The following is a 115,343-nucleotide window of genomic DNA, read 5'->3' as shown; positions in this document are numbered from 1 at the left end:
CGGCTAATGCCTTTGCAAGGTTTGCAAAGGTATTACCCGTCGTCGCTTCATCATCAACTAATACTAATGTGCTTGCATGAATGAAGTTTTGTTTCGCTTTTTCATCCACGGGTTCATGTAAATAATGCGACATAGCATGGCTATGTTCTTCTTTGAATTCACAAAAAACAGGACTGTCCATCGGGTGGCGAGTACTTGATAAATACACACTTTCACAGCCACGCGCTAATAACGCCTGATGTACACCTGCGCCTAAACCAACGGCCGTTTCAGCCATACCAACCACCGCGATTGGCCCGCTTAAATTAGCCATAATACCCTCCGCTAATTCATCGTAAGTTTGCGCCATCACCGATGGTTTAACGGGAATATGTCGACCCAAGACTTTACTCACAAATAAGAAAGGTCTTTTCGGATTTTTACGTTGTGCAACGTCAATAAAGTCAGCTAAACGATCAGCGCCTTTGGTTACTTTCACGGTTAAGTCACCGGTGGTGATTTTGTATGTTTTTTCGGTCATAGAGAATACCGTTTAATGATGAATAAAGGAGAATAGATAGCACCATAACGCATGTAGCGTTATTGCAAAATAAATCTAGCGAATTAATTTTAAAGGAAACAACTTTTTTACAAGATATGACTTCCCAGAAAATCAATAATGGAGATTTAGAGAGTCAATAATAAGGGGATGTTAAAGGTAAATAAGGGAGAAACTTGCTAACACTAAAATGATTAATGTTAGCAAGTTTATGTTTAGCCTATTAAATAGGTCATTGTTCCTGCCCATACAACAAAGATGGATAAAAGCAAAAATGCGACGTTTTTAGTGACGTTAGTATGCTTAAATAATAAACTTGCACCAACAGCAACCGTCACACCAATAATTGACCAACGTAATAAAGTCAAACCTTCACTTTGTTCAATCGCTAATGAATCAACACCGTTCAAACCAAACCAAACTAATAATGGTAAAGCGAATGCGATGGTTGTATCAAATGTATTTGATGCTAATGGATTTGCTACCGCATCTTCATAGTTACCTTTACGTGCATCTTTTACTGATAAAATTAAATCAGGAATAGACGATGCAGCCGAACCAAGTATTAATCCAGAAAAGAACGCAGGAACTCCCATCACATCAGCAGCGCCAACAACACCTTCAACTAATAGGTGTGATGCAGCAGAAATAATCAGAATAGCCAAACCTAACACTACAATCGCACGAGTTAAGCTGAAGTCTTTATTGCCAAAAAATAAGCTATTAAAATTAAAAGTAAAGATGTTACCAATAAGGCCTCTACATTCAATGTCTTCATATTCATAAGCATCTTCATCTGCTTCATGCCCACGACTATCAATGTATAAATGAACAGCGTAACCGACATAGACTGCGTTTAAGGCAACAGCCATCATCACGGTAAATGCATCAAAGCCTAAGAAAGCAACCAATGCAATTTCAGCAGTAATTACCCAAAACAGATCGCGTAACAGTGATTTTTTATCCAATTGAATAGATTTTACTTTATTACCTTGTTCATCTTTTGCGAGCAGGATAGATAAAGCCGGGATTACACAGCCATTAAAAATAGCAGAGCCCGCAGTAACACCTAAACCCACCATTACCATCGCAGGATCATCAAAGAAAAACAGACAAGAAATAACCACACACATTTCAGGCATACTTGAACCCACTGCGTTTACTGTGGCGCCTTTTACACCGGCTGGCATATTACGCCCAAGGTAAGCGGCAGATTGCTCAAAAGTATCACATGAATATTTTAGTATGTAACAAGCGACTAAAATTAGCGCGAAAGGCCAAGTTGCATCAAAAAGTTCCATGGTTTTCCTTAACTGATTAAAAATAAAAAAATGCCCTTGAAGTATTCAAAGGCAATATATAATGGCGCATCATACCACCAAGACATTTAATGTCAAAAGGGGTTGTATTTATTTTTATGTCGTCATAGCAATCTGGATAAGTAAATGGTTACCCCCCTTACAAAACTTACAACGCGGAAATAGCTTCTTTTAACCCGTGAGATTGATTAGTTAGTGGAATTGCTATCACTACCAATGATTTTTGTCAGCCGTACTTTTCAGACGAGAGAAATCGTAATAAACAGACCCCTCTTCATTAAAGGCCGTTGAGCCTAATCCTTTATCACATAACTTATCGAGCACTTTGGTTGACTGTTCAATATTCACCGGATGATTCGCCGCTATTTCAAAAGCGGTTATTTGGTAATTATTCGCTTTAATGATATTTAATACTAAACGCTCTAGTTGCTCTTCATGCACAGAGCTCAGAGCTTTAGAGGAGCGCTGATACATAAACCAACCTAAGCCCGCTAAAATAGCAGCCAAAGGTAATAACAGTAAACGACTTAAGGCAAACAGTGAAACAACACCAGCTGCGCCCATCAAATAATAAGAAAGGGTCTGTTGTTTTTTGTGCTTGGCATGATCTTCACTATTATCAATGGCGACAGCGTTCAGCGCTTCGTTTTCATTAACAGGTGCTTGTGCAATGGCGCGTAATTTAGGTGGAGAGAATTTATAACGCTCACCAATTTTGTCTAAACCTCCAGAGAAACCTTGCCCCACAGCGCGAATAGACCAGCCCTCTGCTTGGCGATAAATATCTAACAGCACCATAGTGTTGTAATTTTTATCGGAGGTTTCTGATACATACTTCGCTATTTTTTGCTCGGTATGGGTACCGGTTAAATCCAGTTCAATAAAATCAGCACTACTAATACGTTTGCCACCCGAACGGCGCGTGATTAACAATTGAATTTTGTTCACATCGGCTGGTATGTCAGCAAGATTAATAAGCACATGATCTTTATGCAACTTAACACCATCGCCGCGTAACAAGGTATTTTCACGGTATAAAAAATCTTTCACGTTATGTAAGGTGTTATTACTATTTAACGCGATTACATTAAGGTCTAAATCTTCTATTTTGGGTACAACATTTAATTTACAAGTGATTGAAGCACAATATTTAAAATGCTTTGTGAGGGATATGTTTTGTCCCTTTTTTAGATTAATACCGGCAAGTATTTCAGCCTCAGTCAACGCAGGTTCACTCGCTAATAGCGGGCTTTGCTGTTGGTTTTGTTGTTGTGGCTTAGGCTTAGATTGCGCTGCAGCCGGTGTTACTTTCTTAATGTTTTTTTTAACAACCTGTAAACCCAGCTGCTCTAATGTTTGTACTCGATGGGTATTTAATGGCTGTAATTTATACGCTAATTTCCAGCTATTGTTATGCTTATACAGCTCAAAGAACAAAGCGCTTTTGTGCTTTTTAGAAAAAGCATCAACATCAATGACTGCGATTCTATCGCCTTGCTGATGATTAATGCGAATTTGAAAGTGGCTCATTGCCTGTAACGAAAAGTCACTCTTTTCGGGTAATAGACCATAAAAAGCGATGCGATCAACATCCGCCGCTAATGCTGGAAATAACACCTCAAAATGACGATCAGAGCTATCACGAAGCACCCCATCTGGTAGCTTTATCTTATTAGGGTTCACTTGCCCAAGGTCAGCTATTTTGCCATTAGTAAACGCAAAAGCATGCACCGTTAAGTTCAAGTTACTTTCTAAACTACGCCAAGCAAAATCAATATCGATCGTACTGGGTTGCTCAATTGAGATATTTTGTCCAACAATTAGTTTCATAAATGACTGCTTTTGAATTCACCAAAGATGCGTAAATGGTTTGTAATATAGTGCTTCATTACATCATTTATGATTTAAAGACGCAATGTCAGAACACATTGTTAATCTAGCTTTTTGACTTCAACCCAAATCGCTTCTAATTCCTCTAAAGAGCAATCCTGCATCTGCTTACCTTGTTTAATCACGGTTTGCTCAACTAAGCGAAAACGCTTTTCAAACTTTTTGTTCGCTTGGCGTAAGACAGTTTCAGGATCTGCACTCAAATGCCTGACTAAATTTACATTAGCAAAAAGTAGGTCGCCGAGTTCATCTTCAATGCGAATTTTTCTTTGCTCATCAGTTAAATCAGTACGTTTTACTTCTACTAATACTTCATCAATCTCTTCATGAATTTTAGCCACAACCGGCTCAAGTTCAGCCCAATCAAAACCTACGTTGGCACATCGCTTTTGAATCTTATAGGCACGATTTAAGGCAGGTAAGGCCAATGGGATATTATCTAAAACACTTTCTTGTTGATTCATAGAGGTAGATTTTTTAAGACGTTCTTTTTGTTTCTCTTTTTCCCAATTAGCATGCACCGCTTGCTCATCAGTAAACGCTGTTTGTGCAAACACGTGCGGATGACGACGTATTAACTTTTCATTAAGTGTTTCTAATATATCGGAAAATTCAAACAGCCCCTGTTCTTTCGCGATTTGTGCATAAAACACCACTTGAAACAGCAAATCACCTAACTCACCTTTTAAATCAGAAAAGTCGTTTAGCTCGATAGCATCCGCCAACTCATAAACTTCTTCAATGGTATGTGGCACAACGGAAGCAAAGGTTTGTTTTTTATCCCATGGACAGCCCGTTTCAGGGTCTCGTAGACTGTGCATGATATTTAATAATGACGCTAATGGATCTGTGCTTTGCATAATAACTCCGGCTGTACGATGAAAATAAAGGTAAAAAAAAGGCCCATGCAATTGCGATGGACCTAGGGTATTAATGATAAGTGTTACATAGAGTAGTAAAAAATTAGTTTCTTACTAAGTACTCACCAATACCAATCCACTTGTAAGTGGTTAATTCTTGTAATCCCATTGGACCACGAGCGTGTAGTTTCTGTGTTGAAACAGCCACTTCAGCGCCTAAACCAAACTGACTACCATCAGTAAAACGTGTGCTTGCATTTACATAAACAGCAGCAGAATTAACTGCGTTAACAAACTGGTTAGCAACAGTGAAGTCATTGGTTAAAATGCCATCAGAATGTTGCGAACTATGTTCACGTATATGTACTAAAGCATCGCTTAATGTAGCAACCACTTTTACACCTAAGTGTAGTGATAGCCATTCACGAGAGAAGTCACCTTCCTGTGCAACAACCGCATTTTCACCTAAAATCGCTTTCGCTTTTGGCTCAGCCACTAAGGTAACACCTTGTGGTAATAATAGAGCAGCCAACTTGGGTAAAAACTCAGCAGCAATGCTTTCTTCAACTAATAATGTGTCTAACGCATTACAAACCGAAGGACGTTGTACTTTTGCGTTTTCGATAATCGCTAAGGCTTTATCCATATCCACTGATTTTTCAGCGTATAAATGACAAATACCGATGCCACCGATAATCACAGGGATTGTGCTGTTCTCTTTACAGAACTGTTGTAGACCTGAATTACCGCGTGGAATAATCATATCCACGTATTGGTCCATTTTAAGCAGTTCGCCAACGAGTGCGCGATCTGTATTCTCAATGTATTGCACAGCGGTTTTCGGCAAACCAGAAGCAACAAGCGCATCTTGAATAACCTTCACTAACACTAGATTAGAGTTAATTGTCTCTTTACCACCACGTAAGATGCTCGCATTACCTGTTTTTAAACAAAGTGCTGCAATATCAATCGTTACGTTTGGACGCGCTTCATAAATCACGCCAATAACACCCACGGGTACGCGACGTTTACTTAGCTTTAAGCCATTTTCTAACAGCTTGCTATCAAACTCTTCACCCACCGGGTCGCTTAAATTAATCACGCTGCGTAAATCACCGATGATGCCAGCAAGGCGAGTTTCATCTAATAAAAGGCGATCTAATAACGCATCGGTTAAGCCAGCTTGTTTGCCCGCTTCGATATCTTTTTTATTCGCTTCAACAATCACCGCTTCATTAGCTTCTAGTGCTAATGCGATGTTTTCAAGCGCATTATTTTTTGTCGTACTGTCTGCAATCGCTAATTCATAACTTGCTTGTTGCGCTAATTTTCCAATCTCTAATAAACTCATTATTTCCCTCTATTTCTAATTGCGTTCAACTTAGCCATAGGCCAAAGTAAAGTAATCACTTTATAGCATTACTTTATAACAAGACCAAATCATCACGATGAATAACTACAGTACCGTGTTCAAAACCTAACAGCTCTTCAATTTGCTCTGAGTGTAATCCTTTAATTCTTTTAATATCAACACTCTTATAACGAACAATACCACGTGCTAATTCATCACCTGCTTTGTTACAAACAGACACAACATAACCACGTAAGAAATTACCTCGTGTGTTAATAACACCCGTTGGTAACAAGCTCGCGCCACTGCTAATCAAAGCTTCTTCAGCACCGGCATCAATAATGATTTTACCCACGACTTTAGAACCAGCAAAGATCCAGTTTTTACGCATTTCTAAGCGATTATATTCTGAAGAGAAACGTGTACCGACGGGTTTGTTTTTAGCCGCATCTAATATCACATTCTTTTTATGCCCAGAGGCAATAACAACTTCAATACCCGCACGATGTGCAACAACAGCAGATTCAATTTTTGTTGCCATACCACCGGTGCCTAATCCGCCAACACTGTCGCCAGCGAGAGCATGAATATCCTCTGTAATTTCAGAAATTTCAGGAATTAATTTAGCATCGGGATTGCTACGAGGATCTGCGGTAAATAAACCAACTTGGTCGGTTAATAATAACAATTGGTCAGCATCTGCTAACAATCCAACTAAAGCCGATAAGTTATCGTTATCACCGACTTTAATTTCACGCGTTGCTACCGCGTCATTCTCATTAATTAACGGGATAATACGATGATGTAACAACATGCTTAATGTATCACGTGCATTAATAAAACGAAGTTGATCATCGAGATCGGCACGAGTAAGCAGCATCTGCCCTACATGTAATCCGTATATCTTAAATAGATTTTCCCATTCGCGCACGAGTTGACCTTGGCCAACAGCGGCTAACATCTGTTTATTAGCAACAGTGAGTGTGATATCGGGCATATTGAGATGCTCTTTACCAGCTGTTACCGCGCCAGATGTTACAACGACAATACGATGTCCTTGATTGTGTAAAACTGCACATTGACGAGCTATCTCAACCATATGCGCACGGTCTAATTTTGCCGTGCCGCTAGTTAATACGCTGGTGCCTAGTTTTACAACGATGGTTTTTGTTTTACTCTTATTTCTAATATTTGTTTTCATATCACAGTCATTTATTAGGGGAGAAAAAAACAGGGGCGAAAAAAAACAGCAACGACATAATCGTTACTGTTTAAAAGTATATCATTTTTAAGTGTAAAATTTAAGCCTCTGTTAATGCGACCTCTAATGGCGCCAAACAAAATCCAGTTTCTACTTCGATAAGTGATTTTAATCGTTCAATAAAAAGTTCAAAAGAATCATCAAGTTGCTTCTGGTCTTTCTTTTTAATTTTATGCACAACCCAATCACCTTCTAGGTTGTATAAGCCGTCGTAACGTTCGTAATCAAAACCATTTTCATCACGTGTTACAACTAACCACCAGCCATAAAATTGACGTTCTTCAGGTTCTTTTTTATCATCAACACAAATTTCTAAACAATCAAAAAAGAAAGAGCTCTCTGTCGATTGTAACTTTCTAAAATAGGGACCTAAATCTGTGAACAGTTTAAATATACGCCCTCTAGACGGGGATAGCGGTAACGCTGAAGTCATATTGGTCTATTTCCTAAAAAAAGAATAAGCATCTAATCTACCACTCACTCTGCAAGATGTCTTGTTAACCACTGGGCAGAATAACTTAAAGAGTTTAAGTATGAGTCAAAAATGGGAGCTTTATCAATAATACGTGACTCCCCTTGACGGCTCGCCAGTGCAATCATCTTCAAATCATCTTCATTACACACAATATCGTTTTTATGACCGATGCTCAGTAGCGGTGTTTGTATGCGTCTACGAAACAGCCCCTGCTTGGTCAACGAGAGGGGGACACAGTGTTGATAGATGATATCCGTATCAGAGTTTTTAACTTGCATACGAGAAGCAATACAGTCAAGCATCATAGGCGGTAGTTTTTTGAAATTCTCGATATTATTAAAAACAGAGCCAACAGCCGCCCCTACAGCAACGACTGATTTAACTGAAGTGGGCTCAATAAACGCTAACCGCGTGGCAATATTGCCACCAAAGCGCATACCCATTAACGCAATGCGATCATGGTCAACCCAAGGCACTTTTTTCAAATGATGAATTATTGCTTGATGTAAATTCGAAGAGTCTTGCTCGAGCTTTATTTTCGATGAGTGACCAATGCCCGGTAAATCAACGGTTAACATCGCAATACCCGCAGGCGCGAGATCTTTTTCAAACAAAGGTAGTAACTCACATTGCAAGGTATCTAATCCGCCGCTCACAATCACAACTGGCAGAATCGTCTCTGTATGAGGAAGGTGAAGATAACAGCTCACTTGCTTGCCTTGAAAAGGCACTTTTATCTCTTTTAATATTGCATTTTTGTTGTGTTGAAATGATTTTTTATAATTATTAAAGGCTAATACTTGCGCCTGTATGCTCAGTTCATCACCTCTTAAATTCGGATAACTGGCAACGCTATAACATTGTGATGCACTGTAATAAGCTTCTTTAGCTAAATTTTCATGACCTAGATTAGCAAACTCATTGGCCTTTTTTTGGTAGCTCATACCCTTTTGAGTCCACTCGTAACTCCAGTTACCAGAGCGAAAGCCAATTACACTATCTAAAATAGACTCATCACTACGCGCGTTCTTTGACGCGCTAATATGGGAAAGTACATCATAACAATCAATCAGGTCGACACCCTGCCATGCCCACAACATAAACTTTAATAAACGATACCAACCATCTTGAGACTCGCCATCCATAATAACATTGCCCAGTTTATGGTTTTTTTTCGAGCTAGAATTAGCGATAATTGTTGAAGTCTCTTGCGTGTTAGATTTCTGAGCAAACAATTTTTCGGATAAATTTTCAGACATAATTACTCACTATCAATAAAATAGGAAAAAAGATGATACAGATTACCGATAATGCTCAAGAACAGCAATTATTGCCCTTCTTTCGTTTAGGATTTCGCCCTTTCTTTTTAGCTGGCGCGCTTTTTGCCGTTATCAGTATGTTTTTATGGGGCTTATTGCTTTCCGGTAAAATAACACTGGGTTCGCAATTGCCAAGCACTCAGTGGCATGCCCATGAAATGTTATTTGGTTTTGCGGGAGCCATTATTCTAGGTTTTTTACTCACCGCCGTTCAAAATTGGACTGGCTACCCAGGCTTAAAAGGAAAAAAATTAGCGCTCTTGTTTACAATTTGGCTATTAGCGCGTTTTGCGATGTTCCTATTACCGCCAGATCTATTTTGGATAACCATGATATTAGAGCTAACTTGGATGCCATTAGCAGCCCTCGTTTTAGCACAAGCGGTATTACATGCAAAACAATGGAAGAACCTATTTTTTGTGCCGCTATTATTAGCGATGAGTGTTTTAAACGCAGTGAGTTTAGTGGGTTTTAAAAGTTATGATTACATCATGTCGCAACAGGCAATCTGGAGCATGTTATTTTTAGTGTTCTTTATTATTGCAGTGATGGGCGGGCGTGTTATTCCTTTCTTTACTTCAAAAGGAACAGCTACTGAAAAAGTACAACCGATTCAAGTTTTAGAATATTTAGCGTTAGCACCGTTATTATTACTCGCAGTTTTAATCTGGTTTCCAAGCCTTACTATTATTTCCGGTGCGCTTGCATTATTAACTGGCGCAGCTAATTTAATCCGAGTCATTCGCTGGAAACCACTATTAACACTGCCTGTCGCGCTACTTTGGTCGTTGCATTTAAGTTACCTTCTACTTTCAGCAGGTTTAATTTTTTATGCACTGGCACTATTTATTCCCAGTATTAACGCCACAACCATGATTCATTTAACGGCTATAGCGGGATTTGGTGGGGTTATTTTAGCCATGATAAGTCGTGTATCGCTTGGTCACACAGGCAATGCATTAATTCCCTCAAAATGGATGAGTATTGCTTTTATTGCAACTGCGATTTCAGGATTAGTGAGAGTGACATTTCCACTGTTAATGCCTGAACTGCTTATAATAGCATATTGGATAAGCATTCTATTTTGGTGCAGTGCCTTTACGCTGTTTGTCTTGTTTTATGCAAAAATGTTGCTCTCTGCACGCGCAGATAAACGCCCAGGTTAGAAAATTGAAGGCGAGAAGTAACAAGACTGAAAGCAAACAACGGATGACTAATGCTCCCTTAAACTGGAGAATCATAGTTTTTTCCTTGTAATGCTTGCTCAGCTTTTAATAGGTCAGGTTTCTCGCCTTGCAATAAAACCATATCACCCGCTTTAAAGCGGGTTTTTTCTGAAATAGACACCTCATCACCCGTTTGACGATGTATTGACTTGATCGTTACGCCATTAAAATGAAATAACAGAGCAAAGCTATCAATTAATTTTGATGAAGCAGGTAACACCACTGCATGGATTTGCTCAATAGCCCAGGTGTTTTTACCTATTTCAGTATCCTCTCCATAATAGAAACCATGCAGATGTTGATATTTTATTCTGCGCTCGCAATCAAGCCGATGCATTATCTTTTTCCTTTGAATACCGGACAAAAACAGCACATGTGCCACCAGCATTAAACTGCCCTCTAAGACTTCGGGGACCACTTCCGTTGCGCCCGTTTCATAAAGTTCGTCTAAACCTTTATCGTCTTTAGTGCGCACTAAGACTTTCACGTCCGGATTAATGGCACGAATCTGCCCAAGCAAGGCCAACGAGCGCTGTAAATCGTTAAAGGTAATGATCAACAATTTGGCTTTTTCGATGCCAGCAACCAGTAAAATCTCTCGGCGACTTGCATCACCAAATTCTATTTTTTCACCGCCCTCTCGTGCCTCTTTGACACGCATAGGATCTCTGTCTAAAACAATAAAGGGTAATGATTCCGTGCGTAAAAAACGTGACACAATTTGCCCAACACGCCCATAACCACAAATAATAATGTGATCACTAAATTGCCCTGGTAATGTTTTTTGTAAACGGAAAACCTTTTCATAGTGATGTAAAACTTCTCGAGGAATTTTCTGACTATATTTTACCAAAACAGGGGTTAGCGACATGCTAATGACACCTGTTGCAATAAGCAGTGATGATAACTCTTGCCCTAACAATTCATACTTACTGGCCAGCGCCACCAAGATAAAACCAAACTCACCCATTTGTGCCAATGCAATACCAACACCCAATGAAGTGACCAATTTTTCTTTCATTATTAAGGCGGCAAAGGTAATGGTTAGAATTTTTGCCAGCATCATGCCAACGACCATCATTAATAAGAGCCCTAAATTATCACGCAAAATTTCAAAACTCAGCAAGGTGCCAATAGAGATAAAAAATATCGCCATTAAAATATCTTTAAAAGGGCGAATATCAGCGGATAACTGATGCCGATAATGGCTTTCTGCAAGCATCATACCCGCAAGAAAAGCACCAAGTGCCATTGATAACCCCAATGCTTGGGTAAACCAAGCGGCTAACAAGGTGACAAAAAGATTGGACAAAATAAATATTTCATCGAAACGAACCTTGCCCATTTCATCAAAAAATCGTGGCAATACCCAACGACCAATGGCTAACAAAACCGTGACGGCAAAAGCACCTTTTACAAAAGCCACAATAAGAGGTATTACAATGCCACCTTCAAGTTGTGGCATCGCAATAATAGGAATAATGATTAAAAAGGGCACAACGGCAAGATCTTGAAACAATAAAATAGCAATCGCTAACCTGCCACGCAAGGAGTGTAATTGCTGTTGATCAGAAAGGACTTTGACAATAATTGCCGTTGATGACATGGTCAAAATACCCGCCACCGTGAACGATTGCTGCCAGCTCATATCAAATAGTTGACTGAGGAAATAAAACATAAAAAAGGAAACAATCACCTGCAATGCACCGAGTCCAAAAACAGAACGGCGCATCTCAATCAACTTATTTAATGAGAATTCTAGCCCTAATGAGAACATCAGAAATACAATACCGAACTCAGCGATCAGCTCTATCTCATGATAGGCGTTTAAAAAATTAAATAGGGAAGGGCCAAGTACAAAACCAGTAAAAAGATAAGCAACAATATTAGATAGATGCAACCACCTAAATACAATCACACTAATGATTGCAAAAAAGAGTAATAATAATAAATCAGCTAACACTGCTACTCCCCTTCTATATAGCCAATAACCCGTTACCAGAATCGTAATGTCAATAAACCGCTATCTGTAAACTTAGCAATAGGAAGGCTTTAATAAAGCCTGCAAATAAAATAGAAAAACATTAAGCATTTAAAACAATCAGTTAAAAAGAATCCTAATCGAAAACCAAGTAAAAAAACCATTGTCATCTATAAATCAAATACAAAAGCACAAGTTGGCATAAAATCTGCTTTTATATTATTGAAAATTGCTATTTATAATAAATTAAAAAGGAATGGAGGTACTATTATGGAAGCAACCAATAATTCAGCATTATCGACTTACCCTTGTAGTGATAAGTTATTTACGCTCATTTCCAATGATCCTACACTGACATCGGAAAATAGATTTGAGTGTTTGGAGCTACTACAGGAAAGTTTAGACCTAAAAGAGCTACTGACAAACTTTGCCTCTATGGTGGCAAACTTTGTCCGCCCTTTTAATGTGCGCTTTCAATCAGCAAACGGCTTATTTAGTTTAAATAATAGAAAAAAATATAATTTTAGTAATACCTTTAATTTACCGCTTTCATCAAAAAGCCCACGTATTGGCTCTATTACTTATCAAAGTGATGATGCTTTAACAGCAGATGAAAACAGAGTGTTAATTGAATTACATCAATTACTTATACCTAATTTACGCCACGCTTTAAAGTTTTCAGAGCTAAGCGCGATGGTCTTCAAAGACCATTTAACGAATATAGGTAACCGTGCTTATTACGATGAAAGTTTGCAACGAGCTATTGAGCAAAGTAGTCGTGGACATCAATCATTGTCTTTGATGGTGTTTGATATTGATGATTTCAAAATCATTAACGACAACTTTGGCCACCTTAAAGGTGACCAAGTATTACAGCACTTTGCCGCTATTTTAACTAAAATAGTGCGTACGTCTGATATGGTTTTCCGCTTAGGTGGGGATGAATTTACGCTTATTTTACAACCAGGCGATCAACAGTCAGTGGATAAAATTAATGAGCGTCTATTAACAGAGATTGCTAATACACTGTTTTTAAGCAATTTAAATTTCTCGGCCAGTGCAGGGGTTGCGCATTGGCAAATGGGTGAAGATGCAAATGCACTTTTTGCCATTGCCGATAGAAATTTATATTCAGTAAAGCGGAATAGCAGTAGCAGTTAAATAATTTCGATGCGAAATGAGTGGGATAAAGCCATTTCGCATCGAAAAACACCAACAGCTTCAAGTAACTCACCCTCTACAAAAATAAAGGGCACCAGCCCTCTCTTCCAAGGTGGCACATGATACTCATGGAACAGTTTTTTAATGCTACGACTTTTATCTCTGTTAATAGGTTTGCATTTAAAATCAGTAGGTAAATGATGTCGAAAGCAGACTTCAATAGAAGGCAGTTGATTTAACGCCTGTGTATCTACTTCTATTTTGAGCTTTACCTTACCGTTACATAATAATAATTCGCTTTCTCCTTGCCAAAGTAACTTCTCAGAACCTTCAGAAAAAGCCTCAGAAAAATCATCAGATTTAAACAGATAAAGCGCATTACGATAACGACAAATGGTATGTTCTTGTAATTGAAGCTTAGGCTCTGCATCTGCTTGGGCGAGCGCAATACTCTCCCAAATAGTATTTAATTGCTGGGTTGACGGGTAGTTTAATAAGGATCTTTTGAAATAATCGCGTAATACATTTTTTCTACGCGCGTCACTCAGTTGTTTTAAACTATCAATATTTAAAACTAATGGGCTAAGCTGACAAAGCTGGTAATCCGCATCGGTTATTTCATCAATCAGGGTTTGTTGTGCCTGACAATGAGAAGCGCTACGTGCAACGGTTTTAGCGATTGAAGGCCAGCGTTCTTTTAACAATGGTGTGATGCTATGACGAATAAAGTTACGATCAAATCGTTGATCTGCATTGCTTTCATCTTCTATCCACTGTAACTCAAACTGCTTTGCATACACTTCTAATTGCTCACGAGAGAAATCAAGAAGTGGTCTTATCAAGTAACCTTTTTCAAGCGTTTGTTTTGCAACGATGCCTTGTAACCCCGTTAGACCCGCCCCTCGTTTTAGGGCCAGTAATAATGTTTCTAGTTGATCGTCTTGATGATGCGCCGTTACTAAATAACTATTATCGGTCAGGTTTTCTTTTAAAATGACATAACGTTTTTCACGTGCTAACGCTTCTAAACTCACACGATTCTTTTTATCAATCTCAACCTTGCTCACGCTGCACTTGATGTTTAACCCTATTGCGACTTGTTGGCAAAATTTCCCCCAATAATCGGCATTATGGCTCAAGCCATGGTGCACATGATGCGCTGTCACACTTATATTTTTTACACGCGAAAATAGATGTAATAAAACAACGGAATCAAGCCCCCCACTGAGTGCAATGGTGAACTTGGCGTCTGTCGTGGTCAACGCGCTAAGTTGTGCTTTAAATTGATTAAGTAGATCGCTATTTTTCATTTTTTATTTTTCATTTTTTATCTTTATCTTTATACAAGCGACATCAATGCCGATCTACAGTAAGAGCAATCGTTAACTATTGATATGATCAAAATGTAGTTTTACATTTTCTTCACCAACCAGTTTCGCAAGCGCAAATAATAAGTCATCTGTTGGCGTAATCGCCCAAGATAATCCCAAAGAAAGCTCCGCCTGTGCAGTGGCATTGGTATATTCGATAAATACAGGACAAACACCGCCTATTTCAGGCTCTAGTGCGCTTTGTAGTTTATCTTGAAAGTTTGCACCGACGTTATTCGCATTGACCTTCAAACGCAATTTAGAAGCAAAACGCTCACGTGCTTGATCAATACTCATCACTTCACGGGCATTCATCTTTAATCCGCCATTGAAGAAATCTTCACTGACCTGACCCTGTAAGATAATAATATTATCAGCGACTAATAAGTTTTCATATTGGTCTAAAAGATCTGCAAATACAGTAATTTCTAAGCGCGAGCTTTTATCATCAAGTGTGATAATACCCATACGTTTACCGGCTTTAGTGACCATCACACGCATACCTAAAACCAATCCCGCGATACGGCTATTTTGCCCACGACGATTAGCCGTTAAATCAATAATTTTAGTACAATGAAACGCGCGAATATGTGTTTCATATTGATCAATAGGATGACCCGTTAAGTATAAACCAAGCGTTTCTTTCTCACCTGCTAGCCATTGTTTTTCAGGCCATTTTTCAACAAGTGAAAATTTATTTTCTATTTCATCACTGTCCGTCACCAACACACCAAACAGGTCCGATTGCCCAAATGATTCCGCTTTTTTATGCTGAATAGCCGCTTCTAGTGCATTGGGTAAGTTAGCCATTAAAGCCGCACGATGTGGCCCTAAATTATCTAATGCACCTGCAAGAATTAACTTTTCTAGGATACGTTTACCACAGCGTTTCAAATCGATTCGGGTGCAAAAATCAAAGAGATCTTTAAACTTACCACCTTCAGTACGTGCTTCAATAATCGCATCAACAGGTGCTTCACCGACTCCTTTAACAGCGCCAATACCATAAATAATACGATAATTTTTATCGACATTAAATTTGAATAAACCTTCGTTAACATCAGGAGGACAAAGGTTTAATCCCATGTTCTGACACTCAGCAACTAGAATAACGATTTTTTCAGTGTTATCCATATCCGCCGACATTACCGCTGCCATAAAGTAAGAAGGGTAAAAGGTTTTCATCCATAATGTTTGGTAAGAAACCAATGCGTAAGCGGCCGAATGAGATTTGTTAAAACCATAACCGGCAAATTTTTCAACTAGATCGAAGATCTTCATGGCAAGCTCGCCATCAACACCGTTTTTAATCGCGCCTTCTTCAAAGGTACTACGCTGCTTTGCCATCTCTTCTGGTTTTTTCTTACCCATTGCACGACGTAACATATCCGCACCACCCAAGGTGTAACCGGAAAGTACCTGTGCAATCTGCATAACTTGTTCCTGATACAAGATGATGCCGTAGGTCGGTTCTAAAATCTCTTTAAGTGATTCATGCTGCCATTTTTCATCGGGGTAAGAAACGGCTTCACGACCATGTTTACGCTCGATAAAGTTATCTACCATGCCTGAGCTTAAAGGCCCAGGACGAAATAGTGCCACTAATGCGATCATATCTTCGAAAGAATCCGGCTGTAATCGGCGGATCAAATCTTTCATCCCGCGCGACTCTAACTGGAAAACAGAAGTCGTTTCATAACGCTTCAATAACTCAAAACAAAGTGGCTCAGTCAAACTAATACGTTCGATATCAATTAGATCTTTGCCATCTTCTTTATTATGATCGTTGGCCATGTCTATCGCCCACTGCACTATAGTCAGTGTTCTTAGACCTAAGAAATCGAATTTAACGAGACCGGCTGTTTCGACATCATTTTTATCGTATTGTGTTACTGGATTTTTACCCTCGTCATCACAATACAATGGCGCGAAATCAGTAATAGTAGTTGGTGAAATAACCACACCACCGGCATGTTTACCGGCATTACGAATTGTGCCCTCTAAAGTACGACACATATCGATAAGATCGCGTACTTCTTCACTGCCATCGTAACGCTCTTGTAAACGAGGCTCTTCTTCAAAGGCTTTAGTGAGTGTCATACCCGGTGTAGGTGGTACTAATTTAGAAATACCATCAACAAAGCCATAAGGATGCCCGAGTACTCGACCTACATCTCGAATAACCGCTTTAGCCGCCATAGTACCAAAGGTAATGATCTGCGATACCGCATCACGCCCGTAGAGCTCTGCAACGTGATCGATAACTTCATCACGTCTATCCATACAAAAATCGATATCGAAATCGGGCATGGAAACACGTTCAGGGTTTAAGAATCGCTCGAACAGTAACTCAAGTTCTAATGGGTCAAGATCGGTAATTTTAAGTGCGTAAGCAACCAGTGAACCAGCACCACTACCACGGCCAGGACCAACGGGAATGAGATTATCTTTACTCCACTGAATGAACTCCATTACAATCAAGAAATAACCCGGAAATCCCATCTTATTGATAACATCGAGTTCAATCTGTAAACGCTCGTCGTAGGGTTTACGAATAGCCGCAAATTCCGGGCTATCTTTGTCAAAAAGAAACTCTAAACGTGCTTGTAAGCCTTCTCGTGAGACATCAGAGAAGAACTCATTGATATGCTTACCTCCAGTAGGGAAATCAGGTAAGAAATACTCTCCAAGACGTAATGTTACATTACAGCGTTTTGCTATCTCCACACTGTTTTGTAGCGCCTCTGGAATATCCGAGAACAGTTCACACATCTCCTCTTCGCTACGTAGGTATTGCTCAGGGCTATAATCCTTAGGACGCCTGTCATCCCCTAATGTATAACCTTGGTTGATACAAACACGAATCTCATGTGCATCAAAGAGTTCTTTATTAATGAAAATAACTTGGTTAGTGGCCACAACAGGCAACTGATGTTGCTCAGCCCAATCGAGTGCCAAATGAAGGTAATTCTCTTCATTTACACGATTAGTACGAATTAACTCAAGGTAATAACGTTGCGCAAAATGTGTTTGATAAAAGAGCGTTATTTCATTGGCAATCTCAACATGCCCTTTTAATAGCGCTTTACCTAAATCGCCCTCTTTAGCACCCGATAATAATAAAATGCCTTTATTATGTTCAATCAGCCAATCTTGATCGATAATTGCACGTCCACCTACGTGACCACGCAAGTAAGCCTTGGAAATCAGTTCAGTGACATTTTTATAACCGTCATTATCCATCGCCATAGCGGTTAATCGAAACTGTTCACCCTCGGATAACTCACTTTGTACCCAGAAGTCAGCGCCTACTAATGGTTTTACACCCGCACCATGGGCTGCTCCATAGAACTTAACCAGACCACAAAAGTTTGTTTGATCGGTAATCGCTAGCGCAGGCATACCCATCGCTGCCGTTTTTGCGATCAAAGGTTTTACCTTTGTCAGGCCATCTACCATTGAAAAGTCACTATGGACACGTAGATGAATAAATTTAGGATCGTGTTGAACAACTAACTCGGACATATGATTATACTATCTAATTTAAGGGCGAACTGGGAGTAAGCCGACAGCTGATAGCTATCGGCTGACAGCTATAAAAGGCCTAATACTTTTTTAACGGGTTTGAAGCTTTTACGGTATTCTGCAATTGCACCGTGCTTCTCTAATGCTTCAAAGTGCGCTTTAGTAGGGTAACCTTTGTGTTTCGCAAAGCCATACTCAGGATGTAACTTATCAAGCGCTTCCATTTCGCGATCACGTGTTACTTTTGCAATAATAGAGGCAGCACTTATCTCGGCAACACGCGCATCCCCTTTAACAATCGCTTCACTAGGTATATTAAGCGCTGGGCAACGATTACCATCAATGAATACAAATTCAGGCTGAATTTCAAGCCCCTCTACTGCACGTTGCATTGCCAGCATAGTCGCTTGCAAAATGTTAATTTCATCAATCTCTGTTGGTGAAGCGCGACCCACTGAAATACACAGTGCTTTTTGTTGAATTTCATCAAACATGAACGCCAGTTTCTTTTCACTGAGTTTTTTAGAATCCGCTAAACCTTCGATAGGATTATTTTTATCTAAAATAACAGCAGCAGTAACTACATCACCCACGAGCGGACCACGGCCAACTTCATCAACCCCGGCAATTAAATTAAAATTTGGGTAGATCACATCAGGAAATACAACTTTTTCTTTACTCATTATTCTGTTTCCAATTTTAGCGCTAACAAATCAACTACCGCTTGCGCCGCTTTTGTATCGGCATCACATTTAATTAATTTGTGTAATTCAGTGAAGGTTTCAATCATCTGCTCACCGCCGATACCAATTAAACGTTCTAATTCTTCAACCATATTTTCAACAGTACAATCATACTGGCTCAGTTCTTTGACCACTTCTTTGTCAGCAATCAAATTTGGTAATGAAGTATATTTCACACTCGATAATGATTTTGCAATGACGTAAGTTAGCGCGCTTACTTTATAAGCCACCACCATCGGGGCTTTAGCTAGCATTGCTTCAAGTGCAGCGGTGCCGGATGCTAACAAGACTAAATCCGCAGACTGTAAAACATCACTTGAATGACCGTCAAAAAGAGTAATGGGTAAATCAGGCGCGACCTCTTTGATCTGCTCCATAAACTGTTGCTTACGACGATCATTTACCATCGGCACAATAAAGCGGTATTCAGGGTGTTTTTGATGGATTATTTTAGCCGTTTTCAAAAATAGAGGCCCAAGCATAGCAACTTCAGCTTTACGACTACCAGGTAGAATAGCTAATAGCTTTTCACTATTATCCAATTCTAATACTGCTCGGGCTTTATCTTTTTCACGAATCAGCGGTAACTGATCAGCTAAGGTATGACCTACAAATTGACAAGGCACATTAAAACGATCGTAAAATGCTTTTTCAAAGGGTAAAAATGCCAGCACTAAATGGGTCGCTTTGGCTATTTTATGAATTCTCCACTGCTTCCAAGCCCATACAGAAGGGCTCACATAATGAATCGTTTTTATACCCTGTGCTTTTAATTTAAGTTCTACGGTTAAATTAAAGTCAGGTGCATCAATACCAATAAATATATCAGGGGGGTTATTAATAAAGTGCTGAGTAATAGATTTTCGAATAGAGAGAATACTGCGTAACTTACCTAATACCTCTACAAACCCCATCACTGAAAGTGCTTCTAAAGGGTGCAATGCAGTACAGCCTTGCGCTATCATTTTGGGTCCTGCAATACCCTCAAAAATGGCATCAGGGTAGTGAACTTTGAGTGCTTTGATAAGCCCTTCACCTAAGATATCACCCGATGCTTCACCCGCAATTAAACCGATTCGTAATGGTTTAGCCATAATAATGTACTCATAAAATGCTTTGAAAAAAAAAGGCTCTAATGAGCCTTTTCGATAATACTGATATATGATTTTTATAAGATAAAGGATAAATGCTCAGAGCTAAGTTATTTATGCTTAATTTAAGGCGGAAAGGCGCAGTTTAGTGGTTTAAATGCGCATTTCCAACGCAGAAGTAAGCTTTAAATGGCGACGGTCTGAGTAGTTACAAACTACCTTACGATACCGCGACTTTCTTCATTTAAAAAGTCATGTAAGACTTTAAGCTCAGGGCAATCCTCAACTTTTGAAGCAATAAGCGCTTTTGCATCTTCTAAACTGTTTCCATCACGACATAAAGCTTTATAAGCACGCTTTATTTCCATGATAGCGGCACTGCTAAACCCACGGCGTTTCAAACCCACCGAGTTAATGCCTTGTGCTTGTACATAGTTTCCAGATGCCATGAAGTAAGGAGGTATATCTTTATTTACCGCAGAACAACCGCCAATCATTGCAAACTCACCAACACGTGTAAATTGGTGTAAAGCCGACAAACCACCAATAATGACATTATTAGCTAATTTAGTATGCCCAGCTAATGTTGCATTATTAGAAAGGATAATATTGTCACCCAGTACGCAGTCGTGTGCAACATGAACGTAAGCCATCAACAGGTTATTATTACCAATGGTTGTTGTGCCGTTATCCTGTGCTGTACCACGATGAATAGTACAGCTTTCACGAAAGACGTTATTATCGCCAATCTCTAAAAAGGTTTCTTCACCATCATATTTTAAGTCTTGGCAATCTTCGCCGACCGATGCGAATTGAAATACTTTATTACCCTTACCCATTTTTGTTGGGCCATTCATAACAACGTGTGGGGCAATCCAACAATTGTCACCAATTTCAACACGAGCACCGATAATGCTATAAGGGCCGATCTCTACGTTTTCCCCGATGATTGCTGTTTCATGAACAATCGCCGTTGGATGAACTTTTGCAGTTTCGTGGATCTTTCCTAATGTTTGAGCAGCTGTATTTGTCATTAGATCTCTCTTCTTGCACACATGATCATTGCTTCACAAGCGACTTGGCCATCAACTTTTGCAATACACTCAAATTTTCCCATGCCACGACGTTCTTTTAAATAGATAACTTCAAGTTCAAGTACATCACCCGGAACAACAGGTCTACGAAAACGCACTTTATCAACCGACGCTAAAAAATATAGCTCATTTTCAGCAGGTTTTCCGTAAGTTGCAAACGCTAAAACACCTGTTGCTTGTGCTAATGCTTCAATAATCATCACACCAGGAAATACCGGAGTGCCTGGGAAATGGCCTTGAAATTGAGGCTCATTAAATGAAATATTTTTAAAGCCTTGTAACGTTTTACCAGGCACATAATCGACAACACGGTCAATTAATAAAAATGGGTAACGATGTGGTAGAAGATCCATGATCTCTTTAATATCTAAACTGTTTAATTCGTTAGTCACGGAATATTCCTTAATCTTTTTCTTGTAGTTGTTTTTCAAGTTGCTTCACACGTTTAAATAGATCACCTATTTTGAACGTATGAGCCGTATTTTTTCGCCACTGTTTGTTACTGATAGCTGGCACACCAGAAGAATAAATACCGGCCTCGCTAATATTACGCATGACCATACTATCTCCGGTGATAACGACATTATCAGTAATAGTCAGGTGTCCATTCATTGCAACACTACCACCAACAATACAGTTTTTACCAATTTTGGTACTACCAGCGATATTTGATCCGCCTGCAATAGCAGTGTGCTCACCAATAAATACATTATGTGCAATTTGACACTGATTATCTATTTTTACACCATTACTAATAATAGTATTTGAAAGCGCACCACGATCAATGGTTGTTGATGAACCAATTTCTACATCATCACCAATAACCACAGTACCGATCTGAGGGATTTTAACCCACTTTCCTTGGTAAGGCGCATTGCCAAACCCATCGCTACCTATCACAGTATTAGCATGAACAATGACACGTTCGCCGACAATACAGTCATGATAAATAGTGACATTAGGATATATTTTACAATTTTTACTAATTTTAGCCTGTTGCCCGATCACGACATTGGCGAATATTTGGCAATTATCAGCAATTTCTACACCGGCCCCAATCACTACATTTTCAGCAATCGCAACATTTTCACCAATTTTAGCGCTTTCATGAATAATCGCTGACTGTGCAATATTAACCTGCAAATTGGGTGTTGTATCAAAAATGGATGCGAGCATAGCATAACCGACGTAGGGGTTATCCATAAACAGGGCATTACCTTGATAACCTTCTTTTACCGTCGTTGGCAAAACAATCGCGCTGGCTTTACATTGCTCAAGCTGTGTTAATAGTTTTTTATCGGAAACAAAGGTGATGTCGCCGTCATTGGCATTATCAAACGTTGCCAAGCGCTTTATAACTAACGACGTATCGCCAGTTACTTGCGCGCCTAATAACGTAGCTAATTGCGCTAATGTTTGTGTCATTTTTAGAACCTATTTTTTACTAATTTCTTCGATAACAACATCAGAAATATCATAAGCAGGTTTAGCAAAAACAATTTGCTCACCGTTTAAGATAATGTCGTAACCTTGCTCTTTCGCAACTGCATCAATCACATCACGTACAACAACAAGTGCTTTTTGTTGCTCTTCACCTTGACGACGGCGGTTATCTTCTTCGAATGCTTTACGGTTTAATTTGTATTCAGAAAGCTTAACTTCCACTTTACGTTGCATCGCTGTTACTTCGTCATTATTCATTAATTCTGCATCACGTTTTAAACTTTTCTCAAGTTTAGTGATCTCTTTTTCAAGTGATTGTAATGCTTCATAACGCGCTTTAAATTCTGCTTCTAATTTTTTAATAATGCGTTCACGTTGTGGCGACTCTTTCATTATTTTAGAAGGAAAAACAACACCTACTTTTTGTACTTCTGCAGCGTTTACTGCTGGCACTGAAATCATTGCTACTGCTAAAGTTGCTGCTTTTAAAAAGGTCTTCATGTTGTTACTCCGTAAATAAAATATTATTGTTATTAAAAAACGATAAGGTTATACCTTAACTTTAAAAATTAGTTAACTACTCAGGTCCTTGCCATTTAAGGTCTGTTCAAGGTAAAACTTCAGTTATCTGACGATAACCGTGTTAGGAAATGCTCATTTAAACTACTAAACTTCGCTTTCCTGCCTTGAATTATACATAAATGGCTTAGCCCTGAGCCGCTACTGTCTGCAGTGTATAAAAGCACCTCAAATTTTGTGAAGTGCTGAATAGTTACAAAATTAGAATGTATCACCGATATTAAACGAGAAGGTTTCTGTTCTATCACCCTCATACTCTTTTAACGGTACTGCTAGGGTAAATACTAACGGCCCCATTGGTGATATCCAAGTTAACTGCGTACCCATTGAAACACGTATTCTACCTGGTTTTGAATAATCACCAAAATATTCACAGTTATATGAACAACTTAGCTGGCTATAATAATCGTAATTAAACTCTGTATCCCATACTTCACCGGCATCAACAAATACACTGCTACGTACTTGACGTGTGTAAGCTTCATCAAGAAAAGGCACCGGGAAGATCACTTCAGCACTCATTGTATATTTGGCATTACCACCAACAGCATTATCAGTTAATGTCATTGTGCTATTACCATCATTTCCTCCACTAGTATACATCGCACGTGGCCCAACCGTATTGCTTGAGAAACCACGTAATGTGCGGTAACCACCGGCATAGTAGTTTTCAAAGAAAGGTAGGATTTGGTCGTTACCATCAAATTGACCATAACCATTTGCGTAACCTAATGTACCACGCAGTAGTGTTGTCCATTCGCCATCGTCAGTAATACGTTGGTAATTACTAATATCAAAATTTATTTTAAAGTATTGTAAATCTGAGCTTGGGATAGTCATTTTTGCCCACAGGTTGTGTTTCATACCCTGCGTTGCCATTCGACCTTTATCTTGATTATTACGTGTCCATTTAGCGGTTACATCGATATTTTGAAAATTAACAGAGCCGTCCTCATCAAGCTGAGACCCATAAATATCCCAAAACTGGCGCAGTTGCTCATAAGATTTTAACTGTGCAATACCGTTACTTTCCCAACCGAGACTGAAACCTAAACGGTTAATTTCGTTCACAGGAAAGCCCATATTAAAGCGAATACCATAGGTCGTATTAGTGTAATCGACGATATTCGCCTCACCGGCTTCAAATAGGTCATAAAACACTCTTGCACCACCACTTACACCATCTTTGGTCAAGTAAGGTGTTGTGTAATTTACATTGGTACTTTTACTATAATCATTAAATTTAACTTCAAAACCAACTTTATCACCTGTGCCTAAAAAGTTATCTTGGCTAATACCACCACTTAAACTTAAACCAGACTCTGTACCGTAACCTACACCTGCGTTAAATGAACCTGAAGCTTGTTCTTCTACATTAACGTTTAAATCAACTAAATCTTCACTTACACGTTCGGTATTAATATCAACTTTTGAAAAGAAACCTAAACGATTTAAACGGTTTTTAGAGAGTTCAATGCTTTCACTGGACAACCAACCCGCTTCCATTTGGCGTAATTCTCGACGTAATACCACATCTGCGGTCAGCGTATTACCTGAAATATTAATATTACGTACATAACCACGCTGTCCTGGCTCAACAGAAAAGTTAACAACCACGGTATTCGTTTCATCATCCACTTCAGGATAAGTGGTTATTTCTGGATAGGCATAACCTAAACGCCCAAAGTATTTACGAATACTTTGTTCTGAGTAAGCCACATCAGAGGCGGCATATACATCCCCTTCAATAAAAGGGACTAATGACTTTATATCTTCATCGTTACCTAAAAGGTTACCAATAAACTGTACACCGCCAATTTTATAAATATCACCTTCATTGACGTTAACCGTTACGTACACGCCTTTTTTGCTCGGTGTTATCGCAACCTGTGTATCTTCAATCTCAAAACGAATATAACCTCTGTCTAGGTAATAACTTTTAATCACTTCCAAGTCACCGGCTAGTTTTTGCTTTTGGTAATTATCATCAGCAAAAAAGTCCCACCAACCAGCAGAGTCGCTAAGTGTCAGACGTTTCAGTAATTGTGAATCTGGAAAAACTTCATTACCAACTACATTGATTTGTTCTATTTTAGCCGTTAGGCCTTCACGAAAAACAAACTGGATAGAAACACGATTACGCGGAAGCGGTGTGATAATGGCTTCTACTTGTGCGCTGTACTTACCTACACTGTGATAAAAATCTTCTAAACTTTTTTCAATGCCAGAAAGTGTGGTTCTATCAAGGGGGTCACCGACTTGAATGGCCGATGATTTAAGCGAATCTAATATCTGCTCTTCAGTTAATTTATCATTACCAGTCAACCCCACATTACTGATCGTTGGGCGTTCTTTTACTTTGAAAATCAATACCGTACCTTCATGCTCTAATTCAATAGTCTCAAAGTGAGTACTTGCATAAAGTTTTTTAAGGGCGAGAGAAAGTTGATAGCTATCAACCTCATCACCTTCTCGGATGGGTAAGCTTAATAACGCGGCACCTAAGGTTACACGTTGTAATCCTTCAAACTGTAGATCTGAAATGGTAAATTTTTCAGCGAATGAGAGCATTGAAAAACAACTACTGAATACAAATGCTGTTACTACTAAATATCTCTTAAACATCTTTTTTCGAATCCTTTGCAACACTTATGCTGTGTTTTGATATAAGTCTGTATTTTATAATTTTCTTAAATTGCTTTCAATATAATGATTATCAAAGATATTACAGTAAATTAAAATCATTCAATATAGCGATTGTCATTAATGTCATTAAAACAGCACCACCAATTTTAAAACCGAACTCTTGAATTTTTTCAGGCACGGGTTTTCCAGTGAGTACTTCTACAAAATAATAAAGTAGATGACCACCATCTAACACGGGTAATGGAATTAAGTTCATTAACCCTAAATTAACACTAATTAACGCTAAAAACCCCAAAAAGTATTCAATGCCATAATCAGCACTGGCTCCAGCACCTTTTGCAATTGAAACAGGTCCACTGAGGTTTTTAACGGAAATATCTCCGGTAATTAACTTAATTAACGTATCAAAGGTTAATTTAGTTAATTGGCCCGTTTTCTCAACGCCTTTTACAAATGCATCAAAAGCGCCAAATTGTAACGTTACCCTATATTCTTCAGGATAAGGTTCAACAACTGGTGCAACACCGATATAACCTTTGTTTGTATCTGCGTTTAATTTAGGTGTTAATAAAAGCGTTGATAATTTCCCGTCTCTTTCTATTTTTAACGCTAATTGTGCATTAGCATTAGTTTGAATCAGTTCAACAAAATCAGCCCAATCAATGAGTGCTTTGCCATCAATAGCGAGTAACTTATCTTGCGCTTTTAATCCCGCGTCATTACCTGCTCCCCCTTGTGAAACCTGAGCGACTTGCAGATGTACAACAGGACGGTAAGGAGAAAGACCTAAACTGTTAATGATTGATTCTGTTTTAGGATCAAATTTCCAACTTTCCATTGAGACTCGATAGCTAGAGATTGGTTCAATTGTATTGTTTGTTAGTTCTTTAATTGTGATATCAAACTCATTCTCACCAATTTGACTAACCAGCGCGAGATTTAATGCTTCCCAATCCCCCACTTGACGATCGTTAATCGCCATAATCTGAAAACGTTGATCTGTGGTGATGACGGACATAGGCGAATCGGCAATAACACCTTTTACAATCGGTTTAGCAGTATTAATACCAATCATGTACATCAGACAGAATGCAACAATAGCCAAAGCAAAATTGGCTAGCGGACCAGCGGCCACAATCGCAATACGTTGCCACACTGTTTTTTTATCGAAGGCAAATTGTTGAAGTTCTTCCGGTACGTTTTCTACTCGTCCGTCGAGCATTTTTACATAACCACCGAGTGGAATAGCAGCAATGGCAAACTCAGTCCCTTGTTTGTCTGTTCGTTTGAATAATACCTTACCAAAACCGATAGAAAAACGATGGACTTTTACACCACAACGTCTCGCAACCCAAAAATGACCGTATTCATGAATCGCAACTAAAATACTCAAAGCAACAATAAATGCGCCTAAATTCCATAACATCGTTAACATAAAAGATCTCGTTGGATAATTTCACGGGCGCTCACTTTTGCAATCAGATCAATCTCCATCAGTTGCTCTATTGAACTAATCGATTGTGTCTTGGTTTTTTGCAAAACGCGATCGACCAACTGAGAAATTTGTGTAAATAAGATATTGCCATTTAGAAATGCATCTACCGCAATTTCATTAGCTGCATTTAATGTGGTTGTTGCATGTTGCCCTTGATAACAAGCATCAATGGCTAATTTAAGGCAAGGATAACGATCATAATCTGGTGCCATAAAGCTAAATTCAGGAGAGGTAAAAAAATCAAAATTTCCCGCACCACTTTCGATTCGTTTAGCGCCACCCATAACATGTGCGATTGGAATACGCATATCTGCGTTACCCATTTGTGCAATTACACTGCCATCTATATATTGCACCATAGAGTGAATAACAGATTGTGGATGAATAATAACTTGAAGCTGTTCACGAGAAGCATTAAATAACCAACGTGCCTCGATATACTCAAGGCCTTTATTCATCATAGTTGCTGAATCAATAGATATTTTTTGGCCCATTGACCAATTCGGATGTTTAACCGCCTGTGCAGGGCTAATGGTATTGAAGCTATCAAGGGGAGTATTAAGAAAGGGCCCACCGGAACCGGTCAATAATATTTTAGAAACGCCCTGTGCCGTTAAGTCACAATGGCCAATGCAATCTTGTAAGATTGGGGATAATGCTTGGTAAATGGCATTGTGTTCGCTATCAACAGGCCACAATTTAGCACCAGACAGCTTAACGGCATCAATGAATAACTGACCCGACATCACCAGCGACTCTTTATTTGCCAGGAATATTTCTTTGCCTGCTTTAACGGCGGCGAGTGTTGTTTTTAAACCCGCACCACCAACAATAGCGGCCATGACTGAATCAATTTCAGCACTACTTAATAGTTGTAATAACTCATCTTCATCATTTAAAACCTGTGACGCGCTATTTTCTTGTTTTAATTTAAACGCTAATTCAGCAGTGGCATTCGGGCAACTCATAGCAACATAACTAGGGTTAAACTCGAGGCACAACGACAGCATCTTATCGACACTCGTTGAAGCAACCAATAACTTTACAGTATACAACTCAGGGTTATTACGACAGACGCTGAGCGTACTATCACCAATAGATCCCGTTGCACCTAAAACCGCTAAATTTTTCATCGATTACATTAACCATAGAAGGTAAGTAAGCGCAAAAACAGGAACAGCAGCCGTTAAACTGTCGATACGATCTAAAATACCACCGTGTCCCGGTAATAAGTTACCACTATCTTTTAAGTTAGCTTCACGTTTAAAAATACTTTCACTCAAGTCACCAAGCGCAGAAACCAAGGTAGTGATTAATGCGGCAGCAAAAAACAGTCCCATTTTTTCTGATGGAATATCAAATAAAATACTACCGATAAATGCAACAATCATTGAGCTAACCGCACCACCAACAAAACCCTCAATTGTTTTACCCGGGCTTACGTTTGGAGCGAGTTTATGTTTACCAAAACGTTTCCCACAGAAATACGCACCGGTATCAGCGGCCCATACTAATAAGAAAACAAACATTAATAATGCGCCACCATAATAAAAATCATGATGAATATTAACTGAGCGTAAAACAATCATTGCCCAGAAAAATGGAATTAAGGTGAATAAACCGAATAATGCTTTAACCGCTTTACTGCGCGCCCATAATGGCGACGTTTTAGGGTAACTAGCCACTAAAATTAACGAAACGAACCACCACACAGCGGTAACAATTAACCCACTGTACACGGCGCTGTGAATACCACCGGCATTCCAAAGTTGCTCTATCGGTAACAACATTAACGTGATGGCTAATACAAAGCCAAAAACATAAAAAACAGTACTTGATGTGGATTTAGGGTTTACAAAACGGCCCCATTCTTTACTCGCTAACAAAAATATCGCAGCGATCGCTAGCATGAAAAATTTAAGTGGTAATAAAAAAATGCCCGCAATGGCAAGTGGCGCCAAAACAAGCGCTGTTATAATTCTTTGTTTCACAGAAACACCCTATTGAATTGAGTTATAAAAATCAGCCAAGAGCGACTTGCTCACTGGTTTGTCCAAAACGTCTTTCTTTGCCAGAAAAAACATCCAGTGCATCCTGAAATGCTTGGGCGTTAAAGTCTGGCCATAAAATATCACTGAAATAAAGCTCTGCGTAGGCAAGTTGCCATAATAAAAAATTACTAATACGGTGGTCACCACCAGTACGAATCATTAAATCTACAGCAGGCAGTTGATCTAAGTTAATAGCACTTGATAGTCTATCTTCAGTGATTTCATCAAGGGTTAATTCACCCTTTTGAACTAGGCCAGCAAGCTGTTTAGCAGCTTGAGTAATATCCCAACGCCCACCATAGTTAGCGGCGACATTTAATGCAAGGCCACTATTATTTTCAGTCAGCTTTTCTGCTTGGGCTATTTTTTTCTGTATGCGTTCACTAAAACCAGAGACTTCACCAATGATTTTTAATTTAATATTATGCTTATGTAGCTTTTTGACTTCGCTGCCCAATACAGTAAAAAAAAGCTCCATCAACATGGTCACTTCTTTTTCTGGGCGTTTCCAGTTTTCACTACTGAAGGCATAAATAGTTAATGCTTGAATCTGTTTTTCACTGGCAAAACTAATTGCTCTGCGTAATGACTTCACCCCATGCTTATGCCCAAAGACACGGTGCTTACCTTTACTTTCTGCCCAACGCCCGTTGCCATCCATTATAATCGCAACATGTTTTGGCAAGCTTTGTTGTACAGTTACTGTTGTCACTTTAATTCCTAATATAATCAAATGAGCAGAGAATAAGACTCATGCCACGTACTACTTCCTTTTACATGACAAAAGTCTATCTGCTCGTATTCAGATTAAACTTCCATTAACTCTTTTTCTTTTACAGCAAGTAGATCATCAACCAGTTTTACACTGCTATTAGTCGCAGTTTGAACTAATTCTTCACCTTTACTCTGTTGGTCTTCACTGATTTCTTTTTCTTTTTCCAACTCTTTCAAGTCACCGTTAGCATCACGACGAATGTTACGAATTGCGATACGTGTATTTTCAGCTTCACCACGTACGACTTTAATTAAGTCTCTACGACGTTCTTCTGTTAATGGTGGTAAAGGAATACGAATCACAGTACCTGCAGACATTGGGTTTAAGCCAAGGTTTGAACCCATGATCGCTTTTTCAACAGCAGCGATTAATGTTGCATCAAATACAGTCACCGTTAATGTGCGAGAATCTTCAGTAGATACGTTACCCACTTGGCGAAGTGGTGTATTACTTCCGTAATAAGGCACCATAATGCCATCTAAAAGACTTGGATGCGCACGACCAGTTCGAATTTTAGCTAATTGGCTTTTAAACGACTCGATACTTTTACCCATGCGTGTTTGTGCATCATCTTTAATTTCATTGATCATTATCTTTTCCCAAATTTTTAATAGTATTTATTTTGTAGCTAACAACTTATGCACAATGCGTAATTGTTGTACCTTCATCTTCACCCAGAACAACACGGCTTAATGCGCCAGGTTTGTTCATGTTAAATACACGGATTGGCAGGCTATGGTCACGGGCTAGTGTAAAGGCAGCTAGATCCATTACCTGTAATTCTTTTTCAAGAACAACCGAATAATCAATCTCTTTATAAAGCATTGCTTCTGGATTTTTAACTGGGTCAGCATCGTAAACACCGTCTACTTTTGTGCCCTTTAAAACAGCATCAGCTTCAATTTCAATACCACGTAAACAAGCAGCAGAATCCGTTGTGAAGAATGGATTACCTGTACCAGCAGCAAAAATAACAACCGTACCTAATTTAAGGTGTTTAATTGCTTCAGCCCAGTTGTAATCATCACATACGCCATTTAATGGAATAGCAGACATAAGACGAGAGTTAACGTGAGAACGGTGTAATGCATCACGCATTGCTAAACCATTCATTACGGTTGCAAGCATACCCATGTGGTCACCTACAACGCGGTTCATTCCCGCTTCAGCAAGACCTGCACCACGGAAAATGTTGCCACCGCCGATAACAAGACCCACTTGTACACCCGCTTCAATCAGCGATTTAATCTCCAATGCCATACGGTCTAAGACGGTTGGATCAATACCAAACCCTTCTTCACCGACTAGGGCTTCACCACTTAATTTAAGTAAAATACGACGATATGCTGATTTTGGATTGGTGCTCATAAAATTCATTCCTCTATGTAGGGCTGTTTGCGATTGTATTAATAAAATGTCTAAAAGCTAAACAACTTATTGATAAAATTACCGTATTCTAAATATAAAAGAACCGCAGATCTAGCCACGGTTCTTTTTTTACAATAAATAGTTATTTATTGTTAATAGCGTCGATTATTGACCAGCAGCGGCCATAGTTGCAGCAACTTCAGCAGCAAAATCTTCTACTTTCTTCTCGATACCTTCACCCACTTCTAGACGGATGAATGTTTCAACGTCAGCACCAGCATCTTTAAGAAGCTTAGCAACTTTAATTGAAGGATCTTTAACAAATGGTTGACCAGTAAGACTTACTTCACCAGTGAACTTAGCCATACGGCCAGTAACCATTTTTTCAGCGATCTCAGCAGGTTTACCGCTGTCGATAGCGATTTGTAGCTGAATTTCTTTCTCTTTAGCAACTACTTCAGCAGGAACATCGCCCGGCTTAACGTAAGTAGGTGCAGCAGCTGCAACGTGCATAGCAATATCTTTAGCAAGATCTGCATCGCCACCAGTTAATACAGAGATAACACCGATTTTGCCGCTGTGTACGTATGCGCCAAGGTTTTCACCTTCAACGATTTGTAAACGACGAATCGAGATGTTTTCACCGATTTTAGCGACTAAGTTAGCACGTGCTTCTTCAACAGTGATGTCGTCGTAAGCTAAAACGCTTAATGCAGCAACGTCAGAAACTTTGTTTGCAAGTGCGATATCAGCAACTTGATTAGCAAATGCTAAGAAGCTTTTATCCATTGCTACGAAATCTGTTTCACAGTTTACTTCAGCGATTAGTGCGATAGTGCCCGCAGTTTTTGCTAAAACAACACCTTCAGCAGCGATACGGCCAGCTTTTTTAGCTGCTTTGATTGCGCCAGATTTACGCATGTTTTCAATTGCAAGCTCGATGTCGCCTTCAGCTTCAACGAGTGCTTTTTTACAATCCATCATACCCGCAGCAGTGCGGTCACGAAGTTCTTTAACTTGCTTAGCTGTAATAGCCATTGTCGAATTCCTAATATTTGATCTACAAAAAAAAGGGGAGCCTAAACTCCCCTGATAACTAATCATCATTTGATTAATTAATAAGAGCTTCTAAATTAGAAGGACTTATTTCTCAGCTGTTTCTTCAACAAAACCGTCTGCTTCTGCTGCAACAACAACATCTGCTTGACGACCGTCTTTAACAGTCTGTGCAGCTGCATCTAAATACAGTTTGATAGCACGGATAGCATCATCATTACCAGGAACAATAAAATCGATGTTGTCTGGGCATGAGTTAGTATCAACGATAGCAATAACTGGGATACCTAGGTTATTTGCTTCTTTAATTGCAATGTGCTCGTGATCTGCATCGATTACGAAGATTACATCTGGGATACCGCCCATGTTTTTGATACCACCAAGCGTTTTGTCAAGCTTCTCTAATTCACGAGTACGCATAAGCGCTTCTTTCTTAGTAAGCTGATCAAAAGTACCATCTTGGCTTTGAACTTCAAGGTCTTTCAGACGTTTGATCGATTGACGAACTGTTTTCCAGTTAGTCAACATACCACCTAACCAACGGTGATCAACATAGAATTGGTCACAAGCAATAGCTGCTTCTTTAACCGCTTCTGAAGCTGCACGTTTAGTACCAACAAAAAGAACTTTACCTTTTTTAGCTGCTTTTGCTTCTAAAAAGTTAAGTGCTTTGTTGAACATTGGAACAGTTTGCTCAAGGTTGATGATATGAACTTTATTACGAGCACCGAAAATGAATGGCTTCATTTTTGGATTCCAGTAACGAGTTTGGTGACCGAAGTGAACGCCAGCTTGTAGCATATCGCGCATTGATACATTTGCCATTTTGAATTTCCTTTAGTAGGGGTTAGGCCTCCACGTACCCCATAAACTCGACCAGTTTCAATAAAATTGAAAGCAGCACCCCGAGTTACGTGTCGATACGTGTGTGTTATAGTAATTAACGTTTTGATCTTTTCTTCATAGAAGAAAAAGGCACAAATACCGTTAATAGGTTAAGTGAGTATTGATAGCTAAAATTGAACTATTAATCTCGATGCGCTTTATATCACATATACAAAATCAACTCAAATAATGTCCTAAAAATTTTAAAACTGTGAATTGCACTCGGTATTCCCTTATTAATAAAATGGTCAAACTCCACTAGCGTGGAACCCCCTATTTCTTGTATAGTTCTACTCTTAAATTACCTAAGCATATTAATGAAGAGAAACCTGATGCCAGCGATCATAAAAACAAATGACGAAATAGAAAAAATGCGTATTGCGGGGCAACAAGCAGCAGACGTACTAGCCATGATTGAACCTTTCATTCAAATTGGTGTAACGACTAACGAATTAAACCAACGTTGCCACGATTTTATCGTTAATGAGCAAGGTGGTATTCCAGCGCCGCTTAACTACCACGGTTTTCCAAAGTCTATTTGTACTTCTTTGAATTATGTTGTTTGTCACGGTATTCCTAACGACAAAGCATTAAAAGACGGCGACGTTATTAATGTAGATATCACCGTTATTCAGAATGGTTTCCACGGTGATACCTCTAAAATGTTTATGGTTGGAAAAACCTCAATTCTAGCAGAGCGTTTATCACGTGTTGCGCAAGAGTGTTTATACATTGGTATTAAACTGGTTAAGCCAGGCGCTCGCTTAGGTGATATTGGTGCTGCCATTCAAAAACATGCAGAAGATCATAGTTATTCAGTAGTACGTGAATATTGTGGTCACGGCATTGGTGCGGGTTTCCATGAAGAGCCACAAGTTTTGCATTACGGTAAAAAAGGCACTGGCGAAACATTACAGGTAGGCCAATGTTTCACTATCGAACCTATGGTTAATGCCGGTAAGCGTGCTTGTAAGGTATTAAAAGATGATTGGACAGTCATCACTAAAGATAAAAAATTATCAGCACAGTGGGAACACACATTATTAGTGACTGAAACAGGTGTTGAAATTTTAACATTACGTCCAGAAGAAACCATTGAGCGTATTATCAACCACGATTAATTCAGCCTTATAACCTTCACCCACTCTCTTGGGTGGGTGCTAATCGCTCCCAACCCTAGAGGTGTACATGGATTTCGAACCATATTCTCCTGTCAAAATAAAACCAGACAACTTAACGCTATCCTACCTTAAAATACATATTCAACAGTTCAATGACTGGCAACTATTTTCTTTTAAAGACAAACAAGACATTACTTTGCTTGTGCAACAACGTGCCCGTTATATTGATGAATTACTGATACGTTTATGGGATTTAGTCGGGTTAACTGAAAGTTATGATATTTCACTGATTGCTGTGGGCGGTTATGGCCGTGGGGAATTACATCCTAAATCTGATGTGGATCTATTAATTCTTTCTGAGTCCGGTTTCAGCGAACAATCAGAAAAGAAAATCAGCCAATTAGTCACTTTTCTTTGGGATTTGAAATTAGATATAGGCCAAAGCGTACGCACCATTAAAGACTGTTATGAACAAGGACAAGCAGATATAACCGTTGCGACCAGCATGCTAGAAGCACGATTTTTGGTCGGTAATGAAGATACCTTTGAAAAGTTGCAAGTCACACTTGAAAGCAAAGCGTTCTGGCCTTCCGATAAATTTTTTATTGCCAAAAAAGAAGAACAACAAGCAAGACACAAAATGTGTAATGGCGATGGTTATAGCTTAGAGCCGGATCTCAAGAATGGCTCTGGCGGATTACGTGATATTCAAACCGTCGCGTGGATTTCAAAGTGCCATTTTAACGTCAATAGCTTATTAGACCTCACTAGCTTTAATTACATTACCCCGGGAGAGTATCGCGAACTTGCTGATTGCCAAACGTTTCTCTGGACCATCCGTTTTGCGTTACATACTGTCACTAATCGCCCCGATAACCGCCTTCTGTTTGATTTTCAAAATGATGTTGCCAGCTTGTTGGGTTATACCGGTGTGGCTAATCAAGCAATTGAACAGATGATGAAAGCTTTTTATCAAACCATTCATCGTGTGAAAGAGCTTAATGAGATGTTATTACAATATTTCGATGAAGCTATTTTAGGTAATCTTAATCAACATATTGAAACTATTGATGACCATTTCCAATTACGCGGTCATATGATAGAACTTAAAACAGCGACTCTGTTTAGCGACCGCCCTGAAATGATGTTGCAGATGTTTTTATACATCGCAAAAGACCCACGTATTATCGGTATTTATTCACCAACTATCCGAGAATTACGTGAAGCCAGACGCTGCTTAACACAATGGTTACAAAACATTCCCGAATGCCGCGCTATTTTTATGGAAATATTGCAACATCCTCGTGGTATGGGTCATGCATTCACATTGCTGCATGAATATGGGGTACTAGGTGCGTATATTCCGCAGTGGAGCCGTATTGTTGGTCAGATGCAATTTGACCTGTTCCACGCTTATACGGTCGATGAACATACACATCGATTAGTTAAATACATCTATCGCTACCCTGAGAGCAAAGAAACACATCCACTTGCGCATCAGATCTACAGCTATTTAGAAAAACCTGAATTACTCTTTTTAGCAGCTATCTTTCATGATATCGCCAAAGGTCAAAAAGGTGATCATTCAACATTAGGTGCTGTTGATGCTGTCGCATTCTGTGAATTACACGGATTAAGCCGTTACGAAAGTAAATTTGTAGCCTGGTTAGTAAAAGAACACCTAACCATGTCTGTGACCGCTCAGCGTCGTGATATAAGCGATACACTGGTTATTACTGAATTTGCAAAAAAAGTAAGTGATGAGAAACACCTTAACTTTCTTTACTGCTTAACCGTGGCTGACATTTGCGCAACCAATGAAGGTACTTGGAATAGCTGGAAAGGCACCTTGCTGCGTGAGCTTTATCATAGTACCCAAAAAGCACTGCGCAGAGGGTTAGAGAATCCACGCGATATCCGCGATAGAATTCGCGATCGACAACACAAAACATTGTCGCTATTGCTGGATCTCAACATTACCAAGCAAGATGTGAAACCACTTTGGCGACGCTTCAAGTTAAACTACTTTTTCCGTTATAATTCAGCGCAAATTGTATGGCACACGGTTAATATGTTAAAGCATCAAGATCATAGCCAACCTATGGTATTGATCAGCGATCAAAACCATCTGGGTGCGACTGAAATTTTTGTTTACCATAAAGATATGCCGGCGTTGTTTTCATCGGTAGTGAAAGAAATCGATAACAAAAAACTCAGTGTGCATGACGCCAAAATCCTCTCTAGCCGAGATGACTTTTCGCTTAGTACGTTTACCGTTTTAGAACAAGATGGCGAACATATTGATCCCGATAAAATACAACGCTTAAAACATGCGATTGAGATGGCGCTACTCTCTCCAGAGAAGGTGAATTGTCAGCAAACACGTCTTACACGTATTAAACGTCAATTCAAATTTGAACCTAAAGTTACTTTTTTACCGACCAAACGTAAACGTACTCAGCTCGAAGTGGTTGCTTTTGATGCGCCAGGAATATTAGCCGATATTGGTGACATATTTCGAAGTAGTGGTTTGATGCTCCATACGGCAAAAATCACCACCATTGGCGAGCGCGCAGAGGATCTATTTATTGTTTCGACAGAAGATGGAGATTCGTTAACAGAGCAACAGGAAGAGAACCTAAAGGCCAATTTAATTGCCGAGTTAAGTCCAGAATAAAAAATCAGTTATTAGCTGTTAGCTTTCAGTTGTCAGTAAATTCAAAAGCCTAAGCATACTTTCTTAGGCTTTTGGTTTTCTTCGTATTCTCTGTGTCGGTTAGCGACTTCGTGGTAACTCGTTGCTTTCAGTTTAAAAAATCACGATTAACCACGAAGTAAAGCCGAGTTAACTAAACAACACAAAACTATGATCGGTTATAATAAGTTCAGCCTTATCACCCACTTGATAACCTGCTTGTTGGTTGTTTTGCTTAACCAGATAATTTTTATTTTTGAAGCTCACCGTTAATTGCTGGAACGCCCCTAAAAAATCAATTTCTATAATATTCGCAGGACCATATTCACAGACAGTAAGGGTAAGTTGTTCAGGGCGTATTAATAACTGTAACGTTGTCCCTTTTGGCGCCTCAATAACAGTCTCACTGTTTAACAAACCAAACGCAGATTGATAGCTATTTGGACCAGCTACTTGCACTTCAACATAATTACTTTTGCCCATAAAATCGGCTACATAACGAGACTCAGGTGCATTGTACAATTGTTGTGGCACACCAATTTGTATGATTTTACCCGACTGCATTAACGCAATTTTATCGGCGAAGGCAAAACCTTCTTCTTTAGAGTGAGTTACAAATAGCGCACTCATGGCACGTTTTTTTAATAACAAACGAATATCTTTTATTAGCTGAAAACGTACATGCTGATCAAGATTAGAAAACGGTTCATCGAGTAACATCAATTCAGGTTGATAGGCAAGCGCACGTGCAATCGCAATACGCTGTTGTTGCCCGCCAGATAGCTGATGTGGAAAGCGCTCGCTATAATCACTTAATTGCACTAATGCTAGCACTTCCTCTACTGATTTTTTCTTCTCTTCTTTACTCATTTTTGTTAATGAGAACGCGACATTATCAAATACATTAAGGTGTGGAAAAAGCGCATAATCCTGAAAAATCAGGCCAACTTTACGTTTTTCAGGTGCGACGTTAACATTGTCACTATCAACAACATTACCATTAATTGTAATGTCACCCGTTGTATCCGGTTGTAACCCTGCGACTACACGTAATAGCGTTGTTTTTCCACATCCACTTTCACCCAATAAACAAACAATTTCATTGTCTTGTAGGTTGATATCAAGATTTTTTAATATTTTATTTTCTTGGTAAAAGCAGTTTAAATTCTTAACAACTAACGCAGACATTAACAGTCCTTCTCTAATAAACGATTAACAACAATAAAGGGAATAAGTCCCATCAAAACAATTAACAATGCAGGTAATGCGGCGTATTCAATCATCTCATCAGAGACAAATTGATAAACATAGGTGGCTAATGTTTCAAAATTAAAGGGACGTAATAAAAGGGCTGCCGGAAGCTCTTTCATCGCTTCAATGAAAACCAGAATAAAGGCGGTTAACATACCCTTCTTAATTAAAGGTAAATCAATACGAGCGATGGTTTGCCCTGCACTCTGCCCTAATGAACGCGAAGCAAGATCCAGCGTTGGTGATACTTGCGCTAGGCTACTGTCTATACTGCCGACTGCAATCGCACTAAAACGCATTAAATACCCGAACACAAGAATAAACAGAGATCCGGAAAAAATAAGCCCGACACGTGAAAAACCAAACTCCACCAGCTGTCTATTGATCCATAAATCTAAGCTAGTAAAAGGAATCAATACACCAATTGCCACCACGGTTCCTGGTACGGCATAACCAAGCGATGACAAACGGATAGACATTTTTGAAAATATCCCCGGTGATAAACGTTGGTAAAAGTTAACCAGTAATGCAACAACTAAGGCTAATGAGGCAACAATAATCGCCAGCCAAAAACTATTTAACGTATATTGCCAAAGTTGTGAATTTAACGATTCTGAAAAATACCCAATGGCATAATAAACCAATACACCAATCGGCAATACAAAAGCAAAAGATAGTAAACTCCAGAGAAAAACTAATACCGCCCATTTTTTCCAGTGTGTTAATACAAAACGTAGATCTGTGTGTGTCGCACCACTACGCTGATATATCATTTGCTTGTGTCGACTATAACTTTCTAAGCTAATTAAAATAACCAGCGCTAACAACATAATTGACGATATTTTAGCAGCGGTTGTTAAACTTCCCAATTCAAGCCATGTATCATAAACGGCCGTGGTCAGTGTACTGACAGCGAAGTAATTTACCGTTGCAAAATCCCCTAAGGTTTCCATCGCTATCAAGGATAATCCAACCGCCATTGCAGAACGAGAAAGTGGGAGTGAAACACGTCTGAATGCTTGTAAAGGCGATAAACCCAGTGTTCGAGCAGCCTGAAACAAACCACCCGATTGACCAAGAAAAGCACCTCGTAATAGCAGATAAAGGTAGGGATACAGCGATAAACTTAAAATAACAATCGCACCATTGGTGGTACGAATATCGGGAAAGTAATAATCATTCACCGATTGACAATGCATAAGGTGGCGTAATAATTGTTGAACTGGCCCGCTGAAATCGAGAAAGTCGGTATAAACGATGGCAATAATATAGGGGGGAAGTGCCAACGGTAACATTAATGCCCACTGTAAAATGCCCCTGCTTGGGAATTCACAGCATGCAATAAACCATGCACTTGGCAGTGCAAAGCAAAAGCTTAATAACAACACGCCTGCGATAACATGCAGTGTGGTTAAGGTATAATCCAATAAAACAGTGTCAATAAGGTGCTGAAAACTACCACTCTCATCAACGGAAAAAGCACTCATCACGAGTGCTAATATTGGCATTACTAATAAAAAAGTTACCCCCCAAGGGAGTAACTTATAAAACGAAAATTTCTTAGAGGTCAAACTTCACTTCATCCAATAATTTAACAGCAGCTTCGTGATTCTTTGCGATTTCAGCAAGAGGTAAAACGTCAGCTTTGAATTGTCCCCATGATGCAACCAATTTTGACGGTTGTACACTTACTTTTACTGGGTATTCATAATTAACTTCAGCATACATCTGTTGTGCAACATCGCCTGACAAGAATTCCATCAATTTAACTGCATTTTCTTTGTTAGGTGCGTATTTAGCTAAAACAACACCACTTACATTAACATGTGAACCCGTTGTTTTTTGATTTGGGAAATTGATGCTTACCGCTTCAGCCCAAGCCACTTGTTTCGGATTTGCTAACATTTTACCTAAGTAATAATTGTTACCTAACGCATAATCACAAAGGCCATCTTTAACGGCTTTAACTTGTGCGCGATCGTTACCTTGTGGTTTACGAGCAAGGTTAGCTTTTACACCTTCAAGCCATACTTTAGCGTTTGCTTCGCCTTCATGTGCAATAACAGATGCAACTAAAGAAACATTATACGGATGTTTGCCTGAACGCGTACAGATTTTACCTTTAAATGCAGGTGTTGCTAAATCTTGATAAGTCACATCAACCGGTCCAACACGATCAGCTGAAGAATAAATGTTACGCACACGTGTTGTTAATGCAAACCATTGGTTTTCAGGGTCACGGTACTGGCTTGGAATGTTTTTATTGAGAATGTCACTGTTTACTGATTGTGTTAAATCTTGGCTAGTTAGTTTTACAAGACGACTAATATCCGTCGTTAATACTAAATCTGCAGGCGATAATTCACCTTCACGTTTAACTCGCTCGATAAGTCCTTTTTTAGCAAATAAAACATTTACTTTAATGCCCGTTTCTTGAGTGAATTTTTCCATAATAGGTTCAATCAAAAATGCTTGGCGAAATGAGTAGATGTTAACCTCTTCAGCCAATGTTGAAAACGAAGCCGTTGTTAGTGCAATTAATGCAGCACCACGAGTAAACATTTTTTTAGCAAACATAAGTAGTCATCCAAATAGTCGTAGTTATCAATATTAACTAGATTATAATGAGAATGATTCGTGTTTGCAACAGTTATTTTGTTTTTATAATAACAATGGGATCGGTATTTTCGCTTCATCGTTGATTTTTAGTATACTATTTAGCTGTCAATTTACTTGTAAGGTGTAAAACATGGAAGAAACAATTCAAGAAGTAATCAATGCTGTTGGTGGTAAAGATAATATCGATAGCTGTACTAACTGTATGACACGTCTGCGTTTATCATTAAAAGATAAAAATAACGCAGACCATCTACAAATAAAGCGTATTAGTGGTGTATTTGGCGTCATTGAAACAGACCAACAATTACAAATTGTTTTAGGTCCAGGCAAAGCGCAAAAAGCAGCGGAAGTACTTAAAAACCTAGTGGCTTAAAAACACAAAACCATGCTAATTCGCATTACGCCGGTAATGCGATGCCTTGGTCTTTCATTCTCGCCAATTTATAACGTAATGTTCGTGGGCTAATACCTAACAATTCAGCGACATCTTTTCGTTTACCCGCACAACTTTGCAGTGCTTGCAGAATGATTTTCTGCTCCTGATCTTTCAAACCCTTTCCCAGTTCTGCCGATTCTTCCTGTAACGCTTGAGTAACGTCTAGCACTTCACTAACAGGCGTAATTGCTTCACTTTCATCTACTTCAGGTTCAGCACACATATGCTCAAACTGAATATCTTCTAAGATAAGAGACTGCACGTCAATTTTTTGACCATCGCATAAAATTAAGGCGCGTTGCATAACGTTATCTAACTCACGCACATTACCCGGCCAAGGATAAGCCAGTAATAACGCTTTAGCTTCTGCGCTCAATACAGGAATCGCTTGAGATTGTGCTAACGCATGGCGTGATAAAAGATGCTCTGCAAGTGGGAAAATATCACCCTTTCGTTTACTTAAAGGCAACCATTGCAATGGAAATACATTTAAACGGTAATAAAGATCTTCTCTGAACGTACCGGCTTCAACTGCTTTTTTGAGATCTCGGTTACTGGTTGCTAATACGCGGATATTAAGTTTAATGGTTTTTCGAGAGCCTAAACGCTCAACTTCTCGTTCCTGTAAAACACGTAATAACTTAACCTGCAATTCCAGCGGCATCTCGGTAATTTCATCTAATAAAATAGTACCGTCTTGTGCTTGCTCAAACTTACCAGGACACGCCTGAACAGCCCCCGTGAATGCACCTTTTTCATAACCGAATAAGGTCGACTCAAGCATACTATCGGGAATCGCCCCACAGTTAATCGCGACAAAGGCCTCTTCACTGCGTGATGATTTATCGTGTAAATAACGAGACAATACCTCTTTACCACTGCCACTTGGGCCCGTGATCATGACAGAGGCGTCACTTAACGCAACTTTCTCTGCCATTTTAAACATTTTTTCGGTACTGCTATCACCATAGATAGGCGTGCATGATTCCACTTTATTAACCGGCGCATAACGACTGACCTGGCTTAATAACACTTCCGGTGAAAAAGGCTTAGCAAGATAATCAATCGCCCCATCACGAATCGCATTAACGGCATCATCAATCGTTGCATAAGCGGTCATCAATAAAACCGGTAAGCTTGGAAATTTATCTTTAATATTTTGTAATAGCGTTAAACCAGACATACCGCCCATCTGGATATCACTGATCACCATATCAAACTTCTGTTGATTGAGGGTGATTAGCGCAGCTTCTCCGCTGTCTACTTCGACACACTGGTAGCCTGCTAATAACAAGGTATCGATCAATGCCTCACGTAAACCTGCATCATCTTCAACAACTAATAATTTACCTTGCGACATATTAACCTCCTACCACTTGATTAAGTGCGATGCTTTTATAATCACCAACACGATGTAACGGTAATACTAATGTAAAACAGCTGCCTTTTGAGAATTCAGATTTTACTTCAACTGAGCCTTTATGCGCTTGCGCAATAGACTGTACAACCGCTAAGCCAAGTCCGGTCCCCTGAGACTTAGTGGTATAAAATGCTTCCATTACCTTCGCTATCTTACCTTTTTCAATACCAGGGCCATTATCCATCACCGATATCTCTACTTTATCTTCACCACGGCGTTGCGTGCTGATATACAATTTAACGCCTTTACCTGTCGCTTCTACTGCATTAGAGATGAGGTTTGTTATCGCACTAGCAAGTGCACTCTTATTAGCCATAATGAGTAAATCAGGATCAGGAAAGCGACATTGAAGGTGACCATTCACTTGTTGTAACATAGTTTCGCTCGCATCTTGCACCTCTTCAAGTAAGGTAACCAACGAGACTTCTTCGATAATTTTTTGATCGCCACTACGCGCAAAAAGTAGCATATCATTTACCTGCGTTTCTAAATCACTTAAGCGATTCATCAACTTGCCTTGAAAACGTGATCGTGAACTTTCAGTTAAGGTTTTATTCGCAAGATTAGCGCCATACAGCATAGCAGCTGAAAGTGGCGTTCTGATTTGGTGTGCTAAGGACGCAACCATTTTACCGAGTGATGAAAGACGTTTTAACTTAGCAACATGCTCTTGCAGTTGACGTGTATCAGTCAGATCCGTTAATAAAATAAGTTGTCCAGGCTGGCCGTTTAAAGAGGAGATAGATAACTGAATACGACGACCATTTTTTAGCGATATTTCATGGCCATCATCATTTTTTGGCGCAAATGAACGTCCAATGATGTCACTCCATAACTGTCCTTCTAAAGGCTCTCCAAGCAGGGATAATGCCACACGATTCGCTTGATCAACCACGCCATTACCATCAATAACAATCAATCCAGAAGGTAATTCGTTGTAAAGTTGATCTCTGTAAGCGGCTTGCGCACGTAATTGCTGAAGCTCACCTGCAAACGACTCTTGCTCTAGTGGCTGCGTGTCATTTTGTAAAATCGCTTTAGGGTTATAATGGGTCATGTTATCACCTGCTTAAAATTTGCTCTTACAAGCTATTAAGCAGTATTTGTGCCAACAGGTTATTTCAATTATACAACAGTAACTTACGAACTTAGTGACACAAAAATGACAGACAAAAAAGCCCATCTATGAAGTGCCCCCATTAAAAAACAATATTGCTTTCCAACTATAGGGGCAGTTCACTAAATGGGCTTGTAGTAATGAATAGTTAATATAAATAGTTAATATTAATCAGTAAGATGGATTAGCCGTCTTTATTTAATCCATATTTTTTCATTTTTTCAACCAGTGTGGTACGACGCATAGACAGTAACTCAGCAGCATGTGAAACCACACCATCTTGACTATCTAGCGCCTGTCGAATCATTTCAATTTCAAACTCAGTTATCTTGTCTTTTAAATTCATGCCTTCCGTTGGAAGATGCCCAAGGAAACCGAGTGACTCATCAAATGCCTCTGACTCATCCGCCACAATAGGCGCATCACCAAACATGCCACATAGTGCATCACGCTCAGCAAGAGACTCTTCCTCTTCACTGTATTGAATTTTCTCTACAGCCTCACCCTGCGCATCCAAATAACGGTATTTAATAGGCAAGTCACCTAAATCAACAATTTTATTAGCGTGCAAAATAAGTAAACGTTCTAACAAGTTTGATAACTCGCGTACATTGCCCGGCCAGCTATGTTGCATCAAAGAGTCAAGCGCGCGCTGTGTAAAGCGCAGTGTCGCTTTATGCTCGCCTTCTAAGCGTGATAATAACTCTTGTAATAAAAGCGGGATATCTTCTTGTCGTTCGCGCAGTGCTGGCTTTTCAATTGGGAATACATTGAGTCGATAATAAAGATCTTCTCTGAAAAATCCCTTTTCAATCAGATCTTCTAAATTTCGATGTGTAGCCGCAACAACACGCACATCAGCCTGTAACGTTTTAGTGCCACCCACTCGCTCGAAAGTACGCTCTTGTAAAACACGCAATAACTTAACTTGCATCGGCATTGGCATATCACCAATTTCATCGAGGAAGATAGTCCCACCAGCAGCCAATTCGAAACGTCCTTTACGTGCTGAAAATGCACCAGTAAAAGCCCCTTTTTCATGACCAAAAAGTTCACTTTCTAATAATTCAGCAGGAATTGCGCCACAGTTAATAGGCACAAAAGGGCCTTTTTTGCGTAACGATACTTCGTGAATAGCACGTGCAACCACTTCTTTACCTGTGCCTGACTCACCTAATATAAGTACATTGGCTTTACTATCAGAGACCTGTTCAATTAAGTAACGGATCTCTTGAATACGTAAACCACGCCCCACTAACGATTTAGTCAGATAACTATTGGCTTTTTGTAATTTTTTACCCGGATTATGGAATGATTGACAATAATGTAATAACTGCGTCAATTGTTCATACACAATAGGCAATGTTAATAAACCAAGATGATTATCTTTAAGTTCGCTTTCAACACCACTCAAGGTTAAAAAGGGGACTGTTGAGAAGTTCTTTAATAATGTAGCAGAGATGCTTCCGCCGTAAATAACAGCCAGTGGTTTACAGTCATTAACACTGTTTAATAAACGATCACTTTCAACGACCTCACACTGTTCGCCAACAAATTGTAATACGGTTTTTATTGTTTCAGACTGTTTAGGTTCAATACCAACCAAATAGACAGGGGCTCTCTGTTGCATAAAATTCACTCTTAAAATTTAATTATCGCAAGTTTAGGACAATTTTGAAGAATTGCACATGATTAAAGTCAAAAACATGACGATGTCCATATCATGACGCTTGTATTGCTATTCGATTGATAATTCTATAATAAACTTTTCCTAAGCAAGCACTATAAAACGGGAATGAATATTGCTTTATTAAGGTGTATAGTTAAACCATAACAGTGCACTGAATCATAATATTACGTCAAACATTACGCAGTTATTATAATAATGATGCATTTATAAAAAGCAGACGTAAACTGTCCTGTGTAAATAAAATAGTAGCAAGGAAAATAATTATGCGTGGCTCTATCAAGAAATATCAAAACAATAATCTGGCATTCGTTGAGCAAGCTGATCCTCATACCCTTATTTCACTCATTATGCAGCATATATTAGGTAATTTAGCGGGCGCTAAAGGGGCAATTGATCGTAAAGAAATCGAAAATAAAAATAAAATGTTAGGTAAGGTCATTGGTTTAATTGGTGAATTACAAGACAGTTTAGACATGGAAAAAGGCGGTGAAATTTCCGAGAATCTCTATAACTTATATACTTATATGATTACTCAAGTATCAAAGGCTAACTTTACAAATTCTCCAGAGCCACTAACAGAAGTTATCTCCTTAATTTCCGAAATAAAATCTGGTTGGGATGGTATTCCTCAAGAAATTCGCCAGCAATATAACAAATAAAATCACCAAGTAAGAGACTGACATGAACACGACACAAGCCCAACTTGAGCGACTATTTGAACTTGAAAAAGAGCTTAATATTTTACTTGATGAAGAACGGTACGAAGAATTCTTACCGCAACAAGACCAATTCAGTGCACAGATAAAATACTTGCTTGATAATAGCCCTGAAGAAGAGATGCTGAGAGTAATTAGCCAGCTTCAACGCCTTGAAAATGCGGTTGAATTATTACAACAACGTTCTAATGTGTATTTTCTGCAATTAAAAGAAAAGTCTTTATTACAACGACGTAATAAAAGTAAAATAAAAGCATATAAATAAATATCAGCCTCAATTAATGATAAAACGAATGCAGTTTTTTGACCTAGAAAAATTGTAACTACTTTCGTATAAAAAGCACCCGTTTTAGGCGGGTGCTGAGTAGTTACGAAAAATTTCAATAATAGCAGAAAAGAAGTTTTATAATTCCTATACACTTATTGTCTTAGATCACTCTATAGGGTTCACCTTTCTCTAGTAGTTACCTATAACCTGCTCTGTATAAGTCGTTTTAAAAATAATCTATTCGATAATAATTTTTCGGCTGATAGTTCTGAGGTACAGCCCTTCAATTAAAAAAATTTAATTAGAGGGCATTATATAATATATTGTGAATGGGAGAGGGGTCTAAATTTCAATTTTTATTTATCTCTGGTATAACCCGGTAAGGCATCCAGGCTTAATTTTAGATATTCCCTGGTATTATTCAAACTAGAAACTGCCATATCCATTGCATTAAACTGCTTGTATAAACGTGCTTCCATTTTATCCATCTTGTACATCAAGCTGGCTTGTTGTTCATCGATTTGGTTGATTTTTTTATACAATGAGTCAACTTTACCATCGATAATACTGCCACTACTTTCAATATCACCTTTTGTCGAACTGATATTTATATCGATCATACCGTCAAGCATATCGTTCATGACAGTGCTCATGCCTTCTGCATAAGTTACCTGCCCACGTTCCCCTAAAGGACCGCCATCAACTTTCACTTTTATGCCGGTTGAATCCCCACTTTCAGAAAGTAGGAACTGACCATCGCCATAAGCGGCTTTACCATCAATGAGCCCTTCAATATCCTCACCATTAACACCACCACTGACAGCGAAACCTAATAATGTAGTAAAACTAGGATCTTCTATCTCGGTGAAGGCAACGGTTGATGAAGACCCATAACTATTAGACGTTATTGAAAAAGCGCCAGCACTTTCGATAATGCTCACATTTAGCCCATTTTCTACAAAATTAGGATCTGAATTAATTTTAGATTGTAATTCCGTGGTGAGCTCTTCGATTGAATTATAAGTTTGCGATGAAAGTATAATATCTTCTGACAGGAAACCATCTAGGCGCATTTTAAAGGTATCGTTAGAGGCATCAATGGTCATTGGAAAGCCAGCGTGAATAGCGCCAGTTAACTGGCCTTGCGTTGCCAGTTTAGTCACTTCAATATCATAAGTACCCGGTTTAGTTAAACTACTATTACTTTCAAAATCGATAAATGAATCATTAGCAGCACCTGAAGCAGTGAAGAAATTTGCCACACTTTGCATATCATTTTTCATGATACCTGAAAGCTTATCTGCATCTAGTGATAACGTGCCATCACGATTGGTTAGCATGCCTAAATCGGCAAAACTTTGTACCGCTCCACCAATATGGGTTAGTGATGTATTTAATACACCACGCATTTGATTTTGGATATTACGCACCGTTGAGTCACCATTCAAAGCACCATCAGAACCTTGCCCACCACCATCAGCAGTTAACGAATTCATTTTAGTGATGGTATTATTGTAGTTTTCAACAAAAGCCTTTAATTGTTCTTCCACAACGCTGTTATCTTGTTTAATCGTTAATGACACTTTTTTATTCATTTCAGTTTCGCCATTAATATTGAGTGTCACCCCTTCGATCACATTGGAAATTTCATTGCTATCACGTGTGATTGTAATACCATTCATCTCAATTTTTGCATCTTGTGCTGTGGAGGTTGACTCCATATGTTTAACTGTAGGAGAGTAAGTGAGAGATGATAAACCTGATGCATCACTGTTATCTCCATCACCATCAACCACTGTTATTTGCATGGCGTTAGCTTCGCCCGTTTCTTTATTAGTCAGCACTAAACGATAGTTAGTACCATCATTGATAATAGAAGCAGAGACACTATAATCACCTTCGTTAATCGCATCTCGCATTTTATCAAGTGAATTATTAGCAGAATCAATGGATAAGGTTTCTAGTGCTTTATCAGGGTTAACTGAGAAAGAACCGTCATCGTTATAGGTTCCATAGGTGAAGGTAATTGTGCCGGTACCCACCTCTGAGGTTGCTTCTGCGTAAGAAGTATCAACAGAAGAAACGACGGTTTGCGCTTGGGCACGTTGCTGTACTTCAAATTCCCAGCTGCCCGCCACAGCACCAATGCCAAGTTTAGCATCAAGGATTGTACTATCACTGCTGGTCGCTGTGGCAGCTGAAAAAGTAGAAGTACGACCAAGGTCTTTATAAGAGTCTTTAAATGCAGAGAGTTCACTGTTTAGCATGCCATAAGCTGAAATCATCGCCGTTGCTTGCCCTGATGATTTTATCATCTTCGCTAATGCAGGATCTTTTTCAGCCCCTACTATTGCTTCTACTATATCATTAATTTTAAGACCAGAGCCAAGCCCTGTTGAAGTGATTGAAGACATGATAACTCCTTACTACTGTATTTATTATTCACTAGAGAGTCAAAAAAAATGCAAGAATTAAGCCACTTACACAGATAAAATAGCATTAAATTATAAGATCAATCATAGCCTAGTGCTATTTTATCTTTTTCAAGTTCGAACCCCCCTTATGACAGACATTAGTATTGGAATAGACGCAACAGGGGAAGGTTACTCAGTTTCCTTACACTTTGGTATCAAACAAAATACCCACTACATCATCCATTTTTTTGCGTAATACCACCAACTCCTCTGATGGAATTTGGCGAATAATCTCATCACTTTCCGCGTCTTTCACCAAAATGACACTTTGCCCTAATTGCTCGTCAACCGTAAAAGATAAATTACGATTCATATTATGTAAAATATCGTTCACCTCTTGCACGGTTTCTTTTACCTGTGCAGGGCTAAGTTCACCCTCTTTCTTTTCTGCTTGCGGCGCAATCGCCTGACCATCAAACTCCGCTATTTTTGGCTGAGTGGCTATCTCTTGTAAACTATTGGTGACGCTACTTTCTTTCTCAATACCAACAAAGCCTGATGATGATAGAGCAACATTATTTAATTCCGACATAATTGACCTCACGTAATCCAAAAACAATAATTAGAAAAATTAATAAGCAAAAGCTAATAAGCAAAAAAGCAAAAAAGCCCCCTATTGCTAGGGAGCTATCAATCAACTAGTTAGCAACCCTATTGGTTTAACCAAGAAGCGATAATACACTTTGTGCTGATGCATTTGCTTGTGAAAGCATTGATGTACCCGCTTGTTGTAAAATCTGTGCTTTACTCATTTTAGACGTTTCTGCCGCAAAGTCAGCATCTTGAATACGCGAGTTAGACGCTGCTAAGTTTTGTGATACATTTTCTAAGTTAGATACGGTTGAGCTTAGGCGGTTTTGAATCGCACCTAAGCCTGCACGAGATTCAGTTACTCGGTTTAATGCTTCATCAATTTTCTCAATGGTACTTGCTGCACCTGCAGCTGTTGATACATTAGTCCCTAAGCTATCGATAGATTTACCACCCATCTCGTTGCTAATACCAAATTTTGCTAATGCGGTTTTACGTCCAGCTTGTGTATCGGCACTTGAAGTGATTTCAATACCACGCCCCTCTTCTGCAGAGAATGTTTTTCCGTCAGCGCTTACTGTCACACCTGTTTCGTTGCTGAACGAATTGATGTGGTCTACTAAGCCCGCTGTATTCGTCGTTACAGCAGCGGTAATATCAATACCATTAATATTCAGTTTATCAGCGGCTGTAATCGCACTGGTACCTGCTCCAGCAGTGGCCACTGAAAATGAATCTGCACCATTGGACTTTTCAAAACCCGCATTAGCAGAATCAGTGCCCGTCACGGCAATAGGCGTGTCATCAGCGCTATCTAAGGCGACATAACCAGAAAAAGTTTCTGCAGGTGCTGCATTTAAAGCAGTCTCTTTAGCACCATCAAACACACCCTGTGCTGTCGCCAGTGTAACTACGCCAGCATCATATGTAGTTTGTTCACCATCAAAAGCAGTCAATGCGGCAGTAAGAGTCGCTGCATCACCAGCAGCTTGAGGGCTTGCATCAAATACAGCCTGTGCCACATCACGAGTAACTACAGCTGCATCATAAGTAGTCGTTAGACCATCTTGTACACCAACTGCGGTAGCTAACGTTCCATTTGCTGTAGAAATAGCAGCTTGAGTTGCACTATCGGTGCTGACAATACCGGCAGCTTGCCCTTTAGTAACGGCAATATCTTCACCCGTATCATTGGTCATGATTAACTCACCATCATCACCCTTAGAGGCAGTGACCCCTGCTACATCACGGTTAATAGTCTCAACTAAGTTATCCATTGAAGAGGTTGCACTTAATGTTACCGCGTCTGCCCCCCCAACTTTAATGGTCATACCATCTGTTACGCCAGTTACTGATGCACTTGCATGATCACCTTGAACAACATTGTAAGCATTTGCTGTCACACCTGTCTCTGCCGTTTTAACATTAATGGCTTTCGCAATATCAGCAGCAGAGCCAGTGTCTGAAGCAGGCACATCAACACCATTGATGAGCATTTCACCAGCTGTACCGGTAGTGGCTGTAGTAACACGACCACCATTAAGTTCGCCTTTGTTTAAATTACCGTTTAAACCTAAATCATTAGTGGTTACGGAATCAATTGAGAAGCTCAATGTTTGACCTGAGTTGGCACCAATTTGTAGTGTTGTTTTACCGGCACTACCATCTAACAGTTTAGTACCGTTAAACTCAGTTGTTGATGCGATACGGTCAAGCTCACTGTGTAATTGGTCAACTTCTTTTTGGATTGATTCACGGTTAGACGATGAGTTTGTATCATTGGCAGATTGAACCGATAGTTCACGCATACGTTGTAAGATGTTAGTCATCTCATCCATTGAACCCTCTGCAGTTTGTGCCATTGACACACCATCGTTTGAGTTACGTACTGCTTGGTTGATACCTTTGATTTGTGATTGCATACCCGTTGAGATTGCAAGACCAGCAGCATCATCTTTAGCACTATTGATACGTAAACCAGAAGATAAACGTTCCATTGCTTGGTTAGAAGTTGCTTGTGATTTGCCTAATTGACGCTGTGCGTTCAATGACATTACGTTTGTGTTTACTACTGCAGCCATGATGTGCTCCTTAGTTTATATTCTGACTTAAGTTTTTATAAAGCTTAAGTACCGATTTAGTTGGTTATAATTTACTTATCGACCGCTTAAAAAATAACTTTAATGTTTTTTAAAAATTCTTTATCTAACGGTTCATTTTCAAAACAGTCGATGTGCTGACTTAATAACCTTATCGACCAGCAGTCTAATAACTTTAGAAAAAAGGGCTATTTTTTAAAATTAAAAACATAAAACTTTAACTAGTTGATTTTAAATACCATAAATATTCATATAGTATACTTAAAAACGCTTAGATCAGGATCTAATAGGATCTAAAGAAAATAAAAATGATCTTTTTAGAGCGAGGAAGCGCTCATGATAACCCCGTACCAAAGCGATTAACCACCAAGGCACGAAGGACAAAGAAGTTAAAACCCCTAGACTCTTTTGATTTTCTTGGTGTCCTCTGTGTAGCGTAGCGGCTTCGTGGTGAATTTTTTGTTGCGGTAAGCAAGATCAAAAGCAATTCACCACCAAAGCACGAAGGAAGAGGAAGTTAAAAGCTAAAACCTGCCCCTAATTCCTAATTCTTTTGATTTTCTTCGTGTCCTCTGTGCTGCGCAGCGGCTTCGTGGTTAATTTCTTGTGTGTTTACCGTTATGAGTAAAACCGATTATTTGAGTTTTCTTCGCGTTCTCTGTGCCCTTCGTGGTGAACTGGCCGTGTTTGCTTGCGAGTGAATAATTAAAGAGAGGAAGATAATAAAAGACTAAAACCGAAAAAGGTAGCCGAAGCTACCTTTAAATGGGTGGAACTTGAGGAGAAAATGAGAGTAAAAACCTACGAAACCTTCACCCATTTTACCTGTAATGGTATATCAAATTAATGTGGCAATTATTGCCGTTTATTAACGTTGATTTACCACCTCACTTTATCCTTGTAATAATGACAGTACATTTTGAGTACTTGCATTAGCCTGCGAAAGCATAGAGGTACCTGCTTGTTGCAGAATCTGTGCTTTACTCATTTTAGATGTTTCCGCAGCAAAATCGGCATCTTGGATACGTGAGTTTGACGCCGATAAGTTTTGCGATACGTTTTCTAAGTTAGAAATCGTAGACCCTAAACGGTTTTGCACCGCACCTAAGCCAGCACGAGACTCTGAAATCTGCTGTAAAGCAGCATCTATTTTATTCAAGGTGCTTGATGCACCTTGAACCGTACGTACGTTAGTCCCTAAACCATCAATCACTTTTCCGCCCATTTCACTTTGCATACCTAAGGCAGTTAAAGCTTTTGCACGCCCAGCTTGCGTGTCTGCACCCGAAGAAATTTCAATGCTACGACCACCTTCAGCTGAGAACTGATAACCTGCAGCTGCGGTACCTGACATCGTCACCCCAGTTTGCTCTGAATAAGAGTTAATATAAGCAGTTAGTTCTGCATCTGTCGGAGTAGCACCCGCACCTGAAAATTGTGCGATATCAATACCATTAATTTGTAGTTTATCTGCCTCTGTAATATTAGCTAAAGTTGCAACTTCGCCAACAACCGAGTCGGCACCATTTGAGTTTGTAAATCCTGCGACACCAGGGCTAGTGCCACTCACATTAATAGGAGAGTCATCAGCGCTATCTAGTGCCAAATATCCAGAGAATTCTTCTGCAGGAGCTGCATTTAAAGCGGTCTCTTGAGCAGTATCAAACACGCCCTGTGCTGTCGCCAACACAACTACGCCAGCATCATATACACCTTGTGCGGTATCAAAAACACCCAAGGCAGCAGTAAGAGTAGCAGCATCAGCTGCGGCTTGAGGACTTGTATCAAATGTAGCTTGTGCTGCATCACGAGTAATTACCTCTCCATCATAAGTAGTCTTTAGACCATCTTGTACACCAACTGCGGTAGTTAACGTTACTTGTGCACCAGAAATAGCAGCTTGAGTTGCGCTATCGGTGCTGATAATGCCGGCACCTTGCCCTTTACTGATGGCAATATCTTCACCAGTATCATTGGTGACTAACAACTCACCTTTATCACCCACTGAAGCAGTAACCCCAGCTACATCACGGTTAATGGTTTCAACTAAGTTATCCATTGAAGATGTTGGACCTAATATTATCGCGTCTGCATTACCCACTTTAATCGTCATTCCATCTGTTTTACCGGTTACTGTTGCACTTGCATCATCGCCTTGAATAACATTATAAGCACTTGCTGTCACACCTGTTTCAGCCGTTTTAATATTGATTGCTTTAGCAATATCAGCAGCTGAGCCTGTTTCCGAAGCTGGTACATCAACACCATTAATGAGCATTTCACCTGCTGTGCCAGTAGTCGCACTAGAAACACGGCCACCATTAAGCTCCCCTTTATTTAAACCACCATTTAAACCTAAATCATTAGTGGTTACCGATTCAATAGAAAAACTGAGCGTCTCACCAGAGTTTGCACCTATTTGCAACGTGGTTGTACCTGAGCTTCCATCTAATAATTTCACACCATTAAACTCAGTCGTACTTGCAATGCGATCAAGTTCATTATGTAATTGATCAACCTCTTGTTGAATCGCTTCACGGTTAGATGCTGAATTCGTATCATTCGCTGATTGCACTGATAACTCACGCATACGTTGTAATATGTTGGTCATCTCATCCATTGACCCTTCGGCCGTTTGTGCCATCGAAATACCATCATTTGAATTTCGAACCGCTTGGTTAATACCACGAATTTGTGATTGCATACCTGTTGAGATAGCAAGACCAGCGGCATCATCTTTTGCGCTGTTGATACGTAGGCCTGACGACAAACGCTCCATTGCTTCATTTTGCGTAAGCTGACTTTTGTTTAATTGACGCTGTGCGTTAAGCGACATTATATTTGTATTAATTACCTGAGCCATGATTTACTCCTTTGTTCCTTTTTGTCCCTTTACGGGAAAAATCGGCAATGTTTGTTCGTTTTGCCGTCAATTTTTACTCTCAAGTTTTATAATGCGATTTACATGCCAACTTTTAGAAGAGTAAATTTTGTAGGAGCAATATCGTATTTAAGGCTTAGGGGAGCGTTGTGAAATAGATTTAAACAATTAAAAATCAAAAGCTTACGAGTTAAGCATGACGTTTTACCCGTAAAGATCCTTTTAATGGACAAAGATCCTGTCAATTATTCGTGATTGAAATAATGGGTATCATGCCGTAAAGGTGGCAATCTTTTCGATGGAGGTATTTTGGAGATTTAGAACTAAGAGGAGATGAAACATAAAAGATAAAATTGATGATGACCTTAAGAAGCACTCAAAAGATCATCATTAGCTATGACTAGAAATAAACACGTACAACCGATACAGCAACACACCCTGGCCGACGTGTATTCTTTATTTCAACAGAGATCTCTTTTTCGATCTCGAGGCCACGCTTAATAGGTGTTACTTTAATTAGGCGACTATGAGCACGTATAATACTGCCTGTTTTTACCGGGTAAGGAAAACGTACTTGGTTTAAACCATAATTGACAGTCATTTTAGCGTCAGGGTAAAGTGGTTTCTCGGTATTCACGCTATCAGTCAAACGCGGTAAAAGGGAGAGGGTTAAAAAACCATGTGCAATCGTAGTTTTAAAAGGCGACTCTTTTTCCGCTCGCTCAACATCATTGTGCAACCACTGATTATCTTCTGTTACCGTTGCAAATTGGTCAATACGATCTTGAGAGATCGTTAGCCAGTCACCAACATGTACCTCTTCACCAATTTGAGACTGTAATATTAAAAATAACTCTCTGGCTTCTGGCGATAACTGAACGGGTTTTTGAGCAACGTTAATCGTTTTCCCATCTTTTAAGATAGAGTACTCTTTCACCCATGACAGTAATTGTTCACGGTTACTATGCGCTTTTTTGATAAACAGTGAATAATAATCACGAATCGCAGGTGACATCCACGGCGTAAAATCAACCGCAAACTTGGCCATAAATTCTGCTTTATATTTATTGATATCAAATCTTTTCATGTAACCATTCCAGCTTTATAGCGTTGCATTAATTTCTGTTAAAACTTGTGCCGGATTTCCAGCCTGAGTAATTGGGCGTCCAATGACTAAATAGTCAGAACCAGAGTCCATTGCCTGCTTAGGCGTTTTAATACGGCGCTGATCACCTGATTCACTTCCCTCAGGGCGAATACCTGGTGTCACTAATTTAAACTCTTTACCTAACAATGCTTTTAATTCGGTTGCTTCATGCGATGAACAAACAACACCATCAAGTCCCGATGATTTAGTTAGAATAGCCAGTCGTTTCACCTGCTCAAGAGGTGATAGTTCAATGCCAAGCTCTAACAAGTCGCTTTCATCCATACTCGTTAATACCGTCACAGCGATTAATAGTGGTGCTTTATCGCCATAAGGTTCAAGAATAGCTTTGGCCGCTTCCATCATACGTCGACCACCACTGGCGTGTACGTTAACCATCCACACACCAAGATCCGCAGCCGCTTTGACAGCTTTAGCCACAGTATTTGGAATATCATGGAATTTAAGGTCTAAGAACACATCAAAATCTTTCGCTACAATTTGTTTTACAAAATCAGGACCAAAATGGGTAAACATCTCTTTGCCAATTTTAAGACGGCAAGTTGAAGGATCAAGTTGCTCGATAAAATCTAATGCGCTTTGCTTGTTATCGTAATCTAATGCGATCACTACTTTTGGATCGAAAATCTGTTTCATTGTTTTCTTCTTTTATAATGCAGGACTAAAGTCCCACTTCTAATTTATATAATAATTGCATGGAGCTAAGTTATTTGAAGCTGGGTCTTAGCTAATAACTGACAGCTGATAGCTAACTGCTTTCTTTTATTCCCCATCCAGGCCTCGAATAGGTTTTATTCTTCCCCAAGTCTTACAAGAGGGGCATAACCAGTATAATTTATTACTTGAGTAACCACATTTTTGACAGCGATACTGCGGGCGTAACTTTATTTGTTCTGCGACTAATTTCTGTAAAAAGGATAAACTTTCTACTTCACTGGCGGCTTCAGAAAGCGTTAAGTGGTAAGTCATCAGCTGATTAAAACCTTTCATCGTTGGATTACGACGTAATTCTTGAAGCATAAATGCTTGTGCTTTTTCTACGCTACGAAACTCTGCAATTAACTTTGAAAGCAGTATCACACTGCTTGCCCCCGCTCCTAGGCTAATAATGCGATAAAGGTAGTTAATGAGCTCTTCTTCACTGCCTAACTGCTGATGTAATATTAATAGCCTTTCTAATACGACTTCACTAAAGTCGATATCAACATCTGGAATACTTTCTAATATTAATAGGGCTTTATCTATTTTATTAACTCGCTGGTAATAATCACTCAAAGCCAAACTTGCTTTTATACAAGCAGGGAAAGTAATCAGTGCTTTTTTATATAATTTTACTTGCAGCTTTTCATCGTCTTCGTCAGCCGCCAAACTGCAATATAAATAAGAAAGCGTACGACGCTTAACTTTACCATTGCCAATTCGGTTTAGCATTTCAGTAACACTAACAGCTTCTTGCCAATCTTTTAATTGCTGATAAATTTTTAGCAGGTTCTCTAATGCCACTTGTTTATATTCAGGAGAATCTTTCAGTTGTATAAAAATTTCTTCACTGCGATCAAATAAGCCTGCTTGATAAAAATCTCTGCCTAATTGTAACAAGGCTAAATCACGTTGCTCACGCGTTAATGAAGGGCGTGCAATTAAGTTTTGATGGATACGAATAGAGCGCTCAACTTCACCACGTTGGCGAAATAGATTACCTAAAGCAAGATGCGTTTCAATAGTTTCATTATCAACTTCTAATAGCGCGATAAAATGATCCACGGCTTTATCTGGCTGATCACTTAATAGGAAGTTAAGTCCTTTGACATAATCTCGACTGAGCTTATTTTCTTTTTTTTGTTTCTTTTGGTGAACACTGCGCACACCCATGTACCAACCATAAAAGGCAGCAACAGGTAACAGGAGGAAGAAGATCTCTTGCACTAGAGGTTAATCTTTTTCTGAATTTGTACGTAAAAGGTTTAATGCTTTACGTTGTTTTTTATTTAACTTACGAAGGTGGCGATTTTTCATGGTTAAACGAAGATAAAAAAGGGTGCCAAAACACGCTGAAATAATAAAGCCAAACATGAAATTGATCGCAAGAAGCGTAGAAAGGCGAACTTCACTTTGTGCCAACAGATAATTGATATTAACTGCTTGTTGATTTTTCAAACCTAAAACAATCGCAATGGCGAATAGTAAAACGATAAGTACCAATGTGAGAAAACGTTTCATATTTTATGCTCTTAACACGTGAATGGTTTACTCAGTGTATTATAAATTGCCTTGGGAATAAATCTGCGATTTAACTTTTGGTAAAAATTAGGCAAAAAAAATGGTGCTTTAAAAGCACCATTTTTATTTGGTTCATGCATTAAGCATTAACGGCATTAACTCGCTCTCTCAACTCTTTGCCTGGTTTAAAGTGCGGTACATGCTTACCACCTAATTCGACCTTATCTCCTGTTTTAGGATTACGTCCGATACGTGGAGCGCGATAATGTAGTGAAAAACTACCAAAACCTCTTACCTCAATTCGCTCGCCTTTGGCCAGTGAATCAGTCATCAGTTGCAGTGTCTCTTTTACACTATCTTCAACCTCTTTAATCGACAATTGAAAGTGCTTGCTGGTTAGTCTTTCAATTAAATCAGACTTAGTCATATTTTACCTCATTTTAAATTAATGAATGCAGTAAGCAGACTCCAGTTAATTTGGCAGGTAAAAAGATACCTGCCTAATTAATTATTTGCCTTTAGCTGCATTGAATGCGTCAAGCATTGCATTACCCATGCTTGCTTCATCTTGTTCTTTCAAGCTATCGATTGCTTCTTTCTCGTCAGCTTCATCTTTCGCTTTGATAGAAAGGCTAATTACGCGGTTTTTACGATCAACACCAACGAATTTAGCTTCAACAGGTTCGCCAACTTTAAGTACAGTAGATGCATCTTCGATACGGTCACGTGAAATATCAGCAACACGAATGTAACCTTCAACGCTATCAGCAAGAGCTACAATTGCGCCTTTTGCATCAGATTCTAAGATAGTACCGTTAACAATAGTACCTTTCTTATTTTCTGCTAGGTAATTGTTGAACGGGTCAGCAGCAATTTGCTTGATACCTAGAGAGATACGTTCACGCTCTGGGTCAACTTGTAATACAACAGCTTCGATTTCGTCGCCTTTTTTGTATTCAAGAACTGCTTTCTCGCCTTCAACATCCCAGCTGATATCAGAAAGATGTACTAGACCATCGATGTTACCGTCAAGACCGATGAAGATACCAAAGTCAGTAATAGACTTGATTTTACCAGAAACTTTCTGGCCTTTATCGTGTGTTGAAGAGAACTCTTCCCATGGGTTAGCTTTACATTGCTTAAGACCTAGAGAGATACGACGACGTTCTTCATCGATATCTAGAACCATTACTTCAGCCATGTCACCTAAGTTAACAACTTTAGATGGGTGGATGTTTTTGTTAGTCCAATCCATTTCAGAAACGTGAACAAGACCTTCAACGCCTTCTTCAATTTCTACGAAACAACCGTAATCAGTTAAGTTAGTTACTTTACCAGTTAAACGAGTTGATTCAGGGTAACGCTTAGCGATTGCTACCCATGGATCTTCACCAAGTTGCTTAAGACCTAGAGAAACACGAGTGCGCTCACGATCGTACTTAAGAACTTTAACGTTGATTTCATCACCAACATTTACGATTTCACTTGGGTGCTTAACACGCTTCCAAGCCATATCTGTAATATGTAATAGACCGTCAACACCACCTAGATCTACGAATGCGCCGTAGTCAGTTAGGTTTTTAACGATACCTTTAACGTCTTGACCTTCTTGAAGGTTCTCAAGTAGCTCTTCACGTTCAGCACTGTTTTCAGTTTCGATAACAGCACGACGAGATACAACAACGTTGTTACGTTTTTGATCAAGTTTGATCACTTTGAATTCAATGTCTTTGTTTTCAAGGTGAGCAGTGTCACGTACAGGTCGTACGTCAACTAATGAGCCAGGTAGGAAAGCACGGATACCGTTTAATTCAACAGTGAAACCACCTTTAACTTTACCGTTGATAACACCGATAACAGTTTCTTGGTCTTCGTATGCTTTCTCAAGCTGGATCCAAGCTTCGTGACGTTTCGCTTTTTCACGAGAAAGTTTAGTTTCACCGAAACCGTCCTCTACCGCGTCTAACGCTACATCTACAACATCGCCAACAACAACTTCGATTTCGCCAGCAGCGTTCTTAAATTCAGCAACGTCGATAGCAGCTTCAGATTTAAGACCAGCATCAACGAATACTAGGTTGTTACGGATTCCAACAATTGTACCTTTAACAATTGTTCCAGGGCGAGTTTCTACCTGTTGAAGAGATTCTTCAAATAGTTCAGCAAAAGATTCCATCATCTATTTATTCACACTTATTTTATACAACCCATCACAATCCATTCGCGAGGGAGGCAAGAAAAATTATCATTTCATCCATAAAACGATATATAAAAAGCAGTAAATTATTTTACTGCCAATTTGAGTTTAAGCTTTACTAAATCAAGGACTTGAGCAACAACTTCATCAATACTTAATGAGGTTGAGTCTATCTCAATAGCATCACTCGCTGGCTTTAAAGGCGCAACAGTGCGATTTCTATCTCGATAATCACGTTCTTTGATTTCGCTTAAAATTTGCGCGATACTAACATCAAAGCCTTTATTTTGCAACTGATTAAAACGGCGCTGGGCACGCTCTTCGGCACTTGCGTCTAAAAATATTTTAACCGGCGCTTCAGGGAAAACAACCGTTCCCATGTCGCGGCCATCGGCAATTAGACCCGGCGCTTGATAAAAGGCCTTTTGTCGAGCCAGTAACGCATCACGTACCACTTGAATAGAAGCCACCTTAGAAGCGGCTTCTGCAACGACCTCTGTGCGCAATTTATCACCGACGTTTTCGCCATCAAGTACCGTATCAACACCAACACCGTTAGAAACGAATGCAACCTGCAGATTAAGTGCCTGTGCCGTTAATGTTTTTGCATCATCTAAAGCAATATTTTTTTGTAGGGCAGCAAAAGCTAAAATGCGATATAACGCGCCACTATCTAATAAGTTCCAGCCTAATTTACTCGCTAAAATATGACACACAGTGCCCTTGCCTGAGCCGCTTGGGCCATCAATTGTGATTATGTTCATAATACTCTGTAATCCTCTACCTTTAACTGCCTAGTCGATCTCGTCCATAAATGCGTCGAGATCTTGTTGTTCTTCAAATGATTTTTGTTGCTCTTTCTCTTCCATCAGCAAGTTTATATCTTCACTATTTTGATAAAATTTGAAAGCTTCATATTGTATATAAGCTTCTTTTGCAAAGATGTATGGATCAAGCGCTTGCTCTAATAGCACTTCTTGCCCTAATACACTTTCGCGTTTATCTAAACCATCTAAGCCCCACAATGTACCACTTTGCCAGAAACTTAAATAACTCATAGGAAAATAGAGTCCATCGACAAAACTTCCGACTAACTTTCTTGTACTTCTAGGCCCTAACACCGGCACCATCAGATAAGGGCCATGTGGTACATACCATCGCCCAAGCACATTACTAAACGTTTCTCTTCGACGTGGCACGCCACCTTTTTCAGCCAAATCGAAAAAACCTAATAACCCAAAAGTAGAGTTAACGGAAAAACGTAATAAAGCGTCTGCAGCATGTTTCAATTCAAGTTGTATGAGATTGTTAATTATCGTTGAAGGTTCTTCAAAATTTAAAACAAAGTTATTTATCGCTTTTCGACCGCCATCAGGCACCCATTCAACATAGGTTTCGGTGGTTGGTTTATAGATATAAGCATCCAGATAAAGGTAGTTAAAATCCCAGATCACACGGTTAATCGGTTCAATAGGATCACTCATATGAGTTTGATGCTCATAATCGCCATTCACTGTTTGTGCAGAAACTATTATGGGCATGTTAATGAAACAGACCCATAATAGTTGAACTCCTTTTCTCATTCTTAAACTCTCTTTTAAATTAAAGTTGCTCAGTAATCATAATATTTACAGGTGATTTTTGTCCTGCTTTAATGACGTTACTAACACCTTGCCAATCACCTTCTTTATTCATTACATCGCCACTTTTAGAAAGTCGCGCTTTAATGACAAACTCACTATGATCACTTAACTTCATGCCTTGCATCATTGCATTAGCATCTGAAATTTGAGTACTTAGAGGCAATGTAGTCAGTGCTAATTTAATCGCTGCAATTGGCATTTTAGGACCCGAAACGGCTTGAGCATAAACAATAATAAAACCAGAATCAGGTACAACAACATGATCTGCTACTGATATATTCACACTATAGATAGGCGCACCCACTGCATCTACTCCAGCCGCTTCACTTTCAATATTTTGTGAAGTTTTAGTTGCCACTTTTTCTTCAACAATAGGCGCTGTCACTGGTTGCCCTTGTATCTGTTTTTCAGCGTAACGAATACTATCGCGTAACATACCCGCTTGTTCAGTATTTGTATCAACCAATGTGAGCATCTGTTTCCAGCGTTTAATGGCAGCTGCAAAGTCTTGTCTTTCCAATGCCATAAATGCATACATTGACCAAGCTTGTAATTCAGTCGGCGCATCAATAAGCAGTTGCTCTAACATAAATTCAGCTTGTTGCTGAGAATATTCATCACCTTTCTGCATTTTTAATTGTGCAAAAACAAGACGAATATCAACAGAACTTGGTTTCAGTTGATAAGCTTTTTTTATCGCATCTAACGCAAGCTCACTGTCTTTAAAGACTAGGCCTAAACGGCTATATAACAACCAACCATCTGCATCACTCGGATCGTTTGCAAGCTGTGTACGTAAACCGAGCATAATGTCTTTTAATTCTTGCTCCGTAGGACGGCTTTCGCTATTGTTAAAAAGTTTCTCTTGTAGTGCTGGGTAACGTTGCAACGAATTTTCCCAGTCGTTTACTTCTTGATAAGCGCCAACAGACCAATACATCGCAACAGAGCCAAAGGTCAACAGTAACAATCCAGGTAACCATAGCCATTTATTTTTATTATTCGTTGCGACTATTGTTTCATCGTTAATATCATCGAGTAAATTATGTTGTAATTCAGACACAATTTTATCTTTATCTATTAATAGCCCTTGATTGTCATCCTGCTCAAGCTCATTAATGCGCACATCGTAAAGCGCACGGTTAAGTTGATTTCGGTTGTTATCACTATTTTGATCGCGTTTTTTAGTCGCTAAAAAGGGTATTACAAATACTGCAGATGCAATAATAAGTAACAAAATGGCGCCTAGCCAAAATTGTATAATCATTATTTAGTTTCCTGTTTTAGAATTTTCTTCAAACGTATTGCTTCGTTACTATCCAACTCATCTTCTTTTCTATTTTTGTTTTTTGCTTGTTTATAGAGCACCAAAAATCCAAACAGAATAAACAGTAGTGGCCCTAACCATAGAAAGATAGTTGCCGGCGTGATCGGCGGATCATAACGTACAAAGTTACCAAATCTTGCCACCATGTAATCCACGACCTCGTCTTGTGTTTTTCCTTCTTTCACAAGCTCATAGGTTTTATTACGTAGATCCTTAGCAAGTTCAGCATTAGAGTCTGAAATATTTTGATTTTGACATTTAGGGCAACGCAATACTTTGGTTAAGTCATGAAAAACCTGTTCCTGCTCGATACTTTCAAATTCAAAAGTATCGATTGCACTGGCAGCAAAGGTAGCAGAACTAAAAACACTCAAAAATAAACATAATGTTAACGTCAGATTTCTCATCTTATTGCATCCCATTATATAATTCGGCAAGTTCATCTTCCCAGATACGCGCATTCAAATCACCCACATGACGATATTGAATAATGCCTTTACTGTCGATAAAGAATGTTTCAGGTGCACCATAAACCCCTAAATCCATGCCTAACATACCGTCTTTATCAAAGAGGCTAATTTTGTAAGGATCTTTAAGATCGGTTAACCAACGAATTGCCTTTTTACGTTCATCTTTATAGTTCATACCAACAATGTAAATATCTTGGCCTGCAAGTTGGTTAAGAAACTTATGTTCTGCATAACAAGTTGGGCACCAAGTAGCCCAAACATTAAGCAACATTTTTTTACCTTTAAAAATCGAGGCATCATATTGCTTATTTTCATCGTAAATATCTTGCAAGGTAAACTCAGGAACAGGCTGACCAATTAATGCTGAATCAAGTTTTCTAGGGTCTGTATACAATCCTTTAAAAAGGAAAAAACAGACAACCAAGAAAAGTAACAATGGGACAGATAATGCAATTATCTTGCGTGTATTCGCCATATTATGCTTCCTCTTCATCAGATTTTTTTACACGGTAGCGCCTGTCTAACATCATTAAGATACCCGCAAAACCCATCATTAATGGACCAAACCAGATCCAACGAATGAATGGTTTGTAATAAATACGTACCGCCCATGCGCCATCAGGTAACATTTCACCCATTGCAATATATAAGTCGCGTGTTACGCCAGCATTAATAGCGGCTTCCGTCATTGGCATACGTTGAACCGTGTAAATGCGCTTTTCGGGCTTCATTGTTGCAACGTATTGATCATCTTTTTTGATGGTGAATACACCAACTGATCCGGTGTAATTTTTACCCTGTAGATCATTTACGGCATCAAAATGGAAGTCGTAATGTTCAAAAGCGATATGATCACCCACTGCTAATTTCACGTCTCGTTCAATCGAGTAATTTTGAGTCATGGTAATACCGATGATCATCACCGCAAAACCTGCATGCCCAATACTCATTGCCCAGTGGCTATAACCTAATTTAGTTAAACCCGTAAACAAAGAGAAACGATGTGTAGCACGTAAACATAACTCATAACAAGTCGTGCTAAGTACCCAAAATCCTAAGAACACGCCCATTAATGCAAGCCACGTAAAGTGCGATGCAAAGCTATATAGGAAAATAAGTGTAATAGCGGTACTAATAAATAAAGAATGTAAAAGCGGTTTAAATAGCTCTTTAATATTTTGTCGCTTCCAACGCACCAAAGGTGCAACACCTAAAAACAAGGCAAAAGGAACCACTAGAATACTGAACATACTATTAAAGAAAGGTTCGCCAATCGAGATACTGCCTAGACCAATTTCTTTATGTACAAGCGGTAATAACGTGCCCAATAACACAACGATTAAAGCGGCAATCAATAAAATATTGTTTGTTAGCAACATGGTTTCACGCGAAAACAAACGGTAACGTCCACGACTTTTTACTTTTGGTGCTTGTACTGCGTACAGCAGTAACGAACCACCAATGATTAAAATCAAGAAAGCGAGAATAAATAAACCACGTGCCGGGTCGCTTGCAAAGGCATGCACCGAAACAAGGATCCCTGAACGTACTAAAAAGGTACCTAATAAACTCAGTGAAAATGCGCTAATTGCCAGTAATACTGTCCACGATTTAAAGACACCACGTTTCTCACTTACTGCTAATGAATGGATCAAAGCAGTACCTGCAATCCAAGGCATAAATGAAGCATTTTCTACTGGATCCCAGAACCACCAACCGCCCCAGCCAAGTTCATAATAAGCCCACCAACTGCCTAGCGCGATACCAACAGTTAGAAAGACCCAAGCAGCCATTGTCCAAGGACGAGACCATTTAGCCCAGGCACTGTCTAAGCGCCCTTCCATTAAGGCAGCAATAGCAAATGCAAATGCAACTGAAAATCCAACGTAACCCATGTACAACATAGGCGGATGCAAAATAAGTCCGATATCCTGTAATAATGGGTTTAAATCTCGTCCATCAACAGGGAAATAAGGCAAGGTGCGTAAAAATGGATTAGAGGTTAATAATACAAATAAATAGAAACCAAGAGACAATAATCCTAAAACAGCAAGCACACGAGCGATCGACTCAATCGGCAAACGTTTACTCATCACTGCAACTGCCGTGCTCCATAAAGAAAGCAACAACACCCACAATAGCAAGGAGCCTTCATGCGCTCCCCATACTGCTGATAAACGGTAATACCAAGGTAATGCACTATTTGAATTCGTAGCAATATAGGTAACTGTAAAATCATTCACTAAGAACAGATAACTTAAAATAGCGAACGACACCGCAACAAAAAAGAATTGCAAAATCGTTAGAATTTTAGCGGACTCGATAGCATTCTGCTGTCGAGCATAGATACCATATAATGGATAGACGGTTTGTAGCAGTGACAACATACACGCAATAACCAGTGCAAATTGACCAATTTCAGCAAGCATTAACTCTTCCTCTACTTCTTATCTGTTTTTAAATGATCCATACCTTCCAGCGCTTCCGCAACTTCAGGTGGCATATATTCTTCATCATGTTTGGCAAGTACTTCGAAGGCATTTACCTGTGTTGCATTTAATAACTCGCCTTGAGCAACAATACCCTGACCTTCACGAAATAGATCTGGCAAAATACCGGTAAAGAAAACAGTGACGATCCCGCCTCCATTATCAATAAGATCAAAGCTCACTTTCAAGCTTTCTGGGTCACGTTTCACAGAGCCATTAAGCACCATGCCACCAATACGTAGTCTTTGTCCAACTTCAGGTTTAATACCCGTTTCTTTTTTACCTTCGATGATTTCCGTTGGTGTATAAAAAAGATCGATATTCTGCTGCAAAGCAAATAATACTAAACCGACTGCAAGCGATAAACCCACTACCAGTGCTGACGTGATCAATAAACGTTTTTTACGTCTCGGATTCATAATGTACCTTCCATATCTTTGGCTTTTTTAATACGTTGTTCACGCGCTAAGCGCTGTTCAACATTTTTTAATATTTTATTTTTTTTAGTAATACTATTAACAATTAATATGCCGAGTGCTAGAAACGTTAAACCGTAGGACAACCATACGTAAAATCCGTAGCCTCCCATCGCAAAAAAGTCAGCGAATGAATCGAATGCCATATTATTTACCCCCTTCTAATTTCTCTGTCACTAATGCACTAACCCAAGGTCGATGACTTTCGCGTGCCAGTATTTCATTTCTAAAACGTAGTAAGCTGAGCGCACCAAGGAAAGTGGCAAAACCAATAATCATTATAATTAATGGCCACAACATCTCAGGGGCCATCGAAGGTTTATCAAATTTCATCAGTGTTGCGCCCTGATGTAGGGTATTCCACCACACAACAGAATAGTGAATGATCGGTAAATTAATCACCCCTACTAACGTTAAAATAGACGCTGCACGCCCTGCTAATACTTTGTCAGAAAAGGCATTGTATAGGGCAATAATACCTAAATAAACAAACAGAAGAATCAATTCAGAAGTTAAACGTGCATCCCAGACCCACCAAGCGCCCCACATAGGTTTTCCCCAAGCAGCGCCAGTCACTAATGCGATAAATGTAAACACAGCGCCAACAGGTGCAATGGCAGCAATATTCATTTCAGCTAAACGAATTTGCCAAACCAGTGCAATAAAAGCAGCAATCGCCATCGTTGAGTAGGCGGCCATCGCCATCATAGCGGCTGGTACATGAATATAGATAATTCGGAAGCTATCTCCCTGCTGATAATCCGCAGGTGCAAACAATAATCCCCAGACAAGTCCGACAACAAAAGTAATCACGGTTGCAACAACAAACCAAGGTAATAATTTCCCCGCTAACTGATAACTTTTTTCAGGTTTTGCGTAGGGATGTAACCATTTCCACATAATAAAATAACTCTCTCTAAATTAAAAAAAGATTAATAATGACTAAAAAATCAACTCACACTGACACGTAAAGAAGCAGCGATTGCAAAAGGCGCAAGTGTAATAGCACCAACTAACATAGCGCCTAATAAAGCTAATAAGCCAAGGTAAGATTGGCCATAAGCGGCGGCATCAATAGCCAGCGTTGAAAATATTAAAATAGGAATACTAAGGGGCAACATAATCAAGCTCAGTAAAATACCTCCTTTACGCAAACCGACGGTCAATGCGACACCAATTGCACCTAGCAAACTTAATATTGGCGTACCGATTAAGAGTGTTAGAAACAAGGCAGAATACGTATTTATATCCATTGCTAAAAAGATCGCTAATAATGGAGAAACAAACAGAATAGGCAAGCCTGTTAATAACCAATGTGCAAATACTTTTGCACTCACAAGCCAAGCTAAAGAGTGTGGCATTAACATCAGTTGTTCAAGCGAGCCGTCTATAAAGTCATCTTTAAAAAGGCGCTCAAATGAAAGTAATGCAGCCAGTAAGGCGGCCACCCAGATAACCCCAGGTGCAATGCGAGCAAGTAATGCTGGATCAGTACCAATACCAAGCGGAAAAAGTGTCACCACAATAATAAAAAACCATACCGGATTTAAAATATCACTTTGGCTGCGAAAAGCGCCTTTTAACTCTTTATTTACAACTTGAAAAAAAACATTAAACATAAAAATCATCCTCTATTTTTTGTAGAGTGATCTTAGTCAGTAGTTGTTTATCAATGGAGAGATCTTGATGTGTGGTGAGTAATACAATGCCACCTTGTTGGGCATGTTCTATAAACAACTGCTCTAATACCTTAACACCTGATTTATCGATGGCGGTAAAGGGTTCATCTAACACCCATAATAAGCAATCATTTAACCATAATCGTGCTAATGCAACACGGCGTTGTTGGCCCGCAGAAAGTTGTGCAGTAACAACATCTTCGTATCCCGCGAGGCCTACTTTAGCAAGAACTTGCCAAAGGTCTATACCAGGATGACTTGGTTGTAATTTCTGAAAAAATTGAAGGTTTTCAAAGGCAGTGAGTTCAGGTTTGATACCTGTTTTATGGCCTAGATAAAGTAAATTTTGATAATAGTTTTCACGATCGTTTAAAATCGAAGTGCCTTGCCAATTTACATTGCCTGCATAGGGTATTGATAAACCTACAATTAATCGAAAGAGGCTAGTCTTGCCAACACCATTAGGGCCTTCAACTTGCACTATTTCACCGGGTTTAATAGTAAAATCAAGATCTTTAAATAAGATCCTGTCCTCACGGACACAGGTTAGTTTTTCACAGTGAAGCATTAGACAACCTAATAAAAAGAATCATAAAATGGGCATAATAAGACACATCATCCTAACTTATCTAAATTAATAAAGATAGGATGTTGCTAGATGGGGGATTATTTCTTGTGTAAATTAAGCAGTAGTTCAGCTTCAGCACGAGGCAACTCACACTCAGACATCAACTCATCAATAGTAGCGCCAAGTTCAACCATTTTAACCGCACGCGTATAAAGGCGGTTTTCGGGAGCTTGCGCCACTAAGTTTTGCTGGTTTTCTTGCGTTTTTTTAATCAGAGACTCTAAATGCTGAATCTTTTTTCCCATTCCTATACTGCCAGAATACAATTCAACAAACTGTTGCTTAAATTGGTTATTACTTTCTAATAGTGACTTTACGAGCAACTCTAAAGCGTGATTTTTTTTAGCTTGTTTTTGAATTAAAAGATAACTAATAATAAAAAAAACAAAGGCTAACACTAAGGTTAGCCAAGGGAGGTATTGTAAGTACATTATTCACTCAATTTATAGGAGGCTTAATTCATCCCATTCATCTTCACTGAGTAACTTGTTTAAATCAACTAAAATAAGTAAACCATCGTCTCTATTAGTGACACCTTGTATAAATTGTGAACTTTCTTCCGTTCCAACATGCGGTGCAACTTCCATCTCTGATTTTTTCAGGTAAACCACTTCCGCAACACTATCAACTAAAATACCGATCACTTGCTTTTCAGCTTCGATGATAACAATACGGCTATTATCAGTAATATCTGCAGGCATTAAACCAAAGCGAGAACGGGTATCAATGACAGTCACGACATTACCACGTAAATTAATAATACCTAATACGTAATCAGGTGCTCCTGGTACGGCAGCAATTTCGCTATAACGCAGAATTTCTTGAACCTGCATTACATTAATTCCGTAGGTTTCATTTTCTAACTGAAAGGTAACCCGTTGGAATACTTCGTCGTCTGAACCACTTTCTGATTTATTGCTATCTCTATTCATAATATTCTCTATCCGATTTATTACATTAATAAATTTATTTTAGTTCTTAACTGTAATTTTTCCAGTTCTAATGCCCATGAATATTCATTCCGCTATTCAATAGTTTAACTAATTCTTCGGCATGTATTAAAGCACACATCTTTTCCTTCACCATACCCGCCAGCCAAGGGTGCTTTCCTTCACTCTCTCGCCATTTAACTTGTGAGTGAGTTAACATCTCAGTGCCTAATAATTTTTCACAAGAAAGGCCCCACTTCGTAGCCCCCAATATAATATAATGGCTATAAGTTAATGTTTCAGAAGATTGACCTGTGTTAATCCATTTAGCGGTATCAACAATATTAAACAGCGAGTCGTTGTGTGTCATTACACCAGAAAACCAAGGTGGCTTACCAAACAAAGAATTCATCGAGTCATCCAGATGATGAATACCACCTAAATCCGTCAATGGCACTGCAAATGTCAGCCCTGACAATTCAAAGAATAACACTTGAAACTCTTTTTCAGTGCTAATGTTTTTCCAGCTAGCTTCTGTTTTTTGTGGCTCAATAGCTTGTTCAACGGAAGTTTCAACTTCAGAAAAAACTAAGTTTTCAGGTAAAGAAGAAACATTAACTGTTATTGATTCTTCTGGTGTTTCAACCATCACCTGCGTAGAAGGTTTCTCATTTAACATCGAGTTAAAATAACTCGCCATCGCTTCATCGTTATGGTTCTTCATTTAATAGGGCTCTATTTGTAACAGGTGGTTAAGCAATGTTTCATAGGCAAAAGCACCACGACAATTGTGCGAATAAAGAGAAACAGGCAAATGTTTTAAACTTGCATCTCTAAACTTAGTATCAATAGGAATAACACCGCTCCAAACATTACTTGCGTAAGTTGCTTTTAAATCACTTAATGTATTTAGTGATGCGCGTGTTCGTTTATCGAACATGGTAGGAATAATACAGTAGTTAAAGTTGGAGTCGCGAGATTTTTGCATTATTTGTAATGTTTTCACCATACGCTCTAATCCCTTTGAAGCAAGGAATTCAGTTTGTACGGGCACTAAAATCTTATCACAAGCAGCTAATGCATTCACCATCATCACCCCTAATACAGGCGGACAATCAATCAGAACAACGTCGTAATCATCTTCGATAAGCATTAATTGTTTTTTTAGAAACAGTCCCATGCCCTCTTTATCACCTAACACACGATCTAATGTTGCGAGCGCCATTGAAGCAGGAATAAGCGATAAATTATCTATTTCTGTGGGTAAAATAACCTGTTCTAGTTGTGCTTTGTTTTGTGCCGGTTCTTGAAAAAGATCATATAGGCTGACAGGTAAATGATCAGAGTCATATTGCAAGTAACTCGTTAATGACGCATGAGGGTCCGTATCAATTAATAATACACGAAAGCCACGTTCAACTAACAAACCGCCTAATGATATCACTGTGGTTGTTTTGCCAACGCCACCTTTCTGATTTGCTACAGTCCAAACTAACAACGTTATTCCTGCCTTGTGGTTATAATTAATCGATTATTAGGTAAGTAGACTTCACGCATGGTTTCGCTATCTTGATTCGATAGTCCAATCTGCTTTGCCTTGCTACTTGATATTAATTTATTTTCCGATAAATCACTATTTTTCTCAACTGTTACCACTGCATATTTAGAGATCGCGATAACAACCCGACGACTTTTTAGAGAATCAACACGGTTATTTTCATTTAATACAGGAGAAAATCGTCCATAAGCTTCTACGACCATCCTGTCTCCCGTTATTCCTTGTCTATTTAAAGCATGTAAAACGCTAAAAGCACGCATTCCTGAAAGCTCCCAATTAGAACGATAAATCTCATTTTGGATCGTTTCTTGATCACTATAACCGCGAATACGTAATAAATTATTAACCGGTATCAACACTTTAGATATTTTTTTTACAACATCTCCAGCTGAATTTAATAATGTATGACTGCCTCCTGAAAATAAAATGTCACCTCCCATCTCAAGCGTTAACCAGTCTCCATTGAGATCTAATTCAACACTTTGATTTTTTAATTCGGAAGTAAATAGCTTTTCTAAGGCGAGTTTTATTTTACTTAAATCTTTTCCTGACTTTAAGGTTTCAATTTCAGAAAGTTCATCATTAGCCTGGACTTGTGTTGGCAAAGCATTAGAAACCAAAACAACACCAGCATCTTCAACAATACTATTGCTAGTATGGGTTAAAACCCCTTCTCTATTTGATGTAAATACAGACTGATTAAGCAATTTACTTGCGTTCTGAATGCTAACCATGACTTCTTTATATTGTTCTTTGTCATTCACAGAAACAGCGTATAAAACCACAAAAACAGCAAACATCAGGGTCATAAAATCAGCAAAAGAAACAGTCCAGCGATGTAGGTCATTGCCTTTATGCATCTGCATGCGTGAACGAGGGCGGACACGCATTAATAAGAAGCTCTATCGATATAACCATTCAAACGACGTTCAAGTAATAAGCCATTATCACCATGTGCAATCGCAAGCAAACCGATTAATGTCATCTCTTTATAGAGCGCAATAAATTGATAGCGTAAGCGAATTTTATTCGCAATAGGTAAATAGATAAAATTTGCGAAACCAACACCATAAATTGTTGCTAAAAAAGCAACCGCAATACCTTCACCTAATTTATCGGGTTGATCAAGATAAGTCATTGCTTGTATTAATCCAAGCACTGCACCAATGATTCCAATCGTTGGGCTATAACCCCCCATTGACTCATAAAGTTGTGCACTACGCTCTTGGTGTTCACTATCTAAGTCGATATCTTGCTGCAATATCTCCTGTAGTGCCATTTGTTCGCAGCCATCAATTAGCATCGAAAGCCCCTTTTTAGTGAAGGGATCTAATTGACGATCTTCTTGGTTTTCTTTCTCTAAACTTAATAAGCCATGCTGGCGTGATTTTTGAGACCATTTTTGAATTTTTTTTGATTGCAGCGGGAGAGAGTGTGTAGGAGAGGTAAAAATAAGTGGTAATAAACTTAATGCGTGTTTCAGTTGTTTACTTGATGTTTGCACTAAAATGGCACCAAAAGTGCCACCAAATACAATCAAAAAAGCGGGGAGATCAAACAACCCCGAAATTGATGAACCATGATAACTTTGCGCAAATAAGATACTAGAAATAATAACAACAAAGCCAGATAGTCCTAGTTTATTCATGCTTCAGTTCCACGAGAATACGTTTGGCAACTTGATCTAACGGTAGCGATTCAGTCGCAATTCCCGCTTTAGTAACCGCCTGTGGCATTCCATATACAACACAGCTTTCTTCATCTTGTGCCCATATTTCAGCACCTTTTTCTTTTAACATACGTGCGCCATCACGGCCATCCGCTCCCATACCCGTCAAGACAACAGCGAGCACTTTTTTTCCATATAATTTAGAAAGAGATGCAAATGTGATATCAACACTTGGCTTGTAATTAAGCTTTTCACTGCCTTCATGAATACGTATTTTTCCATGTCCGGCACGCCCATCTAATAACATCTGTTTACCACCAGGAGCAAGATAAGCACAACCAGGTTTTAAGATATCACCATCGCTTGCTTCTTTTACACTGATTTTGCATAACCCATTTAATCGGTCAGCAAATGCTTTAGTAAAAGTACCAGGCATATGTTGAATCAATAAAATAGGTAATTTGAAATTAGCAGGAAACGCAGCTAGCACTTTTTGCAATGCAACAGGTCCGCCCGTTGATGTTCCAATTGCTAATACATCATAACCCTTACCTGATGCTTTAAAGCGTTTATTAGCAATAGGAGAAGCGACGATAGGCTGCTTTATTGGAGCACTTGCAGTGGTCGGAGCTATGCCCCGTGCACTCGGTGCTAAATTGTTTTGATTAAGCTTTTGTAAAGCACTTAAAGCAGGCTTCACAGCTGTAACAGGTGGCGCTTTACTTGCTGTTGCAGTAGTAGCGACACGCGAAACACGTCGAGATGCAATCGCTTGTATACGTTGTTGCAATAACTTAATTGCTTCTTCTTTATCGCGTGCTATATCTTCAAATTTTTTAGGTAAAAAGTCACATGCCCCTGCTTCTAAAGCATCTAATGTTGCACTCGCCCCTTGGTGAGTAAGTGAAGAAAACATTAATATCGGCAATGGAGTCACTGCCATAATTTTCTTCACTGCAGTAATGCCATCCATTACAGGCATCTCAATATCCATCGTCACAACATCAGGCTTTAACTTGGCAACCATATCGATCGCTTCTTGACCGTTATTTGCAGTACCAATGACTTCTAATGCTGGCGACGCGTTGATAATTTCACTAACTCGACGGCGGAAAAAACTCGAATCATCAACAACTAATACTTTAATCGCCATATTATTTCCTATTTATGCGTAATGTTTTAATAAACTTGGTAAATCAAGAATCAATGCAATACCACCATCACTAGTGATCGTTGCTCCAGCCATCCCAGGAGTTCCTGAAAGTAGCTTATCAAGCGCTTTAATAACAACCTCTTCCTGTCCTAATAAAGCATCAACAACAAAAGCTACCTGTTGTACGCCTAATTGAACAATAACTACATGACCAACACCTTTACCTTTTTCAACAGAAGGTTTATTCGGTGCTAACCAGTCGCTGAGGTAAAACAAAGGTATTGCTTTATCACGAATAACAATGGTTAATTGGTTATTGACGATATTTGTTTTTGCCAAATCAAGATGGAAAATTTCATTAACGTTCGTTAGTGGCAATGCAAATGTTTGCTCAGAAACGACAATCATCAGTGTTGGCAAAATAGCTAATGTTAACGGTACTTTTATCTCTAAACGTGTTCCTTTCCCAAGTTGCGAATCTATAGAAATTGTGCCGTTTAGTTTAGTAATACCTGTTTTTACAACATCCATGCCGACACCACGACCGGATATATCTGAAATTTCTACTTTGGTAGAAAAACCAGGAGCAAAAATAAGCGAGTAAGCCTCTCTATCAGACATGCGGTCTGCACCGTCTTGATCTAAAATGCCTTTGTCTATTGCGATGCTTTTTAGTTTTTCAGCATCCATACCTGCACCATCATCTTCGATGACCAGTAGAATATGGTCACCTTCTTGAGAAGCGGCAAGTAATATCACGCCTTCTTTATCTTTTCCTGATTGCATACGTACATTAGGCATCTCGATACCGTGATCTACCGAATTTCGGACTAAATGCACTAAAGGATCCGCTAATGCCTCAACCAAGTTCTTATCTAAATCCGTTTCCTCTCCAACGAGGTCAAGACGAATATCTTTACCCAGTGTTCGTGCTAAATCGCGAACGACACGTGGAAACTTACCAAATACTTTCTTAATAGGCTGCATACGTGTTTTCATAACAGAGCCTTGCAAGTCTCCAGTTACGATATCTAAATTTGCAACCGCTCTAGATATTTCTTCATCTTCAGAGGTTGTTTCAAGACTAACAAGACGATTTCGAACTAATACTAATTCGCCGACCATATTCATAATTTCATCTAGAATGGCGGTATCAACACGTACTGTTGGCTCTGCTTTAGCAACGGGAGCTTTCGGTGCTGCTTTAGCGACAGGCGCCTTAACTGGTTTTGGTACTACTTTAGCAGGTGCAGCAGGCGCAATAACGGCTTTAACAGGTTCTGCTTTAGGCGTCGGAGCAACCGCGACAGGTTGCGGAGAAATTGCTTCCGGTACAATACCCGTTTGCGCACTTTTTCCTGAACCATGTAATTCATCTAATAATGATTCAAACTCATCATCAGTAATTTCATCGCCACTTTGCACAATAATAGGCTTAGCTTCACTTTCAGCAACACTACTGTGTGCGCCTTTACCATGTAATTCATCTAATAATGATTCAAATTCATCATCACCAATCTCATCGATCGTTGTAGATGCTGTAGGAGCAACATTAGTCGCTTCTGGTGTGGCATGTTTACCCGAACCATGCAGTTCATCTAATAAGGATTCAAACTCATCTTCACTGATTTCTGCATTTTCAGTGCTTGCCGGTTTTGCTTCAATACTTGATCCTGATTGAGCATGCAACTCATCTAAAAGCGCATCAAATTCAAAATCATCAATCGTATCGCTACCACTATCGCTGACAACTTCAACAGCGACTTCTGCCACTGGCTCCGCAACCACTTCAGGTGTAGCAACGTCTTCAGATTCAGGTCGGCTTAAGCGATGTAATTCAGAAACGATATTTTCAGGCGCGGGCACTGCAACAGTACCATCTTGTACCGATTGAAACTGATCATTGATCACATCCAGTGCAGCTAAAATAGTATCCATTAATGATGAGCTAACACTACGATTATTTTGGCGTAAGCAATCAAATACATTTTCAGCACCGTGACATGTTTCAACCAATTCAGTCAGTGATAAAAATCCAGCACCACCTTTTACAGTATGGAAACCACGGAAAATGGCATTGAGCAACTCCGTATCATTAGGGTTATTCTCTAGCTCAACTAGCTGTTCTGACAACAACTCTAAAATTTCTCCTGCTTCGACTAAAAAGTCCTGCAAAATCTCTTCATCTACTTCAAATGTCATTTCCGTTTCCTTAAAATCCTAAGCTAGAAAGTAAATCATCAACATCATCTTGCCCATTTACCACATCATCACGTTCTTCTGCATTCATGATAGGACCTTCAGCTTCAATATCTTTCTGTATAACGTCAGTTTCTTCTTTCTGTTCAGGCTTATTATCATTAGCACTACAAACTGTTAAAATAACAACTAATTTAGATTCAATCTCTTGTACTAAATCGATCACACGTCTGATCATTTGTCCGGTTAAATCTTGAAAGTCTTGTGCCATTAAAATATCAGTTAGCGAAGCACGGAGGTCTATAGCACTTACCGATGAGTTTTCAATTAAGCTATTAACTTGATGACAAAGTGTTTTAAAATCAGCTAATGCAAGATCTCTATTCATCAACCCTTGCCAGCTCGGTTTAACTGCATCAAGTTCTTCAATTAATTTATCCGCTATAGGCAAACAATTATCAACGGCGTCCATTGTTTTATTGGCAGCCTTATCAGTCATTTCTATAACGTAATTTAAGCGGTCTTTGGCGTCAGGGATATCTTGACCCGCCATATCAATCAATCGAGTATCATTTTGAAAGCTGACTAATGCGTCATGTAACTCACGCGTTAACTCACCCACTTTATCAAATACTTGACCATCTCCAGATGGAGTTTCAGTTGCGCTGACTATTAAGTCGTTTGCTTCACTTATCTCATTGGCTTCCAAGTGAGCAACTAACGCTTTAGCTTGAGCTATTGAGAGGAGAGGCACTATTTCATCGGCCATATGGTTCCCCTTTAGCCTAAACGTTCAAATACTTTATCTAATTTTTCTTTTAATGTTCCCGCAGTAAACGGCTTAACGATATAACCATTAACACCAGCCTGTGCGGCTTCGATAATCTGCTCTCGTTTTGCTTCTGCAGTTACCATTAAAACAGGAAGATGTTTTAATTTAGGGTCTTTTCTGATCTCTTTTAATAGATCAATCCCTTGCATAATAGGCATATTCCAATCCGTTACAACGAACTCAAAACTGCCATCTTTCAGCATCGGCAAGGCAGTACTACCATCATCCGCTTCAAAGGTATTTGTAAAACCAAGATCTCTTAATAAGTTCTTGATTATTCTTCTCATTGTTGAAAAATCATCAACAATTAACACTTTCATATTTCTATCCAAAACATTCCCCTAACTAAAAACTTAACTTTGTTTTTATTTACTTAAAATATAAGTAAATATTTAAAAAAGGCACAATTAAAACCTATATTTTTTTTTCTTCTTGAGCCAAATGTGACTTATCTCTTAACAAATGCCCAAGATTGTATGTTATCTAAGCGGCCTGCGCCTTTGCCTTTAACCTATGTAACGCCTGAGAATGAATTTGACTCACTCTCGATTCACTCACATCTAAAACTAAACCAATCTCTTTTAGGTTTAACTCTTCGTCATAATAAAGCGATAACACTAATGCTTCACGCTCAGGTAGTTCCTTTATCATTGCAACTAACTTGCTTGCAAACTGCTCTTCACTCACTTCATTGAATGTTATGTCATGATTAACAGCCTCATTACATAACCCTTCTTCTGAGGTAGCAAGATCTTCATAAGCAACTAATTTTGCACAGTTAACATCGCGTAACATATGCTGGTATTCAGCTAATGTCAGCGATAATTGCTCTGCAACCTCAGCTTCTTTGGCATCCCGCCCAGTTCGCTTTTCTACTTCTGCTATTGCACTGGTAATACTACGACTGTTTTTGTGCACAGAACGCGGTACCCAATCACCCCGACGCATCTCATCTAACATCGCCCCACGAATACGAATGCCAGCAAAGGTTTCAAAACTTGCTCCCTTACTTGCATCAAAATTACGCGCAGCTTCCAGCAAGCCTATCATGCCTGACTGTACAAGATCATCGACAAGTACACTTGCAGGTAATCTTGCTATTAAATGATAGGCTATTTTTCTAACTAATTCTGTATGTCGCTCAATTAGTTCAGAAGTATTATTATGATAGCCCTTTGCTTTTATCACCTATCGTTGCTCATCTGCATTATTTAGTAATAATTTTTCAATGAAGAATTCTAAGTGGCCTCCAGGCTGATGCGGAATAGTCCAATCACAGGCTCTATTCGCTAGCGCTTTAAAAGCTAACGAAGCAGGCGTTTTAGGGTACGCTTGTACAACTACTTTTTGCTTACGTACAGCTTGGCGCACATTACCATCAAATGGGATACAGGCAACAAGTTCTAGCGAAGCATCTAAGAATCGATCCGTAACACGTGTCAGTTTAGTAAAGAGATCTTGCCCTTCACGTAAACTACGTACCATGTTAGCAACAATTTTAAATTTATAAACACCATTTTGCTTACTGAGTATTTTAATTAACGCATAAGCATCGGTAATTGAGGTAGGTTCATCACATACCACCATCACAACATCTTGTGCAGCCTGAGCAAAACTAACCACCATATTTGAAATACCAGCTGCGGTATCAATCAGTAACATGTCAATCGGCGTTTGCAATGAGCTAAATGCTTGAATCAGGCCTGCGTGCTCTATATCAGATAATTCAACCATTGACTGAGTACCTGAAGTGGCAGGAATAATCATCACGCCATCAGGGCCCGTAACAATCACTTCATCTAATGTACATTCACCCGATAAAACATGTGAAAGATTCTTAGTAACACGTATACCTAATAAAACGTCTACGTTAGCAAGTCCTAAATCGGCGTCTAATACCAACACACGCTTGCCACGCTGGGCAAGAGAAACAGCCATATTCAGTGTCACATTAGTTTTGCCCACACCACCTTTACCACCCGTGATAGCAATTACTTTGATCTGGTTGTTTTTCATTCGTCTTAAACCGCTTGCTTGGTCTGAAATCATATTATACTCATCTAAATTATTGATTTTAAATTCTATTCGTTTTCGAAGTTACTAAACCATTGATGCAGCTCTTGCTCAAAAATCTTATTCATCATATTTAACGTGCCTGAAATTAAATTATCTATACTGGCAATCTCAATATCTTCAGGTACACGCTGCCCGGTTGTTATGTAACTAATTGGTAAAGCATGTTGTATGGTGACACTTAATAATTCACCCAAACCGATACTTTCATCCACTTTGGTTAAAATACAGCCCGAAAGTGGGATTCGCTTAAAATGATCAATTGCCTCTTCTACAACGCGACGCTGCGCCGTAGACGACACCACTAAATAACTTTGAATATCGACGCGACTATTACGCATTAACGTATCCAGTTGCTCCGATAGGCGAATATCACGTTGTCCCATTCCGGCGGTATCGATAAGTACTAATCGCTTTTCGCGGAACTGATACAGTATTTCAGATAACTCATCGGCGTCTTTAGCGACTCTGACACTACAGCCCATAATTTTACCATAGGTTGCAAGTTGTTCATGTGCACCTATTCGATAAGTATCAGTGGTTATTAATGCGACTTGTTCAGCCCCATATTTCATAGCAAATTGTGCTGCAAGTTTTGCAATGGTCGTCGTTTTTCCGACACCTGTTGGGCCTAATAATGCAATCGCGCCACCTTGCGATAAAATCTCGTTTTTTCCAATATAGATCTTATCTTGTAATAATGCCTGTATATATTGTTGAACTTCCGTTGAAGAGGCGTCTTCTGGGATATAACTCGCAAGTTGATCCGCAATATCGTCTGAAAAACCAGCCTTAGATAGCCACTTAATCACCATCGCACGGATAGGTTCTTTGCGTTCCATCTCTTGCCACATTAAGCCTGAAACTTGATGTTCGAGTAATTTTCTTAACGAAGCAACTTCTTCGCTTATTTTCGCAATATCTTGATTATCATTACGCGAAGCGACTGGCGCGTTACGTCGAATGCCTGCATTTACTTTTACAGGTTGTTCATTAGAGGTCCAGTTCTGCTGTTCAGCTAACGTTCTTGGCCTATTTGTTTTTGCTGCTTGCTCTGAAAGTGCAGAGAAAGCAGGTAATTCATCTCTGCTTTTTTGCGTTACAGTATTACTTTTCTTAGCTCTATTTTTGGCCTGTTGTGTTTCTACTTTGCCAAAGAAAGAGTTTAATGATTTAGCAAAATCTTCACCGCTTTCTTTAGCACCATTTCGATGGCTTCTTTGAGCTTTTATTGGCGCTTTATTTGCTCGAGATGAAAGTTGTACATTATCGTCTTGTAAACCTGCTAATGAGTCTTCTTTTTTATTGCTCGTTTCGGCCTGTTGCGCTTGATAATCAACAGCAGCAACAATCTCTATACCACCTACGACTTTTTTATTAGACATGATCACAGCATCAGGCCCTAAGACCTCTTTGACCTCAACCATTGCGGTGCGCATATCTTTTGCAAAAAAACGTTTAATTTTCATCTATATACAACCAATTATTGCCCAATCGAGCTGATTATTTTTATCTGTTTATCATCAGGAATTTCCTGATAAGAGAGTACATGTAAACTTGGTATTGTATGCTTCACAAATTTTGCCAGTGTGCTACGTAGTATACCAGAGGTTAGCAAGACAGCCGCTTGACCAATCAACTCCTGTTGCTGTGAAGCCTCTATTAAGGATGTTTGTATACGCTCTGCCAGTCCTGGCTCGATGCCTGCCCCTTCATTTCCACCCGCTTGCATAGACTGATGCAATATTTGTTCCAGCTCAGTCGATAAGGTGATAACAGGTAGCTCAATTTCATTACCAATAATCTCTTGTACTATCATACGTTTCAATGCGATACGACATGCAGCGGTCAATACTTCAGCATCTTGGCTACGTGGTCCATAATCCACTAAGGTTTGTACAATAGTACGAATATCACGAACTGCCACATTTTCATTTAATAAACTTTGTAATACTTTTACAACCGCGCTGAGTGACAGTATCTCAGGGACCAAACCTTCTACTAATTTAGGGTGTTTTTTAGCCAATAAATCCAACATACTTTGTGCTTCTTCATGCCCTAATAGCTGGGCTGCATTATTACTCAGTATTTGGCTAAGATGTGTTGCAACTACAGTTGCAGTGTCTACTACCGTATAACCGAGCGCTTGCGCTTGTTCTCGTTGTGCTTCATCAATCCAGGTGGCTTCTAGGCCAAAAGCAGGGTCAATGCCGGCTACGCCTTCTATAGGCCCAAAAACCTGCCCTGGATTAATCGCCATATCTTTATCATGATAGATATCTGCGTTGCCACAACCCACCCCCATAAGGGATATATTATAATTATTTGGTGAAAGATCGAGATTATCACGAATATGTACCGGTGGAATTAAAAAGCCCATTTCTTGAGATAACTTTTTACGTACCCCTTTAATGCGATCCAGTAACTCTCCGCCTTGGCTTTTATCAACCAAAGGAATAAGACGATAACCCACTTCTAAACCGATAGTATCGACACTTCGCACGTCGTCCCAACCCAGCTCTTTCGGTGGTGAAGATGCGCCACCTTTTGCTACATCGCCACCTTCATCACCTTTTTCAGCAGCGATAGCTTTCTGTTTTATTTTATTGATTTGCCAGTAAGCTCCACCAGCGGCCAGCCCACCTAACGATAAAAAGGCAAGGTGTGGCATGCCAGGCACAATACCCATAATCAGTAAAATACCCGCTGTAATCGTTAGCGCTTTAGGATCGTCAAACATTTGACCCAACATGCGCCCGCCCATATCCGCGGAAGTATTTTCTCGAGTTACCGTAATAGCGGCTGCAATAGATAATAACAGAGAGGGTATTTGTGCAACTAACCCATCACCAATTGTTAATATAGTATAAATTTCAGCTGCTTGTGAGAGTGGCAAGTCATATTGCACCATACCAATAATAAAACCACCAATTATATTGATAAACAGGATCATGATGCCCGCAATCGCATCACCTTTTACAAATTTACTCGCACCATCCATAGAGCCGTAAAAATCAGCCTCCATGGTAACCTCTTCACGTCGAGTACGTGCTTGCTCTTGATCAATAAGGCCCGCATTTAGATCGGCATCAATAGCCATCTGTTTACCTGGCATTGCATCAAGTGTAAAACGTGCGCTTACTTCTGCGATACGTCCCGCACCTTTCGTCACAACCACAAAGTTAATGATCATCAATATTAAGAAAACAATTAAACCTACCGCTAAATTACCACCAATAACCACTTCACCAAAGGCTTCAATAACATGTCCAGCGGCAGCGCCACCTTGATGCCCTTCTAATAAAACAACACGTGTGGAAGCAACGTTCAAAGCCAAACGTAAAAGCGTCGCAATAAGCAGTACAGTAGGGAAAGCAGCAAAATCTAGAGGGCGTTGGGTATAGATTGAAACCAGTAACACGACTAATGCTAGCGCGATGTTAAAGGTAAAAAGTATATCGAGCAGTATCGTGGGCATTGGTAGAACAACCATGCCTAACGCCGCCAATACCATTAGCGGTGTACCTAAACCACCCAGTATTTTAGCCTTTTTTCCCCAGAGAGAGGTAAGTAACGTATTAATATGAATAACCTGCGCTTTTATAGAAAATATATTTATGGCTCAATTAGCCGTCTAATGAATAATAACTTTAGGCTTTTCAAAGTCATTATGCATATTAATAAGCAAGCTTTAGGCCATATAAGAAATTATTGCTAAGAACTTGAAGTTACTCATTATATTGGAAACCTTTAGGAATGCCCAAATCATTTGGCAACGCTTTAGGGCGACCTGACTTTCCTTTACGGAATTGATCAAGCTGGTAAATATAGGCCAGTACCTGTGCAATTGCGACAAATAATTCTTCAGGCACTTCATCACCAATTTCAGTGGTATGGTAAATGGCACGACAAAGAGGCGGTGACTGCATCACTGGCACTTCATACTCACGCCCAACTTCACGGATTTTAAGCGCCATAAAATCGATACCTTTAGCCACAATGTAAGGGGCACGAGCGCCAAGTTGATCATATTTAATGGCAACAGAATAATGCGTCGGGTTTGTCACAATAACATCGGCATCTGGGACATCACCCATCATTTTACGCTGTGAAGCCTCATATTGTAATTGACGGATACGTTGCTTAACTTCAGGCTTACCTTCTGAGTTTCGGTATTCATCCTTTACTTCTTGCTTCGTCATTTTTAGCTCTTCACTGTGCTTATGAATCTGATAAGGCACATCAATCGCCACAATTAATAACATAGAACAACACAATAAGAGAAACATCCAAATAAGCATGTCTAATGCTTCAAATACACTGCCCGGCAAAGACATGACTGATAAGTGCAAAATACGCTCAAAAGTCACCCCTAAAATCCACCACGCCATGCCAATCACCACCAGCACTTTTAAAATAGACTTTAATAGTTCAACCCAGGCTTGCATACCCAGCATACGTTTAATCCCCGCTTTAGGGCTTAATCGACTCCATTTTGGCATCATTGCTTTAGTACTAAATAACATACCTCCGAGCAATGAACTGCCTAAAATAGAGATAACAAAGAGCATTAATAAGATGATGAACATCGGCATGGCTAGCCCTTTCGAAATAGCCGAAAGGTGAATCCACATATATTCAGGGGAGAAGAGCACACTGCGCTCAAAAGAGAAACCACGCTTCATCATCACAGACAGTTCAAAGGCTAATCGGTCACCGAAAATAAGCAAAGAAAGCGCTGCAGAAATCAATACAGAAGCGGTTGCTAGTTCTTTTGAACGCGCAACCTGCCCCTTTTCCTTGGACTTTCGTATTTTCTCTGCGGTGGCTTCTTCGGAGCGTTCCGTGCCATTCTCATTTTCTGCGATGGTAAGACTCCTCTAAGGTTGCTGTTCGCAAACCCCATTTAATAACTCACAGATGGTAGTGATGCCACGCAACCATTGATTTTCAAAGTGCATTGGCACACTTATTAGTGTTATCCAGATGACAAATAAACCAAATACCATACTTATCGAAAAACCTAAGCTGAATATATTTAACTGCGGTGCAGCCTTAGTCATAATACCAAATGATAGATTAACCAATAACATGGCCACCATCGATGCTAATGATAAGGAGAGTGCAGCCTGAAACATAATCGAGAACCATCCCGCTAATTTTTTATAATCAGTAGCGAGTAAACCTTCCATTGAAATAGGTAAGGTATCAAAACTTCGCACGATAAGTTCAATCATTAATAGATGCCCATCGGCATCTAAAAACAGCAGCGTCACCAGCAAAACATAAAACTGCCCCACAACGGGTGATGATTGACCATTCATCGGATCTGCCATCGAAGCAAAACCTAAACTGGTTTGCATCGCAATGATTTGTCCTGCGACCACAAAGGTTTGCACTACAAAAGTAGAGATAGTGCCAATCGCAATACCGATCAACATTTGCTGTAAAACTATAAAGGCGCTAGCGAGTGAGAATAATTCGATATCCATTGGTGCGGGGGGAAGAACAGGGAATACAGCAACGGTAATCGCCAAGGCATAAAATAGACGCACCCTTTGTGGCGTAGTACGTGAGCCAATAGCAACCATCACCATCAACATTGCTGCAATACGTGTAAATGACCACATATAGGTGGCAATCCAACCCGCAATTGCGTCGGCAGAAAATTCCACGCCTAACCTACTACTAGCGGAATTTGATCAATCATGGAGACAAAAAACTCCATTAACTTTCCCATCCCCCAATGTGCGCCCATGCCTAAAGAGGCTAATGTCATAATTAATCGAGGTAAAAAACTCAATGTTTGTTCATTGATTGAGGTAGCGGCTTGGAATACAGCGACCACCAAACCAATCAACAAACTCGGAACGATAACCGCAGAAACAAGCAATAATACGGTCCATAAAGCTTGTTGAAATATGTTAACAAACGCTTCCGGTTCCATTTATCCTCCTACAACAGGCCAAAGCTGTTTGCGAGACTGCCCATGATCAAGTTCCAGCCATCAACTAATACAAATAACATCAGTTTAAAGGGTAAGGATACAATCATAGGTGACAACATCATCATACCCATCGCCATTAAAATACTCGCGACCACTAAATCGATAATCAAAAAGGGAATGAAAACCATAAAACCAATTTGGAACGCGGTTTTTAGTTCACTGGTCACAAATGCAGGAATCAATACCGTAATAGGCACTTCTTCTGGAGTATCAACCTGAACATCGGCGATTTCCAAAAACATTTCTAGATCTTTTAAACGTGTTTGAGAAAGCATGAATTCCATCATCGGTTTTTTACCGAGATCTAATGCTTCCCCAATGGGCATATTTTCATTGAGATAAGGCTGTAAAGCGGTCTCATTAATTTTATCAAAAACGGGCGTCATAATAAAAAAAGTGAGAAACAGCGCAATACCGTTAATCACTTGATTAGAAGGCGTTTGCTGAAGACCTAATGCTTGTCGTAAAATCGACATCACCACCACAATACGTGTGAATGAGGTCATCAAAATAAGCATGGCAGGTAAGAAACTCAGCGCCGTCATAAACGCTAAAACTTGTAGTGTTACGCTATACTCTTGGTCGCCACCAGAATTAGTTGTGACGGTTAATGCCGATAACCCTCCAGCTTCCGCAAAGACAGAAGGAGAGATAAACAATAATAGCGTGGTTAACAGTAAAAGTAGTTTATTCATTACGCTTAGCGCTTATTTTAGAAAGTAACGAGGCAAAAGGATTAATAGGCGTTTCGGGTGATAACTCAGCAAGCAGTTCATCTTCAGGAATAGCGATGGTATCCAATAAACTAATTTGCTGCTCCGTTACGCCAACGATGTAGCGTTTTTCACCCACTTCTATTATTTGCACTCGTCCTTTATTAGTTAATGGTTGTGTGGCAATCACTTTAATCAGTGTTTTACCGCGACCATTGTGTATTAAATTACTTTTTTTCATTAAAAATGCAAAAATAAAAATACAAGCAATGACCAATAACAATGAAGCGATCATACTACCGACCGCTAAATCAGGCGATGACTTTAACGCTTCTTCAGCCCAACTCGTTGCAGGGAAAAAGAGAGCAACAACCACCACAGCATAATTCATTTAAGTTTCTTAATACGTTCTGTTTGACTAATAACATCCGTTAAACGAATACCAAATTTATCGTTTACTACCACCACTTCACCATGTGCGATAAGGGTACCATTGACTAATACATCAAGAGGCTCCCCGGCAATACGATCTAATTCAACAACCGAACCTTGGTTTAATTGCAGTAAGTTACGAATATTAATTTTACTTCGCCCTACTTCCATAGAAATAGTCACTGGAATATCTAAAATACTGTCTAAGCGCGCATGCTCTTCTGCGCTTATTGGTCTTGCTGTATCTTCTAGCTCATCCAGATGAATATTACTTGCTCCATCATCCGCATCCCCAGATTCTTCTAAAGCAGCAGCCCATTCATCAGCCATATCTTGTTCTGTAGTCATAATTATTCCTATCGTTTAATTTTTTTCAATTTCATTGAGATTACCCAACTGTAATTGCTTGTTTTGTAATTCAGGACGATTAATTCGCTCTATTATCTTGAGCGCCAAATGCTCATTGCTTTGCCCTAATGTTGCTCTAAAAGTAGGTAAACCTTCAACTGAAACCAGCAATGATTCCGGTAAGTCAACAGGGATAATATCGCCGGCCTTCCAATCCATCATGTCACGTAGAGGTAACTCTTTTTCTAATAATTTAGCGCTGAAATCAACATCAACATCCATGATTTCATCTTCTAATGCTTGGCTCCAGCGTTGATCTGTATCCTCTTTATCACTTTGCACACCGGCATCGAGTAATTCGCGAATTGGCTCTAGCATTGAATAAGGCATTGCAATATGGAAGTCACCGCCACCGCCATCTAGCTCAATATGAAAAGAGTTAACCACAATTACTTCGGTTGGACTAACGATATTAGCCATCGCGGGGTTTACTTCAGAATCTAAATATTCAAATTCCGCATCCATTACCGGCGCCCATGCATCATGATAATCTTCGAATATTATTTTTAATAACATTTGAATAATACGACGCTCAGTTGGCGTGAATTCTCGGCCTTCTATTTTTGCATGATGACGGCCATCGCCACCAAAAAAATTCTCTACTAATATAAAAACTAAACGCGCTTCCATGGTAACTAGAGCCGTCCCTTTTAAAGGACGAAAACGTACCATGTTCAAGCTCGTTGGTACAAAAAGAGTATGTACGTATTCACCAAACTTAAGCATCTGTACTCCGTTAATAGAGACCTCTGCAGTATGGCGTAACATATTAAATAAACTGATTCTTAAATGACGCGCAAAACGCTCATTAACCAATTCCAGTGTTGGCATACGACCACGTACGATGCGGTCTTGCGATGAAAAGTCAAAATGGATATGGGATTCTCCCCCTCCTCCTTCACTCTCAGCGACCTCCTCTTCAACATCATCAACACCATGTAATAGCGCGTCAATTTCGTCTTGGGATAATAAATCTGCCATAAATAACCTTAGTAATTAAAAATTTTATTGATTATTGTAAAACAAAACCTGTGAATAAAACCGTGCTAATAAGTGCTTTACCCTCTAATTTAGTGGTTGCCTTATTCAGCGCAATTAATGCTTGTTCTCTTATTTGATCTTTGCCCTCAGGATTACGTAGTTGTGCAACAGAGGCAGCGCCAAATACCCGTACTAAGGTGCCTTCTAGCAGTGGGACATGTTTTTTGGCGAGCGCTTCATTTTGACTTCCACGCACCATTAGTTGTACTTTAATTTGCACTAAGCGATCACGTTTACCTTCCATTACATTAAAAACAAAAGGACGAGGCATTGCGACATAAATTGCAGAATCTGTTTCAGCGCCTGCTAGCTCATCGCCCTCTGTTGTTTCTTCGCTTGTTTGCTCCGTGGATGCACTACTATCATCACCGCTGAATAATAAAAAATAAGCAGCAGCACCACCGCCACCTAATAAAAGAACAGCTGCAACGATGATAATTATTAATTTTTTCTTGCCACCTGACGCTGAAGCTTCTTCATCCAACGACATCTCTTCATTATCTTCAGCCATATGAGTCTATTCCTTATGATTCAAATTATAATGGAGCTGATTTTAATGCATATCTGAAACAAATCCATAATCTTTATGCATAATAATCAATTCCTTGAGCAGGGAGCTGTATTTGTGTCGCTAGCCACTCACTTTGCTCTTCAATAGCGCTATCATCAGTAGAGCCCCCATTTCGGGCTGTACTACTCGATTGATTTGCATCTTGAGAGTTTGATTGCTGCTGATTGCTTTGCTGTTCTACACTTGCTTCTGCTAAATTGATACCTTGCTGTGCAAGTTGTTCACGTAATCGAGGCAGGTTTTGTTCAATAATTTCGCGACTTTGCCCAACCTGGGTTTGAATTGCAACTTGAAGCTGATCCTGCTGCACCTGCAGTTTAATATGCATTGTACCTAATTCTGAAGGGTCAAGACGAATAGTCACCTCTTGTTTTCCTTGGCTAAGCATCATCAATATACGTTCGCCGACCATTGCAGAAGCATGCTTAGCTTGTAATTCAAGAGGTTGTTGCAGTGCAGTTGATTGTAATACTGGCGCTGGCGCGGCAGCTGACTGACTAAGCAATTTATCTGCGCTAGAGGCCGTTGCCCCGACCGTATTAAAAACATTACCCTCTACATTATGATTTAACAGGGATTTACTGAAGTCTGATTTTACAGCGGGTACAAGCGACTCTAATTTATCCGTATTGAACAGGTTTTCTTTTGTCAGTAACTCTTTATTAAGCAATTCTTTACCTAATTTCTCTGGCTCATCTGCTAATACATTTTCAAATGTGAGTTTACTGTTTTTTTCAAAAAGTTTATCCGTGTTTTTTAACGACTCTTTTTCTTCTTTTTTAAATTCTGAGCCAATGCTTTGAGCTTCTTGTGCACTGATTTGAGGTTTACCCTCTTTTACTTGTGTATCGGTTTTTTGCGCGGCTTCTATCTGAGCAATAATGGGGTTAATTGCATTTTCTTGCACCTGTAAATTATCAGACTTGTCCCCTAGCGCTTCCTCGGATTCTGAAGTTGAAGCTATTTTAGTTTCATTTTCAGTTACATTTTTTACCGCGAGAGCTAACTCTTTTTCGGTGACAGGGGTTTTAAGTGTATTAAATTCAGTTTGTTCTTCAGCTTCATCCGATTCACTTGATTCATTTGTTTTTTCAGTAACCATTTCAGCGCTATCTGGAAGTAAATTCTCTTCAGGTAACTTCCCTTGCAAAGCAAGGTCTTCAGCAATATTTTCAGCACTTTCTTCTTCAGTGGCTAATTGCGACGCTTCATCGCTTGATGGCTTGCTTTCTGTGGTGCTTTCTTTTGCACTTTCACCACCAAATAGACTATTCAATACATCTGAAAAAAGCAGTGACTTTTTATCACTACCCTCTTTACCTTCAACATTTGTTAGCTCTTCAGCGACTTTAGTGTCGTTATTTACTTCGCTTAACTTTGTTTTACTGGTTGTTGGTAATATTGATTGCATCATAAAATCTCTCTAAGGCTGTTATTGCCTGTAACGATTGTGTTGGGGTCTTATACCAATTCCACTAAATAACGGATCAATCTTACTGGTTAAAAGAAACGATTTCCGCGTTGTAAGTTTTATAAAGGGAACAACCATTAATCATTAAATGGTTAGTTTCATTTAATGTGCGGTAGAGGATTAACCTAGTTAATCCTCTACCGCACAGCAACTTTCGCCTTGAACTCGCTTCTTTTTCCTGTGTAATATTAGACCATTAAATTAATGGAACTGGTATTATAGGTTAGTTTAAGCAAGCAATTTATAGACCAGATTGCTTTTGAAAATACTGAAAGGTAGTGAATTCATCTAATAACATTTGTTCTTTTTTATCTTCAAGGGTGGCACGTTTCTTAGCTTTTTTTTCTAGCAACATACCCATAGCTTTATAAGTAATTTGCGCTTCAATCCACATTTTTTTATGCGCGTGCACATCATGCTCATATTTAACAAGGCCTTGCTGGTGCTGTGTTAAGCCGGTGTCTATCTGAACAATAAACTGCTGGTACTTACCTAAATCAGAAATAGATAAACCCTGCGAGCCTTTTTCACTCAATTGATTTATATACTGGCGACGATATTGATGCAGAGATTGTAATTGTTTGCGTTGCTCAAAAAGCGCTTTTTGCGCTCTTTGATATGCCAATTGTGCTTGTTCGACTTGTTTTTCTCGCAGCTCGTAAACAAGCTGTAACGGGTCTCTACTCATATCTTACCTCTGCTAACTGTTTACAAACTCCTGCGTCAATGTCGCAAGTTGTGTCAAACAATCATTATAACTAATGCTGTCTTTCATTCCCTGTTGCAAGAAATGATCCAATCTTGGTCGGATCACAATCGCTTTATCAATTCGAGGATCACTACCACGAGAATAGGCACCAATCGTGATTAATTCTTTGTTCTCTTGGTACAACGAATAAGCTTGTTTTAATACTCGAGCGAGGGTCTGATGCTCTTCAGAGGTAACCATAGGCATAACACGACTAATTGATTTACCGACATCAATTGCCGGAAAGTGCCCTGCGTCAGCAAGTTCACGGGAAAGTACAATATGGCCGTCTAATATAGCGCGTGAAGCATCGGCAATCGGATCTTGTAAATCATCACCTTCGGTTAATACGGTAAAAAAGGCACTAATAGAACCTTGATTTTCATTACCATTACCAGCACGTTCAACCAATGCAGGTAACTTAGCAAATACTGATGGCGGGTATCCTTTGGTGGCAGGAGGCTCACCGATCGCCAGTGCAATCTCACGTTGTGCTTGTGCAAAACGGGTTAAAGAATCCATCAATAACAGTACATTTAAACCTTGATCACGAAAGTATTCCGCAATTGTTAATGAGGTTTCACAGCCTTTTAAACGCATTAAAGGAGAGGCATCGGCAGGGGCTGCAATCACAACCGCACGTTTACGTCCCTCCTCACCTAAAATTTCTTCAATGAACTCTTTCACCTCTCGGCCACGCTCACCAATTAACCCCACAACAACCACATCCGCGTTAGTGCCACGCGTCATCATGCCTAATAGGACGCTTTTACCTACACCCGAACCGGCAAAAAGCCCCATCCGTTGCCCTTGGCCAACGGTTAATAATGCATTAATGGCTTTAATACCCACATCAAGTGGCTGCTTAATCGCTTGACGATTGAGCGGGTTCATGCGTGGATTACTGTATTGACTGCTCTGCGCAGTAACAATCTCACCTTTACCATCAATGGGTTTACCCAGGCCATCAAGCACTCGCCCAAGAAGCTCCATGCCAACCGGAATACCCTGTGCCACCATTTGTGGGATCACTCGCGCACCAGGCACAACACCCGTTAAACGTTCGCTGGGCATTAAAAATAAACGTTCACCCGAGAAACCAACAACTTCTGCATCGATGAAACCATCATTGGTTTCAACAGTGCATAAACTGCCAACGGCAGCAGTACACCCTACCGCTTCTAATGTAAGTCCAACCACACGAATCAATTTTCCTGATACCGTTGGATGTGTGGTCATTTCAGATGTTTTGTATTGGCTAAGGCGGGTGGCTAAGCTATTCATTTGTTTGTGCCGCACTATCAGGCGTTTCCGAAACTGTTTCTGCGCTATTGTCATTTTCAGGCACAGTAGGTGGAGGCATAGGTTGATCATTGCTTAAATCAGAGTCATCATTCTTATTGGGTAACTGTTGATGGTTTTCTTTAAAGAAGTTTTTTAATACCTGATCAATACGACTATTAAAAGTAAATTCAACACTCGATACTTTGGTATTAATTTGGCAGTCTCCGCGTATCAATGCTGGCTCTGCTTGTAAGTCCCAACCGCGTTGTATGCACTGCTCTTGAGAATAAGCATTCTGTACAAAGACTAAGTCTTCAGGATGAAGATTAATGATCAGCTTTTGTTCACTAATTGGCAATGCATCAACGGACTGTTTTAGTGCTTGGAGGATAATCTGCGGGGATGTTTGTACTTCGCAACGGGTTATTTGCTCTGCTAAGGTTGTCGCTAAACGGACTAACTGGTATTCCGTATTTTCATCTAATTTTTCAAGTGGATTATGCAAACGATCCAGCAGTGTTTGCCACATTGCAACTTGTTGCTCTATTTGCTCTGCACCTTGCGTTATACCTTCTTGTAAACCCTGTGCGAGCCCCTCTGTATGCCCAGCCTCTGTGCCTTCTAATTTACCTTCTTCAAGGCCTTGTGCAAAACCTGCGTCTTTACCTTCGACAAAGCCATCTTCGTAAGCGGCCTGTCTAATCGCTTCAATATCATCAAGCGTTAATGGTTTCGGTTGGTCTTCAACTTCAACTTCTTCAACCGCTTTATCTTTGTTATTGTACCAGGCGGCCGGTTTACCAAAGAGTGTATTTTCTTCTACAGTCGCTTGATTGCTTTCGCTTAATTCAGGTATCGACCAATTTTCAAATTCATCTTTATTGTCAGTCATTAATAGCAAGCCTTTACATGTTCGTAGTCATTATACCAATTATGTAAAAATGGCTAACCTCAAAGTGATATTAACCATTATTTAGTATTATTGATCGTGTTTATAAGAATTCATCACCACCACCGCCACCGAGCATAATTTCACCTGCATCGGATAAACGACGTGCAATCGTTAGAATTTCTTTTTGTGCGGCTTCTACTTCACTAATACGAATTGGTCCCATTGCTTCCAAATCATCTTCAAGCATTTCAGCTGCACGTTTTGACATATTTTTAAGTATTTTATCTTTAAGCTGTTCGTCCGCACCTTTTAATGCACGCTGTAATTGCTCACCCGGTACTTCACGTAACAATGCCTGTGTACCACGATCATCAAGATCAATAAGGTTATCAAATACAAACATAAGATCTTGAATTTGCTGACTCATGTCTTCATCAGTCTCACGTAAAGAGTCCATTAATGGCCCTTCAATACCTGTATCAAGGTAGTTCATGATATCAGCAGCAGCTTTAGTACCCCCCATTTTAGCGGCCTGAGCACCCGCTTGACCAGCAAACTGTTTCTCCATGATCTCATTTAGTTCTTGTAACGCGGCAGGCTGAACTTCTTCAAGGTCAGCAATACGCATCATTAAATCGAGACGTGTTTTCTCAGGGAACTGAGTAACAATTTCGGCTGATTGTTCAGGGTCTAAATAAGATAAAACAATGGTTTGAATTTGCGGATGCTCATTCTGAATAATAGAGGCTACTTGGCGTGCATCCATCCATTTCAGTGAATCAAGACCTTTTGAGCCACTGCCCAATATGATTTGATCAACCAGATTACCCGCTTTATCTGCACCTAGCGCTTCGATTAATGAAGCACGAACAAAGTCTTCGCTGTCTAAACCGATGTTACTGTATTTTTGAATGTCTTCAATAAATGCGCGATGAACACTAGAAACTTTATTTTGCGATGAATCTTTAAGTGCAGCCATTTCCATACCTAATTTTTGAACCTGTTTCGGTTCTAAATTACGAAATATCTGGGCTGCATCTTCAGGCGTTAAACTCAGCATCAGTAGTGCACATTTCTCAACACCACTCAAATCATCAACGTTAAACTCTTCTGCGCCTTCTTTCTTTTCTTTTTTATCATCCGTCATCGGTTACTAACCACTCTTTAATTACTTGTGCAGATAAACCAGGTTCGTTTGCCACTAGCGCACGTACCGCTTTTAGAAGATCTTCATCTTTGTGTAAATTCGGCAATTTGATCGAGCCACTGCTCATATCAAATTGAACACCATCCTCTTCATCATCATTTAATAGTTGTAAGTTATCACCACCCACAGAGCCAATCGCGCCACCTAAGTCATATTCTTCAGCTTGTTCAAGGGCTTCAGGGTAAAGTAATTTTTTCATTATTGGGCGAACAATAAGTAATAACGTTAATAGGATAACTAACATACTACCACCAAAGCGAACATAGCCTTCAAACGCCTCAGTTTTCCAGAATTCTTCTTCTGCAATGGCTTCTAAATCTGGTCTATTAAACTTAACAGAAGCGATCTCTAAAATATCGCCACGTTCAGCATTAATACCTAAGCCACCCATTAATAAACGGCGAATACTCTCAACCTCTTCATCGGCGCGTGGTATATATGTAACTTCACCGGCTGCATTGGTAACAGGCGTATAATCAAGTGCAACGGAAACCGCTAGACGGTCTATTTTACCGACTTTATGTTTGATGTGCGTAACGGTTGTATCAACCTCATAATTACGCGTTGATTCATTGTGTGAGTTACCATCATTGCCACCCGCAATGTTATTTTCACGTAATTCTTCTGGTATCGCACCATTTGCAGGGGGCTGATTGGTCAGCGCACCAGGTACATTGCCAATCGTTGAGCTGGTCGACTTTGTTTCAACCAACATTTCACTGCGCACCGCTTGATTAGCAGGGTTATAGCTTTTCTTGGTTTCTTCAATGATAGTAAAGTCCATTGCTAAATCGACTTCAGAAGTATAATTTGCAAGGCCTAAAACGGGGATTAAAATGGCATCAACTTTGGATTTGTATTCTTCTTCTCGCTCTTGCTCTAAAGCAAACTCTTTACTTGAACGTGCCGACATCCCGCTTTTACTGCCAGAATGTAATAAACGTCCACGTTGATCACTCACGGTGACACTATTTGGGGATAAACCTTGTACTGCGGAGGCAACAATATCAACTATTGAGTCGACTTCTTGTGGGGAAAGGCTATATGAATTTCCCGAGGTAACCACAACCGTCGCACTGGCTTGTCGTTCTTTACGCGCAAAAACACTCTGCTTGGGAATCGCTAATAAGACCTGTGCTTTAGTAATGTTTTTCATTGCTTGAATCGCAAGGACTAATTGACGCTCACGACTTAATTTTAAACGCTCTTGCTCTACACGCTGACTAATGCCAAAACCCATATCTTGCAATAAGATATCATCACCGTTAGATACATTATCCTCACCTAAGCCAGCACGCGTCATGAGTAATTTTATTTTTTGATATTCACCGGCAATAACCAGGATTGAATTACCTTCAATTTTATAAACAATTTTTTGTGTATCGAGATAGTCTAACGTTGTTATTAATTCATCTGTTTTATAACTACCTAAAGGGCGATAATCTTCTTCTTTACCCCATGACCATAAAATGACCACGATAGCTAATACAATCAATAAACCGATAATCATGCTGATTTGACGTAATACATCAACATTTGAGAAGAATGAAGCGATTGCGCCCTTTTCTGGGGCTGATAGGGATTCATCACCACCACCAATGCCATTATCCTCAAGTAACATATCTGAATTATTGTTCGGCTCGGCCACTGTTTATTCCTTGGTTATATAACTCACACCTATACAGGCATGCTCATTACTGATTTATACGCTTCAACCATTTTGTTACGCACTTGTACTGTCGCTTCAAAAGCGAGACTAGATTTATTAGAAGCAATCATAACATCTCCTAAGCTCACGTTTTCATCGCCCATTTCAAAGCGATTACGCAACTCTCCGGTATCTTTTTGTAGTCCGTTAACATTATCGATCGCTTGTTTCAGCATTTGCGAAAAATCTGGTGCATTCGATTTTGCTGACTGGCCTACTAGTTCATTTCCTAAGCCTTTGCTTTGTAAGCCCTGTAAGGGTAGATCATTAAATAGAGCAGATGCATTAACATTCATAATATTTATCTCTTTTTTGACACATACTGACTAAAAAGCAATATTTGTGCCAAAAAAAAGACGCGACTTAATAAAGTTGCGCCTTTGTAAAGATTAAAAAATAATTATTGTTGAAATTTTTCTAACTCTTTGTCTAGTTGCTCTTCAGCACGATGCGCTTTAAATTCGGTGTATAACACGTCTTTTTGTTGGGCTGTCATTGGTCGAGCAGCTTCTTCGACTAATTTTTCAAAGATATCTTGCGTGGACGTTTGTCCGATCGCAACTAGAACACATAAATTATCTTTACCGGCAATTTTAGTGATATCTGTTTTTACAGGGTTAGTGCCCACTAAGGTTTGTTGTGTCACCTGTTTTGATACACTTGAAAAAGTAGAACCCGATTCAACACCCGATGCAACTTCTACTTTGTCTCGGTAGCTTTTATCCATTGCACTAACACGTGTTTCAATACGTTGAGCGAGCGAAGTACGTGCATTTGCAACCGCTTGCTGTTTATCAATCGACATATTACCAGAGAATAAAACACACTCAGAGACGGCAATACCATCTTCAATTTGCGGGTTTAAAATCCAGCTCGGAATATCACCGACCGAAGTTGTTTCTGATGGGGTAGAAGAACAAGCGGCTAAAAAAACAACACTTGATAAACTTAATAATTTCAATTTCATAACATTTCCTTTTTATTATCCAGAAACCAACAATAACGGCCAGTTCTACTTACTTTCTATAATAGATGCCTTGAAAATGATAGCAACCCTTGTTATTCAATTTTGTAATTTAAGCTGGCTAGGCATTTTCCATTTTAAATAAAAAAGCCTGACCACTTTCATGGCCAGGCTTTCTATATTGGCATCATACCAAACTAATAACTAACAGCTGTTTACTAACAACTAGTCAGTAAACTCTGGATATGCTTCCAAACCACAGTCATGTAAATCCATACCTGTTTCTTCTTCTTCCGCTGTGACACGGATTCCCATGGTTACTTTGATGATACTCCACACAATCCATGAGCTAGCAAATACAAAACCGAAGATAACCGCGGCGCCAAATAACTGCGCACCAAATGAAGCGCCATCGTTTGAAAGTGGTACTACTAATAAACCAAATAGGCCACAAACACCATGTACAGACAAAGCACCAACGGGATCGTCTAACTTCAATTTATCAAAGGTAATAATACTGTATACCGCAATCACACCAGCGACTGCGCCAATACCAGCAGCAAAAAGTGGCGATGGAGATAATGGATCCGCCGTTATCGCAACAAGACCCGCTAATGCACCATTTAAGATCATAGTTAAATCCGCTTTACCCCATTTCAATTTACTCACAAGCAGCGCCGCAATTGCACCTGTAGCGGCAGAAGCATTGGTATTAACAAAGATAAGACCTACTGCAGTTGCATTTTCTGCATCCGAAATAAGTAGTTGTGAACCACCGTTAAAGCCAAACCAGCCCATCCAAAGAATAAACGTACCTAAAGTCGCTAATGGCATGTTTGAACCAGGAATTGGTTGGATAGCACCGTTTTTACCGTATTTACCTTTACGTGCACCAAGTAGAATAACCGCTGCAAGTGCCGCTGCAGCCCCCGCCATATGCACAATGCCAGAACCTGCGAAATCAGAGAAACCAGCGGCACTTAAAAAACCACCACCCCAGCTCCAGTAACCTTGTATTGGATAGATAAAGGCCGTTAATACCACAGTGAAAATCAAGAAAGCCCATAACTTCATACGCTCAGCAACCGCCCCTGAGACAATCGACATCGCCGTTGCAACAAAAACAACTTGGAAGAAAAAGTCAGACTCTAAAGAATGGTCTGCGCCGGCAGCTTGTGTACCAATCAACGCACCAAATGAAGGTAACCAACCACCTTCTATATTATCAACATACATAATGTTATAACCGACCAATAAGAACATGGTACAAGCGATGGCATATAAGACGATATTTTTAGTTAAAATTTCAGTGGTATTTTTAGAACGAACAAGCCCTGCTTCTAACATAGCAAAACCGGCGGCCATCCACATAACCAAGACACCTGACATTAAAAAGTAAAATGTATCGAGTGCGAATCTAAGTTCAGTAACTGTATTTTCCATGTTATTTTCCTTTTTATAAAATTCTATTTTTTATTACCCTGAGTGTCATTATTCAAGGTTAAGTCATTTATGCTTAGTTCAAAGCGAAAAAGCGCAGTTTAATAGTTTAAATGAGCATTTTTCAACACGGTTATCGTCAGATAACTGAAGCTTTATTTTGAACATAGCCTAAATGGCGATGGCCTAATTAATTACAGAGCTTCTTCGTCTAACTCACCGGTACGAATACGGACAACTTGCTCAAGTGGCTGAATAAATATTTTTCCATCTCCCACTTTTCCTGTGTTAGCAGCTTTAGTAATTGCTTCCACTAAGCGTTCAACATCATCATCTTTCACAGCGATCTCTAATTTAACTTTGGGTAAAAAATCCACTTGATACTCAGCACCACGATAAAGTTCCGTGTGGCCCTTTTGACGACCAAATCCTTTGACTTCAGAAACAGTAACGCCTGCGATGCCAGCATCCATAATTGCTTCGCGTACTTCATCTAATTTAAATGGTTTGATAATTGCGATTAACATTTTCATTAAAATTTCCTTATCGAATATGAGTTGATGTTTCTACTTTATGTAATGAAGTATTTACAATTAACGTGCCATAAAAATAAATTGATACAAAACAAACGCTTATGATTTTTTTATTTAATCGAAACCTATTCATGCACTAAGTTGGTGCGCTTAAGTTCCCCTGTGTGCACTAAAATAGATCCAGCGGAACTTTTATGACAATGCGATGACTAAAGAATTTAATTTCCATCCTACGTCTAGCACGTTATAGTGCTGACACATTTTTATATTCCATTAATTCAAAGGTAAAACAGATGAAAAAAATAAGCCTATTGCTTATCACTTTCGCCCTCAGTTTTAACGTGCTAGCGGCACCTCGAGTGATTCCAAACGCCCCCGCTATCGCAGCAAAAGGTTACTTATTAGTTGATTTTGCATCTGGTAAGGTACTTTCAGAAAACAACAGTGAAAAAATGCTTGCACCTGCAAGTTTGACTAAAATGATGACCAGCTACATCATCGGACAAGAGATCAAACAAGGTAATTTAAGCCCTGACGACAAAGTAACTATTTCTGAGAATGCATGGTCTAAAAATTACCCTGATTCTTCAAAAATGTTTATTGAAGTGGGTAAAGAAGTCACAGTCGCAGATTTAAATCGTGGCATCATCGTGCAATCAGGCAATGATGCTTGTGTTGCAATGGCTGAACACATCGCAGGAAGTGAAAGCGCATTTGCTGATTTAATGAATTCATGGGCATTACAACTGGGTATGAATAATACTCATTTTGTAAATAGTCATGGTTTGCATTCTGAAGAGCATTACACAACACCCGTTGATATGGCAATTCTAGCAAAAGCACTTATTACTGATGTGCCAGAGGAATACCGCATCTACAGCGAAAAATCATTCAAATATAACGGTATCGTGCAATACAACCGTAACGGTTTGTTATGGGATAAAAGCCTTAATGTAGATGGGATTAAAACGGGTCATACAAATGCAGCGGGTTACAGCTTAGTATCATCAGCAACAAAAGATGATATGCGTTTAATCAGTGTGGTTATGGGTACAAAATCAGACTCTGCACGTAAGGTAGAAAGCAAAAAATTGCTTAACTGGGGATTCCGTTTCTTTGAAACAATGACACCTTATAAAGCGGGCGAGCAACTGGCAACAGAGCGTATTTGGATGGGTTCTCAAGAGATGATCCGTTTAGGCGTTGCTGTTGATACACCTATCACTTTGCCACGTGGTCAAACTAAAAACTTACAAGCAGATTTTGTAATAACAAATGAACTACGTGCACCGGTTCAAAAAGGCGACGTAGTGGGTCAAGTAAATTACTCTTTCTCTGATGAGAGTGTTGCAACTTATGATCTTATTGCGCTTGAGACCGTTGAAGAAGGTGGTTTATTCAGTCAATTAATTGATTACATTAAATTACTCTTTATTGGTTGGTTTGGGTAAATTAATCCCCATATAATAACCATTACGAAGTGAGGCATTTGGCCTCACTTTTTTATTTTTGGAGTTTCCATGGAACTTAACACCCACTTTGATCAACTATTAGATTTCCCCTGCGTTTTTGCTTTTAAAGTAATGGGCGTTTCAGGACCTGAATTAATGGGAGAAGTATTAACTGTTATTCAAAAAAATGCGCCGGGTGATTATGCACCAACCGTCAAACCAAGCTCAAAAGGCACTTACCAAGCACTGAGTGTGCCGGTAACAGTGACTTCTAAAGAGCAGATTGAGGCTATCTATAATGAACTCAACAACCTCGAATCTGTCCGTTATATTCTGTAATTAGATAATGACAAACTTAGCAAAAAAACTCACCTTGCGTTATTTAGGGCAACAGCCCTACCTTGAAACGTGGCAAGCGATGAGTGACTTTACTAATCTGCGTGATGAAAATACGTTGGATGAAATTTGGGTGGTTGAACACCCCGCTGTATTTACTCAAGGTATAGCAGGTAAAGCAGAACATCTTTTACAACAAACCCAAATCCCCGTTGTAAAAAGTGATCGTGGAGGCCAAATTACTTACCACGGTCCTGGGCAATTAATTGTTTATCTGCTTATCAATATCCGCCGTAAAGATTTTAACGTGCGTAGCTTGGTGACTATTATTGAGCAGGGTATCATCGACCTATTAAAGAGTTATAATATCAGCGCATTTGCTAAAGCGGATGCGCCGGGTGTTTATGTTAACGATAAAAAAATAGCATCGCTGGGATTAAAAATCCGCCGAGGTTGTTCATTTCATGGCTTAGCCTTAAATGTTGATATGGACCTTTCCCCTTTCCTACAAATCAATCCCTGTGGTTATGCAGGGCTTGCAATGACGCAATGCAAAGATGAGGGAATCAACCTCAGTGCAATAGCACTTGCTCCGTTATTAATAGAAAAGATGAACCAACAATTGCAATATTCACAAATAGAGAGTGTTTTCCATGAGTAATAAACCTAGCCAACTTACCGCCGGTAAAAAACTACGCGATGCCGATAAACTTTCTCATATCCCTATTAAAGTGATTCCATCGGATAAACACACGGTATTAAAAAAACCTGCTTGGATGAAAATAAAATTAAGATCTGACAACACCCGTGTTGCAGAGATTAAAAAAGCACTGCGTAAAAACAAATTACACTCTGTTTGTGAAGAAGCTTCTTGCCCTAACTTAAACGAATGTTTTAACCATGGCACAGCAACCTTTATGATTTTAGGTGAAATCTGTACTCGACGTTGCCCATTCTGCGATGTTGGCCATGGTAAACCCTTAGCCGTTGATACTGATGAGCCGATAAAATTGGCTGAAACGATCAGAGATATGAAACTTAAATATGTGGTTATCACTTCTGTTGACCGCGATGATTTGCGCGATGGTGGTGCACAGCATTTTGCAGATTGTATTCGTGAAATTCGCCTATTGAATCCAACCATCAAAATTGAAATCCTCGTACCTGACTTTAAAGGGCGTATGGATAAAGCATTAGCGTGTTTTGAAAATGATGTACCAGACGTGTTTAACCATAACCTTGAAACAGCGCCACATTTATACAAACAGGTTCGTCCAGGTGCTGACTACAAGTGGTCATTACAACTGCTGAAAAAATTCAAAGAACAGCATCCAGAAGTGCCAACAAAATCAGGTCTTATGATGGGATTGGGTGAAACGAATGCAGAGATTGAAGAAGTATTAGTAGATCTTCACGCACATGGCGTAACAATGCTGACACTAGGTCAATACTTACAACCTAGCCTTAACCATTTAGCCGTTGAACGCTACGTACCGCCTGCTGAGTTTGATGAGCTTGGATTAAAAGCAAGAGCATTAGGCTTTGAACATGCAGCGTGTGGACCGTTAGTACGCTCTTCATACCATGCTGACTTACAAGCATCAGGTCAAGAAGTAAAATAAATTATAGCTGTCAGTCATAAGCTGTCAGCTTTCCTCGTTCCAGGTAACCTATTCTGAAACGAGGAACTTTCTTTTAACTGATGGCTGATAGCTATTAACTCCTTTTACCAATTCTTCCCTAGAGAGAAAAATACAGTGACTTCATCTTCTTCGTAATAACCAAAACTCGTCGCATAACCCACACCAATAACAGCAGGGCCAAAACTGGTATCAGTGCCTAAATAGACACTACCTGAGGTGACCATTTCATCAAGACTCATCGACTCTTTTAATTGCCATACATTACCCGCCTCAATACTAGTACCAAGATAAAGAGGTAGTCCTGTACCGCCAGGAATCTCTCTTCCTAAGTCGTACTGATAAACTAAGGCGGCAAATGCTTTATGCGCGCCTATTAAGGCATCTTTTTGGTAACCCGATAGATTTAAAAATCCGCCTAATTCAGAGTAACGAATAGAAAAATCATTATCGCTGAGTACCGTAGAAAATGAAGAAATCCCCACAAAGGTATGATGACCTAAACCGAGGGCACCACGCCAATCAAGGGTCACTTCAATGGATAAATCATCTTGATTATCAAACTCGCTGTGCAGGTAATCATCTTGGCGTGCGTAGACCTCAAAGAGAATTTTATTTCCTTTAGTTGGAAAGTTAATACTATTTAAAGTGTCGTAGCCTAGTGACATATAAGCGCCTAGAGAGTCATACTCCAAAGGTTCATAAGTTGAACTTTCGAAGCGCACTTCCCCCAACTCCCCCACAAAACCAAACTCAGCGATGCCATAATCGTTGTAGTGGTAACCTAAACCTAAGCGTAACTCGAGAAAGCGATTACGTAATTCGGGGCGCTGTTGGTTGGTATTGAATTCATTTTCCGCAAACTTTTCCTCTTTATACTGTACACGGCTTCGAGAAAATAGGCTTTGTTGTTCATTAAGGGGTTGATAAAACTCAGTCGCAATCTGACTTTCCCAGCCGATAGACAGTTCGTTTTTCCAGCTGCCTCCATTATCAGTAAGGTCTGTTAATAGATAAGCGATATCAAATGAGATCATTGAGGTATTTGAAAAATCGCCCTGCCAATCAAAACCAAAATGAAGATAGTTCGGCCCCCATGATTTTTCTTTTGTGGTTAATACTACCGTGCGCCCTTGCATCGAATCTTTAAACTCTGCGTTAACATAATCAAAACGATCAAGTGCATAAACCCGTTGAATCGCCTCTTCTAATTGCTCTTTTGTCACTACCTCACCAATTTCAACGGCAAAATGCTTACTAATAATAGACTGATCCACTTTAGATTTATTGTCGTATTCGATGGCGATCACAGGTTGAAAAAGAGGTTGTATCCAAGCTCTGCTTTTTTGTTTTTTAGCAAATAGGTATTGCTCAAATTCTTTGTCAGTTACTGCCAGTTGAGCAATTTGGTATTGGTTATCTAAGGCCGCTTGCTCACCCTTTTCTAGGGCAATATCAAGAATTGAAAAGTCAGTTGTACTAAGATCGGCGATATCAGGTCTAATCAAAATATCTTGTTCTTCAAGTAATAACTTTTGATTGTTTGTCGTAGTGATAGTCAGAATATTTGATAGCTGACTAAGCACATCCACAGTGCTATTAATTTGCTTTTTATCTAATAAAGGAGAGCCAATATCAACGGCAATAATAATATCAGCGCCCATTGCACGCGCCACATCAACGGGCATATTATTAACAATACCGCCATCAACGAGTAACTTGCCATCTATTTCAATCGGCTCAAGTGCACCTGGTACGGTTGAAGAAGCTTTCATTGCTTGGGTAATACTGCCACTGCTTAAAACGACCGCTTTTGAGCTACTAATATCAGTCGCCACTGCGCGATAGGGAATAGCAAGATCATCAAAGCTTTCAAAAACCCCCACGGCATCCGTGGAAAGCTTTAACAGTTGTAAAGCCGACTGGCCTAAAAGTAGTCCCGATGGCATTTTCAATTTACCTTCGCTATAACCTAAACGTAAGGTGATATTGTATTTATCGCGCAGTTGTTTATCTTCGTAGAGAAGCTCTTCACGTGGGATAAAATCAGAATAGCCTTTATCCCAATTAGTATTAAACATGATCTCTTGGATTTGATCTGGGCTATAACCCAGCGCATACCAGCCACCAATATAAGAACCAATACTGGTACCTACGATATAATCGATAGGCACATTATTGGCTTCTAATACCTTTAAAACACCAATATGAGCAGCGCCTTTTGCACCACCACCACTGAGTACTAAGCCAACTTTAGAGCGAGATACTGCCGAAAATGAAAGACTCACCAAACAAACAAAAATCAAATAATGCCTAACCAACTTAACCACCTTTCATTGCTCCCATCATGTCCCACATTGGCGTAAATATGCCTAATGCTAAAATCAATACCATACCCGCTACAATTGAGATCAAAATAGGCTCTATTTTTGCAGTCATATTCTTAAGTTCATAATCCACTTCACGTTCATAAAAGTCGGCGGCTTCGTTAAGTAACTCATCAACTTGACCCGTTTCTTCACCAACGGCAATCATTTGTAATACCAAAGGAGTGAACAAACCAGCTGCGGTTGCTGTTTTTAGCAACGGATCCCCTGCTTCAATACCTGAGCGCATCGCTAAAATCTTTTCCTGTAGATAATTATTATCCACGGCATGGGCAATTAAATATAAGGCGTTATTAAGAGGCACACCCGCACTGAGCATCATCGCAAAACTACGTGAAAATCGCGCTAACAATGAACGCTCAATAACACTGCCAACAACGGGAATTTTGAGTTTCCATTTATCCCATAAATAAGCGCCTTTCGGGCTATTTAGCCATAACTTTAAACCAATAAAAGCACTGATTAAAAATATCAGCATGAGGTGCCAATAATCGACAAAGAAAGAGGAGGTGCCAAGTAAAACCTGTGTTGTCCAAGGTAATTCAGCATGAAATTTTGCAAACATACCCGCAAAGGTAGGGATCACATAAATATTTAAGATGACCATAGCCACCGCGAGCGCGATTAATACAAAGGTTGGATAACGCATTGCACTTTTTACGCGCTTACGTGTTTCTATCTCTTGTTCTAAATATTCAGAAAGCTGTAAAAAAATGCGGTCTAGCTGACCGGTATTTTCACCCACTTGAATCAGTGAAACATAAAGCTGAGAGAAGACTCGCGGGTGAGCCCCCATAGCAGCGGAAAGTGAATAACCGTTACGCATACGGTTTAATACGTCTTGCAACGACTCACTTAACAATACGGAATGAGTCGATTCTGCCAAGCCATTAATCGCTCTTAAAATAGGAATACCCGCTTTGGTTAACGAGTATATTTGTCGCGTAAATACAATTAAATCAGAAGGATTTACTTTAGATGCAAAAATCAAACTCAAATCCAGGTTTTCAGCACCTGCTTTTTTCTCTTTAATGGAAGAGGGTAATACCCCCTTTTGCATTACTTGATCGGCAGCGGTATCTATCGAACTTGCTTCAACCTCTCCCTTGACTGAGTTTCCTTGTGCATCTCGCCCTACATACTTAAAAAGAGCCATCAGTTAGGGTAATCTAAAGAAGAAGCATCACGTGGCGTCAGTGATAATCCAAAGTCTGATTCTTGCTCATCCGCAGGTGTGGGACGAAATGTCGCTATATGTGCTTTTTCAAAGCGATCAACTAACTTGAATACTTCCTCTAATGAGGTTATCCCCTGTTTTGCATAATCTAATGCTGCAATCGCTAAGGGTTCAAAATATTGTGATTGTTTAGCCGCAACAGCAAATGCTTCTGTATCATCAAGGCGTAATGCAGACACCATTGCATCATCAAGCTCTAACAATTCAAATACACCAATACGGCCTCGATAACCAGTGAATTGGCATCGCTGACAACCTGGTGCAGAATGAAACTGTCTATTATGTAAGGTTTCAGTGCTTAATTGATCTAACAGTACTTGTTGCTCAAAAGGGGTTTCATGTGTGTGTTTACAATTTTCGCATAAACGTCTAATAAGACGCTGCGCAATAACCGCACGTAATGCACTCGCAACTAGATAACCTGGCGCGCCCATGTCCAATAGTCGTAAGGTACTGCTAATCGCATCATTTGTATGCAAAGTTGATAACACTAAATGACCGGTTAATGCGCCACGTAAACCGATTTCCATGGTTTCATTATCACGCATCTCACCGACCAGTAGAATATCAGGATCTTGACGCAGTGCGGTACGTAAAACAGTCGAGAAATCTAATCCGATTTTACTGTTAACTTGTACTTGGTTAACACGTGGTAATCGATACTCAACGGGATCTTCGACGGTAATTATTTTATTGCCCGGCTCATTAAGCATGCTTAAGGCTGAATAAAGTGTGGTTGTTTTACCACTACCCGTTGGACCCGTTACCAATATTAATCCGTTCGGACGTTTTAACTGTAACTTTAAACGCGCTTGTAAGTGTTCTGGAATACCAATTTCGTCGAAGGAAAGCACCCCGCCAGATTGATCCAGCAAACGCATTACGACGGATTCACCTTCTTGAATTGGCATAGTAGAAACACGAATATCGATGCTTTTACCTTTAATATTAATATTAAAGCGACCATCTTGCGGAAGGCGTTTTTCAGAGATATCTAGTTGTGCCATCAGTTTTAAACGTAAAACGAGTGCACTGGCAATACCACTTTCAGGTAATAATGTTTCTTGTAAAACACCATCCACACGTTGACGAATACGCAAGACTTTTTCATCGGGTTCGATATGAATATCCGATGCGCCCACTTGCACAGCATCTTCAAACAATGATTGTAATAGTTTAACAACGGTGGCGTCTGAGCCTTCTCCGCCTAACTCTAAACCACTGACGTCAAAAGCAGAGGTTTCACCATGTTCTTCGCTCAGCTTAACTGCGAATGAAGCGATCTCTTTGGTACGGCGATAAACGCGATCAAAAGATTCAATAAGCTGATCTTCACGTGCGATTTTTAGTGAAAATTCACGCCCTTTCAGCAGCGTCGATAAAACATCTAAACTGTGTAGATCGGCAGGATCAGAAACAACTAAAGTGACTTTTTCACCGTCATCATGAATAGCCAGAGCACGTAAACGACGCGCATGTACTTCCGGAATCAACTGCACCGCGTTATGATCTATTTTAACTTTAAGCAGATCTACGATTTCAATATTTAACTGTTGAGCAAGAAAAGTCAGTATCTGATCTTCATTGATGTAACCTAAATGAATTAACGTTGCACCGAGTTTCAATCCGAGGTTACGCTGCTCTTTTAAGGCATTGCCTAGCTGCGCTTCACTAATTAGTTGTTCATCAACCAGTAGATCACCTAAGCGTTTTTTAAGTTGTGGTTTCATCGAGTCCCTTACTGACTTGCTAAATAAGTTAGACGCTGATTAATATACTTTTTAGCTTTACTAGAAAGATCAATCTGCAATAACGCTTTTTGATAACTTGCAACGGCTAAGCTTTGTTTACTCTGCTTATCCTGCGCAATTGCGAGCGACATTATCCAACGACCATTATTTGGACGCTGAGATAACAAACCTTGGTATAACGCTTCTGATTTTTCGTACTTTTCAAATTTTTGCGCCAAAATGGCATAACTCACATGGTAATCTAAATGCCCCTCAACCTTTGGAGGATGCTGATCTAAATAGAGATAAGCTTTTTGTGTCTCACCATTCTTTAATGCAATACGCGATAATATTAAGTTAAAGTCAGAATATTCAGGATACTGTAGCGCACCTTTCTTCAAGAAACTGGTAGCACGATTTTGATCACCGGCACCATAATAATAAAGCGCTAATGATTTTCGGACTTCATGAAGTTCAGGTTTGATTCTAAGCGCCTTACTTTTCTCCTGCGAGGCTAATAACGTATCTCCATTTGATAATGCTTTTTGTGCTTTTTTCAAATGGATATCAGCAAGTTGTTGCTTCGTTAACGTTGATTTTTTAATTTCTAAAAAAGATGAACTTGCCTTGTTGGTTACTTTTTCTTGTTGCTTCTCTTCAACCTGGGGCACTTTCTTTTTAGCGACTAATTGTTTCGGTTTCGGCGTAGCTGTTACTTTCACAACAGCAGCACTAGTCACTTTCTTTACTACAGCAACCTTCTGCGCAGGCTCTTTAACTGGCCTAGGCGTAATAGTAATAGGTTGTGGAGTCGTTGTTACTTTAACAACCTTATGCTTTGCAGCGACCGGTTGAGAAACCGCCACAGAAGAAACTTCCGCAGCAATGGTCTCTGCAAGACCCTGACGGTTATCAGGCTTGTTATAGATAAGGTAAGAAAGGCCAATAGAAGAGATTAAAAGCAGGCTAATTAAGCAAAAAATTAATACTTTTTGTTTGTGTTTTTTGGCAGGCATCGAAGCCAAAATAGGCGCGCTAGCAGTCCCATCTTGCAGTTCTTGATGCATCTTATTGATAATGCTCATAATAGCCCTTTCCACCATAATAGCAGTGCTATATTAAGCGTAATAAATGAAGCGAGTAGCAACCACCACTTCGACATCGACGGTAATGCATAAGCATCTTCAGTATCAGTAACCGCTTCTTTTACTAATTTAGGAGTGATTTTATAATCTTGCTGACCATAACTTAAAATTAATACTTTATGTGCAAGCACATTAATTAAACGTGGAATGCCGCGACTCGCTTGGCTAATTTTACGACAGACACTGCGACTAAATAATCTAGCGCCACGATAACCCGCTTGTTTTAAGCGCTCGCTGATATAGTGCTCAATCTCATTGTCAGACAAAGCACGCAATTGGTAAGAAAAGGTAATGCGTTGGCGTAATTGGCGTAATTTATTATCAGCAAGGCGTACGTCTAATTCAGGCTGTCCAAAAAGAACAACTTGTAATAATTTAGTTGCATCACTTTCCAGATTTGAAAATAAACGTAATGCTTCTAAAGTCGCATCCGGTAGAGCCTGCGCTTCATCGACCAATACCAATACTTTTCTACCCTCGTTAAGTAATACTAATAACCGCTCTTTAATTTTTTCAGTCAGTAAAAACTGCTCATCAAACTCTGCTTTATCAACACCTATTTTATTGGCTAATAAACAACGTAATTCATGGGCACTTAAATAAGCATTATCTATTGTACAAATAAGATATTGCTCGGCTAACTCTTGCTGTAATTTATTACATAACAGCGTCTTTCCCGTGCCTACTTCACCAGTGATCTTAAGAATGCTTTCGCCAAAAGAAAGCGCGGTGGTAATCACCTCTAACGCTTCTTTATGTGGAATAAAGTCGATATAAAATTGTGGATCTGCGGTCAATGAAAAAGGCGCTTTTTCCAGCCCAAAATGCTGTAAATAGATCATTTAGTGGGATACCATTTTTCAATTAAGTCTGACGATTTTTGTATCTCTTGTTTCCAAGTATTTTTCTTAACAACTTGCGGTTTAACAAGAATAACCAGCTCAGTTTTATAATTTACCTTTTGACGATTAGTAAAGAACTCACCTAACCAGGGAATATCACCAATAAAAGGCACTTTAGAGACTAAGTCTTTTTCTATCGTCTTCATGAGTCCACCAATCACAATGACTTCGCCAGAGTTCGCTTTTACAACCGTATCAGATTCTCGCACATTACTCTTAGCAACCGGAATAGTCAGGTCACCCGTACTACCAGTACCGAAGCTAATCGTTTTAATCTGCTCTTCAATATCGATGATACTTGGGTGTATATGTAAAAGAACAGAGTCATCATCATTAATTTTGGGCGTCACATCAACCGAAATCCCCGCAAAGAAAGGCGTTAATTCTACCGTTGGCGTTGATGAGTCAATGCCACTTACCGTGGTTGTTGAAACGTCAGTTACAAAATACTCGTCACCACCGACTTTAATAATCGCTTTTTGGTTGTTCATTGCTGTAATACGTGGTTTAGACAGTACGTTTACATCACCTTGAGTCGATAATAATGAAACAACAGCACTGAATGAGCCATTGGCTATCGTTAAGGCGCCCCCTCCCCCAATAGTATTTTGAATTAAACTATCCGCAATTTTATGAACGCTATCAAATAATATATCTGATGAACCCACTGTATCACCCACATTTGTCCAACTAACACCTTGCTGGTATTCATCACTTAAGGTCACTTCTATTATCTGCATTTCAAGAATAACCTGACGTGTTAAATGGTCTGTCTCTGTTTCTAAAAATTCACGTACAACACGAATTTCGTTCGGGTAAGCACGTATCGTAACCACCCCAGACATTGGGCTAATAATGACATCACGCCCTTTTTTATTATCGAGTAACGTCTTAATTTTATATTCTAAATACGCCCAATAGTTAGTGCTGGTAATCGTTGATATTTTAGTACCACTTTGCATATCTTCAGAATCAAGTTTACCTTCAAACTCTTTCATCTTTATGCTATCAGCATCTGCTGATGAACCAGAAGAAGATGAAGAGCTGTCTTCACTATCCTCGCTATCTTTAGCACTGTCCGTTAATCCACCAGACAAAACAGTGGTACGCGAGCCACCACCACGATTCATAAACAAGTAATCAAGCGTAAAACTAGCCACACGCATACCCGCTGGGTAAATATGGTAGACACGCCCTTTTAATTTGATGTCATAGCCATACATATCTTCGATAACGCGTAGCGCTTCCGCTAGGGTTACCTGTTTTAAAGAAAGCGTTATTTCTCCATCCACATCAGGGTGAATAGCAACACTGTATTCAGAATCACTAATAATGGATGCAAAAAACAGTCGAGCATCTACATCTCGCGCAGAAATATCAATACGTTTCTCTTGCACAACAATATTGCTATTCGGCTCATTAAGATCCGCATACAATTCCGCCTCAATATCTTCAGGCAAAATAAGCTCAGAGACCTGTTTATCTTCAGGTGTCTGTAAACTCTCTTTTTGTGCAGAGGCGTCGTTCTTTTTAGTAATCTGGCATGCTGTTAATAATAAAACACAACAGCTCATTGAAATAATTTTTATCATCTTTCTCTTTTCCATAAAACACCACCTGCTTAGTGGCTAAATCGTTCATTTGAAGAATATAAAGTTAATGTGTAGGTTTTCTTTTGATACTCAATTAATACTTTTTTAGCATCAATTAAAGTGATTTTATAACCGCTCACCCACTGCCCTTGTTTGTATAGTTTGTTGTTTAAAATGGCTTGTGGTTTACCTGCTTTAACAACAATACTTTGTAAGGTTGGCAAGGCAGAGCGATGCACTTTGCGATCTTTTTTCACTTGAAAGTTAAGTGGCCTTGTAGGATCTACTAAGACTTCACTTTGAGCAAATAGAGAGGCGCTAACGAATAGACTAACTAAAATAAATTTAACCACTGACTAAATCCTGCTGATCGCTTAATGTATAAATTTGAATAGTGACTTCGGCAAGTGGGTAGTTACTTACGTTATAATCCATTGAATACCAATAAAATTTCTCTTTTAAGCTTTCTACATTTAAAAGGTACTGATAAATAGCATTGTAATCACCAAGCAAGGTTATCTCTAATGTATGCTGGTAAAATGTATCTTGTTCAGACTTCTCACTCGCTTGTTTTTGTGCATTAAAGGCCTTAACAGGTAATGACTTTAACGCACTGATTTTTACACCTGGGCTTTTACTTAAAACTTTAGTTAATGCAATAGGCATTTTTTGTGCGTGGATAAATTTCACCAATTTATCGTCTAACTTATTATCCAGTTGAAGTAGCGTTGCTTGTGAAAAGGCAATTTTATTATTAATTTCTTCAAGAGGATCTTGCTCTAAGCGATGATTAACTTCAGCAATTTCATTGTTTAATACTTTCTCCGCTTGATAGCTTTTTTGTAGTGATTTCTCTATTTTGGTTTGCGTTAATATCGCCGGATCTAATATCCAAAAATAGGTTGTTGAAAGGGTACAAATAAGTAATGCAGCAAACAAAATGAAACGTTCGCGCAGCGCCATATTATTAAATGACTTATCCACTTCGGTGTAACTAAATTTACTCACTGGCTTTTCCTTTTAACTCACTATTGGTTAACTGAAAAGTAAAAAAACCTTTCTTCTCTTTAATGGATAGCGCTTTAAATGCCATGGCAGATAACTCATCTGTTATTTGCATATTTGATAACCATAAAGGCAGTGAATCACTGTATTTTGCATCTCCAGTGATATTTAACGTGCCAGAAATCATCGAAAAATGATTGATAGTCAAGTTGGGCATATCAGCATACGCTAAGCCACGCATTAACTCAGAAAAGCTCACTGACTCTTTTACGTCAATGCCAGCTAACGTTGCAAGTAAGCGCTGTTTTGCTTTTACTTCGTTCTCTAACATACTATGTAAACGTAACTTAGCATCGGGAGCGCGTTTTTTTTGTAACTCAGCCACTAAGCTTGAAAGTTGTAATTGCTGTTCAGAAATCGACTTTTTATGTTCTAGTAAGCGCTCATTAGCAGACTGACTCTGATGATTCATGACAAAATAGGATAAAAGTGACGCTAAGAGGCAAATAACAAAGAGCGCCAAAAATTGTGAAAACGTGGCTTTTTCACGTTTAGGGTAACAACTAGGTTGATATAGATTAACCTGTTTTTTCATTGTGCTGTCTCTTGAGTTAAACCACCATAGGCAAGAATAGAGAGGAAATCATATTGATCCTCTTCGCCATAGGGCTGTACATTACGTGCGAGATAGGCGCCTAACTTTTCGGATAACAGTTTGATATCAGGGCAAACAACCGCGAGGTATAATGCACCAACCGCATTAATACCTAACTGTGAGTTGATATAATCCAATGCACGTTGAACCTCTAAACTTAAACCATCTAAGAGTGCATTTTCAACGTCAGCAAGGGGTAAGACTAATAACTCATTAAAGCCACGTACACGATGGGTAAAGTATAATTGTCCTTCTTTAACAACCGTTAATACTAACTCGTTATTTTGCTGTGAAAGCAGAATATTAGCTTCATTATGACAACCTAATAATCGACTCAAGGCAAGTTCTTCAATAGTAATACCATCGAGTTTTAAACCAGACTTTACTAACATGTCTCTGATCATCAATACACGTGTTTTAGGTAAACAGATAACCGTTATTTGTTCCCCTTTACGCTGTTGAAAAGGCATATCGTAATAATCGACAACCAAATTAAAGACACTTTCAGAAACCAAATCTTTAATGGTAAAAGGTAAAGAAGATAATAGCTCTGACTCTTCTACTTTAGGTTTCTCTATATCGAAGGTTTGATAAAACTCACGCCCTAACACAACAGATACTTGGCAACCTTGTAATTGATGCTTATTAACTAAGGCCGTAAAAACCTCAGCCCACTGCCCCTCTGAATTAACTACTTTTTTAGCAAGCAGTATAGGAAGACCTTCTTGTAAGTCACAAATTGCAATCTGCTTCTCACCTAAGTAAAGAGAGATCTGTTTCTGTGTTTTTTTACTAAACCATTTTTTAAGCATAAAGTGGACTATTTCTCTTTGTTTTATTGATACTTAACTTACAAATAATACTTATAAATAATAGGCGAATAATAAGCGATAACCCGATAAAATATTTTTTTATTTTTAAAATTTATTAAGTAAGGCAAATAATAGTGCCCAAATCACTTATACAATTGCAAAAACAGCTCCAATCGCTGATCAGCCCCTCTCCACTACAGGTGATTAATCACCCGTTATTCGTTGAAAAGAATCTGACCGTCAGTGTTAAACGCGATGACCTGTTACACCCTCATATTTCAGGCAATAAATGGCGAAAATTGAAGTTTAACCTGATTGAAGCAAGAAAACACGGCATAAACCATATTCTTAGTTTTGGCGGTGCCTACTCAAACCACATTCATGCCCTTGCCGCTGCTGGTCATCATTTTGGCTTTAAGACAAGCGCTATTATCCGCGGAGAACCTCATTACGCGAATAACCCAACATTAAAGCAAGCCAAAAAATGGGGCATGCAGTTACACTTTGTTTCACGTAAAGAATACAGAAAACGCCATGAAGCCGAGTACCTACAAGCATTACAAGATAGCTATTCCGATGCCTTCATTGTCCCCGAAGGTGGCAGTAATGCATTCGCTATTCCTGGTGTCAGTGAATTATGCAGCGAACTAAAGGTACAGTGTAACAAAAGAATAGACCATGTTGTAACCGCGACAGGCAGCGGAGGCACATTAGCAGGATTAATTGCCGGATTTTCAAACGATCAACAAGCCGTTACGACTAAAATAACCGGTATTGCGGTATTAAAGCAGGCTGATTATTTAGTTGAAGAAGTAAATAATTTATTACAGCAGGCAAATATAAAAGAGCCAACTCACTGGCAATTACAAACTCAGTTTCATGGGGGAGGATATGCCAAGGTATCACCGTTATTAAGTGAGTTCTGTTTGCAATTTGAGCAGCAGACACAAATTCCTGTTGAGCCTATTTATACCGGGAAAATGTTTTATGCGCTATTTGAGCTCATTAAACAAGATTACTTTTCCACGGGGGATAATATCATTGCCTTGCATACCGGCGGTCTACAAGGATTACAGGGATTAGCATCTCGTTAATTGGTTATTCTATTGCGCGTTCAGTGAACATTTAATTTAACCGTTGCTCTTGTATTAGCCTACAACGCGCCATTGTATTAAATAGACATCGGATGCGCAGTTGAAAATAAAGAACCTTGCCCTGCAAAAACGCCTAATTTTAACAGACATTTCCACTCGTCATTATTTTCAATACCCACAGCAATCACTTTAGTGGGACTATTTAAGCAACTTGCCATTAAGCTTTGCAACGCCATTTGATTGGTTTTACGAATATTGATATCACGCACTAAACCAGGGTGCAGCTTTAGATAATCAATAGAAAAGTCGAGAATGTAACCAGTATTAACCACTGATTTCCCAACGTTATCAACCGCAATGCTACAACCCAATTTTTGCAGTGTAATCAGCGCATTACGCAGTGGAAAG

General features: G+C 39.4%; 108 protein-coding genes (1 of these 108 running past the window's edge). 12 read left to right on the top strand and 96 right to left on the bottom strand.

Annotation, left to right across the window (positions count from 1 at the left end; all coding sequences use genetic code 11):
- The 8 genes from CXF74_RS06270 to frsA all read right to left on the bottom strand — a co-directional run.
- Window positions 1-520: the beginning of a phosphoribosyltransferase domain-containing protein gene (locus tag CXF74_RS06270; protein WP_101081559.1), read on the bottom strand. Its footprint begins 611 nt before the window's first position; 520 of the gene's 1,131 nt are visible here — the first part of the coding sequence; its start codon is at window positions 518-520; its stop codon lies off the left edge, out of view.
- Between the two features lie 233 nt (window positions 521-753).
- Window positions 754-1,839, bottom strand: a complete 1,086-nt coding sequence (locus tag CXF74_RS06265) for a sodium:calcium antiporter (protein ID WP_101081558.1) — start codon at window positions 1,837-1,839, stop codon at window positions 754-756.
- Window positions 1,840-2,067: 228 nt separating this feature from the next.
- Window positions 2,068-3,687: a TerD family protein gene (locus CXF74_RS06260; protein WP_101081557.1), complete on the bottom strand. Its 1,620-nt coding sequence runs from the start codon at window positions 3,685-3,687 to the stop codon at window positions 2,068-2,070.
- 101 nt (window positions 3,688-3,788) lie between these two features.
- Window positions 3,789-4,607 carry a nucleoside triphosphate pyrophosphohydrolase gene (gene mazG, locus CXF74_RS06255; protein WP_101081556.1) on the bottom strand — a complete coding sequence of 273 codons (819 nt, stop codon included), beginning with the start codon at window positions 4,605-4,607 and terminating at the stop codon, window positions 3,789-3,791.
- Window positions 4,608-4,710: 103 nt separating this feature from the next.
- Window positions 4,711-5,958, bottom strand: a complete 1,248-nt coding sequence (locus tag CXF74_RS06250) for a glutamate-5-semialdehyde dehydrogenase (RefSeq protein ID WP_101081555.1) — start codon at window positions 5,956-5,958, stop codon at window positions 4,711-4,713.
- 73 nt (window positions 5,959-6,031) lie between these two features.
- Window positions 6,032-7,159 (bottom strand): glutamate 5-kinase, encoded by a 1,128-nt coding sequence (gene proB, locus CXF74_RS06245; protein WP_101081554.1) that lies wholly within the window; start codon window positions 7,157-7,159, stop codon window positions 6,032-6,034.
- Between the two features lie 100 nt (window positions 7,160-7,259).
- The gene (gene crl, locus CXF74_RS06240) at window positions 7,260-7,652 is read right to left on the bottom strand and encodes a sigma factor-binding protein Crl (protein ID WP_101081553.1); all 393 of its coding nucleotides are present in this window, start codon (window positions 7,650-7,652) and stop codon (window positions 7,260-7,262) included.
- A 44-nt stretch (window positions 7,653-7,696) separates the two neighbouring features.
- Window positions 7,697-8,953, bottom strand: coding sequence for an esterase FrsA (frsA, locus tag CXF74_RS06235; RefSeq protein ID WP_101081552.1), 1,257 nt, complete (start codon window positions 8,951-8,953; stop codon window positions 7,697-7,699).
- Between the two features lie 32 nt (window positions 8,954-8,985).
- Here frsA and CXF74_RS06230 point away from each other — a divergent pair, with 32 nt between their 5' ends.
- Window positions 8,986-10,179 carry an NnrS family protein gene (locus CXF74_RS06230; RefSeq protein ID WP_101081551.1) on the top strand — a complete coding sequence of 398 codons (1,194 nt, stop codon included), beginning with the start codon at window positions 8,986-8,988 and terminating at the stop codon, window positions 10,177-10,179.
- A gap of 58 nt (window positions 10,180-10,237) precedes the next feature.
- Here CXF74_RS06230 and CXF74_RS06225 read toward each other — a convergent pair whose 3' ends face one another.
- Entirely contained in the window at window positions 10,238-12,202 is a 1,965-nt protein-coding gene (locus CXF74_RS06225; RefSeq protein WP_101081550.1) for a cation:proton antiporter, read from the bottom strand.
- Between the two features lie 288 nt (window positions 12,203-12,490).
- Here CXF74_RS06225 and CXF74_RS06220 point away from each other — a divergent pair, with 288 nt between their 5' ends.
- Entirely contained in the window at window positions 12,491-13,381 is an 891-nt protein-coding gene (locus CXF74_RS06220; protein WP_101081549.1) for a GGDEF domain-containing protein, read from the top strand.
- On the opposite strand, the gene tilS is transcribed toward CXF74_RS06220, so the two are convergent.
- From tilS to rpsB, 17 genes are all read right to left on the bottom strand, one after another.
- Window positions 13,378-14,691 (bottom strand): tRNA lysidine(34) synthetase TilS, encoded by a 1,314-nt coding sequence (tilS, locus tag CXF74_RS06215; protein ID WP_101081548.1) that lies wholly within the window; start codon window positions 14,689-14,691, stop codon window positions 13,378-13,380. The genes CXF74_RS06220 and tilS overlap by 4 nt on opposite strands.
- Before the next feature lie 72 nt (window positions 14,692-14,763).
- Complete coding sequence (dnaE, locus tag CXF74_RS06210; protein ID WP_101081547.1) at window positions 14,764-18,276, bottom strand: DNA polymerase III subunit alpha; 3,513 nt, start codon at window positions 18,274-18,276, stop codon at window positions 14,764-14,766.
- 68 nt (window positions 18,277-18,344) lie between these two features.
- Window positions 18,345-18,959, bottom strand: a complete 615-nt coding sequence (rnhB, locus tag CXF74_RS06205; RefSeq protein ID WP_101081546.1) for a ribonuclease HII — start codon at window positions 18,957-18,959, stop codon at window positions 18,345-18,347.
- Window positions 18,959-20,113, bottom strand: a complete 1,155-nt coding sequence (gene lpxB, locus CXF74_RS06200) for a lipid-A-disaccharide synthase (protein ID WP_101081545.1) — start codon at window positions 20,111-20,113, stop codon at window positions 18,959-18,961. Before lpxB ends, rnhB begins: the two co-directional genes overlap by 1 nt.
- 212 nt (window positions 20,114-20,325) lie before the next feature.
- Window positions 20,326-21,144, bottom strand: coding sequence for an acyl-ACP--UDP-N-acetylglucosamine O-acyltransferase (gene lpxA / locus CXF74_RS06195; protein ID WP_101081544.1), 819 nt, complete (start codon window positions 21,142-21,144; stop codon window positions 20,326-20,328).
- A complete protein-coding gene (fabZ, locus tag CXF74_RS06190) occupies window positions 21,144-21,596 on the bottom strand; it encodes a 3-hydroxyacyl-ACP dehydratase FabZ (RefSeq protein WP_101081543.1) in 453 nt (150 codons plus the stop codon). The genes lpxA and fabZ overlap by 1 nt, the downstream gene beginning before the upstream one ends.
- Before the next feature lie 10 nt (window positions 21,597-21,606).
- Complete coding sequence (lpxD, locus tag CXF74_RS06185; protein ID WP_101081542.1) at window positions 21,607-22,629, bottom strand: UDP-3-O-(3-hydroxymyristoyl)glucosamine N-acyltransferase; 1,023 nt, start codon at window positions 22,627-22,629, stop codon at window positions 21,607-21,609.
- 9 nt (window positions 22,630-22,638) lie between these two features.
- Window positions 22,639-23,148 carry an OmpH family outer membrane protein gene (locus CXF74_RS06180; RefSeq protein ID WP_101081541.1) on the bottom strand — a complete coding sequence of 170 codons (510 nt, stop codon included), beginning with the start codon at window positions 23,146-23,148 and terminating at the stop codon, window positions 22,639-22,641.
- Between the two features lie 279 nt (window positions 23,149-23,427).
- Window positions 23,428-25,851 (bottom strand): outer membrane protein assembly factor BamA, encoded by a 2,424-nt coding sequence (gene bamA, locus CXF74_RS06175; protein ID WP_101081540.1) that lies wholly within the window; start codon window positions 25,849-25,851, stop codon window positions 23,428-23,430.
- Between the two features lie 100 nt (window positions 25,852-25,951).
- Window positions 25,952-27,307: a sigma E protease regulator RseP gene (gene rseP / locus CXF74_RS06170; RefSeq protein ID WP_101081539.1), complete on the bottom strand. Its 1,356-nt coding sequence runs from the start codon at window positions 27,305-27,307 to the stop codon at window positions 25,952-25,954.
- Complete coding sequence (ispC, locus tag CXF74_RS06165; protein WP_101081538.1) at window positions 27,301-28,500, bottom strand: 1-deoxy-D-xylulose-5-phosphate reductoisomerase; 1,200 nt, start codon at window positions 28,498-28,500, stop codon at window positions 27,301-27,303. The genes rseP and ispC overlap by 7 nt, the downstream gene beginning before the upstream one ends.
- Window positions 28,501-28,503: 3 nt before the next feature.
- Window positions 28,504-29,358, bottom strand: a complete 855-nt coding sequence (locus CXF74_RS06160; protein ID WP_101081537.1) for a phosphatidate cytidylyltransferase — start codon at window positions 29,356-29,358, stop codon at window positions 28,504-28,506.
- Window positions 29,359-29,389: 31 nt separating this feature from the next.
- A complete protein-coding gene (gene uppS, locus CXF74_RS06155) occupies window positions 29,390-30,079 on the bottom strand; it encodes a polyprenyl diphosphate synthase (protein WP_101081573.1) in 690 nt (229 codons plus the stop codon).
- Between the two features lie 146 nt (window positions 30,080-30,225).
- Window positions 30,226-30,783, bottom strand: coding sequence for a ribosome recycling factor (frr, locus tag CXF74_RS06150; RefSeq protein ID WP_101081536.1), 558 nt, complete (start codon window positions 30,781-30,783; stop codon window positions 30,226-30,228).
- A 46-nt stretch (window positions 30,784-30,829) separates the two neighbouring features.
- Complete coding sequence (gene pyrH / locus CXF74_RS06145; protein ID WP_101081535.1) at window positions 30,830-31,561, bottom strand: UMP kinase; 732 nt, start codon at window positions 31,559-31,561, stop codon at window positions 30,830-30,832.
- Between the two features lie 165 nt (window positions 31,562-31,726).
- On the bottom strand, window positions 31,727-32,599 hold the full coding sequence (gene tsf, locus CXF74_RS06140; protein ID WP_101081534.1) for a translation elongation factor Ts: 873 nt from the start codon (window positions 32,597-32,599) through the stop codon (window positions 31,727-31,729).
- Window positions 32,600-32,704: 105 nt separating this feature from the next.
- The gene (gene rpsB / locus CXF74_RS06135) at window positions 32,705-33,442 is read right to left on the bottom strand and encodes a 30S ribosomal protein S2 (protein WP_101081533.1); all 738 of its coding nucleotides are present in this window, start codon (window positions 33,440-33,442) and stop codon (window positions 32,705-32,707) included.
- A gap of 392 nt (window positions 33,443-33,834) precedes the next feature.
- Between rpsB and map the strand changes: the two genes are divergently transcribed.
- On the top strand, window positions 33,835-34,623 hold the full coding sequence (gene map / locus CXF74_RS06130) for a type I methionyl aminopeptidase (protein WP_101081532.1): 789 nt from the start codon (window positions 33,835-33,837) through the stop codon (window positions 34,621-34,623).
- Window positions 34,624-34,690: 67 nt separating this feature from the next.
- Window positions 34,691-37,300, top strand: a complete 2,610-nt coding sequence (glnD, locus tag CXF74_RS06125; RefSeq protein WP_101081531.1) for a [protein-PII] uridylyltransferase — start codon at window positions 34,691-34,693, stop codon at window positions 37,298-37,300.
- A gap of 168 nt (window positions 37,301-37,468) precedes the next feature.
- Here glnD and CXF74_RS06120 read toward each other — a convergent pair whose 3' ends face one another.
- The 3 genes from CXF74_RS06120 to CXF74_RS06110 are packed head-to-tail and all read right to left on the bottom strand — an operon-like array spanning window position 37,469 to window position 41,146.
- On the bottom strand, window positions 37,469-38,506 hold the full coding sequence (locus CXF74_RS06120) for an ABC transporter ATP-binding protein (RefSeq protein ID WP_101081530.1): 1,038 nt from the start codon (window positions 38,504-38,506) through the stop codon (window positions 37,469-37,471).
- Window positions 38,506-40,077: an ABC transporter permease gene (locus CXF74_RS06115; protein ID WP_101081572.1), complete on the bottom strand. Its 1,572-nt coding sequence runs from the start codon at window positions 40,075-40,077 to the stop codon at window positions 38,506-38,508. The genes CXF74_RS06120 and CXF74_RS06115 overlap by 1 nt, the downstream gene beginning before the upstream one ends.
- A 52-nt stretch (window positions 40,078-40,129) precedes the next feature.
- Complete coding sequence (locus CXF74_RS06110) at window positions 40,130-41,146, bottom strand: Fe(3+) ABC transporter substrate-binding protein (RefSeq protein WP_101081529.1); 1,017 nt, start codon at window positions 41,144-41,146, stop codon at window positions 40,130-40,132.
- Between the two features lie 172 nt (window positions 41,147-41,318).
- On the opposite strand from CXF74_RS06110, the gene CXF74_RS06105 reads away from it, so the two are divergent.
- A complete protein-coding gene (locus CXF74_RS06105) occupies window positions 41,319-41,561 on the top strand; it encodes a PTS transporter subunit EIIB (RefSeq protein WP_101081528.1) in 243 nt (80 codons plus the stop codon).
- A gap of 25 nt (window positions 41,562-41,586) precedes the next feature.
- Here CXF74_RS06105 and CXF74_RS06100 read toward each other — a convergent pair whose 3' ends face one another.
- The 3 genes from CXF74_RS06100 to CXF74_RS06090 all read right to left on the bottom strand — a co-directional run bounded on the left by CXF74_RS06100 (window position 41,587) and on the right by CXF74_RS06090 (window position 45,791).
- On the bottom strand, window positions 41,587-42,984 hold the full coding sequence (locus tag CXF74_RS06100) for a sigma-54-dependent transcriptional regulator (RefSeq protein ID WP_101081527.1): 1,398 nt from the start codon (window positions 42,982-42,984) through the stop codon (window positions 41,587-41,589).
- A gap of 1 nt (window position 42,985) precedes the next feature.
- The gene (locus CXF74_RS06095; protein WP_101081526.1) at window positions 42,986-44,101 is read right to left on the bottom strand and encodes a sensor histidine kinase; all 1,116 of its coding nucleotides are present in this window, start codon (window positions 44,099-44,101) and stop codon (window positions 42,986-42,988) included.
- A gap of 244 nt (window positions 44,102-44,345) precedes the next feature.
- On the bottom strand, window positions 44,346-45,791 hold the full coding sequence (locus tag CXF74_RS06090) for a sigma-54 dependent transcriptional regulator (RefSeq protein WP_101081525.1): 1,446 nt from the start codon (window positions 45,789-45,791) through the stop codon (window positions 44,346-44,348).
- Between the two features lie 323 nt (window positions 45,792-46,114).
- On the opposite strand from CXF74_RS06090, the gene fliS reads away from it, so the two are divergent.
- The gene (gene fliS / locus CXF74_RS06085; protein WP_101081524.1) at window positions 46,115-46,510 is read left to right on the top strand and encodes a flagellar export chaperone FliS; all 396 of its coding nucleotides are present in this window, start codon (window positions 46,115-46,117) and stop codon (window positions 46,508-46,510) included.
- A 22-nt stretch (window positions 46,511-46,532) separates the two neighbouring features.
- On the top strand, window positions 46,533-46,832 hold the full coding sequence (locus CXF74_RS06080) for a hypothetical protein (protein WP_101081523.1): 300 nt from the start codon (window positions 46,533-46,535) through the stop codon (window positions 46,830-46,832).
- Window positions 46,833-47,191: 359 nt separating this feature from the next.
- Here the strand turns inward: CXF74_RS06080 and fliD are convergent, their stop codons facing one another.
- The 53 genes from fliD to CXF74_RS05815 all read right to left on the bottom strand — a co-directional run bounded on the left by fliD (window position 47,192) and on the right by CXF74_RS05815 (window position 98,949).
- On the bottom strand, window positions 47,192-49,249 hold the full coding sequence (gene fliD / locus CXF74_RS06075) for a flagellar filament capping protein FliD (protein ID WP_101081522.1): 2,058 nt from the start codon (window positions 49,247-49,249) through the stop codon (window positions 47,192-47,194).
- A 202-nt stretch (window positions 49,250-49,451) separates the two neighbouring features.
- Window positions 49,452-49,841, bottom strand: coding sequence for a flagellar protein FlaG (locus CXF74_RS06070; RefSeq protein WP_101081521.1), 390 nt, complete (start codon window positions 49,839-49,841; stop codon window positions 49,452-49,454).
- A 127-nt stretch (window positions 49,842-49,968) separates the two neighbouring features.
- Complete coding sequence (locus CXF74_RS22815; RefSeq protein ID WP_101081520.1) at window positions 49,969-51,921, bottom strand: flagellin N-terminal helical domain-containing protein; 1,953 nt, start codon at window positions 51,919-51,921, stop codon at window positions 49,969-49,971.
- 910 nt (window positions 51,922-52,831) lie between these two features.
- Window positions 52,832-54,802, bottom strand: a complete 1,971-nt coding sequence (locus tag CXF74_RS22810; protein ID WP_101081519.1) for a flagellin N-terminal helical domain-containing protein — start codon at window positions 54,800-54,802, stop codon at window positions 52,832-52,834.
- Between the two features lie 418 nt (window positions 54,803-55,220).
- A complete protein-coding gene (locus tag CXF74_RS06055; RefSeq protein WP_101081518.1) occupies window positions 55,221-55,907 on the bottom strand; it encodes a MaoC family dehydratase in 687 nt (228 codons plus the stop codon).
- A 15-nt stretch (window positions 55,908-55,922) separates the two neighbouring features.
- Window positions 55,923-56,624: an orotidine-5'-phosphate decarboxylase gene (pyrF, locus tag CXF74_RS06050; protein WP_101081517.1), complete on the bottom strand. Its 702-nt coding sequence runs from the start codon at window positions 56,622-56,624 to the stop codon at window positions 55,923-55,925.
- Window positions 56,625-56,750: 126 nt separating this feature from the next.
- Window positions 56,751-57,914 carry a lipopolysaccharide assembly protein LapB gene (gene lapB / locus CXF74_RS06045; RefSeq protein ID WP_101081516.1) on the bottom strand — a complete coding sequence of 388 codons (1,164 nt, stop codon included), beginning with the start codon at window positions 57,912-57,914 and terminating at the stop codon, window positions 56,751-56,753.
- A 6-nt stretch (window positions 57,915-57,920) separates the two neighbouring features.
- A complete protein-coding gene (locus CXF74_RS06040; protein WP_101081515.1) occupies window positions 57,921-58,208 on the bottom strand; it encodes a LapA family protein in 288 nt (95 codons plus the stop codon).
- Window positions 58,209-58,347: 139 nt separating this feature from the next.
- Window positions 58,348-58,635, bottom strand: coding sequence for an integration host factor subunit beta (locus tag CXF74_RS06035; protein WP_101081514.1), 288 nt, complete (start codon window positions 58,633-58,635; stop codon window positions 58,348-58,350).
- A gap of 81 nt (window positions 58,636-58,716) precedes the next feature.
- Entirely contained in the window at window positions 58,717-60,387 is a 1,671-nt protein-coding gene (rpsA, locus tag CXF74_RS06030) for a 30S ribosomal protein S1 (RefSeq protein ID WP_101081513.1), read from the bottom strand.
- A gap of 104 nt (window positions 60,388-60,491) precedes the next feature.
- Window positions 60,492-61,169 (bottom strand): (d)CMP kinase, encoded by a 678-nt coding sequence (cmk, locus tag CXF74_RS06025; RefSeq protein ID WP_101081512.1) that lies wholly within the window; start codon window positions 61,167-61,169, stop codon window positions 60,492-60,494.
- A 30-nt stretch (window positions 61,170-61,199) separates the two neighbouring features.
- A complete protein-coding gene (locus tag CXF74_RS06020) occupies window positions 61,200-61,988 on the bottom strand; it encodes an MlaA family lipoprotein (protein ID WP_101081511.1) in 789 nt (262 codons plus the stop codon).
- Between the two features lie 19 nt (window positions 61,989-62,007).
- On the bottom strand, window positions 62,008-63,315 hold the full coding sequence (gene ccmI / locus CXF74_RS06015; protein ID WP_101081510.1) for a c-type cytochrome biogenesis protein CcmI: 1,308 nt from the start codon (window positions 63,313-63,315) through the stop codon (window positions 62,008-62,010).
- Window positions 63,315-63,782, bottom strand: a complete 468-nt coding sequence (locus CXF74_RS06010) for a cytochrome c-type biogenesis protein (protein WP_101081509.1) — start codon at window positions 63,780-63,782, stop codon at window positions 63,315-63,317. The genes ccmI and CXF74_RS06010 overlap by 1 nt, the downstream gene beginning before the upstream one ends.
- Before the next feature lies 1 nt (window position 63,783).
- Window positions 63,784-64,320: a DsbE family thiol:disulfide interchange protein gene (locus CXF74_RS06005; protein ID WP_101081508.1), complete on the bottom strand. Its 537-nt coding sequence runs from the start codon at window positions 64,318-64,320 to the stop codon at window positions 63,784-63,786.
- A gap of 1 nt (window position 64,321) precedes the next feature.
- Window positions 64,322-66,274 (bottom strand): heme lyase CcmF/NrfE family subunit, encoded by a 1,953-nt coding sequence (locus tag CXF74_RS06000; RefSeq protein ID WP_101081507.1) that lies wholly within the window; start codon window positions 66,272-66,274, stop codon window positions 64,322-64,324.
- Between the two features lie 11 nt (window positions 66,275-66,285).
- Window positions 66,286-66,753, bottom strand: coding sequence for a cytochrome c maturation protein CcmE (gene ccmE, locus CXF74_RS05995; protein ID WP_101081506.1), 468 nt, complete (start codon window positions 66,751-66,753; stop codon window positions 66,286-66,288).
- Window positions 66,750-66,956: a heme exporter protein CcmD gene (gene ccmD / locus CXF74_RS05990; RefSeq protein WP_101081505.1), complete on the bottom strand. Its 207-nt coding sequence runs from the start codon at window positions 66,954-66,956 to the stop codon at window positions 66,750-66,752. Before ccmD ends, ccmE begins: the two co-directional genes overlap by 4 nt.
- 1 nt (window position 66,957) lies before the next feature.
- The gene (locus CXF74_RS05985; RefSeq protein ID WP_101081504.1) at window positions 66,958-67,710 is read right to left on the bottom strand and encodes a heme ABC transporter permease; all 753 of its coding nucleotides are present in this window, start codon (window positions 67,708-67,710) and stop codon (window positions 66,958-66,960) included.
- Between the two features lie 50 nt (window positions 67,711-67,760).
- Entirely contained in the window at window positions 67,761-68,429 is a 669-nt protein-coding gene (gene ccmB, locus CXF74_RS05980; protein WP_101081503.1) for a heme exporter protein CcmB, read from the bottom strand.
- Window positions 68,422-69,057 (bottom strand): cytochrome c biogenesis heme-transporting ATPase CcmA, encoded by a 636-nt coding sequence (ccmA, locus tag CXF74_RS05975; protein WP_101081502.1) that lies wholly within the window; start codon window positions 69,055-69,057, stop codon window positions 68,422-68,424. Before ccmA ends, ccmB begins: the two co-directional genes overlap by 8 nt.
- A gap of 98 nt (window positions 69,058-69,155) precedes the next feature.
- Window positions 69,156-69,548, bottom strand: a complete 393-nt coding sequence (locus CXF74_RS05970) for a DUF2802 domain-containing protein (protein WP_101081501.1) — start codon at window positions 69,546-69,548, stop codon at window positions 69,156-69,158.
- 12 nt (window positions 69,549-69,560) lie between these two features.
- Complete coding sequence (locus CXF74_RS05965) at window positions 69,561-70,049, bottom strand: chemotaxis protein CheW (RefSeq protein WP_101081500.1); 489 nt, start codon at window positions 70,047-70,049, stop codon at window positions 69,561-69,563.
- 67 nt (window positions 70,050-70,116) lie between these two features.
- Complete coding sequence (locus CXF74_RS05960) at window positions 70,117-70,770, bottom strand: chemotaxis protein CheW (protein WP_101081499.1); 654 nt, start codon at window positions 70,768-70,770, stop codon at window positions 70,117-70,119.
- Window positions 70,771-71,544, bottom strand: a complete 774-nt coding sequence (locus tag CXF74_RS05955; RefSeq protein WP_101081498.1) for a ParA family protein — start codon at window positions 71,542-71,544, stop codon at window positions 70,771-70,773.
- A 2-nt stretch (window positions 71,545-71,546) separates the two neighbouring features.
- Window positions 71,547-72,494 (bottom strand): flagellar motor protein MotB, encoded by a 948-nt coding sequence (locus CXF74_RS05950; protein ID WP_101081497.1) that lies wholly within the window; start codon window positions 72,492-72,494, stop codon window positions 71,547-71,549.
- On the bottom strand, window positions 72,494-73,252 hold the full coding sequence (locus tag CXF74_RS05945; RefSeq protein WP_101081496.1) for a flagellar motor protein: 759 nt from the start codon (window positions 73,250-73,252) through the stop codon (window positions 72,494-72,496). The genes CXF74_RS05950 and CXF74_RS05945 overlap by 1 nt, the downstream gene beginning before the upstream one ends.
- The gene (locus CXF74_RS05940; RefSeq protein ID WP_101081495.1) at window positions 73,245-74,426 is read right to left on the bottom strand and encodes a protein-glutamate methylesterase/protein-glutamine glutaminase; all 1,182 of its coding nucleotides are present in this window, start codon (window positions 74,424-74,426) and stop codon (window positions 73,245-73,247) included. Before CXF74_RS05940 ends, CXF74_RS05945 begins: the two co-directional genes overlap by 8 nt.
- A 12-nt stretch (window positions 74,427-74,438) precedes the next feature.
- A complete protein-coding gene (locus CXF74_RS05935) occupies window positions 74,439-76,628 on the bottom strand; it encodes a chemotaxis protein CheA (RefSeq protein ID WP_101081494.1) in 2,190 nt (729 codons plus the stop codon).
- 10 nt (window positions 76,629-76,638) lie between these two features.
- Window positions 76,639-77,394, bottom strand: a complete 756-nt coding sequence (locus tag CXF74_RS05930) for a protein phosphatase CheZ (protein ID WP_101081493.1) — start codon at window positions 77,392-77,394, stop codon at window positions 76,639-76,641.
- A gap of 11 nt (window positions 77,395-77,405) precedes the next feature.
- Window positions 77,406-77,789, bottom strand: a complete 384-nt coding sequence (gene cheY / locus CXF74_RS05925) for a chemotaxis response regulator CheY (protein ID WP_101081492.1) — start codon at window positions 77,787-77,789, stop codon at window positions 77,406-77,408.
- 151 nt (window positions 77,790-77,940) lie between these two features.
- The gene (locus tag CXF74_RS05920) at window positions 77,941-78,645 is read right to left on the bottom strand and encodes an RNA polymerase sigma factor FliA (RefSeq protein ID WP_101081491.1); all 705 of its coding nucleotides are present in this window, start codon (window positions 78,643-78,645) and stop codon (window positions 77,941-77,943) included.
- Window positions 78,646-79,506: a MinD/ParA family protein gene (locus tag CXF74_RS05915; RefSeq protein ID WP_101081490.1), complete on the bottom strand. Its 861-nt coding sequence runs from the start codon at window positions 79,504-79,506 to the stop codon at window positions 78,646-78,648.
- 32 nt (window positions 79,507-79,538) lie between these two features.
- Complete coding sequence (flhF, locus tag CXF74_RS05910; RefSeq protein ID WP_101081489.1) at window positions 79,539-80,999, bottom strand: flagellar biosynthesis protein FlhF; 1,461 nt, start codon at window positions 80,997-80,999, stop codon at window positions 79,539-79,541.
- 14 nt (window positions 81,000-81,013) lie between these two features.
- Complete coding sequence (gene flhA, locus CXF74_RS05905; protein ID WP_101081488.1) at window positions 81,014-83,119, bottom strand: flagellar biosynthesis protein FlhA; 2,106 nt, start codon at window positions 83,117-83,119, stop codon at window positions 81,014-81,016.
- Window positions 83,120-83,258: 139 nt separating this feature from the next.
- The gene (gene flhB / locus CXF74_RS05900) at window positions 83,259-84,398 is read right to left on the bottom strand and encodes a flagellar biosynthesis protein FlhB (protein WP_101081487.1); all 1,140 of its coding nucleotides are present in this window, start codon (window positions 84,396-84,398) and stop codon (window positions 83,259-83,261) included.
- Between the two features lie 12 nt (window positions 84,399-84,410).
- Window positions 84,411-85,205 carry a flagellar biosynthetic protein FliR gene (gene fliR, locus CXF74_RS05895; RefSeq protein ID WP_101081486.1) on the bottom strand — a complete coding sequence of 265 codons (795 nt, stop codon included), beginning with the start codon at window positions 85,203-85,205 and terminating at the stop codon, window positions 84,411-84,413.
- A 2-nt stretch (window positions 85,206-85,207) separates the two neighbouring features.
- Window positions 85,208-85,477 (bottom strand): flagellar biosynthesis protein FliQ, encoded by a 270-nt coding sequence (fliQ, locus tag CXF74_RS05890; RefSeq protein WP_101081485.1) that lies wholly within the window; start codon window positions 85,475-85,477, stop codon window positions 85,208-85,210.
- 8 nt (window positions 85,478-85,485) lie between these two features.
- Window positions 85,486-86,232, bottom strand: coding sequence for a flagellar type III secretion system pore protein FliP (fliP, locus tag CXF74_RS05885; protein WP_101081484.1), 747 nt, complete (start codon window positions 86,230-86,232; stop codon window positions 85,486-85,488).
- Window positions 86,225-86,641 (bottom strand): flagellar biosynthetic protein FliO, encoded by a 417-nt coding sequence (gene fliO / locus CXF74_RS05880; RefSeq protein ID WP_101081483.1) that lies wholly within the window; start codon window positions 86,639-86,641, stop codon window positions 86,225-86,227. The genes fliP and fliO overlap by 8 nt, the downstream gene beginning before the upstream one ends.
- A complete protein-coding gene (gene fliN / locus CXF74_RS05875) occupies window positions 86,638-87,030 on the bottom strand; it encodes a flagellar motor switch protein FliN (RefSeq protein ID WP_101081482.1) in 393 nt (130 codons plus the stop codon). Before fliN ends, fliO begins: the two co-directional genes overlap by 4 nt.
- Window positions 87,031-87,045: 15 nt before the next feature.
- Entirely contained in the window at window positions 87,046-88,071 is a 1,026-nt protein-coding gene (gene fliM, locus CXF74_RS05870) for a flagellar motor switch protein FliM (RefSeq protein ID WP_101081481.1), read from the bottom strand.
- Between the two features lie 31 nt (window positions 88,072-88,102).
- The gene (gene fliL, locus CXF74_RS05865; protein WP_101081480.1) at window positions 88,103-88,642 is read right to left on the bottom strand and encodes a flagellar basal body-associated protein FliL; all 540 of its coding nucleotides are present in this window, start codon (window positions 88,640-88,642) and stop codon (window positions 88,103-88,105) included.
- Window positions 88,643-88,715: 73 nt separating this feature from the next.
- Window positions 88,716-90,116, bottom strand: a complete 1,401-nt coding sequence (locus tag CXF74_RS05860) for a flagellar hook-length control protein FliK (protein WP_101081479.1) — start codon at window positions 90,114-90,116, stop codon at window positions 88,716-88,718.
- Window positions 90,117-90,414: 298 nt separating this feature from the next.
- Window positions 90,415-90,861 (bottom strand): flagellar export protein FliJ, encoded by a 447-nt coding sequence (gene fliJ / locus CXF74_RS05855; RefSeq protein ID WP_101081478.1) that lies wholly within the window; start codon window positions 90,859-90,861, stop codon window positions 90,415-90,417.
- Between the two features lie 12 nt (window positions 90,862-90,873).
- Window positions 90,874-92,205 carry a flagellar protein export ATPase FliI gene (fliI, locus tag CXF74_RS05850; RefSeq protein ID WP_101081477.1) on the bottom strand — a complete coding sequence of 444 codons (1,332 nt, stop codon included), beginning with the start codon at window positions 92,203-92,205 and terminating at the stop codon, window positions 90,874-90,876.
- A complete protein-coding gene (gene fliH / locus CXF74_RS05845) occupies window positions 92,198-93,097 on the bottom strand; it encodes a flagellar assembly protein FliH (RefSeq protein ID WP_101081476.1) in 900 nt (299 codons plus the stop codon). The genes fliI and fliH overlap by 8 nt, the downstream gene beginning before the upstream one ends.
- A 100-nt stretch (window positions 93,098-93,197) precedes the next feature.
- Window positions 93,198-94,244, bottom strand: coding sequence for a flagellar motor switch protein FliG (gene fliG / locus CXF74_RS05840; protein ID WP_101081475.1), 1,047 nt, complete (start codon window positions 94,242-94,244; stop codon window positions 93,198-93,200).
- Window positions 94,234-95,952 carry a flagellar basal-body MS-ring/collar protein FliF gene (gene fliF, locus CXF74_RS05835; RefSeq protein ID WP_101081474.1) on the bottom strand — a complete coding sequence of 573 codons (1,719 nt, stop codon included), beginning with the start codon at window positions 95,950-95,952 and terminating at the stop codon, window positions 94,234-94,236. Before fliF ends, fliG begins: the two co-directional genes overlap by 11 nt.
- A gap of 29 nt (window positions 95,953-95,981) precedes the next feature.
- Window positions 95,982-96,308 carry a flagellar hook-basal body complex protein FliE gene (gene fliE / locus CXF74_RS05830; RefSeq protein WP_101081473.1) on the bottom strand — a complete coding sequence of 109 codons (327 nt, stop codon included), beginning with the start codon at window positions 96,306-96,308 and terminating at the stop codon, window positions 95,982-95,984.
- A 104-nt stretch (window positions 96,309-96,412) separates the two neighbouring features.
- Window positions 96,413-96,979: an LPP20 family lipoprotein gene (locus tag CXF74_RS05825; RefSeq protein ID WP_101081472.1), complete on the bottom strand. Its 567-nt coding sequence runs from the start codon at window positions 96,977-96,979 to the stop codon at window positions 96,413-96,415.
- Window positions 96,980-97,201: 222 nt separating this feature from the next.
- Window positions 97,202-98,419 carry an ammonium transporter gene (locus CXF74_RS05820; protein WP_101081471.1) on the bottom strand — a complete coding sequence of 406 codons (1,218 nt, stop codon included), beginning with the start codon at window positions 98,417-98,419 and terminating at the stop codon, window positions 97,202-97,204.
- A gap of 191 nt (window positions 98,420-98,610) precedes the next feature.
- Entirely contained in the window at window positions 98,611-98,949 is a 339-nt protein-coding gene (locus CXF74_RS05815) for a P-II family nitrogen regulator (RefSeq protein ID WP_101081470.1), read from the bottom strand.
- 293 nt (window positions 98,950-99,242) lie between these two features.
- On the opposite strand from CXF74_RS05815, the gene CXF74_RS05810 reads away from it, so the two are divergent.
- The 4 genes from CXF74_RS05810 (at window position 99,243) to lipA (ending at window position 102,358) form a co-directional block, all read left to right on the top strand.
- Window positions 99,243-100,400, top strand: coding sequence for a serine hydrolase (locus CXF74_RS05810; RefSeq protein WP_101081469.1), 1,158 nt, complete (start codon window positions 99,243-99,245; stop codon window positions 100,398-100,400).
- Window positions 100,401-100,469: 69 nt separating this feature from the next.
- The gene (ybeD, locus tag CXF74_RS05805; protein WP_101081468.1) at window positions 100,470-100,739 is read left to right on the top strand and encodes a DUF493 family protein YbeD; all 270 of its coding nucleotides are present in this window, start codon (window positions 100,470-100,472) and stop codon (window positions 100,737-100,739) included.
- Between the two features lie 7 nt (window positions 100,740-100,746).
- Complete coding sequence (gene lipB / locus CXF74_RS05800) at window positions 100,747-101,397, top strand: lipoyl(octanoyl) transferase LipB (RefSeq protein WP_101081467.1); 651 nt, start codon at window positions 100,747-100,749, stop codon at window positions 101,395-101,397.
- Window positions 101,390-102,358 (top strand): lipoyl synthase, encoded by a 969-nt coding sequence (gene lipA / locus CXF74_RS05795; protein ID WP_101081466.1) that lies wholly within the window; start codon window positions 101,390-101,392, stop codon window positions 102,356-102,358. The genes lipB and lipA overlap by 8 nt, the downstream gene beginning before the upstream one ends.
- 104 nt (window positions 102,359-102,462) lie before the next feature.
- On the opposite strand, the gene CXF74_RS05790 is transcribed toward lipA, so the two are convergent.
- Genes CXF74_RS05790 through CXF74_RS05745 form a run of 10 tightly spaced genes read right to left on the bottom strand, consistent with a single transcriptional unit; the run spans window position 102,463 to window position 113,841 of the window.
- Window positions 102,463-104,706, bottom strand: a complete 2,244-nt coding sequence (locus CXF74_RS05790) for a patatin-like phospholipase family protein (RefSeq protein WP_332870266.1) — start codon at window positions 104,704-104,706, stop codon at window positions 102,463-102,465.
- On the bottom strand, window positions 104,699-105,919 hold the full coding sequence (locus CXF74_RS05785) for a type II secretion system F family protein (RefSeq protein WP_101081464.1): 1,221 nt from the start codon (window positions 105,917-105,919) through the stop codon (window positions 104,699-104,701). Before CXF74_RS05785 ends, CXF74_RS05790 begins: the two co-directional genes overlap by 8 nt.
- Window positions 105,919-107,730, bottom strand: a complete 1,812-nt coding sequence (locus CXF74_RS05780; protein WP_101081463.1) for a GspE/PulE family protein — start codon at window positions 107,728-107,730, stop codon at window positions 105,919-105,921. The genes CXF74_RS05785 and CXF74_RS05780 overlap by 1 nt, the downstream gene beginning before the upstream one ends.
- Window positions 107,731-107,738: 8 nt before the next feature.
- Complete coding sequence (locus CXF74_RS05775) at window positions 107,739-108,815, bottom strand: tetratricopeptide repeat protein (protein WP_101081462.1); 1,077 nt, start codon at window positions 108,813-108,815, stop codon at window positions 107,739-107,741.
- Window positions 108,812-109,717: an ExeA family protein gene (locus tag CXF74_RS05770; RefSeq protein WP_198552795.1), complete on the bottom strand. Its 906-nt coding sequence runs from the start codon at window positions 109,715-109,717 to the stop codon at window positions 108,812-108,814. Before CXF74_RS05770 ends, CXF74_RS05775 begins: the two co-directional genes overlap by 4 nt.
- Window positions 109,714-111,384, bottom strand: coding sequence for a pilus (MSHA type) biogenesis protein MshL (gene mshL, locus CXF74_RS05765; protein ID WP_232772452.1), 1,671 nt, complete (start codon window positions 111,382-111,384; stop codon window positions 109,714-109,716). The genes CXF74_RS05770 and mshL overlap by 4 nt, the downstream gene beginning before the upstream one ends.
- Before the next feature lie 14 nt (window positions 111,385-111,398).
- Complete coding sequence (locus CXF74_RS05760) at window positions 111,399-111,722, bottom strand: MSHA biogenesis protein MshK (protein WP_101081460.1); 324 nt, start codon at window positions 111,720-111,722, stop codon at window positions 111,399-111,401.
- Entirely contained in the window at window positions 111,715-112,377 is a 663-nt protein-coding gene (locus tag CXF74_RS05755) for a hypothetical protein (protein WP_101081459.1), read from the bottom strand. Before CXF74_RS05755 ends, CXF74_RS05760 begins: the two co-directional genes overlap by 8 nt.
- Window positions 112,370-112,969, bottom strand: a complete 600-nt coding sequence (locus CXF74_RS05750) for a hypothetical protein (RefSeq protein ID WP_101081458.1) — start codon at window positions 112,967-112,969, stop codon at window positions 112,370-112,372. The genes CXF74_RS05755 and CXF74_RS05750 overlap by 8 nt, the downstream gene beginning before the upstream one ends.
- Window positions 112,966-113,841 (bottom strand): hypothetical protein, encoded by an 876-nt coding sequence (locus tag CXF74_RS05745; RefSeq protein WP_101081457.1) that lies wholly within the window; start codon window positions 113,839-113,841, stop codon window positions 112,966-112,968. Before CXF74_RS05745 ends, CXF74_RS05750 begins: the two co-directional genes overlap by 4 nt.
- Before the next feature lie 134 nt (window positions 113,842-113,975).
- On the opposite strand from CXF74_RS05745, the gene CXF74_RS05740 reads away from it, so the two are divergent.
- Complete coding sequence (locus tag CXF74_RS05740) at window positions 113,976-114,935, top strand: 1-aminocyclopropane-1-carboxylate deaminase/D-cysteine desulfhydrase (RefSeq protein WP_232772451.1); 960 nt, start codon at window positions 113,976-113,978, stop codon at window positions 114,933-114,935.
- Window positions 114,936-115,012: 77 nt separating this feature from the next.
- Here CXF74_RS05740 and CXF74_RS05735 read toward each other — a convergent pair.
- A partial coding sequence (locus CXF74_RS05735; protein ID WP_157822338.1) for an EAL domain-containing protein occupies window positions 115,013-115,343 on the bottom strand: 331 nt, incomplete at its 5' end.

Origin of the sequence: Psychromonas sp. Urea-02u-13, assembly GCF_002835995.1 — a bacterium.
GTDB lineage: Bacteria > Pseudomonadota > Gammaproteobacteria > Enterobacterales > Psychromonadaceae > Psychromonas.
This window is presented reverse-complemented; position numbering and strand designations above follow the sequence as displayed.

Excerpts from the sequence above, each read along its gene's own strand:
- proB (WP_101081554.1), bottom strand. The coding sequence starts at position 7,159 with ATGAAAACAAATATTAGAAATAAGAGTAAAACAAAAACCATCGTTGTA.
- mshL (WP_232772452.1), bottom strand. The coding sequence starts at position 111,384 with ATGGAAAAGAGAAAGATGATAAAAATTATTTCAATGAGCTGTTGTGTT.
- lpxB (WP_101081545.1), bottom strand. The coding sequence starts at position 20,113 with ATGGCTAAACCATTACGAATCGGTTTAATTGCGGGTGAAGCATCGGGT.
- rseP (WP_101081539.1), bottom strand. The coding sequence starts at position 27,307 with ATGTTAACGATGTTATGGAATTTAGGCGCATTTATTGTTGCTTTGAGT.
- CXF74_RS22810 (WP_101081519.1), bottom strand. The coding sequence starts at position 54,802 with ATGGCTCAGGTAATTAATACAAATATAATGTCGCTTAACGCACAGCGT.
- flhF (WP_101081489.1), bottom strand. The coding sequence starts at position 80,999 with ATGAAAATTAAACGTTTTTTTGCAAAAGATATGCGCACCGCAATGGTT.
- CXF74_RS06180 (WP_101081541.1), bottom strand. The coding sequence starts at position 23,148 with ATGAAGACCTTTTTAAAAGCAGCAACTTTAGCAGTAGCAATGATTTCA.
- CXF74_RS06220 (WP_101081549.1), top strand. The coding sequence starts at position 12,491 with ATGGAAGCAACCAATAATTCAGCATTATCGACTTACCCTTGTAGTGAT.
- fliN (WP_101081482.1), bottom strand. The coding sequence starts at position 87,030 with ATGACTACAGAACAAGATATGGCTGATGAATGGGCTGCTGCTTTAGAA.
- CXF74_RS06095 (WP_101081526.1), bottom strand. The coding sequence starts at position 44,101 with ATGACCCATTATAACCCTAAAGCGATTTTACAAAATGACACGCAGCCA.
- CXF74_RS05860 (WP_101081479.1), bottom strand. The coding sequence starts at position 90,116 with ATGATGCAATCAATATTACCAACAACCAGTAAAACAAAGTTAAGCGAA.
- CXF74_RS05815 (WP_101081470.1), bottom strand. The coding sequence starts at position 98,949 with ATGAAAATGTTAATCGCAATTATCAAACCATTTAAATTAGATGAAGTA.
- lipB (WP_101081467.1), top strand. The coding sequence starts at position 100,747 with ATGACAAACTTAGCAAAAAAACTCACCTTGCGTTATTTAGGGCAACAG.
- ybeD (WP_101081468.1), top strand. The coding sequence starts at position 100,470 with ATGGAACTTAACACCCACTTTGATCAACTATTAGATTTCCCCTGCGTT.
- CXF74_RS05960 (WP_101081499.1), bottom strand. The coding sequence starts at position 70,770 with ATGAAGAACCATAACGATGAAGCGATGGCGAGTTATTTTAACTCGATG.
- lpxA (WP_101081544.1), bottom strand. The coding sequence starts at position 21,144 with ATGACAAATACAGCTGCTCAAACATTAGGAAAGATCCACGAAACTGCA.
- CXF74_RS05825 (WP_101081472.1), bottom strand. The coding sequence starts at position 96,979 with ATGAAATTGAAATTATTAAGTTTATCAAGTGTTGTTTTTTTAGCCGCT.
- lipA (WP_101081466.1), top strand. The coding sequence starts at position 101,390 with ATGAGTAATAAACCTAGCCAACTTACCGCCGGTAAAAAACTACGCGAT.
- CXF74_RS05935 (WP_101081494.1), bottom strand. The coding sequence starts at position 76,628 with ATGACATTTGAAGTAGATGAAGAGATTTTGCAGGACTTTTTAGTCGAA.
- ispC (WP_101081538.1), bottom strand. The coding sequence starts at position 28,500 with ATGAAAAATTTAGCGGTTTTAGGTGCAACGGGATCTATTGGTGATAGT.
- mazG (WP_101081556.1), bottom strand. The coding sequence starts at position 4,607 with ATGCAAAGCACAGATCCATTAGCGTCATTATTAAATATCATGCACAGT.
- fliH (WP_101081476.1), bottom strand. The coding sequence starts at position 93,097 with ATGACTGACAATAAAGATGAATTTGAAAATTGGTCGATACCTGAATTA.
- rpsB (WP_101081533.1), bottom strand. The coding sequence starts at position 33,442 with ATGGCAAATGTATCAATGCGCGATATGCTACAAGCTGGCGTTCACTTC.
- CXF74_RS06055 (WP_101081518.1), bottom strand. The coding sequence starts at position 55,907 with ATGAAAAGATTTGATATCAATAAATATAAAGCAGAATTTATGGCCAAG.
- CXF74_RS05770 (WP_198552795.1), bottom strand. The coding sequence starts at position 109,717 with ATGATCTATTTACAGCATTTTGGGCTGGAAAAAGCGCCTTTTTCATTG.
- CXF74_RS05945 (WP_101081496.1), bottom strand. The coding sequence starts at position 73,252 with ATGAATAAACTAGGACTATCTGGCTTTGTTGTTATTATTTCTAGTATC.
- map (WP_101081532.1), top strand. The coding sequence starts at position 33,835 with ATGCCAGCGATCATAAAAACAAATGACGAAATAGAAAAAATGCGTATT.
- CXF74_RS06250 (WP_101081555.1), bottom strand. The coding sequence starts at position 5,958 with ATGAGTTTATTAGAGATTGGAAAATTAGCGCAACAAGCAAGTTATGAA.
- tsf (WP_101081534.1), bottom strand. The coding sequence starts at position 32,599 with ATGGCTATTACAGCTAAGCAAGTTAAAGAACTTCGTGACCGCACTGCT.
- CXF74_RS06260 (WP_101081557.1), bottom strand. The coding sequence starts at position 3,687 with ATGAAACTAATTGTTGGACAAAATATCTCAATTGAGCAACCCAGTACG.
- CXF74_RS05820 (WP_101081471.1), bottom strand. The coding sequence starts at position 98,419 with ATGGAAAATACAGTTACTGAACTTAGATTCGCACTCGATACATTTTAC.
- CXF74_RS05775 (WP_101081462.1), bottom strand. The coding sequence starts at position 108,815 with ATGAGCATTATCAATAAGATGCATCAAGAACTGCAAGATGGGACTGCT.
- fliP (WP_101081484.1), bottom strand. The coding sequence starts at position 86,232 with ATGAATAAACTACTTTTACTGTTAACCACGCTATTATTGTTTATCTCT.
- CXF74_RS22815 (WP_101081520.1), bottom strand. The coding sequence starts at position 51,921 with ATGGCTGCAGTAGTAAACACAAACGTAATGTCATTGAACGCACAGCGT.
- fliJ (WP_101081478.1), bottom strand. The coding sequence starts at position 90,861 with ATGAGTAGAGACCCGTTACAGCTTGTTTACGAGCTGCGAGAAAAACAA.
- CXF74_RS05780 (WP_101081463.1), bottom strand. The coding sequence starts at position 107,730 with ATGAAACCACAACTTAAAAAACGCTTAGGTGATCTACTGGTTGATGAA.
- glnD (WP_101081531.1), top strand. The coding sequence starts at position 34,691 with ATGGATTTCGAACCATATTCTCCTGTCAAAATAAAACCAGACAACTTA.
- ccmI (WP_101081510.1), bottom strand. The coding sequence starts at position 63,315 with ATGATTATACAATTTTGGCTAGGCGCCATTTTGTTACTTATTATTGCA.
- rpsA (WP_101081513.1), bottom strand. The coding sequence starts at position 60,387 with ATGATGGAATCTTTTGCTGAACTATTTGAAGAATCTCTTCAACAGGTA.
- CXF74_RS06090 (WP_101081525.1), bottom strand. The coding sequence starts at position 45,791 with ATGCAACAGAGAGCCCCTGTCTATTTGGTTGGTATTGAACCTAAACAG.
- pyrH (WP_101081535.1), bottom strand. The coding sequence starts at position 31,561 with ATGAGCACCAATCCAAAATCAGCATATCGTCGTATTTTACTTAAATTA.
- CXF74_RS06230 (WP_101081551.1), top strand. The coding sequence starts at position 8,986 with ATGATACAGATTACCGATAATGCTCAAGAACAGCAATTATTGCCCTTC.
- ccmE (WP_101081506.1), bottom strand. The coding sequence starts at position 66,753 with ATGAATCCGAGACGTAAAAAACGTTTATTGATCACGTCAGCACTGGTA.
- lpxD (WP_101081542.1), bottom strand. The coding sequence starts at position 22,629 with ATGACACAAACATTAGCGCAATTAGCTACGTTATTAGGCGCGCAAGTA.
- CXF74_RS06120 (WP_101081530.1), bottom strand. The coding sequence starts at position 38,506 with ATGTCTGCGTTAGTTGTTAAGAATTTAAACTGCTTTTACCAAGAAAAT.
- CXF74_RS06100 (WP_101081527.1), bottom strand. The coding sequence starts at position 42,984 with ATGTCGCAAGGTAAATTATTAGTTGTTGAAGATGATGCAGGTTTACGT.
- CXF74_RS05965 (WP_101081500.1), bottom strand. The coding sequence starts at position 70,049 with ATGAATAGAGATAGCAATAAATCAGAAAGTGGTTCAGACGACGAAGTA.
- pyrF (WP_101081517.1), bottom strand. The coding sequence starts at position 56,624 with ATGAAACAGATTTTCGATCCAAAAGTAGTGATCGCATTAGATTACGAT.
- fliD (WP_101081522.1), bottom strand. The coding sequence starts at position 49,249 with ATGTCTTCAATCACTTCAACAGGGCTTGGCTCTGGTCTTAAAATTAAT.
- crl (WP_101081553.1), bottom strand. The coding sequence starts at position 7,652 with ATGACTTCAGCGTTACCGCTATCCCCGTCTAGAGGGCGTATATTTAAA.
- CXF74_RS06110 (WP_101081529.1), bottom strand. The coding sequence starts at position 41,146 with ATGTTTGCTAAAAAAATGTTTACTCGTGGTGCTGCATTAATTGCACTA.
- fliL (WP_101081480.1), bottom strand. The coding sequence starts at position 88,642 with ATGGCTGAAGATAATGAAGAGATGTCGTTGGATGAAGAAGCTTCAGCG.
- fliO (WP_101081483.1), bottom strand. The coding sequence starts at position 86,641 with ATGAATTATGCTGTGGTGGTTGTTGCTCTCTTTTTCCCTGCAACGAGT.
- fliE (WP_101081473.1), bottom strand. The coding sequence starts at position 96,308 with ATGAATGTTAATGCATCTGCTCTATTTAATGATCTACCCTTACAGGGC.
- ccmA (WP_101081502.1), bottom strand. The coding sequence starts at position 69,057 with ATGCTTCACTGTGAAAAACTAACCTGTGTCCGTGAGGACAGGATCTTA.
- uppS (WP_101081573.1), bottom strand. The coding sequence starts at position 30,079 with ATGGATGGCAACGGGCGTTGGGCAGAAAGTAAAGGTAAGCACCGTGTC.
- frr (WP_101081536.1), bottom strand. The coding sequence starts at position 30,783 with ATGATCAATGAAATTAAAGATGATGCACAAACACGCATGGGTAAAAGT.
- fliI (WP_101081477.1), bottom strand. The coding sequence starts at position 92,205 with ATGAATAGCTTAGCCACCCGCCTTAGCCAATACAAAACATCTGAAATG.
- CXF74_RS06010 (WP_101081509.1), bottom strand. The coding sequence starts at position 63,782 with ATGAGAAATCTGACGTTAACATTATGTTTATTTTTGAGTGTTTTTAGT.
- tilS (WP_101081548.1), bottom strand. The coding sequence starts at position 14,691 with ATGAAAAATAGCGATCTACTTAATCAATTTAAAGCACAACTTAGCGCG.
- ccmD (WP_101081505.1), bottom strand. The coding sequence starts at position 66,956 with ATGGCATTCGATTCATTCGCTGACTTTTTTGCGATGGGAGGCTACGGA.
- fliQ (WP_101081485.1), bottom strand. The coding sequence starts at position 85,477 with ATGGAACCGGAAGCGTTTGTTAACATATTTCAACAAGCTTTATGGACC.
- CXF74_RS06000 (WP_101081507.1), bottom strand. The coding sequence starts at position 66,274 with ATGCTTGCTGAAATTGGTCAATTTGCACTGGTTATTGCGTGTATGTTG.
- CXF74_RS05940 (WP_101081495.1), bottom strand. The coding sequence starts at position 74,426 with ATGGCGATTAAAGTATTAGTTGTTGATGATTCGAGTTTTTTCCGCCGT.
- fliG (WP_101081475.1), bottom strand. The coding sequence starts at position 94,244 with ATGACGGATGATAAAAAAGAAAAGAAAGAAGGCGCAGAAGAGTTTAAC.
- fliM (WP_101081481.1), bottom strand. The coding sequence starts at position 88,071 with ATGGCAGATTTATTATCCCAAGACGAAATTGACGCGCTATTACATGGT.
- CXF74_RS06105 (WP_101081528.1), top strand. The coding sequence starts at position 41,319 with ATGGAAGAAACAATTCAAGAAGTAATCAATGCTGTTGGTGGTAAAGAT.
- bamA (WP_101081540.1), bottom strand. The coding sequence starts at position 25,851 with ATGTTTAAGAGATATTTAGTAGTAACAGCATTTGTATTCAGTAGTTGT.
- CXF74_RS06265 (WP_101081558.1), bottom strand. The coding sequence starts at position 1,839 with ATGGAACTTTTTGATGCAACTTGGCCTTTCGCGCTAATTTTAGTCGCT.
- CXF74_RS06115 (WP_101081572.1), bottom strand. The coding sequence starts at position 40,077 with ATGCCAATATTAGCACTCGTGATGAGTGCTTTTTCCGTTGATGAGAGT.
- dnaE (WP_101081547.1), bottom strand. The coding sequence starts at position 18,276 with ATGTCCGAGTTAGTTGTTCAACACGATCCTAAATTTATTCATCTACGT.
- CXF74_RS06035 (WP_101081514.1), bottom strand. The coding sequence starts at position 58,635 with ATGACTAAGTCTGATTTAATTGAAAGACTAACCAGCAAGCACTTTCAA.
- CXF74_RS05930 (WP_101081493.1), bottom strand. The coding sequence starts at position 77,394 with ATGGCCGATGAAATAGTGCCTCTCCTCTCAATAGCTCAAGCTAAAGCG.
- CXF74_RS05950 (WP_101081497.1), bottom strand. The coding sequence starts at position 72,494 with ATGCGTGTCCGCCCTCGTTCACGCATGCAGATGCATAAAGGCAATGAC.
- CXF74_RS05785 (WP_101081464.1), bottom strand. The coding sequence starts at position 105,919 with ATGGCTCTTTTTAAGTATGTAGGGCGAGATGCACAAGGAAACTCAGTC.
- CXF74_RS06070 (WP_101081521.1), bottom strand. The coding sequence starts at position 49,841 with ATGTCGGAATTAAATAATGTTGCTCTATCATCATCAGGCTTTGTTGGT.
- rnhB (WP_101081546.1), bottom strand. The coding sequence starts at position 18,959 with ATGAGTAAAGAAAAAGTTGTATTTCCTGATGTGATCTACCCAAATTTT.
- fliS (WP_101081524.1), top strand. The coding sequence starts at position 46,115 with ATGCGTGGCTCTATCAAGAAATATCAAAACAATAATCTGGCATTCGTT.
- CXF74_RS05810 (WP_101081469.1), top strand. The coding sequence starts at position 99,243 with ATGAAAAAAATAAGCCTATTGCTTATCACTTTCGCCCTCAGTTTTAAC.
- cmk (WP_101081512.1), bottom strand. The coding sequence starts at position 61,169 with ATGAACATAATCACAATTGATGGCCCAAGCGGCTCAGGCAAGGGCACT.
- CXF74_RS05915 (WP_101081490.1), bottom strand. The coding sequence starts at position 79,506 with ATGATTTCAGACCAAGCAAGCGGTTTAAGACGAATGAAAAACAACCAG.
- CXF74_RS05745 (WP_101081457.1), bottom strand. The coding sequence starts at position 113,841 with ATGCTTAAAAAATGGTTTAGTAAAAAAACACAGAAACAGATCTCTCTT.
- frsA (WP_101081552.1), bottom strand. The coding sequence starts at position 8,953 with ATGTCTGAAAATTTATCCGAAAAATTGTTTGCTCAGAAATCTAACACG.
- CXF74_RS06080 (WP_101081523.1), top strand. The coding sequence starts at position 46,533 with ATGAACACGACACAAGCCCAACTTGAGCGACTATTTGAACTTGAAAAA.
- ccmB (WP_101081503.1), bottom strand. The coding sequence starts at position 68,429 with ATGTTTAATGTTTTTTTTCAAGTTGTAAATAAAGAGTTAAAAGGCGCT.
- CXF74_RS05985 (WP_101081504.1), bottom strand. The coding sequence starts at position 67,710 with ATGTGGAAATGGTTACATCCCTACGCAAAACCTGAAAAAAGTTATCAG.
- CXF74_RS06020 (WP_101081511.1), bottom strand. The coding sequence starts at position 61,988 with ATGAGAAAAGGAGTTCAACTATTATGGGTCTGTTTCATTAACATGCCC.
- CXF74_RS05750 (WP_101081458.1), bottom strand. The coding sequence starts at position 112,969 with ATGAAAAAACAGGTTAATCTATATCAACCTAGTTGTTACCCTAAACGT.
- CXF74_RS06040 (WP_101081515.1), bottom strand. The coding sequence starts at position 58,208 with ATGAAACGTTTTCTCACATTGGTACTTATCGTTTTACTATTCGCCATT.
- CXF74_RS05970 (WP_101081501.1), bottom strand. The coding sequence starts at position 69,548 with ATGTACTTACAATACCTCCCTTGGCTAACCTTAGTGTTAGCCTTTGTT.
- CXF74_RS06005 (WP_101081508.1), bottom strand. The coding sequence starts at position 64,320 with ATGGCGAATACACGCAAGATAATTGCATTATCTGTCCCATTGTTACTT.